The following is a 115,343-nucleotide window of genomic DNA, read 5'->3' as shown; positions in this document are numbered from 1 at the left end:
GCCTAATCCGTGACCTTTCACATTATGCAAATCTCCTGTATGCTCTCTGTAAAACTTCTCAAATACTCTTTTTTGAGCTATTTTACTCATTCCTGCACCTTGGTCTTTAATTTTAATAACTATATAATCTTTTATATTTTCGACATAAATATCAATTACAGGAGGACCTGGTGAATACTTTACTGCGTTATCTAGAATATTTACTAGTACGTTGGTAAAATGAACTTCATTTAATAAAATAGTCGATCTTTTTGCATCGACATGCTTTGTAATCTGACCCTCTCTATCTTCTACAATCAAACCAATGTGTTCTACAGCGTCATCAATAATTCCTAATACATCTGTTGGTTCTTTTGATATATCTAATTCTTTCTTTTCTAATTTTGAAATGCGTAGTACATTTTCAACTTGTGCGTGCATTCTCTTATTCTCATCTTTAATCATTTGAAGGTAGCGTTGCACTTTCTCTCTATCTTCAATAATTTTTGGATTTTTAATCGCATCTAAAGCCAAATTAATAGTAGCAATAGGTGTTTTAAATTCATGAGTCATGTTATTAATAAAATCAGTTTTAATTTCTGAAATTTGTTTCTGAGTTATTAACTGATTTAATGCGCTTGAAAACGTTAATACAATAATTAAAGTAAATAATATCGATAACATTGTAATCCCAAGAATCGAAGAAAAGAAAAATTTACTCTTTTGTGGAAAAGTTACCAATAACTGATATTGACTCATGCCTTCGTTATCCTGAAAAACGGGTATTCCATAGGTAGATTTTTTATCATATTTAAAACGATCCGAACGAATTTTGGTGGCCAAACCATTACTATAAATAGCATATTCATAAGGGGTTTTAATTTGATAGCGTTCCAATTCATTTTTTAGATATTTATCTAATTCCTCTTTACTAATTCGATCTTGAATAGGTCTTTGAGAAACAATATCTCTAAAAAACAATTGGTAGTTCGCTTTATCAATAGACGATAAACTTCCTTTCTTTTCAATAGTGATATCAGGTTTTCTATTGAGCTCAACCGAATTATTATCTAAAGGAGTACCTGCATAAATTTCTGTTTTTCTATTGGCTAAAATATTGCCTACTTTAATTGTATCTGCATTTTTATCAAAGAACGATCCATTAATTCCATAATCTTGTGAAACCAACGAACTGGTGTAAATAATGGTTTCATTAGTTTTCTTATTACGCTCCATGAAGAAAAATTCTTTTAATGTTTTTTCCTCAGGTTCTTTACCAATACTGTCTTTAATGGCATTGTATTTCTTATAAAAAGAGTAAAACTCTTTTTCATTAATTCTTTCTGCTACACGACCAATAACTTGCTGAACATGAAGCTTAAATTCTTCTTCACTTTTCTTTAAAGATGTATTTATCCAGTATAATTGTACTAAAATTATCCCAATAAGTGACACACTCATTAAGAAAACCAATAGTCGAAACCTCTTTTTATTCATCAATACAAAATTAGTATTTTAACATTTAGCCTATTAAAACATTAACCAAAGATTAACATTCAAAGCATTTATTACGATATATTTAAAAAATTAAGAATTTCATCAATCTTTAAAAATGTGTCGTCAATTTTAACATTTGTTACAATAAAATCACTTTTCTTTGCTTTTTCAACATCAGAAAGTTGATTTTTCATTCTTTTTAATACTTCTTCGCGACTCACATTATCTCGTTTCATAACTCTTTCTATTTTAACATCTTCCGGTGCTGTTATTAAAATAACTTTATCACAAGCCTCATTTCCTTTCGTTTCAAATAAAATAGCAACCTCTTTAACAACAAATGGTGCCGTTTTATTTTTCTTTAACCAATTATCAAAATGCTGTTTTACTTTAGGATGTACTATTCCATTTAATTGTTTTAATAATTCAGGATGTTGAAAAACAATTGAAGCAATTTTTTTTCGATCCAATTCTCCCGATTCCAAAATGATATTTTCTTTAAAAAGTTGTTGAATTTCTTTAATCACAACTTTTTGAGCCATTATTTTTTTGGCTTCATCATCTGCAATATAAACAGGTATTCCTTTAGAAGCAATGTATTTTGCCACCGTACTTTTACCGCTACCTATTCCTCCTGTTAAACCAATAATTTTAGTCATACTATTTTAAAAAAACAATTCTGGGTGTGCTTGTTGCGGTTTTTTCTTTAAAAAAAATACATTTATAAATGATTTTAAATAACCAATACCATACCCATAAAACTGAATTGCCGTCGCTATAATTGAATAAACGGCAATTGTAGCACTTTTATTTTGTACTAATGAACTTACAAAAATCATTCCAAAGTAGATTAAATACAAATAAAATAATATAGGAAGTGAAAATAAAATTAAAATTAAGCTTAAAACAAAGCCAAAAAGAAAAAAAGAGGGAAACCAAAAGGTTAATTTTGTGTATTTAGGGTACCAAAAATTTAAAATAGGTCTCGCTTTTCCAAATTTATTCACTTGAATATAAAACTTATTCCAATCAATTCGTCGCTTATGATACACATAAGCCTCTTTAAGTAATTTGGTTTGCAAACCTAATTCCCATAATCGTATGGATAAATCTGGATCTTCTCCAGGATGAATATTTCCAAAACCTTTTGAAATCTCAAAAGCATTTTTCGAAAGTCCCATATTAAAACTTCTCGGTTGAAATTTATCCACTTTTTCACTTCCTCCTCTTATTCCTCCTGTAGTTAAGAAAGAAGTCATGGAAAAATTAATTGCCTTTTGAATGTTGGAAAATGTAGGTAAAGCTTTATCTGGACCGCCAAAACAATCTACATAATGATTTTGTAAGGACTGAGAAACAACAGTTAAATATTCTTTAGGTAGGATACAATCAGAATCTAAAATAATAAAATAATCGCCTTTTGCTTTTTGCATACCAAAATTACGAGAATTTCCAGGTCCTGAATTTGACTTAAAATAATAGGAAATTTGCAATTTATTTTTATAGTTTTCAACGATGTGTTCACAAGGCACAGAAGAACCGTCTTCAACGATTACTACCTCAAAAGGAGCTTTAAAATCAAAGTGAGTCATACTTTGTAACAACTCCTCTATCTCTTCAGGTCGATTATATACAGGTATTATAAAAGAAAAAAGCATCTTTGTTTTTTAGGCAAAGATACTCTTTAAAAAACTCAAGAATACATCTAATTTATTTTTATTTAAAAAAATGCATACAAACAAACATCTTTTTAGACATATCCTCTAAACATGAAAAAAAAAAATTCTTCACAATAGGTAAAATTTACCTATTTTAATTCGTTATAGTTATGGTTTTCGTGTTAGCTTGAAGGTTCGTTATCAACTTAACAAAATAGACTCCTGGTTTTAATGCATTTGCATCCATATTTACTCGATACTTCTTTTCTGACTTTACATCTCCATTGTAAATTTCTTTTAAGAACTGTCCGTTTACATTATACAATTCTATGTTAATTGGTGAATCGTATTTAAAAGAAAATTCAAGAGTTCCTTGACTTGCTATTGGATTAGGATAAATGTTAACCGAAGCAGTTCTCTCTGTATAAATAATATCTGGACAAGATAAAAACCCATTATCTGAATTTCCTCCATCAAAATTTTCATTAATTGCTGTTGCAGTAGCATTTAAATCACTAAAAGAATAACCTGTTGAACAACCACCAATAATACTATTGGCTGTTTCTAAAAAGTCATAAACAGTCATTCCTTCAAAAACACCTTCAGTGATTACTAAATTCCCAAAGTATTGTGAACTCAATGAAAAATCTTCATCATATTCATCAAACCCCATAGCTAGCGTAACACCTACTAATTGTGCCGCTAACACATTTTTATAGGTTCTCCCAGGATTTACTAAAATTCCATCTTCCAAAGCTCTAGGAGTAGAACCAGAAGGTAAAAAATCATTTATGGCTTGAGAAGAATTAAATACTAATTGATTTTCTCCGCAACCAATAGTTAAACCGTTCGGAAATGCTAAATCAAATGTAGCATCTCGGTAACAACCTGGATTTTGTCCATGACAATTAGTTCCCCAACCACCAATGGTAAACGTTTTAAATCCAGAACAATCTTGTGCAGTTAAGTTTGTAATACTAAAAAATGAGGCAATAGTAAAACATAAGAATAATCTTACTTTCATACTTGTTAGTTTTATTTGTTTTGTTTTGTTTTTTGGCATTAAAAAATGCCTTTTTTTGTTTAAATGTTATTATAAAACAGTTCAAAAAAAGAAAACCCTACCTTAATTTTACTTTTTTTTAAAGTTTTTATTTTTTTATAAAAAAAGTGAAAAGAAGGCACAATATAGTATAATAGGATGCAGTTATTTAAATATATTTGTACCCAATAATTAACAAAAAGCATTATGAAAACATTCCCAAAACTACTCGTTATTATCACTTTATTCTTGCTATTTATTACACCACAAGATTTATTTTCACAAGGCCCTCCTCCTTGGGCACCTGCACATGGTTACAGAGCTAAAACGAAACACATTTATTTTCCTGATCAAAATTTCTATTTTGACATTGAAAAAAGAGTATATCTGTATTTAAACAATGGTAGTTGGTCCATTTCTGCTTCAATTCCATCTGTTTTTGGAACTATTAATTTAAACACAGCACGTAAGGTAGAGTTAGAAATTGGAGGTCATACTCCCTATCAGTATAATGAACAACACAAAATAACTTATAAAAAACCTAAAAAGGTAAAAAAAGAAAAAAAAGGCAAAGGTTCTAAACATTAATAAAAGGCACTGCATTGCAGTGTTTTTTATTGTTTATTAATATCCTTTATTTTATAGAACCTTCATGCAAATCTTTAGAAAAAAAGGCTATATTTAAATCCTCTAGTAGTATTTCGCTATGAATAAAGAAGAAAAAGAAATAAAACGCTTAAAATCATTACTTTCTTATAATGTAATTGACACTTTAAAAGAAAAAGAATTTGATAAATTAGCCCAATTAGCATCGATAATATGTGAAACACCTATTGCTTTAATTTCCTTAATTGACGACAAAAAACAATGGTTTAAAGCAAAAATAGGAATTGATGTAGATGAAATGCCTAAAGAAATTACTTTTTGTCAATATACTATAGAAAAAGAGGAACTATGGGAAGTAGAAGATACTACTAAAAATGAGCTTTTAAAAGACAATCCAAATGTTACATCTGAAAATGGAATTCGGTATTATGCTGGAATTCCGTTGCAATGTAGCTTAGGGTATAACATTGGTACCTTATGTGTTGCTGATAGTAAACCAAAAAAAATCTCTGAAAAAGAAAAAATTGCTTTACAAATCATTTCCGAACAAGTCATGATTTTATTAGAAGCAAAAAAAAGAAATGACAAACTTATTTCTGAATTACAAGAATTAGTAAAACAAAAAGAATTAGAATCTCAACGAATAATAGAGAAAAATTCCGAAGAAATAAAAATGTTTTATGATTCTATTTCTAACACCAATGGCATCTTAGAAATTGACACCAATGGAAACATCACAAAAACTAACAGACTTATTTCGGTACTGTTAGAATTGACTTCTAATCATTTAATAGGTAAGAATATTTCAACATTTTTTGATATTGAAATTAATAAAAGAAACTTGCCTGATTTAATTGAGCATAAAAATCATTTGTTTCAATATAAACCTACTCCAAATTTCACCAAATGGATTCAAGCCAATTTCATTAAAATTGAAAATATAAATGGTAAGATTGAAAAAATTATTTTAGTTTGTCAAGATGTTAGCAATAGAATTCAAGGCCAACAAGAGTTAGAACATGCCAAAAACACTTCCGATTATCTAAACAAACAAAAGGATCAATTTATAGCTACTGTAAGCCATGAAATTAGAACTCCAATCAATGCTATTCTTGGCTTTACCGATGTATTAATTGAGATAGAAGAAAATAATTCTAAGATGGATTTTCTCAATTCAATTAAAATTGCAGGCCTTGGCTTATTACACATTATTAATGATATTTTAGACATTTCAAAAATAGAAGCTGGAATGCTTCAAATAGATGAAACTCCTTTTCAATTGAATGAAGTTGTTTCCAATGTATTTACAACCTTAAAATTAAAAGCAAGCGATAAAAATCTAAAATTTTTGTATTCTATTGATTCCGATGTAGTGCAAGATTTATTAGGAGACAAAAATCGATTGAATCAGGTTTTAATCAATATTATAGGAAATGCTGTTAAATTTACAGAAAAAGGAAAGGTAGAACTTCGCATTAGTCAACTAAAAAAAGAAGACCAACTTATTTATTTAGAATTTGCGGTAACTGATACCGGTATTGGTATTCCAGAAAAAAAATTACAAACCATTTTTGATCGCTTTTCACAAGCAGAAGTTTCTACTTCAAGAAAATTTGAAGGAACAGGTTTAGGTTTGAGTATTTCTAAAGAACTGATTGAAATGCAAAATGGAACAATAGAAGTATCGAGCATTGAAAATAAGGGCACCACATTTACTTTTGTAATTCCTTATAAAGTAAATCCAGAAAAAACAACCGTTTTAAATGCATTTACAAAAACTACGCTTGATAAAACTATTTCAAAGAATATTCTTTTATGTGAAGACAACGAATTGAATCAAAAATTAATTACAACTATTTTTGAAAAAACCAATCACAATGTAGAAATTGCGAATAACGGTTTAGAAGCTTTGGAATTTTTAAAAAACAAAACCTATGATGTTATTTTAATGGATCTACAAATGCCTATTATGGATGGTTATGAAACCACTGTAAAAATCAGAAAAGAATTAAAATTAATCACACCAATCATTGCACTGACTGCCAATTCTCTCATTTATGAAAAAGAACGTTGCATGAATATTGGTATGAATGATTATTTGTCAAAGCCTTTTTCTAAAAAAGAATTATTTGAGCTTCTGAACACTTACTTTTATCAAGCTAAAGAGGAACGAAAAGTAAATAGATTCGTGTCTTTAAACACACTCAAAGAATACATTGGAGAGGATACTGAACAATTACAAGCATTGATTGAAACATTTGAAGAACACCTCCATACTTTTGAAAAATCTTTACAAGATGGCATTATAAAAAAAGATTATGATTCGATAAGAAAATGTGCCCATAAAATGAAAACTTCTTTTGGAATGTTTAGTATCTATGCAAAAGAATTAGAAAATATTGAAAGTACTTCTGATTTAGATTACGAATCGAATAGTACCCAAATCTTAAAACCTATACAAAGCCAGGTCAAACAAATAATCGAAGAATTAAAAATAATCAAACAAAATGAAATTGGTCCTTATTGAAGATGAAGACATCTTAAGAAAATCATTAGCTTTTTTTCTAAAGTCGAATGATTACCAAGTATATGAATTTGATAATGGATTAGAAGGCATTCAGTTTATCAATGAAAATTATGGTGATATTAGTTTAATAATTACCGATTTAAATTTACCTTTTACTAGTGGAAAACAAATTGTTTTTGAGGTTAAAAAAAATTATGATATTCCTATTATCGTTTTGACAGCTTCTGGAGTTGAGCAAACCGAAATGGAAATTTTAGAACTAGGTGCTGATGATTTTATTGTAAAACCTTTCAGTCCTTCCGTATTATTACAACGTATGAAACGAATTATTAAAAAAACCTAAGATGAATAAAATGGTAAAATGGTGTTCTTTCTTACTATTTCTATTTTTTTCACATATTGCTTTTAGTCAAGTTGAAGCAATGTCAAAAATTATCCGCTTCATTGAAGAGAAAAACTGGGAAGAAAGTATCCAATTGCTACAAGATTTGGAAAAAAAATATCCTACTTCTAATGAAATTAAATTTAAATTAGCACAAGTCTATTTTTGGAACGGAAATAAAAACAGTGCTTTTGATAAAGTGTCAGAAATACCTGATAATGAAAACTCTGAAGAAATACTTCGTTTAAAGATTCAGATTCAACAGGAGCGAAAACAATATAATCAAGTAATTCAACTTTGTGATTTAGGTATAAAAACATATTCAAATACTGAATTTTATTATATTCAACAAACCATTGCCTATACCGAATTAAAGGATTCGGAAATGGCTTTAAGTAGTTTATCACAGGTTAATGTTACCGATGACAATAAAGCTACAATTGCCTATCTCAAAAAAGAGATAATGCAACAAAAAAAGAATTTTATTAGCGTGGGTTATTTACAAACCAATACCTTACATGACGCCTTTCCAATTTGGTATTTAACGAGTTTCGAATACGGACATAAATTCAACAAGCATACGCTAATAGGTCGTGTAAATTATTCCTTTTTATCTTCTATAGATGCGGTACAATATGAAGTAGATTGGTACCCCAAATTGACCCAAAAAAAATATGCTTTATTGAATTTTGGTATTTCTAATGATGTTTTATTTCCTAATTATAAAGTTTCTGCTGAAATTTTCCACGAAGACAAGCAATTTACAGCTTCTTTAGGTGGTAAAAAATTATTTTTCGACACTACAAATGAGGTTACCATTTTAACAGGTCATGTAGGCTATAACATCAAAAGTTATAAAATTATGTACCGCAATTTTTACATCTTACAAGATGATTCTAAAGGTACATTTTCACATTATGTAGGGTTTCGAAAAAAATTTGATGAGAAAGACACTTACATTCAATTAGAAGCCATGTATGGTAGTGCTCCATATTTTTATTATACGAATAATAATTTTTCAAAAGTGTCTAATTATAGAATAGGATTGGTATCACGATTTAAAATTGGTGACAATATAGCACTTCTACCAAATATTCAATTTGAAAAAGAAGAAGTTACACCTGATTATTTTAGAGATAGACTTCATTTTCAAGTTCAGTTAATCTATACTTTCTAATGCTAATTATACAAGTTCAACCTTTAATAAAACAAGAAACCGAACTTAAAATTCTTTTAGGTTTGATTGCTTTTTTTGCAATTGGCGCCCTTTTTACACTAGGTGTTACCTTAATTAAGAGACAGCAAAAAATCAATAAAGTAAAGATCCAACGCGAATTTGAACAACAAATTGAATCGTATGTACTGGCTTTTATATTTGAAAATGATGAGCAAGCAATCGTTAATTATATAAGTAATCTTAATTCAAAAAACATTTTATTTAAAAAATTAACCATTAAATATTGTCTTATACTACATCAAAATTATTCGGGTCAAACCCAAGATAAAATTCTAGAATTTTTAACTAAAACGAATTTAATAGAATACTCTAGAAAAAAATTACAGGCAAGTTTTTGGAAACATAAAATAGAAGCCATAAGAGATTTATCTACGCTAAAAGATAGAGCTTCTATAGCTTTAATACAAGAAGCTTTAACTAATTCCAATAAAAAAATAGCAGTAGAAGCCATTATCGCTTTAATTAAGTTTAATGGATTGGCCGCTGTAGTGCATTTAAAAAATTTCAATACTACTATAGATGAATGGTCGCAAGCCTTAATTCTTTCTGTCATAAAAAACAACAAAGTACCTTACGACCCACAGATAGAACTATTAAGTACTTCTCATAACAAATCGTTGCAAGTATTAGCTACACGCATTATTCAATTTTATAAATAGTTTTTGTATGACAGATATCGGTTGGTTAAATACAGACATTACCCTTTTCAACCTATTCATTTTAGCCTTTGCTATAACTGTAATGTTGTCTTATTTGTCATTAGCCATAATTTCGGCTTATTCCTTAAAACAATATTTAAAAAAGAACCGTTTGGTTCCTTATAAATCGTTATTGGCTTTTAACGACGCTCCAAAAATTTCAATCATTGCTCCAGCTTATAATGAAGGAAGAACTATCAAAGAAAACATTTTATCCCTTCTTTCCATACAATACAATAATTTTGATGTAATTGTTGTGAATGATGGTAGTAAAGATAATTCCATGGAAGTCTTACTTGACTCTTTTGATTTAGAAGAATGCAAAGACCCATATATTGAAATAGTTAAAACCCAAAAAATAAGAAAAATTTATGTCTCTAAAAATCCAACCTACTCCAAATTAATTATCATAGACAAGGAAAATGGAGGAAAAGCAGATGCTTTAAATACAGGAATTAATTTCTCAAAAAATCCTTATGTAATGTGCATTGATGTGGATTGCATCATTGAAAAGGATGTATTGTTAAAGTTGTCAAAACCTTTTTTAGAAACCGCAAAAGAACGCATTATCGCCACTGGAGGAGTAGTTAGAATTGCGAATTCTTGTGAAATTAAAGCAGGTAAATTAATCAAAGTACATGTTCCAGATAATTTATTAGCCAGAATACAAGTATTGGAATATTTAAGAGCTTTCATATTAGGCAGAATGGCTTGGGAAAAATTAGACGGACTACTTTTAATAAGTGGTGCTTTTGGTATGTTTGACAAAGAAATTGTTCTAAAAGTAAATGGATACAATACCAAAACAGTAGGAGAAGACATGGAATTAGTGGTTCGAATGAGACGTTATATGATTGAAAACAAATTACCTTATACCGTTAAGTTTATACCTGATCCGCTCTGTTGGACAGAAGCTCCTGAATCATATGAAATTTTAGGCAAACAAAGGAGCAGATGGACTAGAGGAACTATGGAAACCCTTTGGATTCATCGCAAAATGTTTTTAAACCCGAAGTATAAAATTTTAGGAATGATTAGTTATCCCTATTGGTTACTTTACGAATATTTAGCCCCTATAATAGAATTAACTGGTTTACTAATTACTATATTAATGGCTTCTTTAGGAATCATAAGTTGGAGTTTTTTCGGTTTATTAGTACTATTTGTCTATTTATTTGCTTTATTTTTTTCCTTCTTGGCTATTTATTCAGAAGAATCCACATTTAAAAAATACGAATCTATAAAAGACATTTTTAAATTGGTTTGGGCAGCCATTTTAGAACCGTTTATTTTTCATCCTTTTTTAATTTATGCTGCAATAAAGGGAAACTGGCAGAAAATAAAAGGAAGTCATTCTTGGGGTGAAATGACACGTAAAGGTTTTGAAAAAAAGCCGTAGAAACTACGGCTTTGCTATACTATTATTAAATTCCAGCGATTTCTTTGAGCTCCTTTACAAATCGTTCTGCAAGCACATCAGCTTCTTTTTGAGAAGGAGCTTCCGTATAAATCCGAATGATTGGTTCCGTATTGGATTTTCTCAAGTGTACCCATTCTGTTGGAAAGTCTATTTTTACTCCATCTATTGTTGAAATATCTTCATTTTTATATTTTTCAGTCATCGATTTTAAAATCAAATCTACATCTATTTGAGGCGTTAATTCAATTTTATTTTTACTCATAAAATATTGAGGATAACTTGCTCGTAACTCAGCAACTGAAAGGCTTTGTTTTGCTAAGTGTGTTAAAAATAAAGCCACACCAACTAAACTATCTCTACCATAATGACTTTCAGGATAAATAATACCGCCATTTCCTTCACCACCAATAATAGCATTAGTATCTTTCATTAGGGTAACTACATTTACTTCACCAACAGCACTTGCTTGGTATTTTCCACCATGTTTTTCAGTAATATCACGTAGTGCTCTAGATGAAGACATGTTTGAAACCGTATTCCCTTTGGTTCTACCTAAAACATAGTCTGCTACAGCTACTAACGTATATTCTTCTCCAAACATTTCCCCATCATTGGATATAAAAGCCAATCGATCTACATCGGGATCAACTACAATTCCAAAATCTGCTTTTTCTTCCACGACCAATTTACAAATGTCGCCCAAATGCTCTTTTAAGGGTTCTGGATTATGAGGAAAATGTCCGTTTGGTTCACAATATAGTTTTACGACTTCCACTCCCATTTGTTCTAATAAATTAGGAATAACAATACCTCCAGAAGAATTCACACCATCTACTACTACCTTAAATTGTTTGGCTTTTACCGCTTCCACATCCACTAAGGGTAAGGCTAAAACTTCATCAATATGAATATCCATGTAGGAAGAATTCTCGGTTACTTCACCCAAATGATCCACTTCTGAAAAATCAAAAGCTTCTGCTTCCGCGATTTTTAAGATTATTGCTCCGTCAGCTCCATTTAAAAATTCTCCTTTATTATTTAACAATTTCAGCGCATTCCATTGTTTCGGATTGTGTGAAGCTGTCAAGATAATACCTCCATCTGCTTTTTCAAGAGGTACAGCTATTTCTACAGTTGGTGTTGTAGACAATCCTAAATCTATCACATCAATACCTAAACCTATTAATGTATTTTGAACTAAATTATGAATCATTGGACCCGAAATTCGAGCATCTCTTCCAATTACAACTTTTAATCTTCTATCTTTAATAATAGCACTATTATTTTGCTTTAAAAAAGTACCATAAGCCGATGCAAATTTAACAGCATCTACTGGTGTTAGGTTATCACCTACCTTTCCTCCTATAGTTCCACGAATTCCTGAAATTGATTTTATTAAGGTCATTTTGAAATTTTAATATTAGAAGCACAAAGATAAGAGAGTTCATTATGAAAAAAAAAAACTTAAGTAATTTTACTATATTTACGAATAATAAATACTTTACCCTTATAGCACCTATGAATTTTTTAGCCCATATATACCTTTCAGGTGATAATGATTTTATTAAAATTGGAAATTTTATGGCCGATAGCATCAAAGGTGACCACTATAACGATTATCCAGAATATATAAGAAAAGGAATATTATTGCATCGATCCATAGATTCTTTTACAGATTTACATCCCGTATTTCGAAAAAGCAAACATCGTTTACATGAGCGTTATGGCCATTATTCTGGAGTAATAATGGATATTTTTTACGATCATTTTTTAGCAAAAAACTGGTCAAAATACAATAAAATACCTTTAGAAAAATATGTTTTTAATTTTTATCAATTATTAGAACAACATTTTGATATACTTACTTTACGAATTCAAAAAATGTTTCCCTCCATGGTAAGAGAAAATTGGTTATTAAGCTATGCCTCTATTGAAGGTTTAGCTAAAATTTTATATCAAATGGATTATCGAACAAAATTCAATTCGAAAATGCAATATGCTACGGAAGAATTACAACTGCATTATGAAGAATTTGAAGAAGAATTTACTCTTTTTTTTGAAGACATCCAGAAAATGGCCGCAGAAAAAATCAAGAATGATTAGTGTATTTTTCATTTATACCCTAACTTCGCATAAATTTTAAATTTTCTAATGTCAGCACAGAAAAAAAAATCAATTATTCAATTATTAGGCAAAAGCTTCAAAAAATTAGAACGATTCGTTTTTATTCTAAAATCGCTATTAACTCCAAGACAATTTATTTATTTTTCATGTGTTTTGGTTGGTATTTCTTCTGCATTAGCTGTAATAATACTAAAAGCCTTTGCTCATTTAGTATATAATTTTGCTCAATATCTTAACAACCTGCTTCACTTACCTTATAGTAATAGTATTTTACCAATTATTGGAATACTCGTTACTGTTATTATTGTAAAAAAATTATTAGATGGTTCCATTCAAAAAGGAACCTCTCATATCATGTATGCAGTTGCCAAAAAAGGAAGTATCATGCCTGTAAAACAAATGTATTCTCAAATTTTAACGAGTTCATTTACAGTTGGTTTAGGTGGAAGTGCTGGATTAGAGTCGCCCATTACCATAACAGGAGCAGCATTTGGAAGTAATTATGCTCAAAATTATAGATTAACTTACAAAGATCGTTCCTTATTATTAGCATGTGGTGTAGCTTCTGGAATAGCGGCAGCCTTCAATGCACCAATTGCAGGAGTACTTTTTGCTATTGAAGTAGTACTCGCTGAAATTAGTATAACAGCATTCATTCCCATTATGATTAGTGCAGCTACTGGTGCTCTTGTGTCTACTATAATTTTAAATGAGGACATTCTTTTGGTATTTAAACAAGGAGAGGCCTTTGATTATCATAACATTCCTCAGTATATCGTTTTAGGTCTTTTATCTGGATTTATGTCGATATATTATTCAAGAGTTTTTAGAAAAGTAGAACATCATTTTTCTAATCTAAAAATGGGTCAATATCGTAGAGCTTTATATGGCGCTGCTATTTTAGCGGGATTAATTTTTCTTTTTCCGTCACTATTTGGTGAAGGATATGAAAGTATTAAAACATTGGCAAATGCGAATCCAAGTAAAATATTAGAAAACACCTTGTTAAGTGATTATAAATCCAATAGCTGGATATTGTTATTTTTTGTAGGAATTACCATGATGATTAAAGTATATGCTACTGGTTTAACTTTAGGATCTGGTGGAAATGGTGGTAATTTTGCCCCCTCTCTATTTGTAGGTTCCTATCTAGGTTTCTTTATCGCACAATTATCCAATTTATTAGGAATTACTAAACATTTATCGGTGAGTAACTTTACACTTGTGGGAATGGCTGGCGTTTTAAGTGGTCTGTTCCATGCACCTTTGACGGCTATTTTCTTAATTGCAGAAATTACAAGTGGTTATAATTTAATGGTTCCTTTAATGATTGTTTCATCAGTAAGTTTTGCTATTTCCAAACGATTCGAACCCTATTCCTTCGATATTAAGCATTTAGCTGATAAGGGAGAGGTTTTTACCAATGATAAAGACAAAAATATTCTTACCTCTTTACACATTTCCAATTTCATTCTGACAAATTATAAAGCGATTTCAGAATCGAATTCTCTTGAAAATTTAGTTGAAGTAATTAAATATTCTGACGAAACTATTTTTCCAGTACTCAATGAGAAGAAAGAATTATTAGGATTGATTAATTTAGATGATACCAAAATAAGAACCTTAATTTTTTCAGCTTTTAAAGTCAAATATACTTCCACACATGAAATTATGCAGGCTCCTAAAGAAATTGTAATGCATAATGAAAGTATTGAATGCGTCTTAGATAAATTTGAACGAACCGATACCACTATTTTACCTGTTTTTAAGGGTAGTATTTTTATTGGTTTCATTAACAAAACCATGATTTTGGAAAAATACAGAAGCCAATTAAAAGAAATGGTAATTGAATAATTTTTTTATTTCAGTATTTAATGATATTTTTATTTTTTTAACCCAAAATATCATGAAAAAAAAATTACTTCTAATTATTCTATTTTGTGTCTCACAATCTTTTTTTTCACAAGAAAAAGAAAAGAAAAACACTTTTAAATTTAATAAAGATGTATTTTTAAAAGAATTAGCCGAAAATGCTTGTGAATGCATTGATTCTATAGACACATTTAACAAAATCAAAGATTCAGTTGCTTCAGAAATAAATGTATGTATAGACAAACAAGTGACGGTTTATCAGTTTGGCTTACAAATGGCCGATATCGAGATTGATTTGGAAACATTAACAGATAGTACTCAAATAAAACAAAAAGAGGCTAATATTATAATTGCATCCAACCCTGATTCAGAACAATATAAAGAAGCATATTATGATTTAGAAAGCTATTTACTTAACAATTGTGTTCCTTTAAAAAGTAAAATTGCTGCTTATGATAAGTTAAACGAAAAATCCATGTCGAGTAATCCATTAGCTTTAGAGTATTACAATTCGGGTTTAGACGCTTATGATGAAGAAGATTACAAAAAAGCAGTTAGCTTTTACAAAAAAGCTGTAACAGTTGACCCTGATTTTGCTTTTGCATATGACAATATGGGAATTTGTTACAGAAAATTAAATCAGTATGATGAAGCAATTAAAGCCTATGAAAAATCTTTAAAGATAGATCCAAACGGATTGTTGCCTTTACAAAATATTGCAATAGCTTATTCCTATAAAAAAGAATACAAGAAAGCAATTAAAGCGTATGAAAGACTAAGAGACATTCAAGAAGATAATCCAGAAGTGTTTTACGGAATTGGAGTTATTTACTTTCAACATCTAAATGAATTCGAAAAAGCTTTAGACAATATGTGTAAAGCCTATATTTTATATATCCAGCAAAAATCTCCCTATCGTTCAGATGCTGAAAAAGTAATACAAATGTTATATACCGAATTTAAAAATAAGAATGATTTAGACACTTTCAATACTATACTTGAAAATAACAATATTAATCAAAATTAAAAAAAGCCCTATTAAAGGGCTTTTTTATTATAATTTCATTTTTTATTACAGCTGATTAGAATTTCCAATCAAATTCATCTTGATTTGTGAATACAGCACCTATTTCGATTTTAAAAACCTGATTATAGTCCACATTTACAAAAAGCCAAAAATCTTCAAAGAAATAATTTTCAGTTCCATCTACAATTTCTGTTTCAAAATCCTTTAACTTATTGCTTTGCAATAATTGATTTACTTCATCCCAAGATTTACCAATTATCTTTGTATCAAACAATTCCAAATTTTCATTAGTAGAAGTAATGTATCCCAAACGCAATTCCTCTTCATCATAAAAAGTTAAACGCATTTTAAATGAATTGTATACATACACAATATTATCTTCTTCGTCTATATATTGTTTGTTTGGTTTTCCATAGATGGCTTCTACATCTTTTTGCTTCATCCCAAACAACAATTGATCTACACCATATTTTAATTTTACTTTCATAACAGCTACTATAAAAAAACTGCCTTTTTCAAGGCAGTTTTACAATTATTTACATTTTAAAACGTTTTCTATCGTTTTCATTTAAATATATCTTACGCAAACGTAATGATTTTGGAGTAACTTCAACATACTCATCTTTTTGTATGTATTCTAATGCTTCTTCCAAAGAGAATTTAATAGCAGGAATAATTCTCGCTTTATCATCAGCTCCAGAAGAACGTACGTTAGTTAATTTTTTAGTCTTAGTCACGTTTACTACCATATCATCACCACGAGAGTTTTCACCAATTACCTGACCTTCGTAAATATCTTCATTAGGATCCACAAAGAATTTACCTCGTTCCTGTAATTTATCAATTGAATAAGGAATTGCCTTTCCATTTTCCATAGAAATTAAAGAACCACTTAAACGTCCTGGAATTTCACCTTTATAAGGTTGGTATTCAATAAATCGGTGTGCCATAATAGCTTCACCTGCTGTTGCCGTTAACAATTGATTACGTAAACCAATAATTCCACGAGAAGGAATATTAAATTTGATAATCATTCTTTCACCTTTTGGCTCCATACTGAGCATTTCACCTTTACGAATGGTTACAAATTCTACGGCTCTACCTGATAAATTTTCTGGTAAATCAATAGTTAATTCTTCAATTGGTTCACATTTTACACCATCAATTTCTTTGATAATAACTTGAGGCTGTCCAATTTGCAACTCATATCCTTCTCTTCTCATGGTTTCAATCAAAACCGATAAGTGAAGTACTCCACGACCAAAAACCAAGAATTTATCAGCACTATCTGTTTCTTGTACACGTAGCGCTAAATTTTTCTCTAATTCTTTAGTTAAACGATCTTTAATATGGCGAGAAGTTACAAATTTACCCTCTTTACCAAAAAATGGAGAATCATTAATCGTGAATAACATACTCATTGTTGGTTCATCAATAGCAATAGTTTCTAAAGCTTCAGGATTTTCAAAATCAGCAACAGTATCACCAATTTCAAATCCTTCTAAACCAACTAAAGCACAAATATCTCCTGCAACAACTTCAGTAACTTTTTTACGTCCTAAACCTTCAAAAGTATGTAACTCTTTAATTTTAGATTTTATAATCTTCCCATCTCTTTTTACCAAAGAAATATTCATCCCTTCTTTTAAAACACCTCTTTGTAAACGCCCGATTGCAATACGTCCTGTAAAACTTGAAAAGTCTAAAGAGGTAATCAACATTTGAGGCGTTCCTTCAGAAACTTTAGGCGCAGGTACATTCGCTAAAACCATATCTAATAATGGTTCTATGTTTTCTGTTTGATTTTTCCAATCATCTGACATCCAATTATTTTTAGCAGAACCATATACTGTTGGAAAATCTAACTGCCACTCTTCTGCACCTAATTCAAACATTAAATCAAATACTTTTTCATGAACTTCTTCAGGAGTACAGTTTTCTTTATCAACTTTATTGATTACCACACATGGTTTTAAACCTAAACTGATAGCTTTTTGTAATACAAATCGTGTTTGTGGCATTGGTCCTTCAAATGCATCCACTAATAAGCACACACCGTCAGCCATATTTAGTACACGTTCCACTTCTCCACCAAAATCGGCGTGACCTGGTGTATCAATAATATTAATTTTAGTTCCTTTATAAATTACAGATACATTTTTAGATGTAATTGTAATACCTCTCTCACGCTCTAAATCATTATTATCAAGGATTAAATCACCTGTATTCTCGTTTTCACGAAACAATTGACAGTGATACATAATTTTATCAACCAATGTAGTTTTACCATGGTCAACGTGTGCAATAATTGCGATGTTTCTAATAGACGTCATTTAACTATTTTTTTGAAGGTGCAAAATTAAGGTATTTTTTTGGATAAAACACTACATATGAAATAAGTAAATTACAAATAACATAAATATAATATAAAAAAAAGCTCTCGTAAGGAGAGCTTTTTGTTATTTTAAAGAATTATAATATACTAAATTATAATGATGCTACGTGCTTCGTTAATTTTGATTTTAAATTAGAAGCTTTATTATTATGAATAATATTTTTCTTAGCTAATTTGTCAATCATTGAAATTACTGAAGATAATTTTGCAGAAGCATCCGCTTTATCAGTTGCTAAACGAATAGCTTTGATTGCATTACGAGTAGTTTTGTGTTGGTATCTGTTTAATACTCTTTTTTTCTCGTTACTTCTAATTCTCTTTAAAGCAGATTTATGATTTGCCATTTTGTACTTTTTTTAATTGTAATAATTGTTATAAACTACTAGTTAAAAAAGAAAAACCTCCCACAATTATTCACTGAATAATCACTTTGGTTTTAACTAATAAAATAAGACTTTGAGACACTAAAGTTTTATTTTACAAAACTATTTCACAACTAATTTGTAGCCCGTAGGGGAATCGAACCCCTCTTACCAGGATGAAAACCTGGCGTCCTAACCGATAGACGAACGGGCCATTGAGCTTAAATTTGTAGTCCGTACGGGAATCGAACCCGTGTTACCAGGATGAAAACCTGGCGTCCTAACCCCTAGACGAACGGACCATTATTTCTCGAATGCGGATGCAAAACTACAACTTTTTTTTATTCTTGCAAGTAACTTTCGAAAAATTTTTATTTTTTTTTAATATGCCTTTGCAAATAGCACTCTCCCTTTAGATGGAAGCCCCGTAAAAACACACTTTCCTGCTTCTTCTACTCTATCTAGTGGAATACAACGAATAGTAGCTTTTGTCAAATCTTTTATCTTTTCTTCAGTCTCTGCAGTTCCATCCCAATGTGCTGCAACAAATCCACCTTTGTTTTCTAAAACATCCTTAAACTCCTCAAATGAATTTACTTCAGTAGTATGCTGTGTTCTATAATTCACTGCACGAATAAATAAATCCTTTTGAATTGTTTCTAATAAATCTTGAAGATAAACTTCAATTCCTTCTTTATTTACTACTTCTTTACTTAATGTATCTCTTCTAGCCACTTCATAAGTACCATTCTCTAAATCTTTTGGACCAATAGCCAAACGTACTGGCACCCCTTTTAATTCCCATTCAGCAAATTTAAACCCTGGTTTATGCGTATCTCTATTATCAAATTTTACTGAAATATTTAATTTTCTCAAAGCAGTTACAAGTTTATTCACTTCTTCCGAAATAGCATCAAATTGTTCATCAGTCTTATAAATAGGAACAATAACAACCTGTATAGGAGCTAAATTTGGAGGTAAAACCAGACCATTGTCATCAGAATGGGTCATCACTAATGCTCCCATCAAACGCGTAGAAACACCCCAAGAAGTTCCCCACACATACTCCAATTTACCTTCTTTACTTGTAAATTTAACATCAAATGCTTTAGCAAAATTTTGCCCTAAAAAGTGAGAAGTCCCAGCCTGTAACGCTTTCCCATCTTGCATTAAAGCTTCAATACAATAGGTTTCATCTGCACCTGCAAATCGTTCAGATTCTGTTTTTAAACCTTTTACAACAGGGATAGCCATAAAATTTTCAACAAAATCAGCATATACATGCATCATTTTTTCCGATTCCTCAATAGCTTCTAAACGAGTTGCATGAGCGGTATGTCCTTCTTGCCATAAAAATTCAGCCGTTCTTAAAAACAAACGAGTTCTCATCTCCCATCTCACCACATTCGCCCATTGATTAATCAATAATGGCAAATCTCTGTAAGATTGCACCCAACCTCTATAAGTACTCCAAATAATTGCCTCACTTGTAGGCCTAACAATTAATTCCTCTTCTAATTTTGCTTCTGGATCAACAATTAATTTTCCTTTTTTATCTGGATCATTTGTTAATCTATAATGCGTTACAATGGCGCATTCTTTTGCAAAACCTTCTGCATTTTTTTCTTCTGCTTCAAACATACTTTTTGGAACAAAAAGAGGAAAATAGGCATTTGTATGACCTGTTTCTTTAAACATTCTATCTAATTCTCCTTGCATTTTTTCCCAAATTGCATATCCGTAAGGCTTAATAACCATACATCCTCTAACTCCTGAATTCTCGGCCAAATCAGCTTTAACTACTAATTCGTTATACCATTTTGAATAATCTTCTGCTCTTGTTGTTAAGTTTTTGCTCATTATCTAGGTTTTGGCATAAAATTTGTTTATATTTATTTTAACTAAATGTAACGCAAAACTAACTATTTTTGTGATGTCCAACAATAAAAAATATAATTATGAAAGCTAATCTACCATTATTAAGAAAAAGGCACTTATTTTCCTTACTCGGAATACTAAGTGTAATGATGCTTGTGTCCTGTGGTTCTTATCAAAATACATCTTATTATGATAATGACGGAATCTATGGATCAAATCAAAGATATGAAGTAAGCAATGACAATAAATATTCTCAACAAAATTTAGAGTCTTCAAACAAATATTCTCAGCAGTTCAAAAGCATGCAAGATGATTACACCTATTTCACTGATGTTGAGGACTATTCTTCAGAAAACAATGATAGTGTAGTTACAGTGTATAAAAATTATGACACAAATAGTCAGTATGCCGGATGGGGTAACAACTCTAGCAGTGTAACTGTAAATTATTACGATAATAGTTGGGGATGGAACAATTGGTACTCTCCTTACTGGGGAATTGGCTGGAATAATTGGTACGGCTCTAGCTGGGGATGGGGTCGTCCATATTTTGGTACTTCGTGGGGATGGGGAACTTACGGACCAGGCTGGGGATGGAGTTCATGGTACGGACCTGCTTATTATGGAGGATATCCTTATGGCGGTTATTATAATTATTATAGTCCTGGATGGTACAACAATGGATATTATGGAGGCGGTAGAAGACATCTAGCTTATAACTCTGGCACCAGAGGTGGTTCTAGTTATTATGTAGCAAACGGAAATAGATATAGCAATAGAACAACTTCTACCAGAAACTTCAATAATACCAGAACCTCTGTTAATAGAAATACATATAGTAACACTAGAAACACATCTGGAACAAGAAACACTTATTCTTCTCCACGTACATCAGGAACAAGAAATAACTATTCTACACCTAGAAACAATTCTTCAACATCAAACACAAATTTCTCTACTCCAAGGAGCTCATCTTCAACTCGTTCATCTAGCAATTATACTCCTTCTAGAAGCTCAGGAGGCTCTTACGGAGGTGGTAGATCTTCTTCAGCTGGTGGACGCTCTACTGGTGGAAGAGGCGGAAGAGGATAATCTAAATTGAAATTGAAAAGAAAATTAAATCTAAATATTTAGAATAGAATTGCTATGAAAAATTTTTATATAATCCCCTTAGTATTGACCTTTTTTAATGGATTTAGTCAAGAAATAACTACACAAGACGCTTTACGTTATGCCACAGAAGATTTAACTGGAACGGCACGATTTAGAGCAATGAGTGGGGCATTTGGTTCTTTAGGTGGTGATTTGTCTGCTATTAATGTCAATCCAGCTGGAACGGCTATTTTCAGTCATAACATGGCTGCTGTTACCGCTAGTAGTTTCAATACCAATAATAAATCAAATTATTATGGAACTAGCCGAAAACAAAATAATAGTACCTTAGATTTGAATCAACTAGGAGCTGTTTTTGTATTTGTAGATAATAACGAAACAAATAAGTGGAGAAAGATTTCTATTGGTCTTAATTATGAAAATTCCAAAAACTTTGATAATACAAATTATTTCTTTGGAAACAGTACTAATTCTATTGACCAATATTTTTTACGTTTTGCAAACGGAATAGGAAATGAAGGTGTTTTTAATGTAGATAGTGCCAATAGTCCATTTGAATCCCTATCATTTATTGACCAACAAGCATGGTTGGGATATAATTCCTTCATTGCTGAATACGACTCAACTAATAATATTTACTACAGTAATGTTCCTAATAATACCACTTATCAACAATCAAGATATTCTAAAGCTACTGGATACAATGGTAAATTTACAGCAAATTTTGCAACCTCATATCAAGACAAGGTTTACTTTGGAATGAATTTGAATTTTCATTTTACTGACTATGTTAATACGTATCAATTAATTGAATCTAATAATGGATTATATCCAACAGGTGCTAGTGTAAGCTATATTGAATTTAATAATGAACAATATACATTTGGAAATGGATTTTCCATGAATTTTGGAGCTATTGCTAAAATTACGGAAAACTTCAGAGTAGGTTTAGCTTATGAAACTCCTACTTGGCATAGATTAACAGACCAACTATCTCAAAACTTATATACTGAAAGAACTGAAGCTCCAAACGATAATGACTTTATCGGCAAAGTAACTAATCCTAACATTACTATCGAATATGCGCCTTACAAACTAACTACTCCATCAAAATGGACGCTTAGTGGCGCTTATGTTTTTGAGAAAAAAGGTTTATTCAGTGTGGATGTTTCAAGAAAAGATTATTCAAACACACAATTTAAACCCACTAACGATTACAGTGGTATTAATCAAAGCTTAAGCGAAAACTTAACCGAAGCCTATGAAATAAGAATGGGTGGTGAATACCGAATTAAAGAATTTAGCTTAAGAGCTGGATATCGTTTTGAACAAAGTCCGTATAAAATAGATTACACCATGGGCGATTTAACAGGCTATTCTGGTGGTTTAGGTTATAATTTTGGAGATAGCAAACTAGATTTAGCCTATTCCTACAGTTATAGAAATTACAATCAAAGATTCATTTCTTCCGGCATGACTGATACAGCAAGAGTTAGAGCTATACAAAATAACGTTACTCTTACCTACTCTATTAATTTTTAAAATTATAAAGCAGTAAGTTTTTATTCAAATCCTTCTTTAATGAAGGATTTTTTATTGACATATTTTTTCTGTCATAATCAAATTAAAACGTACAGCCTTACCAAAAACAAAAATAAGTGAAGATTTAAGCTTTAACTTCAAAAAACAAACTTTTAAAAAACTCGCAAGCCTGATGCTTCTAATGAATAATTTTATGTAATTTTGCGCCCTAAATCTTCAGGTGAATTTTAAATATATGAGAACCAAATCGTTAAAGAAAAATAAAATCAATGTAATTACACTAGGATGTTCTAAAAATGTGTATGATAGTGAAGTTTTAATGGGACAACTAAAAGCTAACGGCAAAGAAGTGACTCATGAAGCTACAAAAGATGAAGGCAACATTATTGTAATTAACACTTGCGGATTTATTGACAATGCTAAAGAAGAATCGGTTAATACGATTTTAGAATATGCTGATAAAAAAGAACAAGGCTTAGTAGACAAAGTATTTGTTACTGGCTGTTTATCTGAAAGATACAGACCTGATTTAGAAAAGGAAATACCGAATGTAGACCAATTTTTTGGAACTACCGAACTTCCGCTTTTATTAAAGGCATTAGGAGCCGATTATAAACATGAATTGATTGGGGAACGTTTAACCACAACTCCAAAAAATTATGCCTATTTAAAAATATCAGAAGGTTGTGACCGACCATGTAGTTTTTGTGCTATTCCTTTAATGCGAGGAAAACACGTTTCTACTCCTATTGAAAAATTAGTAATTGAAGCTGAAAAATTAGCTAAAAACGGCGTGAAAGAGTTAATTCTAATTGCTCAGGATTTAACCTATTATGGATTAGATATTTACAAAAAGAGAAACTTAGCCGAGTTATTAGAAGCTTTAATAAAAGTAGAAGGTATTGAATGGATTCGTTTGCATTATGCTTTCCCAACAGGTTTTCCAATGGAAGTTTTAGATTTAATGAAGAAAGAGCCTAAAATTTGTAATTATATTGATATTCCACTACAACATATTTCGGATAGTGTTTTAAAATCAATGCGAAGAGGAACTACTTACGAAAAAACGACCAACCTTTTAAAAGACTTTAGAAAAGCCGTTCCAGAAATGGCAATTCGTACTACCTTAATTGTGGGTTATCCTGGTGAAACGGAAGAAGATTTTCAAATTTTAAAAGATTGGGTAACCGAAATGCGATTTGAGCGTTTAGGCTGTTTTGCCTATTCTCATGAAGAAAACACACATGCTTATAGTCTAATTGACGATGTTCCAGACGAGGTAAAACAACAACGTGCTATGGAAATTATGGATATTCAAGCACAAATTTCTTGGGAATTAAATCAAGAAAAAATTGGTAAAGTTTTCAAATGTGTTATTGATAGAAAAGAAGGTGAGTATTTCATTGGTAGAACCGAATTTGATAGTCCAGATGTTGATAATGAAGTATTAGTTGAAGCTTCAAAGCACTATTTAAAAACAGGCGATTTTGTACAATTAAAAATTACGGATGCCACAGAATTTGATTTGTATGCAGAACCCGTCAATTAATAATTTGTACAAAATATAAAATTAATGGATTCATTTCTAAGAAAATACATGCTTATTGATACCTTAAGCTTGAAATTAAATTGTAATAAAGCTACATTTATTGAAAAGTTTAAAGAAAATGTTGAACCATCAAATTTGTCTTTTAGTCCTTTTGAAGCTTTTTCAGGCGGTACAAAATTATACAAAGGTAACCTTGATAATTCAACTTTTAAAATTCAAAAGAAACAACAACTTTTCAATAATAGAAGACAAAGCCCTATTGCAACTGGTAAAATAATAGAGAATATAAACGATATCAAATTAGATATTGAAATAAATGGCATCACTCCTTTTATGAAATTTTTCTTTGTATTTATCGTATTTTCATATTTATTCGGTTTTACTATACTTTTAGTGATATCCTTTAAAGATACTAATTTCGCATTTTTCCCTATTCCTTTTCTTATTGTACACGCTGCATTTATGATAGGTATTCCCTTTTTTATAATTAAATCTTCTGTAAAACATTTCAAACAAGAAATGGAACGTGAATTTCATTTTTGGTTACGCTAATTAGCTGTAGTCTTCATACCAATTAAAAGTTGCATGGATAATTTTTTGTTTTTCTTCTTTTATGAATTTTAGATATTCTTTGGCAATAGGTGATAGCGATTTTTGAGATTGCCAAATTAGATTCCAAGTAGTCATTAAAGGCAATTTTTTTAAAGGAATAATTTGTAAATCTCCTTTTTGAAGCTCATTTTTTATCCCAATTAACGGCATAATAGACAACCCTAATCCCGCTATAACAGCTTGTTTGACAGCTTCATTTGAGGTTAATTCTAATGTATTATTAATGATAATATTATGCTTTTCAAAAAAACGTTCCATGGTAAAACGTGTTCCCGAACCTTTCTCTCTATAAATAATTGCATATTTTGTCAAATCTTTAATTTGTAAACCCTTTTGTGGAATACAAAAATCCTTATTGGCAACTAAAAATAATTTATTCTGCATTAATTCTTCATTAAAAACAGATAATGATTCAGGTAAAATGGAAACCAATGCAAAATCTACTTCATTATTTTCTAGACTTTGGATAACTTTAGACTTATTAGTAACATCTAATTGCAATTCGATACCTGGATGTCTTTTTAAAAAATCAGATAAAAAATAAGGAATGATATATTTCCCAGTAGACACCACAGATATTTTTAAAGTTCCTGTCAAATAGCCCTTATAAGCTAGTGTTTTAAATGAAATTTCTTGAATTTCTTTATTAATACGTTTTGCAATGGTAGCTATTTCTTTACCAAAATCAGTAATATATAACTGTCTTCCAATAATTTCCGTTAATGGAATCTCAAATTGATCCTGAAAATTACGCAATTGAATAGAGACAGCTGGTTGTGTCAAATGTAAATCTTCAGCTGCTTTAGTGATACTCTTAGTCTCCACTATTTTCAAAAAAATTTGCAATTGATGCAAAGTATAATTCATAAATATTTTTTATATTAAGTATTACAAATATAAATAAAAATTTATAATTATTTGTTTCGACATTTGCCCTGTTAATTTTAAAAAAACAATTTATTATGACACGAATTACAGTTGCAAAAGGAGACGGAATTGGTCCAGAAATTATGGATGCTACCTTAGACATTTTAAAAGCCGCAGGAGCTCAATTAGAAATTGACGAAATTGAAGTTGGTGAAAAAGTATATTTAAGTGGAAATACTTCAGGAATTACCAATGAATCTTGGGACGTCATTAGAAAAAATAAAATTTTTCTAAAAGCTCCAATAACTACTCCTCAAGGTGGAGGGTATAAAAGTCTAAATGTAACGACACGTAAATTTTTAGGATTGTATTCTAATGTAAGACCTTGTACAAGCTTACATCCTTTTGTAGAAACGAAACATCCAAATATGGATATCGTAATTGTAAGAGAAAATGAAGAAGATTTATATGCCGGAATTGAGCACCAGCAAACAGATGAAGTAGTACAATGCTTAAAATTAATTAGCAGACCAGGTTGTGAAAAAATTATTCGATATGCTTTTGAATATGCTCGAGTAAATGGAAGAAAAAAGGTTACCTGCTTCACTAAAGACAATATTATGAAACAAACAGACGGCTTATTTCACAAAGTATTTGATGAAATTGCTTTAGAATATCCTGAAATCGAAAATGAACATTGGATTATAGACATCGGTGCAGCAAAAATGGCTGATACACCAGAAGTTTTTGATGTGATTGTTACTTTAAATTTATACGGTGATGTACTTTCTGATGTTGCAGCACAAATAGCAGGTTCAGTAGGATTAGCAGGCTCTGCAAATATAGGAGAAGAATGTGCTATGTTTGAAGCAATTCATGGTTCGGCACCCAGAAGAGCGGGTCAAAATATGGCAAACCCTTCAGGTCTTCTACAAGGTGCCATCATGATGTTGTCGCACATTGGACAAACCGAAATTGCAGAAAAAATTCAAAATGCTTGGCTAACTACAATTGAACAAGGTATTCACACTTATGACATATTCAAAGAAAATGTGAGCACAAAAAAAGTAGGAACAAAAGAATTTGCTCAAGCTGTAATAGAAAATCTGGGCAAACGACCTAAACAATTAAAAGAAGTAAACTATGCGAAAGATGCTGTACTTCATCTCCCAAAATACACCAAAAAAACACCTCAAGAAAAAGTATTAGTTGGAATTGATTTGTTTGTACACTGGAATGGAACTGATCCAAATGAAATTGCTAGAATTATGCAAGGAATTAATACGGAAAATAAAGAATTAACAATGATAACAAATAGAGGTATTAAAGTATGGCCAAACGGTTTTGAAGAAACCTATTGCACAGATCATTGGAGATGTCGTTTTAAACCAACAAAAGGCAAAGTAATGTTTAAAAATCAAATTCTTACTCTTTTAACACGTGCACACGAAGCTAAGATAGATGTTATTAAAACAGAAAATCTATATGAGTTTGATGGTATACAAGCTTATTCTTTAGGTCAAGGTCAATAAAAATGAATAACTACCCGATTTCTAATTTTAGTCGGGTAGTTATCGATACAAATTATAAAAATGATATGAAATATAAAATAATAATCTTGACTTTGGTAATCTTGTCAGTATCCATAGTTGGCATCCAATCCAATGTTACAAAAACCATTAAAGAACATTTCATTATTAGTTTATTGATTTTATACAATTTAAACATAATCATGATTTTTTCTAACAATCCCAAAAAATCAAAACAATGAAAGAAGCTATTGAATTCCAATTAGTAAAAGGAACATTTAATTTAGAAGAAGCAAAAGAAGTGCTTTTCAGTTTATTGAATAGTAAAATAAAATACCATCAACAACAAGCGTTTAGTATTAGCGAAAGAAATGCTGGAAGTATTACCTATTCGGAAAATAGAATTGAAGAACTCAATCAAGCTAGAGAAAAAGTAATTCAATTTATGAATCAACAATTTGAAGAAGGTAATTCCGTTCAAATAGATGGTATAATTAGTATTAAAGTGATGCAGAATCATGTTTAAAGGAAGAAAATTAGTTATTGCCACTCAGCATAAAAAAGAACAAGTTATAGCTCCTATTTTAGAAAAAGAAATAGGAGTAACTTGTTTCACTAATACTTTATTTAATACTGATTCCTTAGGCACTTTTTCTGGTGAAATAGAAAGAACATCAGCTGCATTAGATACTTTAAGAGAAAAATGTATTAGAACAGCAAAATTACATCAATGTGATTTAGTTCTTGGTAGTGAAGGATCTTTTGGAATGCATCCTACTTTGTTTTTTTCAGCAGCTGATGAAGAGTTCATTATGCTATTGGATTTAAAGAACAACATAGAAATTGTAGCTAAAGAGTTGTGTACTGCTACTAATTTTGGAGGCGAAACGATTACTAATTTGCAAGAATTACTTGCTTTTGCTGAAAAAGCTTCTTTTCCCACACATGCTTTAATTCTTAAATCTTCCGAGAAAAAGCCCACACTTATTTATAAAGGAATTCAGTCAGAAAAAGTTTTAATAAACCAATTTGAATATTTAAAAGAAAACTTTTCAAAAATTTATGTAGAAACGGATATGCGTGCTCATATGAATCCTAGCAGGATGCAAGTAATTAAAAAAGCCACTCAACAATTAATTTCTAAAATACAATCTTGTTGTCCTTCTTGTAAAACACCAGGATTTGATATTGCGATTGTAAAACCTGGTTTGCGTTGTTCTTCTTGCAATTTACCTACGAAATCTACATTATCCTGGGTTTATAAATGCAAAAAATGTGCTTTTGAAAAAGAATCTTTTTTTCCTCATCAAAAAAAAGTAGAAGTACCTATGTACTGTAATTATTGTAATCCTTAATAGTATGAAAATTAGCACCAACATTCTTGAAGCTAAAAAGTATCTAGAACAAAGCAAAATTATAGCTATTCCTACAGAAACGGTTTATGGATTAGCTGCGAATATTTATGATGAATCTGCTATACGTTCCATTTATAGTATTAAAAAGAGGCCTTTAACGAATCCTTTAATAGTTCACATTAAGTCTAAAGATGAATTGGCTCAATACACTTTTGATGCGCCAGAAAAAGCTTTATTACTAGCAGAAACATTTTGGCCAGGACCTTTAACTTTAGTTTTACCTAAATCTGAAAAAATTCCTTCTTATATTAGTGCCTATAAAGATACTGTTGCGCTTCGTGTTCCAGCTCATGAGATGGCTTTACAATTATTAAATTGCTTATCTTTTCCTCTTGCAGCTCCAAGTGCTAATCCTTCTAATAGAGTTAGTCCAACAAATGCCAATCACGTGAAAGGTTATTTTGAGAGTGAAATCCCTTTTATTTTAGATGGTGATGAATGTAAAAAAGGGCTTGAATCTACTATAATCGGTTTTGAAAATAAAGAGCCAGTTTTGTATCGATTGGGTGCTTTACCAGTTGAAACAATAGAAAAAGTTGTTGGTCCAATTAAAATCAAAAATAATACAAGTACTTTACCCGATGCTCCTGGCATGTTTTCCAAACATTATGCACCAACAATTCCTTTGTATATAATTGATGATTTGGCTACCTTTTTAGAAGAGACATCTTTATCATCTTTAGCATATTTAAGTTTTAACAAAAAATACATACATCCTAAAATTAAAGCAACTTACATGCTCTCAGAAAAAAAAGATTTAAAACAAGCCGCAAAAAACTTATATAGAACTTTGATTCATATAGATTCTAAAAATTATGATGCTATTATAACTCAATTATTTCCTGAAAAAGAACAAGGCAAAGCAATTAATGACCGATTAAAACGGGCTTCATGCAAACTTTAAAAGATAAATAACTACCTTTATAATAACAAAAAACAAAATCATGTGGAAAGAAAATAACAATAGTTTACAGCAAAGCTTTGAATTTAAAAATTTTATGGAAGCTTTTGCTTTTATGACTAAAGTGGCTTTTTTAGCAGAAAAAATGAATCATCATCCAGAATGGAAAAATGTGTACAACAAAGTTGATATTACACTTACTACGCACGATGCAGGTAACACGGTTACAGAAAAAGATCGAAAATTAGCGGAACAGATTAATCAATTAGTGGTTTAAAATCTATATACTGTTAGCCTTTAAGAGGTCCTTAATTTTAACTTTAATTTGTTATTGACATACTAGGGTACTTTTATGTATTGCCTTACATTTGTACTATTGAAAAAGTATAATTAGTAATACATTATTATGGATTCACTATCACAAATTGTTTTGGGTGCTGCAACTTTTGCATTAGTAAAAGACAAAGAAATTGGTAAAAGAGCTTTACTTTATGGTGCAATTTTAGGAACTATTCCTGATTTAGATGTGGTACTAAATTCCTTTTTCGATCCTATTCAACAATTAGCCATTCACAGGGCTTTTTCACACTCCATTTTTTTTTCCTTAGTATTGAGTTTACTCTTCGCTAAGTGGTTTTCCTACAAATATAATACCTCTTATCTTTCTTGGTTTTGGGCTTCATTTCTAGCTTTATTTACTCATCCTTTACTAGATATTTGTACTACTTATGGAACCCGTATTTTATATCCTGTAAGCAAATCTTTTTACAGTTTAGATAATGTTTTTGTGATTGATCCACTATATACAATTTGGTTATTAATTGGCTGTATTATTTTGCTTTTCATGAAAAATACGAATCCCAAAAGGCATTTAGTAATTCAATGGTCTTTGCTACTATCTACTGCTTATTTAGTATTTGGATTGTGTACCAATTTATATGTGCGTCATCATTTTAAAAAAGAATTAGAAAGACAAAACATACATTATACTCAATTAAAAATCGTCCCGACTCCTTTTAATACCATTCTTTGGCAAGGAATTATTAAAACCAATGATGGCCTTTATTTTGCAGATTACAGTTTGTTTGACACTAAAAAAACACTTGACTTTCATTATGAAAGGAACAATGTTCCTTTTTTAGAAAGCAAACAAAAAATTAAAGAATTAGAACCTTTCTTCAATTTTACGGAAGGTTATGCATTGGCTCGTGAAGAAAATGGAAAAATGATGATTTACGGAACAAAATTTGGGCCTATCGCTATTAAAAATGAACAAGCAGAATTTTTCTTCCCATTAGAATTTGAAAAAGACGGCACTTATACTTTGGCTCAAAAGCAACCTGATAATTATTCTGAGTTATTAAAAAGATTGTTTATAAGATTAAAAGGTAATTAATGTAAACTGTAGTTTTATAAAACTATAACTGAAAAAACATTACAGAAAAAATATACTTTTTTAACATTTGATTAACTTTTTTTTATATATTTACATCGAATTACTGTTTTTAACCACATATAAATTAAATGAGTACTCAAATCTTTAATACAATATGAAAACATACAAAGTAATTCTTTTACATGCATTTGTTAAATTAGTAACTACTAATCCAGATACTTCCTCTATTTTAAATGTTACTTCAACCAGTCTAAGTAATTTTACTATCAAATATAATAATTAGATAAGATCTATGTTTGCCAACATAAGGATTAATTTACTGTAATAACTAACCATTTTTTTTAAAAAATCCTATTACTCTTATGAATAATAGGATTTTTTATTTCAATGAATTGATTCTTATTTAAGGTTCTTTAAATGCATTTCAATTCGCTTCAAAATTTCCATTTGTTTGGCTTGACTCTCAAAAAGCACTTTAATTTGTTCTTGCACCAACACATCTAATTTCTGATTTAAGGCTCGTACTTCTAACTCTGCTTTTAAATTAATAAGATAATCATTTTCGCTTCTTTTTCTGTCTTTTTCTTCTTGCCTATTCTGACTCATCATGATAATAGGTGCTTGTAAAGCAGCTACACAAGACAAAACTAAATTCATCAAAATAAAAGGATAAGGATCAAATTCATCTCCTTTTGGTACCAAAACATTAAAAAGTATCCAAACTGTCAAAAGAAATAAAAATGAAATAATAAAAAACCAGCTACCACCAAATCGGGCTACTTTATCCGAAATATTTTGTCCTCTGGTAACAATTTCTTTGGGAGGATTTAATAGGTTTTGCACAATTAGATTTTCATCTTCAATTGCTTTTTTTACAATTTCCTGAAGCTTAACAATATGTTCATTTTCAGCTGTAAGTAAATTTTCTATATCTGGATCCATTGGATATGCATTTAATATTAAAACAACCTTAATTTCCTAAAAAATACAACTAAAATTCTTCCTTTATTTTTTGCTTTCTACCAATAAAAAAATATAATAAAGCACCGAAAAACCCAGTAAAAAGAACAAGTATGACCCATATGATTTTATTATTTCCTGTAAATTCACTTTTTAAAATATCTATTAAAGCTAAAATCATCAGCAAAAGTGTCATAAAAAAAATAACTATAAGTAATAGTTGCCAAATACCTATCATTCCAAGTTGTAACATAATATTGTTTTTTTTAATTAATAAATTTGAAAGTGTTTCTGTTTTAAATACACCTACCCTTTTCGTAATATTTTTTCCATTTTCTTCCCTTTGGCTAACTCATCTACTAGTTTATCCAAATAACGAACCTGCTGCGTTAAAGGTGTTTGTATTTCTTCTATTCGATACCCACAAATAACACCAGTAATCAAACTGGCATTAGGGTTTAATTTTGCCTCCTTAAAAAATGTTTCAAAGGTCTGTTTTGAAGCTATATGTCTATCTATTTCTTGTTGTGAATATCCTGTAAGCCATGTAACCACTTCGTAAAGTTCCTGAATTGATCTTCCTTTTTTTTCAACTTTTGTAATATAATGTGGCCATACAGAAGCAACTGTTAATTTGGCAATCTTTTGATCGTGTTCTGGTGAAGTACTCATAGAAAATCTATTTATAATTTCAGTTTTGGAAAATGATTTTATATTCTCAAAACTACAACTTTATCTAAAATGTAAAAAGACATAATCTGAAAAAGCTAAAAACAAATACGAATTTTGAGAAAACAATTTATTTTAAGACAGTAAAATTTAAAATTATTCGTTTAAAACACGATTTACTTGAATAATTCTAGACGCATAATAGGGTTCTTTACTAGAAGAAATCATTACTCCTGAAGAAGTTGATGCGTGTATGAATTTAATTTCATCTTCATTTACTTCCGTAATTAAACCCACATGAGAAATACGATTTTTTCTTCCAGTTGCAAAAAAGATTAAATCTCCTTTTTGGGATTCTTTCATTTTTATTTTTTCTCCAAAAGTAGCTTGTTCAGAAGAAGTTCTTGGTAAACTTAAATCTATTTCTTTAAAAGTAGTACACATTAATCCAGAACAATCAAATCCCTTAGGTGTATCACCGCCATACTTATAACGTATTCCAATATATTCAGAAGCTTTTTCCACTAACAAATCTGCTTTTGACATAAACTCTTTAGACATTTTATCAACAGTGTCTTCTTCCTCATAAGATAGTTCCGTATTAGAAGCTACTGTAGTCTCTACAGCATCTTTTTTGATTATTAACTCATAACCAACAGGAAAATCGGAAGGCAAATTAGGGTTTAACGCTTCTAACTCACGAATACTTATTCCATATAATTTAGCAACTCCGTACTTGGTTTCTTTACGTTTAATAGTGTGCAAAAGCGTAAACGTTGCATCTTTTTTAATTTCTAAAGGGATAGTTTCTGGAACAACTTCCTCATTTTTAGGGTTCACATCAACGGCCACTATTGCTGTTTCTTGTTGCTCTTCGGTAATTTTTAATGCTTCATTTTTTATTTTTAAAACCACACCTTCTTTAAGCTTTTTAGGCTTTATCTTAGGATTTAAAGCTTCTAAATCCGTTATGGATAAATTGTATTTTTTTGAAATACTATAAAAGGACTCCCCTTTGGCAACCCTATGTGAATCAGGCACAACAGTGATCGCTTCATGGGTACCAACTTCTTTTTCGTTCTCGTTTTTGGAAGGCACTTTCACTATCGCATTAACCTGTAAGGTCTTATCTTTTAATTTAGGATTGAGTTGGTAAAGAATCGCAACAGTAGTATTATATTTTCTCGCTATAGCATACATGGTTTCACCCGAAGCAACCGTATGCTCAAAGGAAGCTTGTCCAAAAGCTACATTATGTATTAGTAATAAAAAAAAGAAAACTACTTTTAATTTATTCATCTTTTATGACCTTTTATACTATGTTTTCGTTCTGTCTTTAACGAATAGTACAGCGATTTATTTTAATATATTTTCTATTTGTTGTAACTCTTGATTAGAAAAAGCTAATTTATCTAAGCTTCCTAAATTATCCAACAATTGATTTACGGAACTGGCACCTACAATTACTGAAGTAATCGTTTCTTTTTTGAGCAACCAAGCAATAGCCATTTGTGCTAAAGTTTGTCCTCTTTCTAAAGCAATTGCGTGCAACGCATTAATTTTTTTGATTTTATCTTCTGTAATTTCTGAAGATTGCAAATGTCCATTAGGATTTGCTGCTCTTGAATTTTCAGGAATCCCTTTTAAATACTTAGTAGTTAACAAACCTTGTGCCAAAGGAGAAAAAGCAACACAACCCATTCCTTTGGTATCCAAAATATCGAGTAAACCTTCTTCTACCCAACGTTCGAATAGAGAATATTTTGCTTGGTGCACAATACATGGAGTTCCAAGGTCTTTCAAAATAGCCACTGCTTTTTCCGTTTCCTCTGCATTGTAATTACTAATACCAGCATATATAGCTTTTCCTGAACGAACGGCATAATCTAAAGCAGACATGGTTTCTTCTAAAGGTGTATTAGGATCTGGACGATGCGAATAGAATATATCCACATATTCTAATTTCATTCTTTTAAGACTTTGATTTAAACTAGAAATCAAATACTTTCTAGAGCCCCATTCTCCATAAGGTCCTTCCCACATTTTAAATCCGGCTTTGGTCGTAATGACTAATTCGTCTCTTAAAAATCCATTGAAATTATTTTGAACTATTTTACCAAAATTTTCCTCTGCTGAACCAGGTACTGGCCCATAATTATTGGCTAAATCAAAATGAGTAATTCCTTTATCAAAAGCAGTTAAAGCAATATCTTGAGCATTTTCAAAACGATCTACCGAACCGAAATTATGCCACAATCCTAAAGAAATTTGCGGTAATAACAAACCACTTTTACCACACCTATTGTATTTCATGTAAGTTATTTTAGTACATGGATTTTCTAAACCTCTAACGAGTAAAACTTATTAGCTGTGAGCATCCTTTTTACAAATTTAAAAATCAAATGGTAAAAAAGAAACAAAAAGATAGTTTGTTTTGATTTCTCACTTATTTTGAATGTATTTTCTAATAATAATGTAGAGTTTATCTTTATCAATAGGTTTAGAAATAAAGTCATTAAACCCTGTTTTGTTAATTTTTTCAATTTCTTCAGGAAACGAATAAGAAGTTTGTGCAACTATAGGGATATCTTTATTGAACTCTCTAATTTTGGTAAACGCTTCATGACCATCTACACTTGGCATTTTGATATCCATTAAAATTAAATCAACTTCTTTATTTTGCTTACATATTTCAACAGCTTCCTGTCCATTTTTAGCTCTAACCACTTTAAAATTCAACAGCTTTAATAATTTTTCAATCAATAAATAATTGATATTATCATCTTCAGCTACTAAAATAATTTCTTCATCTCCAAGACTTATATCTTCGTAAATAGGTTGGGCTTCCAGTGTCGTTTCTGAATCAAATTGTAAAGGAATTGAAAATGAAAAAGTAGAGCCTACTCCTACTTCAGATTTTAGACTGATGGTTCCTCCTAACATTTCTATATACGCTTTTGAAATAGCTAAACCTAGTCCTAATCCCTTATTGTCTTGATCCGAAATAAAATCTACTTTATTAAATCTAGAAAAAATTGTTTCTTGTAATTCATCTGGAATTCCTTTTCCAGAATCTTTGACAGTAAAATGAATTTGATTCTTTTTGAAGTCAAATTCGTAGTCCAATACTATAAAACCTTCGTCTGTAAATTTAATCGCATTAGTGAGTAAATTTGTAATTACTTGGTTTAGTTTCACTACATCTGTGACCACATTTTGAGTTGAAGTATCTTTGGGTACAATTAATTTAAAGTCAATATTTTTATACGAGGGAACGGTAATTTTTATCGATTCAAAAGTAGCTTGAATCATGTTTTTTAAATCAATACTACTATATTTAGGCTCTATTAAATCGGAATCAATTTTTGACATTTCCACTAAATCATCGATAATATCGATTAGATTTTTTCCGCTTTTCTGAATAATTTTCAAATATTCCTCTTTTTCATCTTCTTTTAAATCTTTCTTTAATAACAAATCCGAAAATCCCATAATGGCATTCATAGGGGTTCGAATTTCATGAGAAAGATTCATTAAGAAAGCTGATTTGAGTTTATCACTTTCTTCTGCTTTCTTTTTGGTCTTTTCCAGTTGAATTTTCTGATTGAAATTTTGTTCAAATAGTTTTCCAATGTATCTGAATTCACCTCTAATTCTTTTTAAAGAATCAATTGCTGACACATTGCCTTTTTCTAAAACTTCTTTTATTAAACGTATGGGTCGTTGTGCCCATTTTTTTGCATAATAGAAAAAGATTAAAATGGAAAGACAAAACGCTATCAGCATAATATAAAGTATCTTTCTTGTATTTGAAAAATCAACTTTAGCTTCTCTTTGAAAAAACAAGGAAGCTATTTTGTTTCCATTAATATCTTTTAAATCTTTAATATAATAAATGGTTTTGGCTTCTATTTTCTTTTGAGAATCATAAAATTCCGCTTTGGCACTACTAACATTTTGAATATTTAAAAAATATTTTTTATCTAATAGTTTAGCAATAAAAAAGTAGCCTTGTGGCGCTGTCTTGTTTTTAAAGGGATCTATTGAAGAATGAATTGTAGCTCCATAAACTGCGACAATACCTTCTGGGATTTTTGCATAAAATTTAATTAATTTTTCATTTTTAAGCTTAGGAAATACTTCTTTTGGAATAAAATCTTTAGAATTGATTTTTGTTGTAGAAGCTTTACTTACAAATTCTTCTTGCATCGTATACACATCAATATAATCTACTTTGTAAGAATCAATTAAGTATACCACAGAATTATCAAACCATTCGATATCTTTCGTATGAACAAAATCCACCAAATCATCCCAATAGGTTATTTCATTAATTAAAGAAATATAGGAATCGGAATTCAAATCAATTAAGCCATTAATTTCTCTTTCTAAACCTAAAGAAGATGTTTGGTAAAATTCCTTTTCTTGCTTTTGATTGAAATAGAATAACGCTGCAAAAAGTAGGATAAATCCAAACGAGACTACAAGTAATACAAAGACTACTTTAGAGTAAGTGGTAACTCTTAGGTTTTTTCTAGCAGCTGTAAATGACATATAATCAATTTAATCAATAAACTTAGTTAAAAAATTAAATATTTCAAAAAGAAACATCTAATTTATCTAATTTAAAATGAAAAAAAATCACAACACTAATAAACCGTTATTCCGAATAGTTTGCATGGGTTTGGCATACCAAAATAATTCAAAATCATCGAAGTGTGTTTCATACTCCATTTTCATTTGGCTTAAAGTTCGTTTACTGCTATTTTGAGGTGTATTTGTTTGTAGAAAATCATACAACCATAAGCCGTTTTCCTCTTCCAATACAATTTCAAAAAAAGTGCTTTTATCGTGAAAAAGCAACTGTATCATTTTCCAAGATTTTCCTTTTTTGGATTTGGTAAAATGTTTTATTTCGGGCAAATTTCCTAACCAAATCACTTTTGCATTTAATTTTAAAGTAAAATTTTCTTCTTTTTCCAAGCAATTGGAAATAAAATTAGGATCAATTCTAGTATTTGGAATTTTAAAATCGAACCAATCTTGCAACTCATAATCAAAACAAACACCGTGCATGTAATTGAACAATGATTTTTTCAATCCAAAGCTAAATTTTTCATGATCAATACCCGTTTTATCTTTGAATGCGATATCGTTGTTTGCAAAAGTAATTTGCTTCGCCATTTCGCTAAAGCTCGTTCCATTTTGTTGTGGAATAACCCCAAAGGCATCTGGGTCGAGCCCAACTGGACTATGTGCTGTCATTGCAAATTGGTGCCAAAAACCCGATTGAATAATTCCTAATTCGAAAAGTTGACGCACCATTTCCAAACTATCAATGGTTTCTTGAACCGTTTGCGTTGGATAACCATACATTAAATAAGCATGCACCATAATGCCATTCACCGTAAAATTTCGAGTAACCTGAGCCACTTGTTCCACAGTTACTCCCTTCTTTATGAGTTCCAACAAGCGATCGGAAGCAACTTCTAAACCACCTGAAACTGCAATACAACCAGAAGCTTTTAATAAATAACATAAATCGGAAGTGAAACTTTTTTCGAAGCGTATGTTTGTCCACCAGGTTACCACCAAATTTCTCTTCAAAATTTCTAATGCTACTTCACGCATTAAAGCTGGTGGTGCCGCTTCATCCACAAAATGAAAGCCAGTTTCTCCAGTTTGTGCAATTAACTCTTCCATTCGGTCCACTAAAAGTTTAGCCGCAATAGGTTCGTACACTTTAATATAATCAAGCGATATATCACAAAATGTACATTTTCCCCAATAACAACCGTGTGCCATGGTTAACTTGTTCCATCTACCATCACTCCATAAGCTGTGCATGGGATTGGCTATTTCAATGACTGAAATATATTGGTTCAATAATAAATCCGTATAATCAGGAGTACCAATTTCACTTTGTTTATAGTCTTTCTTTAAAGTGGTATTCTTGTAAACTACTTCCTCTTTTTCCAGTAGGAAGGTGCGTTTGAATTCGTACTCATTTTCGTTAGAGTTGACAAAATTATATAACAATTCTACTGGTAATTCTCCATCATCTAATGTAATAAAATCAAAAAACTCAAAAACGCGTTTGTCTTTTACATCTCTTAGTTCTGTGTTTGGAAAACCACCACCCATAGCAATTTTGATAGCAGGGTTAATTTCTTTAATCCATTGAGCACATCGAAAAGCACTATACAAGTTACCTGGAAAAGGAACAGAAAATAAGATTAGTTTTGGCTCAACTGCTACTACTTTTTCTTTTAAAATTTGCAAAGTTATAGTATCGATGTAAGTAGGTTCTTTTTGTAATTCATTGTATAACTCATCAAAAGAATTAGCACTTCTTCCTAATCGTTCCGCATAACGACTAAAACCAAAATTAGCATCGATACATTCTACTATAAAATCTGAAATATCTTCTAAATAAAGCGTAGCCAAATGTTTGGCTTTATCTTGCATCCCCATGGCGCCAAAAGCCCAAGTAAAACCCTCTTCATCTTCATTAAAAGCGTTAAATCGTGAAGCTTCTGGCAAAAAATTACCACTACAAATTTGCCTTGCCAAAGAAGCATTTTTCCCTTGTAGAAATTCAAGCACCGCATCTATGGTTTTAGCATATTCATTTTCTAGTGCAAAAATACGTTGGGCATTTTCTGACCATTTTTCTTTAGTTTGTTTTGATTGTACGGAAGCAAATTGAAAAATATTGGTTAATCCAGATTTAGAAAATAATTCTAAAATTACTTCAATTCCTAAATCCATTTGAAAGGAAGAAATGGCTTTCGTATTTAAAAATCCTTTTAAATAAGCCGTGGCTGGATACGGAGTATTCAGTTGAGTAAAAGGAGGTGTTATAAGTAATAAATCTGCTTTCATAGAATAATATCGATACAAAATTACTCTATCTGTTTTATATTCTGATGAATTTGTGTCATTTTCTTAATTTCAGGTAAATAATAACGATTTAAAAGCACATTTACTCTCAAGAGATAAAAAAAGGCAATGCGAATGCATTGCCTTTTTTATTTATAAATACCTTTTTATTTATTTTCAACAATCAACCTTCTTTTTTCACCATTGATTGCTAATAAATAAATTCCTGATTCTAAAAAGTCGATTGGAATAATTTCAACTTCAGCTTTTGCTTTAATTTGAAGTCTCGTTTTTCCTTTATTGTCAGTAATACTAATTTGATCATCTACTTTAACTCCTTGAAGTGTAACTAAATCACTTGCTGGATTTGGAAACATTTTGATATCACTAGTTATTAGAACTTTATCCGAAGTACTTTCGTTGCTATTTTGATTCTTTTCAGCAACAATTGTTTTCATTTCAAATTTATTCTCCTCTAGAGAAACTGACTGCTGTCCCATCATCATTGAAGAAGACGCGACCATTGCCATAAGAAGGCCTAATTTTACTTTTTTCATAATCTTTTTTTTTATAGTTGTTGTTTGCGTTTGCAAAAATATCTTTTTAGGATAACGAAACAATCTTCTAGTTTATTTTTTTATTAAGAAAATTTGTTAATAAGTTTAACTTTTCTTTAATAAATTGTCAAAAAAAAGGTTGATTATGATGTTATAATTAACATAAATGAATCAAGATATTAAATCCATTCTTCTGCTTCTTTGTAATTTTCAGTAAAATAGGTTAAATATTGCACCAGTCTCGGTTTGCTACCTCTATTCGGTGTGGCACAATGTGGCAAAGCTTGATGCCATATGATAAAATCACCAGCATTTCCTGTAATAGGTTCTGGTTTTAATGTTTCTAATGCTATTGTTCTAGGATTATCATTAGGTCCTAAAGCTTGCATCCAACTTTCAATTTTATGATGAAAACCTGGAACACAATGAAAAGCGCCATCATTTTCACCGCAATCTGACAAATACAACAACCCTTGTAAACGAAAAGGAATCGGTTGTTGTAAACTCACATCCCAATGTAAATTACTTCCTAAGAAAGAATAATGCTCTGTAATAGGTGGATTAAAACTGACTTTATCTATTGTTTTAAAAATTGTATCCGTACCGTATAACTGTTCGTATGCTTTTTTAATTTTCAAAGACGCTCGATTTTTTTCTAAAATAGGATGATTAAAAAAATGCACCATCAATCCTTTTTGAGCTTCGTGAAACGTATACCACGTACTACTATCTTCTGGGTCTTTTTGTAAAAAATTCCAAATTGCTTCTTGCGTTTCTAAACAATCCTGCATTGGAATGGCATTTTTTATAATCACGTATCCATTGGTTTCCCAAAATTGCAAATCTTCAGCAGTAAGTACATTTTCATCATATTTTTCGGAATCAAATACTTTACTATTGGTACTAATCCATTGCTTAAAATCTTCTAAACTAGGTTTAGATTCATATATAAATTGCAAAGTAAGCTCCATGCTAATTCCTAAACGATACAAATAACCTGTTTCTTCATCCCAAGTGGTATCTTGGTCCAGTTGATTATGAAGTGTTCTTTTCCAAAAATTGGTAACTAAAATCTCGTTCATTTCATGATTGTTGTACTCAAAAATACTTGATTTTCTTTTGGCAAACAAAAAAAAGGATGCCATTTAGCATCCTTTTTTCTTCTTGTCTTTTTTAGATTTCTTACCTTTTTTCTTTTTTGGTTTTAGAAGGGCTATTTTTTCATTGATTCTTTTCTTAGTTTCTTCCAAATAATATGTATATTCATTTGAAATTACTAGTAACTGTAGCTCTTTTAATATTTTTTTGGCTGCTTTAAACTCTTTTTTTATCTCTAAAAACTGAATTTTCTTCATCAAAATTTCTACCTTATTGATTCCTTTTACCGTTAAAGCAAAGTCAATCAAGGTAGCTGCTTCCTCAAAATCTTCATTCCACAACAAGGTTTGAATGTAAAAAGGATACACTTCAATCGCATTAATATTTATACCTAAGGCTTGTTGGTAATAATTTTTAGCTTCCTCATAATGAAACAGTTGCTCGGCTTGTATTCTCGCATACAAACATAAAGCGGTTGTGTTCTTATCGTCATAAGATAAGGCATAATCTAAAGACTCTATCGTTTCTTCCAAACAATACGGATAATTGTCCATCGCTTGAAACAAATATTTATCTATTGATTTCATCTTTTAATTTTCTAAATTCTAAATTCAAATTTTTAAACTTTTTTTTGGGCGTGCCCTTTCAGGTCAGGCTTTGCGCTACAAGTCCTCATTCGTTCCTCATTGTGGGCTTTTCACTGCAATCCTTCACGCAAAAAACTGCTACTCATTATAATCTTGCCGTTTTAATTTCAAACGCTCTTTTTTATAACTTTTATCTTCTTTTTGCTTCTTAAAATCGGAACCTTCAAAAACCCGAACAGGGTTACCGCGTTCTATTTGCATTTGATTCGACCAAGCATTTTGCTCCTGATTTTTAAATTGGTTCCAATTGTTTTCTTCAATCTTTTGTTTTAAGCGTTCCGTAGCTAGCTTCTTATTTTGATGTTGTGATCTCGAATCCATAGCAACTACAGCAATACCTGTAGGAATGTGTGTCGCTCTAATGGCAGAACTCACTTTATTTACATGTTGGCCTCCAGCTCCAGAACTCCTCATGGCTTGGTATTGCAAGTCTTTTTCATGAAATGCAGTATCTTTTGATTGTTCAATTTCAAAAATACCGACAAACCAATTCTTACGTTGGTGGAACTTCCGGAACGTACTTTTACCAATCCATTGAATGGTGCCTAACCAAGAAGCGACAAAATTGCTTGCATTTTTACCTTCAAGGTGTATAATAGCTGTTTCTACAGTACCATTTTCTTGACCAGTTTCTCGTTGCAAAACAGTTGCTTTTAGCTGTTTTTCATGAGCTTCCTCCAACACTTTTTTTACAACTTGAGCTACTACCCAAGTACATTCAGCTGGACCTCTACCTGAGGTGATTTGTATTAGCCTCACCCCAACCCTCTCCGACGGAGAGGGAGAAAGTGACTTCTTATTATTATTGTTCATAATTTTACTATTTTGGTATTTCAGAAAGTTCTTTTCGTCCTATTGGATTGATTCCTTTCTCTAAAAATTCCTTTGCTTTAATTACTGCCCAACATTTATCACTAGAATGTATATTAGAATAAAAACGCAATAACATTTGTGGTGATACCACTGTAAAACCATTGCATATTTCCGTTTGTAAATCAGTTCTTTCAAAAAAATCAATTGTGATTCGAAATGCTTTTTCATTAGCTATTGCGATTACTTTTTCATATCTTCTAAAGTTTTCTGCACTGTACAAATGATCATATCTTGTCCAAACTTTTTCAAAACTGTTTTCTAATAACACTTCCATCACTTTTGCTACATTTTTAGGATGTACAAAAATGTCGATATCTTTATGATCGTGAGCGTGTTTATACTCTATATGATTGGGTATGCTCATAAAATGCCAGGCCCAACCTCCTGAGAGAACGATGTACTCTTTTAAAAGATGTAAGATTTTTAAACTTTCATCGATTCTATTTTGATTCCATAGTTCACCATATCTGTTTTTATTATGTGGTGCTCCCATACTTATTATTTATTATAAACATGTCACTATTACAACATGCTTCATTTAAAAATTCATTCCTTATAAGAATGTTCTCGATACTTTTTTGTTTCGTTTCACTACACAAAAACACCCGAACTGACGAGTAACTAGAGTTAACTACTTCATCTCTCTTTCCAAAAATTCGATTGGCTTCTTGTTTAGCCCCGATTGTAGGAAGTAGCTCCCGATACAATCGGGACTACTTCGAAAAGCGGGAAAATGGTGACCCAAAAATGCCCAAACCATTCGCTCCTACAAAAAAATATTAGCGATCCATTCGTACTATTTTAGGAGTAAACGTGCCTAAAACCTCGACTAATTCCGATTGTAAAGCCATTACTTTATGTATGTCTTTATACGCCATTGGAGCTTCGTCTACATTGCCTCCTATTAATTTTACATCTTGTGCAGCCAACTCTTTTTTAATCTGACTTTGAGTAAAATTTGCTTTGCATTTGGCTCTTGAAAACAAACGTCCGGCTCCGTGAGAAGCAGAATCCAAACTGGCTTCATTTCCTTTTCCCATAACGATAAACCCAGGTGCCGTCATGGAACCAGGAATAATACCTAAAACTCCTTTTTGCGCTGGAGTTGCTCCTTTTCGATGCACGATGCATTCGTTACCATCAACTGTTTCTTTCCAAGCAAAATTGTGATGGTTTTCTATCGTAACCACTACTCGTTTTCCTAAAGCTTTGGCTATTCTTCTGTGAATATCATCATGACAGGCTTTGGCATAGTCACCTGCTAAATTCATTGCCAACCAATATTCTTGTCCGTCATGTGTATTCAAATCGAGCCAAGCTAAATGCTGCACATTTTTAGGTAACGGACATTGTTTGGTTGCCAAATACGTGTAATGCTTTGCAATATTAGCTCCCAAACCTCTTGAACCACTATGTGATAATACCGCTAGATATTCTTTAGGTTCTAACTTCCATTCGGGTAAGGGTTGCTCTAATTTTACAATACCAAATTCCACAAAATGATTCCCACCACCAGATGTACCCAATTGTTTATACGCTTTATCTTTTAACTTTTTCAGTAAAGGAACCGTATCAAACTCGTTGCGATAAAACACCTCATGATCTGCTTTTATTTTGTGTGTTTCATACATACCAAATTGGGTATGGTCTTTTAAAATCGCTTCCAACTGATTGTCTTTTCCTTTTAAAAAAGAAGCTGGTAAATCAAAAATGGACAAACTCATTCTACAACCAATATCGACACCTACTCCATAAGGAATCACCGCGTTTTCAGTTGCCAAAACGCCTCCAATTGGCAAACCATAACCAGAGTGTGCATCGGGCATTAAAGCTCCTTTAACCGCTACGGGCAATTTTAAAGCCTCGTACAATTGAAACTTCGCTTGTTCATCGATTTCATTTTCTCCAAAAATGGAAAAAGGGGCTCTTGTGCTTTTTAATTGGTTGAATTTCACTTGAACCGGATTTACCAATCCTTCTGCTACTTTTCCCCAAGTACCGTGCATTTTAAACTTTTCTGGATGCAACAAAACCTCTTTGGCTTCATTTAAAATACTTTCTTTTTTTTCTCTTTTTCGGTATCTATTAATTTGCCCTAAAGCAATATTGATGGCGTTATTCTTTGGAAAGCCTAATTTGATTAGATCTTTTCCTGATAATTTATTTCCCATAATCTATCCTTTTTTCGTCTACATAATCTTCATAAAATTCCTGTAAACTTTTATTTTTATAAGGATTACAATATCTTGGCTTTTCATCTTCGTCATAATACCTGTATCTATTGTACCCTCTTTTTAATTTGTCAATTTTTCCGCGTAAATGAAAATTCATAATTTTATTTTCAATCCAACCTAGTTCGCTTTCTATTTCGGCATCAATGGCTTTTCTATGAGTAACATAATACGGTTTTACACGCAACACATAACGCCATGATTCTGTAAAAACATAATAACTATGAACTCTAACTCTACCAAATGTTGTGCTCTTTTTTTCCACATAAGTAAAATAGCCTTTCTCCTTATCTGTTAAACCAAATTTTGGACAATTCCATTGATGTGGATAAACACGGTACAATTCCTGATGTTCTTTAACTAAAACTCGTTTCCCTTTCTTTTTCACTCTTCTCGAAAATGACTTTGCATTAGAATAATTATAAGTGTTAATCTTCATGAGCAAATTCTCAAAAAATTTGGCCTGAGGAGAACGCAACACATCTTCTCGTAATACAAAAAAACGCACCCAACCTTGTTGGTATGGTATTTCCAATGGAACTAGTGGTAAATCTTTTTTAGCATTAAATAATTCTCGTTCCCTTTCGAAAACAGAAAGCAATTGCTTGTCAAAATCTTTTTTTACTATTCTTTTTTTACGTCTATGACTTTTAAAACGACTAGCAAATGCATAATCGTTTTCAGTGAAATTTCCCATTTGAAAAAATTCATTTAAAAAATTATAGCACAATGGCTAAAAATCTCATTATCAAAATGATAACGTAAAAGTTCGTGTATTTCGGGAATTTTTGAAGGGTCTAGAATTAAAAAAGCCCGAATCTAAATAGCTTCGGGCTTTTTCATATTTTTGATTCTGATTTTACGAATGAAATAAGCCACGAAGAAAAGCGTCACCAGTTTCTACTGATAGATTGCTTTGAAAGTATAAATTGAATAATGTCATTTTTTCTTCGTTTTTAATGTTATTTTTTCTGGGACAAATTTTTGTAATTATTTTTCACATTTCCAAATTTATTTTTAAAAAAAAATTTTTTTGTAGTATAAAAACTATATTAAGTGAATGTTAAAGCATTTACGCACTTATTTTAATTTCTCTATTTTTACAAAAAATTTAACCTATGCCAACCGACTGTATCAGCTACCAAAATTCAGGATATTTTTCAGACTTAATGATTGATTATTTAAATGAAAAAGACTCTTTAAAACCGCTGTACCATCGCTTTCCTAAGTTAGAAAATTTTAAAGACCAACTCCTTGAAAAACAAAGGGATTTCACTATAGAAAATAGAACTATTTTAGCTACTGCCTTAGAAAAACAATACGCAAATTTTGAAGTCTCTGAAACCACATTAAACCACATTAAACTTTTAAACAATTCCAACACTTTTACCATTACAACCGGTCATCAATTGAATTTATTTACAGGTCCGTTGTATTTTTTGTATAAAATTATTTCTACTATTAATTTATGTAAAGAATTACAAAAAAAATACCCAGAAAATAATTTTGTACCCATTTATTGGATGGCAACTGAAGATCATGATTTTGAAGAAATCAATTATTTTAACCTAAATGGAAAGAAAATCCAATGGAAAAAAGACAGTTTTGGACCCGTTGGACGTTTAGACACGAAAGGATTAGAAACTGTTTTTGAGGAATTTTCGAAAGCCATTGGGATTAGTGATAATGCCAGTTATTTAAAAGAGTTGTTCCAAGAAGCCTATTTAGAACATTCCAATTTAGCTGATGCTACGCGTTATTTAGCCAATGAGTTGTTTAAAGAAGAAGGTTTAGTTATTTTAGACGGTGACGATAAAAACTTGAAACAACTTTTCGTTCCCTATGCAAAAGAAGAGTTGTTGCATCAAACCTCTAGTACTGAAGTTTTACAAACGAACGAGGCATTACGTGACTATAAAATTCAGGTAAATCCTAGGGAAATTAACTTGTTTTACATTGAAGATCATTTGAGAGAACGCATTGTTTTTGAAAACGGACAATACCGTGTTTTGAATACTAAAATGACTTTTTCAGAAAGAGAAATACGTACCGAATTAGAAAATCATCCCGAAAAATTTAGTCCGAATGTTATTTTAAGACCGTTGTATCAAGAAGTAATTTTACCTAATTTGTGTTACATTGGTGGTGGAGGCGAATTGGCATATTGGTTACAATTACAATCTAATTTTAAGGCAAACCAAGTTCCCTTTCCGATTCTTTTATTACGCAATTCGGTGCTTTTGGCAACCGAGAAACAAGCCCAAAAAGCAGCTAAATTGGGTTTAAACTGGTCGGATTTATTTCAAAAACAAAATATTCTTCTAACGAATAAAACCAAACAATTATCACAATTTACGATTGATTTTTCAGAGCAAAAAGAACATCTGAAACAACAATTTGTTGGGTTAAAAGAAATGGCAAAACAAACGGATAAATCCTTTATTGGTGCTGTAGAAGCGCAAGAAAAAAAGCAATTGAAAGGATTAGACACTTTAGAAAAACGCTTATTAAAAGCTGAAAAGCGCGTTTTAGCTGACCAATTAGAACGCATCACACTGTTACAAAATGAATTATTTCCTGGTCAAAGTTTACAAGAACGAAAAGTGAATTTTGCAGGGTTTTATGAAGCTTTTGGACCTAAATTAATTGAAACGCTTTTGGAAGAGTTACAACCATTGGAACAGGAGTTTACTGTGGTGGTTTTGTGATTTTAATTTGAAACGTCACTATGAAAATGCCTAAAAAAAGACAATTGCTCCCTTCAAAAAGTGCTTTTATTATTTCCTTGATTGTTATTCCCTTAACGATTGTGAGCGTTTGGTTTTATGGTATTGGTACACATAAAACAGTGATTGAAAATTCATTGCTATCAACCTCCATTCTATCTCTTGCTTTTTTTCTTTTTATTACCATCAATTTATATAAAGGAGCAAAATTAAAAGATACGTTGGGAAAATTCACACCTCATTTAACGACTAAAAAAACTGCTTTTTTAAAAGACATCAATTTAGATGCTGGGATTATAGAATCAGGTTCAATTGCAGAAGAAGGAATTGGAGGCCTTATATTAAACATTATTTTATGGCTAATCGTGACTGTAGTCTTAAGTTACCTATTTTTTATTTTAGGAACCTTCATTTGGTTTTCAATTGTCTTATTTATAGCCATGTTGTATTGGCTTTTTTTCAGAGCAATACGACTAATTTTTAAAAAATCTCCAGAATGTAGTGGAAATTTACAAAGAAGTGTTTTTTATGGTTTTACTTACACTCTTTTATACAATTTTTGGATATACGGCATTATTTTCTTAACCAAGTTTTACTAGAAATTAATTAAAACATGGCAACAATAGATCAATATAAACATAATTTATTAGATTTTTTCATTTGCCCAAGTGATTACAATTTAATAAATGGTACTAATACTAGACAGATTGCAATTTATCAATTAGAACAAGATATACCATTTGATGAATACCGTTTTGATGGAATGAAAGGAGACATACTCGTTGGTGGTGGATCAGGTGAAGCAGAATCGTTTAGAATTTCTAAAAAAGCAATCTCTTTTTTTAAAGATGAAGATTTTAATGATTACGAAGACCTTGATGAAATATTCAAATCATTTTGGTCCTCTAATTTTTGTTACGTATTAGGCAATGGACTACTAAAATTAGGATGGACACCAAATGAATCTATGGAATTATGGTTGGCTGAAAATATAATAAATCAACTTCTTAATAAGAAAATTTTAAAAATATGAATCCAATCATCAATTCAACCGAACTTCTCGCTTTACTAGAAACTAAAAAGCTTGTACTTATAGATGCTAGTAATGGTAAAGAAGCTTTTAACGACTATTTAGCAAGTCATTTACAAGGTGCTTTATTTGTCGATTTGAATACGCAATTGGCAGCTATTAAAGAAAATGTTGCTGAAGGTGGTCGTCATCCTTTGCCTACTTTGGAACAATTTTCAAAAGTTGTTGGGGCATTAGGGATTACTCCAGAAAGTCATGTAGTGGTGTATGATGATAAAAATGGAGCGAATGCTGCTGCACGTTTTTGGTGGATGTTAAAAGCAGTTGGTCATGAAAAAGTACAGGTTTTGAATGGTGGTAAACAAACTGCTGAAAAGATTGGTTTTCCTATGGAGAAAGGTAATAAAAAAGCAACACCAGTAAGTGATTACCCTTTCAGCAATTGGCAATTACCACAAGTTACATTGACTGACGTAGAAAAGGCGACCACAAATCCTGATGCAATTATAATTGACGTAAGAGAAACCGCTCGTTATAAAGGTCATGTAGAACCTTTGGATTTAATTGCAGGTCATATTCCGAATGCTGTGAATGTGCCTTTTTCGACTAATTTGGATGAAATCGGTTTGTTTTTGTCTCCTTCCCTATTGAAAGAAAAATATGAAACAGTTTTTCAAGAGATTCCTGTCGAAAATCAGATTGTGCATTGTGGTTCTGGAGTTACCGCTTGTCATACGTTATTAGCTATTGCAAGTGCAGGTTTACCGATGCCTAATTTATATGTAGGCTCTTGGAGTGAATGGTCTAGGAATGGAAAAGAAATTGTGACTGAGGAATAAGTTTTGTTTGTAGTATTCACTTTCTATTAGCAACAAACAAAACTTATATTTAAACTACATGAGGCTGTCCAAAAAGTACAATCTTGTCAAGCTGAACTTGTTTCAGCTTCAATAAATTATTTGATTTTCAACTATTATTAGATTCCGAAATCGAAGATTCAACGAAGTTAAATAAATTCGGAATGACAAATCAAGACTTTTTAGACAATCTCTTATATGCTATTCTTCTATAATAGTATCTTCTTCAATTACAAATTCGTTTACTGTTTCTTCAAAATCCAAAGGGTCTTCCATTTCTTGTATTTCTAATTTTGAAGCTTTTACAGCGTTAAATTTTTCTAAAGCTTCCAAATCCCCTTCTTCTCCACTAAAATAAGGAAAAACATCCATAATTGGAGATTCAGCAATAGCAGGAACTGTATAATCGCCCATAGTATTTTGCATCGCATGAAGCGTGTTATCATAGGCTTCTTTTACATCATTGGCTTGTACCAATAAATAGATATTCGTTTTACGTTCTTTACCGCTTTCTTCATCATAAGCAACTAAAGCTACTTTAGATTTGAACCATCTATCCGCTTTTTCAAACGGATGAATTTCAGAATAATTGGCAAATTTTATATTGGTAATCTTAAATTCTTCGCTCACATAAGCTGCCATTTCTTCATTGATTCTTCTTTCGGCTTCAGTATAGGAAATCGCATCGACCAAGTAAGGTTCGGTTACTACTTTCTGCACGCCATTTTCATCAATTTTTCTATACTTTACTTTACATTCATACCAAGTTGCACTCATACTCTTTATTTTTTTTAGGACGCCAAAGATACTTTTTAATCAAAAAACAGCTTGTTAATTTTAAAAATAGATATTCACAATTTTAATAATCTTTGTATCAAAACCACTTTTTTTAATCTATTTTTGTACGGTAACCTAATACAAATAATTGATAATGAGAATAGCTTTTTTGACTCTTTTCCTTTTATATAATTTAATTAGTTTTAGTCAGAATATAAAAGAAATGAAACCTAAGTTAGGTTCTTTGATTGAAAAAAGTCCTGCTGGTGAATTAGCCTTTGAAAAAAGCATTGAAGATTGTAAGACTCTTTTTGAAAAAATAAATCAAAAGAAAAAAGAACGTCTTACGCCTGAAGAAAAAAAACAATATGAAGACTGTTTAGAAGACAGAGAAGGATATTGGGATGTTTTAGGAGTAGGTTGTAGTTGGTATTGTGGTGGTGGTTTAGATACAATCTCTGCTTCGTCTGTCTTAAAAACGAATAAAGAGATTAACTATATTCCTAAAAACATTCATGATTTAAATTATAAAACAGCATGGATAGAAGGGGTTCCAGGCTACGGAATAGGTGAAACAATTACGTATCATTTTCCTCCTGAAAATCCAAGAATTACTGAAATTATAATTGTAAATGGTTATGTTAAATCAGATAAAACTTGGAGAGAGAATTCGAGAGTTAAGAAGTTAAAAATGTATTTAAATGACATCCCTTTTGCTTTACTCCATTTAGAAGACTCGAAAAATGAACAATCATTTTACTTTGATCCTCTTGGGAATAGCGATAGAGATGATTTCAATTCTTTACAAAAACAACCTTGGTGGACAATTACATTTGAAATTGTAGAAGTTTACAAAGGTGAAAAATATGATGATACCGCAATCACAGAAATTTATTTTGATGGTATCGATGTTCATTAATATTTAATTTATATATGTTTTCATTCTTTAAAAATAAGTCCGTAATTCCTGAATTCGAATTTATAAATACATTTTCTGAAAAAGACTTTTATTTTGTTCGAACAAAACAATGGATGTGGGTTACAAAAGAAGAAATCGCTTTGGTTCATAAAGACGAGAAAGGTTTTATTAAAACTACAACAATGGACTTTTGGTTCCAAGAAATGTTTTTAGATGCTGATGGCCTAAAGACTATTTCTGAGTATTTATTGCTTCTGGTTAAACAATTCCAAGATGACAAAATGAAAGTACCTAAGGATTTAGATCAATTTATGATTAAAACTCTTTTAAGCTTAAAAAATGATTTAAATGCAATTGAATTTTCTCCAATGCCAAATCAACTAAAAGAAGATTTCAAAAATCCTATAGAATAGTTTTTAAACTCCAAACAAAAAGACTACTTTTGCACCAAATTTTAAAAAACAGAAAAAACGTTATGGCAACGAATAGAACTTTTACAATGATTAAACCAGATGCTGTTGAAAACGGACATATTGGTGGTATTTTAAACATGATTACTGAAGGTGGTTTCAGAATTGTAGCAATGAAATTAACGCAATTAACAGTTGCTGATGCTCAACAATTTTATGCAGTTCACAGTGAAAGACCATTTTTTGGTGAATTAGTTGAATTCATGACAAGAGGTCCTATCGTAGCGGCTATTTTAGAAAAAGAAAATGCAGTAGAAGATTTCAGAACATTAATTGGAGCTACAAATCCAGCGGATGCAGCAGAAGGAACTATTCGTAAAAAATATGCAACTTCAATTGGTGAAAATGCAGTTCACGGTTCAGATTCTGATGAAAATGCAGCTATTGAAGGTGCTTTCCACTTTGCAGGAAGAGAGCAATTTTAATTTTCAGTTGAAAAATTAGCATTCAAAAATTATATAAAAAATCCCGTTTTGTAGTTTCAAAACGGGATTTTATTTATTCTGGTAATATTTTCCCAGGATTTAGGATACCAAGTGGATCGAAAAGTTTTTTAATGCCTTTCATTAAACTCAATTCAGTAGCATTAAAAGCTAAGGGCATGTAGTCTTTTTGTACATATCCAATACCGTGTTCTCCTGAAAGTGTTCCTTTTAATTGTACGGTTAATTCGAAAATTTCAACGATTCCTTTAGGTACTTCTGTAATCCAATTTTCATCAGACATATCACCTTTTACAATATTAATGTGTAAATTACCATCACCTGCATGACCATAGCAAACCGTGTGAAAACCATATTTTTTTCCTGCATCTTTTACTCCTTTTAATAAAATGGGTAAAGCATACCTTGGAACAACGGTATCTTCTTCTTTATACACCGAATTTGATTTTACCGCTTCTCCTACTGCTCTTCTCAATTTCCACAAAGCATTTTTTTGGTCTTCCGTATCAGCAAATAAGACTTCGTCAATTTCAAATTGTTCCAAAACTTCTGTAATTTTTTCAGCTTCTTGAAATAAAACATCTGGATAATTACCATCTACTTCTATTAAAAGGTGCGCTCGAATTTCCTCTTTTATAGGTACACTGACGCCCTCTACATATTTCATAGTCCAATCGATTGCATCTCTTTCCATAAATTCTAAAGCACTCGGAACAATTCCTGCTCTAAAAATAGCAGAAACTGCTTCACAAGCTTGTTCTGCTTTATAAAAAGGGACTAACATTAATATATTATGAGTGACTTTAGGAATTAACTTCAATACAATTTTTGTAATAATCCCAAGCGTTCCTTCACTACCAACCATTAATTGGGTTAAATTATAACCAGTAGAATTTTTTAAGGTATTCGCACCGGTCCAAATAATTTCTCCATTGGGTAAAACAACTTCTAAATTCAACACATAATCTTTAGTTACTCCATATTTAACGGCTCTAGCACCTCCCGAATTTTCAGCGATATTACCACCAATAAAACAACTTCCTAAACTACTCGGATCAACAGGATAAAACAAACCTTTTTCTGCTACTGCATCTTTCAAAACTTGTGTAATAACTCCTGGTTCGACAATTACTTGAAGATTTTTATCGTCTACCTCTATAATGGAATTGAATCGCTCCATGGAAAGTCCAATACCTCCATAAATACTTAATGCACCACCACTTAATCCCGTTTTAGCACCAATGGGTGTAACTGGTATTTTATTTTGAGTGGCTAATTTCATAATGGCTGAAATCTCCTCTGGTGTTTTTGGTTTTACCACAACTTGAGGAGGAAAATTATAATCTTCAGTTTCATCATGACCATAATTTTTTCTAGTTTCCTCATCTGTAAACACATAAGATGCACCTACTATATTTTGAAGTGAAAGAAGAATATCTGAATTATAAGACATAAAAAAATAGTTTATATAAATGTATTAAAATGTATTGAGAATCCAATACCATAAGGCTAATGTAATAAACGACAAAGGGATACCTATTCCAATCATCATACTGCCCAACTTGGGTTTTAACCCATAACTTGAAGCCAAAATTACACCTGTTATCATAGGTGCCATGGTTGCTTCCATAATGGATACATCAATCACTATACCAGAAGCAAGCGTTATTTTTTTATAAAGAATGTAAAAAAACAAAGGAGTTAGCAGTAATTTAAAACCTAAACCTAACCAAAGGAATTTCCAATGTTTACTATGTCTTTCGATTTTTAATTGTAAACCTACAGCTACTAATGCAATAGGTGTAACCGTACTTCCGATGCGCTGAAAAACACTTTGCAACACTATAGGAAAATCAATTTGTATAAAATTCATTAGTAAAGCTATTGAAAAAGCAATAAATGGAGGAAAAAGAGCTATTTTTAGTACCATTGTTTTGGTACTCAATACTTCTCTAGAAAATAACGTTGCCGTAATAATGCCTAACGTTGCCATTACAACAAAGGAACCTGGCTGATCTACAATAATGGCTGTTTTCAAGCCTTCAGTTCCATATAAAGCTTCAATTACTGGAAAGCCTACAAACGACGTATTGCCTAAACCTGCTGTAACAATTAAAAATCCAATCAATTTTTTAGACCATCCAAAATATTTTCCTAAACTATAAAAAAACACGAATGATAGTATAAACCCTAACCACGCAATTCCTAAAGGGTACAATAAAGCAGTAGAGATTTGAATTTTTGGAATATAATACAACCCTAAAGCAGGTAATGAAACATAAATAACAAACTGATTTAAAGACAAATGCATGTTTTTAGGAAATGCTTTTACAAATTGAAAAGCAACACCTATGAATAAACAAATAAATAATAGTAAAATATTGTCCATTGTAGTCCAAAAAATACAAAGTTATACGCTTTATTGGATTCGCCATTCGAAACCTTATTTTTTTCAAAAAAATTGTACTTTTACAACAAGAACGATGATTTTGGAAAATAAAAATAACAAATCGGCTTTATCAGAAATTAATGGAGTGCAGCAACCCGACTCTATTAGTACTACTGTTGCCCAAAATATTTTGCAATTTCGTAGAAAACAACCTACTGCAGAAGAATTAATCACAGCCATTCGTAAAGGTGATAAAATTGCTCTAAGTAGAGCTATCACCTTGATTGAAAGCACTAACGAAGCACATTTAGATAAAGCTAATCAAGTGATTCAAGGCTGTTTGCCCTATGCCAATCAATCGGTAAGAATTGGTATTACTGGTGTCCCTGGAGTGGGTAAATCGACTTTTATTGAAGCTTTTGGGAAATACCTTACTTCCTTAGGTAAAAAAGTAGCTGTTTTAGCGGTTGATCCTAGTTCGTCTATTAGTCATGGCAGTATTTTGGGTGATAAAACCCGAATGGAAGAATTAGTAAAAGATGAAAATGCGTTCATTAGACCAAGTGCTTCTGGTGATAGCTTAGGTGGCGTAGCAAGAAAAACAAGAGAAAGTATCATTTTATGTGAAGCTTCTGGATTTGATACGATTATTATAGAAACCGTTGGTGTAGGTCAAAGTGAAACCGCTGTACATAGTATGGTCGATTTCTTTCTTTTATTGAAGATTGCCGGTGCTGGAGATGAATTACAAGGTATTAAAAGAGGTATCATGGAAATGGCAGATACCATCGTTATTAATAAAGCAGATGGTGACAATAAAGCAAAAGCAAAGCTAGCAAAAACCGAATTCAATAGAGCATTACATCTATTTCCTGCAAAAAAAAGTGGTTGGATACCAAAAGTTACTACCTGCAGTGCTATTGAGAAAGAAGGTATCGATAACGTTTGGCAATTGATTACTGATTATTTAAAAATTACAAAAAGTAATACTTATTTTGAACGTAAAAGACAAGAACAAAACCAGTTTTGGATGTTAGAAACGATTAACGAACAATTAAAAAATCGTTTTTACCATCATTCTGAAATTATTACTTTATTGGAGGCCAATAAAAAAGCAGTCCAAAACAATGAAATATCACCCTTTGCTGCAGCCCAACTACTACTTCAAAAATATTTTAAAGAATAACTTTTAATCCCTTACCTTTTTTCTATATAAAAAGGGTTATTTCACCCTATTCAAAAAACGTGTATCCACTTTTATAAAAAAGTAGGAAGTATTGTTTCTTTGTAAAAATAAAACAAGTAATTTCATAACTTAAAAAAACAAGCATGATAACAACAGTACTTTTAATTGCAGTAGCAATTGCATTTGGAGTTTATGTATATAAATTCCCACCTAAAAAAAACCCTTGTCCTTGTGATACACCAAATAAAATATGTTTGGATTATAGTAGTAGTCAAATCAATGAATTAAGAGTAGACCTTATTCATACTATGACTAATAAATATCGTAGTAATCAATTGGACTTTGTCAACAGAAATACTGATTTTTTAGGTTACAATAAAAATGATGCTCATTCCATATGGTTTGATTTGATTACCTTAAAAAAGTTTATTTATCATATAGAAAAAACATCTCGTGATTTGGGAGCTGGAGTTAATCGAACTATTTCAGATAAGGATTTAGGAATACGAATTTACTATGCAGCTTACCCAACAAAAGAAGAAAATTGGAAAGTTAAATTTCCCGATTTAATTGATTTGTATTCTGATCCGAACAAACAATTATATGAGCATTTACATACATTAGTAATGGTTCCTACTCTTAATATTGATGGCAAGATGGTAGATTTTAATCCAAAAGACACAGACACGTATCCAAATGGACTATATGACATGCCTGGTTATGTAGTAACTCCATTCATTAGCAGTCCTTTAAAGACCGTGGCTATGACTGGATCAACAGAGAATGACCCGAATAACTTAACCGGTTCTCAAAATCATGGAAATTTAATACCTCCAGCTGACCCAGATTCAGAAGGCTTTTAAAATTTGTTTTTGAATGTATAACTCCTATCCTTATTTACTAAAATTGCTGTTAGGACTTGAATTTTTATCCTGTATAACAGCAGTTTTCTGTTTCAAAAAATTGAATGGATCGTTTTGGATGTATTTTTGTTTCTACCTTATCGTTCTAACCCTTAGTGATTTTTTTGTTGCTGATATTTCTAAGGTAACTGATATAAAAAAGCAGCATATATATGCCTATTTTATTATTCCCTTACAATTTATTTTTTTTTATTGGCTTTATGCCTATCAATCCTTACAAAAGAAAAGAATATTCTGGTTCTTCATATTATTATATATTCTTTCTTTTATTCCAATCGAATTGTATTTTGCACGTTTAAAAGTGGTTTATTCGTTCAACTATACTATTGGTTCATTCTTATTAATGATCTTGGTTTTTTTGGAATTTCAAAAGCAAATAAAAAACGATGCCATTTTGTATTTTAAACAAAATAAAATGTTTTACATTAACATAGGAATTATGGTATTTTACGTAGGAACATTACCTTTTTTTGGTTTGTATAATTTATTAGTAAAGGAACCTGAAATATGGAATATGTATTATCTTTATTTTCTACTTTCTAATTGTCTAATGTATTTGTTATTTACAGCATCATTCATATGGGGAAAAACGAAATCATAATCACTATAATACTTTTTAATTTATTTTTTATTCTCTTCCTGTCAGGAATAGTAGTTTTCATCAAACAATACAAACAAAAGAAAAAGGAACACGAAAACAAACTTTTCTTGCAACAGAAAGAACACGAACAAGAATTATTATCTACCCAATTGGAAATACAAACACAAACCATGCAATATATTGGTAGAGAAATTCATGATAACATTGGTCAAAAATTAACCCTTGCTAGTTTATATGCCCAACAATTAACTTATGAAAACAAAGCACCTCATATTACTGAAAACATTGAAAATATAAGTACTATAATAAATGATTCATTAAGTGAATTAAGACAATTATCCAAATCTTTAACAGATAATAAAATTGAACAAAATTCACTCCTCGATTTATTAAAACAAGAATGCGAAAAGATTAATGAATTGAAAAAATGTGAAGTTCATTTCTATTGTCAAAAAAATATCGATATTCCCAGTTATCAAAGTAAAAGTATCGTATTACGCATTACACAAGAGTTCATTCAAAATAGTATGAAACATTCGAAGTGTAAAAATATTACTGTTACATTAGAAAAAAAGACAACTTACATCCAACTTACTTTAAAAGACGATGGAATTGGTTTTGATCTTTCTCAACAATCCAATGGAATAGGCTTACTCAATATGAAAAAAAGATCTGAAATGATTGATGGTAGATATACCTTAGCAAGTGAAAAAAATACAGGAACTCAATTAACCCTTCAAATACCTATATCAGAATGAAAAAAAAGATTGCTATTGTTGATGATCATATTTTAATTGCCAATGCTTTAGCAAGTATCATCACTAATTTTGAAGATTTTGAAGTGCTATTTGTTTGTGAAAATGGTGTAGAATTACAGAAAAAAATGCACTCTGAACCTTTACCTGATATTGTTCTTTTAGATATAAGTATGCCAATCATGGATGGTTTTGAAACAGCAAAATGGTTAAAAATGGAACATGCCAAAGTTTTAATCATGGCTTTGAGTATGCAAGATGATGAATACAGTTTGATAAAAATGATTAAAAATGGGGCCAAAGGCTATTTATTAAAAAATGCACATCCAAAAGAATTAGAAGAAGCTTTACATAAAATAGTAAAAAACGGACAATACTTTCAAGAATGGGCAACCAGTAAAGTGTTGTCTACTTTGTATGGAAACGGTAAATCTTCAGAAGAAATTACAATTACAGATCGCGAAAAAGAATTTTTAAAATATACGATTACCGAGATGACCTATAAAGAAATTGCTGAAAAGATGTTTTGTAGTCCTCGAACTGTTGAAAATTACAGGGATAGTCTTTTTGAAAAACTAGAATTAAAGACTAGAGTTGGGCTAGCAGTATATGCTCTTAAAAACGGATATGAAGAGTAAATTACTCTTCATATCGTTCCATTTCTCTATCGTAAAATTCTCCAGCTAAAGTAATTAGGTGCTCCATTTCAGACTCTAATTCTTTTTCGTCTTCATCTTCAATATCTTCTAAAAACTCTACCTCATCATCTTTTAAATTAATAATAAACTGAGGAAAATCTAAATGAATGATGAAAATATCATCTGGAAAATCGGAATTGTCAGCTAGGACAAATTTTGGTAAATTCATGATGTATAATTTAGTTTACAAAAGTATTAATTCTGCCCTATTTATGATTAGAATGAATTAATTTTTTAGTTTCCGCATTAAAACGTACAAATAAAAATAAAGCGGCAGCAGTTAAACCCGCTAATAATCCTATCCAAATACCAGCTGCTCCTAAACTAGTAAACTTACCTAAATAAATTGAAGTTGGAAAACCAATAATCCAATACGCTACAAAGGTAATATACATAGGAATTTTAACATCTTGCAAACCTCTTAAGGCTCCTAAAACCACTACTTGTAATCCGTCTGAAATTTGAAAAATTGCAGCAACCAATAATAGTTGAGCAGCAATTGCTGCCGACTCAATATTTTCTAATATTGGGTTTCCAAAATCATCTACTTGTTTTAAAAACAACAACGGAAAATAATCATGAAAGATTACAAAAATTAACGCAAAAACAATTTCAAGCAAAGTGGTTAATAGAAAAATTGAAAAAGCCACTAAACGCAACTTGTGGTAATCTTCTAATCCTTTTTGATTCCCCACACGAATCATGGCTGCAACACTCAATCCCATGGCAAACATAAAAGTAAACGAAGCCAAACTTAAAGCTACCTGATTTGCAGCCTGACTTGTGGTACCCAAACTTCCTGATAACCAAATGGCTCCTGTAAACAAGGCTACTTCAAAAAACATTTGCATTGCGGAAGGAGTTCCTAATCGAATAATTTTTAAATTAACCTCTCTTTTAATTTCTTTTAAGCTAAAACCTTTAAAAAAAGGATGAAACTTCTTTCTTAAATTCATCATGTAATGCATATATCCTAACATGACAAATCGAGAAGCAATGGTTCCAATCGCAGCACCTACAATTCCTAATTTTGGGAAAATCCAAACTCCATAAATCAATAAATAATTCAAGCCTACATTGGTTATATTCGCCAAAATGGTAGCCCACATGGAATATTTGGTTTCACTCATCCCATCAGCAAATTGTTTATAGGCTTGAAACATAATCAATGGAATTAAGGAAAAAGCAACAATATCTAAATAAGGCTTTGCTAATTCAACTACATGCTTCGGTTGACCCATAAAAGCAATCAATGGTTTTGAAAAAAAGATAATCGTGAAAAGTACCACTCCTAAAATGGTACACAAATACAATCCGTGATGAAACGCACTTCTTCCTTTTTCAATATCTCCTTTTCCATCCGCTTCAGCTACTAAAGGAGTTATCGCTGTAGAAAAACCAATTCCTAAAGACATGGCAATAAATACAAAACTATTTCCTAAAGAAACGGCTGCTAATTCGGTTGCTCCTAATTTCCCAACCATAATATTATCAACAATACCCACAACGGTATGTCCTAACATTCCTAAAATAATTGGATAAGCCAATTTCAAGTTATAGGAAAACTCTTGAAAATAGGTTTTTAATTGCATTGTATTTAGTTAAGTCTGCAAAATTACGCATTCTTCTACAAAGGTTTTGAGCTATCCTGTAAAATATTTTATCATTTTAACTATTAAAAATCAGACACTTAAAAAAATAAATATGCTTTTTTTTATTTTTTTATGTAAGATTTTAGGAAGTTATGTTTCTAAAGAATAAAAAACAATAACAAATTAAAATAACATTAAATGAAAAAATCAGTCTTATTCTTAGCATTAACTTTATTTAGTTTTACAATCACTTTTTCTCAAAATGCAGTAACAATAAAAAAAATAAGTTCGAAAGGAGATCCTATATTCTTTTTTCCGCATATTGGTTGTTCTTCAGAAATGTGGAAGGAAGTAGCGGAAAATCTAGCCTCCAAGAACAGTATTTATTTAGTAGATTTAGCTGGATTTAATGGAAGTGAACCTATTCAAGATAACTTTACGGCTACTTATCTTACCGAAGTGGTAAATTATATAAACAAAAACAAATTAAAACGCATCACATTTATTGGACAAAATTATGGTGCTTTTTTAGCGTATCAGGTTGCGAATTCCATCCCAAAAAAGACAAAAGCATTTATTGGTTCTGATTTTTACCCAAAGTTAAGTATGATTCTAGGTAATCCTGATCAGGAAAAATTAAATCAATTTATTACTTCTTTAAGAGACATGACCGTGAAAACAGACGAAACAACTTTTACGAATAATCAAAAACAAATAGCACTTTCTATGAATTTTATAGATACTACCTATGTAAATAAATTTGTAGCTTGGCAAAAAAAATCAGATCGAAATACCTTAGCTGAAACTTTAGTAGAACAATTAAAAGGAGACTTAATTCCAATGTTTGAAAAAAATGAAATACCAACCTTAGTTTTTAATACTTGGTATTTTGCAAAAAACTATAAAAAAATGGAACTTAGTGAAGCAGAGCCTATGATGCAATCGATGTTTCCCAATGCGCAAAATGTAACGCATAAAGTAACAGAAGAAGCCAAAGATTTTATTGCAAACGATCAACCAGAATGGTTTGTAACAGAGGTTAATCAATTTTTAAAAGACAAATAATAAACGTGACAGTAGATAAAAACAAATTGTTTGAAAGTTTATTTTCAGACTACAAAGAAAAAATTTATCGCTTATGCTATTCCTATTCTAATGATGACGCTACCGCCAAAGATTTACTTCAAGAAAGTTTTTCTAAAGTTTGGTCCCATTTAGATAGTTTTCAAAACAGATCGGAATATAGTACCTGGATTTATAGGATCGCTGTAAATACATGCTTGAACTATTTAAGAAGCACCAAAAACAAACGCGTTGAATTTAGAGATGCAGTTCCAGATAGAAAAGAAGAAGAAATTGATACGGAAACCCAAATTAATAATCTTTATTTAGCTATACAAAAATTAGAAGAGGTAGACCGACTATTAATTTCAATGGTACTGGATGATATTTCGTATAAAGAAATTGGCTTAATATTAGGTATTTCAGAAAACAATGTAGGTGTTAAAATACATCGCATAAAAAAACAATTAAAAGATATTTTAACTAAAATGAACCCATCATGACACAAGAATTAGATAATTTAAATGAATTAAAATCCCTTTTCCAACAAAAAAGTGATACTAAAAATGCTATCTCCTCAACAGCAATAAAACAAAAAGCAACCGATGAAATTGAAGCTTTAAAAAAGAAAAATTTTAAACAGTATTTTCTATTCATAGCCACAGCAGTTGCAATTACATTTATTCATAGCGTGAGCTCGAAAACAATTGTTACTTCAAAACTTGGATTTGCTATTTTATTAGGTTGTTCTCTATATTATGCTTTATCGAAAGTATATTTAAATGTAAAACTAAGCAAAATTAAACCTATACAATCAGTAAAAGAAAATACCCAATTCGTTTTACAGTATAGCAAACTAGCTACACTTTTTAGTATTTATCTAGAATTTATATATGCTATTGTACTTAGTATTGGTGTCTATTTATACATGCAACCTATTATTGAAGCCAATAGCAGTCCTGAGAATAGTTTTCCTTTTCTTGCGAAACTGGTTTGGGTACTTTATTTAATTTGGGCTTTTATCCATACCTTTATCATTAAAAGAAAAGCATTCGTAAAAGAACAAAAAACACTAACAGAAATTATTCGAAACTTAAATACTATTTAAATGCATAAAAAAAGCCCATTTTTGGGCTTTTTACTTTTCAGAAGCTAATTTATCATGATACATTTTAATATTTTCTTTTACCTCATCTTCTAATTCTGGCTCTTTAATATCGGTGTATTGTTGTAGTGTTTCCAAAATAGTTTTGGCCACAATATACCTACACGTTTCTTTATTATCTGCTGGAACAACATACCACGGAGCATGTGCTTTAGATGTTCTATTGATGGCATCTTCATAACACTTTTGATACGCATCCCAAAGTTCGCGTTCTTTTAAATCTCCTGGTGAAAACTTCCAATTGTGCTTTTCAGTCTCTAATCTTCGTAACAAACGCTGTCTTTGCTCTTCTTTGCTCAAATGCAAATAGAATTTTAAAACGATGACGCCATTAGAAGCAATATGTTTTTCAAACGCATTGATACTTTCAAAACGGTTATCCCAGAATGCAGGAGTTATATCTTCAACCGTTTCAATTCCAGGAATATTTTCATTTAAAATATAATTAGGATGCACTCGAGTGACCAATACATTTTCATAATGCGTTCGGTTAAAAACTGAAAATTTCCCTTTTTCTGGCAAAGCCAAATAATGCCTCCACAAATAATCATGTTCTAATTCGATACTAGTAGGTGTTTTAAAACTATGCACCACTACTCCACGTGCATTGAACTCTTTAAAAACCTCTCTTATTAAACTATCTTTTCCTGCTGTATCCATACCTTGCAAACAAATCAACACACCATACTTATTGTGTGCATACATTTTATCTTGCAGTTTACTCAGTTTTTCCCTCACTTTTTGAAGTTCTTTTTCTTTCTTTTTTTCAGAAGTGGCTACATCAATAAATGTGGGTATTTTATGTAATTGTATCGGTTGTGTTACTTTTAAAGACGAAATATCAATATGTTTCATTTTATAAATTTTATTTATAAAGATAATTGTATTTTCGCAATCGCAAAAATTTGAAACCCAATTAAAGCAATTAATTAAATATATGAATCCAATTTTATCCAAGAATGTATTTCTTGTTAAAGAACATGTAGGCATGTTCAAAGCATCCAACAATTTTGATATTTTCAATCCCGAAACTGGCAGCTTAATGATGACATGTAGAGAACCTCATTTAGGTGCTTTTACAAAAATTTTCCGTTTTACAAAGTACAAAAGAATGACTCCTTTCCATATTGTAATCACTGATGCACAAGGTAAAAAGATACTCAGTATTAAAAGAGGCGTAACTATCTTTAGATCTGACGTGGAAGTTTTTGATGCAAATGAAAAAAGAATTGGCGTTTTCAAACAAAAATTTTTCTCTTTTGGAGGAAAATTTGAAATTCATGATAATCAAGATAAGCATTTATGCACTTTACAAGGTAAATGGACTGGTTGGGATTTTAAATTTTTACAACATGGAAAAGAAATTGCTACGGTTTCTAAAAAATGGGCAGGAATAGGAAAAGAGCTTTTCACTAGTGCAGATAATTATGTTCTAAATATTAATGAAACAGTTGCTCCAGAAGATAATTTAAGAGCTTTAATTGTATCAGCGGTAATGTGCATTGATATGGTTTTTAAAGAATAAGGGACAAAACTTCAAAAATAAATGGGCATATGTAATTAAAAACGTATGCCTTTTTTTATTTTTAAAAAAATTATTCAAGTTCCCAACCTTTTACCAACTTTTGTACTCTATATAGTATAGCAAACCCATTGTGATGGATGAAAAAATAATACAAGCCTGCAGAAAGCAACATCGTGAAGCGCAACGAAAACTGTATGAATATATGGCTCCAAAGCTCTATTTCATTTGCAAGCGCTATCTTAAAAAAGAGGAAGAAATAGAAGAAGTTTTAGCGGATGGATTTTATATCATTTTTACTAAAATTGACCAACTAAAGGAAAATTACGCTTTTGAAGCCTGGGCTCGTAAAATTGTGGTGAACCAATGTTTATTACAACTCAAAAAGAACCTTAATTTCAATCTGTATTTAGAAGATGTGAATTACAAATCCCAACCTCTAGCAGAAGAAGTTACACAACTAGAAGAAGCCGATTTATTAAATCTATTAAACTACATTCCAGAAGGTTGTAGAGCGATTTTTACTCTTTTTGTAATTGAAGGATTCTCACACAAGGAAATTGCAACACAATTAGGTATTTCAGAAGGTACTTCAAAATCACAACTGAATGCTTCGAAAACGAAGTTAAAAGAATTGGTAAACACTTTTTACTATCACAAAGCAAAATAATCATGGGAACAGAAGATAAATTATATAAAAAAATACAACAAGCCGCTGAAAATATTCCTTCAGACACTTTTCCTGGAATGGAAAAAGTATGGACTCGTGTAGAAGAAAAATTACAAAATAACACCCTTAAAAAGGAAAAAAACAACTGGAAAAAAATAAGTATTGCAGCTTCCGTCATTATTGTTTTTACTGTTCTTTTCAATCTTAATAAAAAAGAACCTATACAAACAATTGATAAAAATACTATTACGCTAACGGATACCTTAAAAAAAGAAGAGGTAATCCAAAAAGAAGAAGTAATGGCATTCTTTTCCGACACTGTAAAAAAACGTAAAGAAGACACTTCGGTTGCTTTTCAAAAAAAGAATATGTCTATAAAATCATTACCTCTTTTAAGCTTGCAAAAAGACAGTATTTCTTTTCCAGCTGAAGAAGTGCAGCTTATTACTAACAGTAATGCTTTAGGTTTTATTCCTGCAACTGATTCTCTTTCCACCCAAACTAATCATCAATATAATTCCTATACAGCAACCCTTGGGAACAGAAAAATGGAATATTCAAATTTTTCTGCTAATGGTATTGCAAATGAAAATCCGATTCAAACGATAAAAAAAACAAATCCTTTAGTTATTATTGATGGAAAAGTGGATAGCTTACATCATTTGAAAACATTAGATGCAGAAAATGTTGATTCTATTTATATATTAACTAATCCTTTGTATATTATTAATGGAGTAGAATATTCAGAAGCCTCATTATTCGGACAAAATCCTACAAGTCCTTATTACCCATTGGATAAACAAAAAATTATTTCAACTACAATTTTATATAAAGAAGAAGGTGAAAAAATATATGGAAAAAAAGGAAAAGAAGGTGTTGTTATTATTACAACTAAAAATGGTAAACCTAATCAAAAATAATATGAAACATTTTATAACTATTCTAGTATTTTTACTAATGGGAAAATCTTTTGCACAAGATAGTATTGCTAAACTAACAGTCGTAAAAATTAGATCTCAAAAGACAATCAATTCGATCCCAGCTCCTTTATATATAATAAATGGACATGTAGTTGATTCAACACTATTACAAAAAATTGAGCCAGAAAACATAGAAAAAATTGACATTTTAAAAGATGAAAAAGCAACTTCTATTTATGGAACTAAAGGACAAAATGGAGTTATTCTTATTACCACAAAAAACATTTCAGATAAAAAAATGGAAAAATTCTATAAATTACATCCTGCTGAATATGTACAAAATACTGGAAAAGAATTTGTACTCTCTGGTACTATCATAGATTGTGAAAAACTAGCAATTTCAAAGGCAACTGTTACTAATTTAAATACCCAAGAGAAAGTTTTTTCTGATTCTGATGGAACGTTTAAAATAAAAGTACGCAAAAATGATGTTTTATTAGTTGAAAGTGAGTCTTGCATTTCACAAAAGATTCATGTTGAAAAACAAAAAGACATAACGGTTTCATTGAAAGCAAAACAAAATAATGAAGTTATTTTATTAAAAAAACCAATCCTTTATCTTTATCCTACTCAAGAAACGGAAGTTACGATACAATTTCATTTTAATGGTACATTAAAAACAACCTTTCCTAAATATGACGAAAACTGGAAAGTAATCGCTTCTCCAAACGGACAATTGTATGATACTAAAACCAAAAGAACGTACACTTCTTTATTTTGGGATGGAGAAATAGAACTTCCAAAATCGCATTATCAATACAACGAAGGATTTGTAGTTGCAAAAGAAAATTTGACAACTTTCTTAATTGAAAAATTGGAACATATCGGTTTAAACCATCAGGAAACAAATGATTTTATTCAGTTTTGGTTGCCCATTTTAGAACAAAATCAATTCAATTTCATTCACTTTTTAGTAAATGATGCCTGCAATGAAGTTGCTGTAAATACAGTGCATCCGCAACCTGAAACTAGTATAAGAGTATATATGGAGTTTTTTGGCGTTAACCAATTTAAATCGGTACCCGAACAAAAATTACCAAAAACAAAACGCAAAGGTTTTACCCTAGTAGAATGGGGCGGAACAGATGTGTCTCAAAAAATTGAAAAAAATGAATTATAAAATTATTGCTTTTCTGCTTTTCATTAGTTGGCAGAGTTTTGCACAAGAAAAAAATACTACAACAGATCAAGAAATAAAGATTGAAATCAATTCGAAAACCAAAACCATTTATATTTTAGGAGGTATTGCATCCACAATTACTAAAGAAGATATGGCCTTTTCCAAAAAATACCATATTCAGTATTATGATTTTGGATGTGTTGCACCTCTAGATTTTGAAAAGTATGAAAAAGCAAATGCGTTGGTTTTCGAAAATCTTACAGTTAACTTTGGAAAACAATGGGAAAAAGAAATAAAAAATTCTGCTATGGGTTTTTCTGAATGGAAAAAAGTAAAAAAATAGCTACGAAACTTAAAAATTTGTATTTTTAAACTAAATTTTACAAAATGAAAAAAATACTTTTATTATTGCTTGTAGCATTTATTGTGATTCAGTTCTTTCCAATCGATAAAAGCAATCCGCCTGTAGATCAAAATCAAGATTTTATAATGATATACAAACCTACTGCAGAAATTGCCTCAAAAATTAAGGCTTCTTGCTATGATTGTCATTCCAATGTAAGCGAATATCCATGGTATTCCAATATACAGCCTGTAGGTTGGTATTTAAAAAATCATATCGAAGACGGAAAAAGACATTTAAATTTCTCTGAATTTGGAACTTATTCTCCCAAAAAACAAGCACATAAGCTTGAAGAATCATACGAACTTATTGAAAAAGGTGAAATGCCACTTTCGAGCTATACCCTGATTCATAAAGATGCTGTTTTAACGGAAGCCGAACAAGCCACACTTATTGCATATTTTAAAGAAATTGAGAATAGTATTAAAAAATAAATTTTACCTACTCATTCTGTATATAAATCGAACCAATACTAAAATAAAAATAACAATTGAACCTATTGTTTTCCAACTGATTCCTTCAGAATTATCATTATAAGTATTTTCAGTGTAAGCAGGTTTTGCTATATTATGAACTTCATCTGGTGTAAAATGGGTGCAACTTATATCAAAATCTGCAATTTTGTTAGTAAGTTTACAAACATATCCTTGTTGGAAATCTAGCTTTCTATTTTTACAAAGTGAACAGAATTTAACATGTTCTTCTCTTGTCATATTTTAAAATTTGGAGTGAACTACTATAAAACTATTTCTCAATCTCTTTTAAAGAATCCATTTTTTTGATTTCCAAGAAACCTTTCAAATCTTCGAAATGTTCTTTTACTCTTTTGTTACCAAACTCGAATACTTTGGTAGCCAAACCATCTAAGAAATCACGATCGTGAGATACTAAAATTAAAGTACCATCAAAATCACGTAACGCATCTTTGATAATATCTTTGGTTTTCATATCTAAATGGTTAGAAGGCTCATCCAAGATTAATAAGTTTACTGGTTCTAACAACAATTTAATCATGGCCAAACGTGTTTTTTCTCCACCAGAAAGCACCTTTACTTTCTTTTGTATATCATCACCTTGAAACATAAAAGCACCTAAAATATTTTTAATTTGGGTACGAATGTCACCTACTGCAATGCGATCAATGGTTTCAAAAATGGTTGCTTCTCCATCTAATAAAGCAGCCTGATTTTGAGCAAAATAACCAATTTGAGCATTATGACCAATTTCCACACTACCACTATCAATGCCAATTTCTTTCATAATGGCTTTGATCATGGTCGATTTTCCCTCTCCATTTTTACCCACAAAAGCTACTTTTTGACCCCTTTCGATTACAATATTAGCATCTTTAAAAATGACTTTGTCTCCGTAACTTTTATGCAAATCTTTTACAATAACTGGATATTGACCTGAGCGTACTGAAGGTGGAAATTTCAATTTTAAAGCCGAATTATCCACTTCATCTACTTCTACTAAGACTAGTTTTTCTAACATACGTACACGCGATTGTACTTGCTCTGTTTTAGAAAAGGTACCTCTAAAACGCTCAATAAAAGCCTGATTCTCTGCAATAAATTTTTGTTGTTCTTCGTATGCTTTTTGTTGGTGTGCACGACGGTCTTTTCGCAATTCTAAATAATGTGAATATTTTGCTTTATAATCATAAATACGTCCCATAGTAACTTCAATGGTACGATTGGTAATATTATCCACAAAAGCTCTATCGTGTGAAATTACCATTACCGCTTTGGCTTGGTTTACCAAAAAGTCTTCCAACCATTGAATACTATCCATATCCAAATGGTTTGTAGGCTCATCCAATAGAATTAAGTCTGGTTTTCTCAATAGAATTTTAGCTAGTTCAATACGCATTCTCCAACCTCCAGAAAATTCGCTTGTAGGTCTGTCGAAATCTTCTCTAGTAAAACCTAACCCTTTTAAAACTTTTTCAACCTCAGCTTCATAATTCACTTCTTCAATAGCATAAAATTTCTCCGAAAGTTCCGAAACCTTTTCAATTAGCTTCATGTACGCATCACTTTCGTAATCGGTACGAATGGTTAACTGCTCATTAATGTCATCGATTTCTGCCTTCATTTTAAAAATTTCAGAAAAAGCCTTCGAAGTTTCTTCTCTAACCGTACATTGATCATCAGTTAACAAATGTTGTGGTAAATAAGCGATAACCGTTTCTTTTGGAGCAGAAATAGCTCCTCTAGTGGGTTTATTTTCACCTGCAACAATTTTTAACAAAGTGGATTTACCAGCTCCGTTTTTACCCATTAAGGCAATTTTATCGGTTTCATTAATGGCAAAAGTTACTTCACTAAAAAGCGTGGTTCCACCAAATTCTACGGCGATGTCATTTACTGTAATCATTATGATAAAGTCAAAAGTTAAAAATCAAAAAGTTAAAAGCGATACATTGTTAGGCAATTAACTTGTTTTTTTTGAAGGTGCAAATATAATGAGAAAGTTTAGTTATTGTCTTTTTTGTTGAAACACTTTCTCATTTTTTTGAAAAAGGAATACATACTATTTTTTTTGAAATCTTTTTCTGTAATTTTCAGCTGTCATATTACAGTTTTTTTTAAAAGCATTACTAAAATTAGCATAACTTTTAAAACCTAATTCATAAGCAATTTGGTTTAGAGGAATAGCTGTATCTACTAGCAAAATCTTTGCTTTTTCAATTTTACGAGTAAGTATGTATTGGTATGGAGAAACATGTACATATTTTGTGAACATTTTCATAAAATGATGTCTTTTCCATTGCGATTTTGAAGCCAATTCGTCTATCTCTAATTTTTGTTCAATATTCTCATTGATGAAGGCAATCACTTCTTTGAGTCTATAGGGAATAAAATCATTAGGGACTTCTTTTTTTCTTAAAATGTCTATTTCTTTATACTTGTAATTATTTAAAACTATAGATGTACTCGTAATTACATCTATATCTTTAAAAGGCTTTACTATATAACCATAAGGTCTTGTTTCTTTGACTCTATCTAGAGTCTCTTTATCTATGTAAGAGGTAATATAAATATAGGGAATACGGTCTAGTTGAAGTAAATATTTACCTAAACTTACACCGTCTTTATCTTTGTTTAAATGAATATCGATAAGTACTAATGCAATCGATTCTTTTTCGATACAACTAATCGCATCATCAACATTATTAACTAAAAAAACACAGTAACCTTCGTCTTCAAGAATCGCTTTAATGTGCATGGCAATTAAAGCTTCATCTTCGACAATTAAAACAAAACAGCTTTTCATGGCATCATTTATTCATAAATTTTAAAAAATAACAAACAATTGGGAACAGTATTAAACGGACATCTATTTTTAAGCTTTTTTAAATTGTATGGTAAAATGCATACCTTCTTCATGGCTTAGGAAAAGTTTCCCGTTAATTTGTACTACTAATTGATGTACTAGATCCAAACCCAAAGAATGAATGGGGCGTTTAAATTTTCCAATACCATCACCATCATCAATTACATTTAACTCGTAATAATAATCTCCCTTTTTTTTCAGCACAAGTCGTATGATACCCCTTTGTTTAATAATAAAAGCATGTTTGTAGGCATTCGTTACCAACTCATTAATAATTAAACCTAAAGGAATGGCAGTTTGAATATTAAAATAGATTGGCTCTACTTCGATTTGTAATTCAATTAGCTTGTTCTCATTCTTATGCGCTTCTAAAATATTCTGTGCTAACCTATGGAGATATTCTTTAAAATCAACCTGACTTAAATCTCCTTTTAAATATAAATTTTCGTGTATTAAAGCCATAGATAAAATTCTAGATTGAGAGGCTTCAACAAAGGTTTTCAAGCTTACATCTTGTTGTTTGGCTTGCAAATACAATAAGCTTTTTACCAATTGTAAATTGTTCTTAACTCGATGATGTATTTCTTTTAACAAGACTTCTTTCTCTTGAAGAGATTTCTGAGTCAATAGTTTTTCGCTTTCAATTAAAGCATTCTTTTTCTTAATAGTAATGTTGTTTTTTACATAAAATAAAACTGAAAGTAAAGCTACAAAACAAGCAATGGAAATATAAATAATATAATTTTTTTGCTTCTCAATTTTCATGGTGCTTTTCAATTCTTGAAGTTGCAAGCTTTTTATTTTATTTTCTTTTTCTGAAATATTAAAATTAATTTGCAATCGATTTAACTTATCTACATTATCAGTCTCATAATTCAAATTATTGATTTCCATAATTTTTTTAGAAAACGTAAGCGCGGTTTTGTAATTTCCTAATTGTTCTTCCACTTCAAATTTTGTTTCATATACAAACAATTTAATTTCATAATAATGATTGTCATGAAGTAATCGTAACGCTTTATCAATGTATGTTTTGGCATCGTTTAGACGATGCTGTTTCAAGCTGATTTTACTTTTAAGACCATAAGCCATCATCTTAATATCGTCTCTTGGAATTTCAACATTTAAAACTTCATCAACACACTTATTTGCTAAATGATAATCTTCTAAATAAAAATAACATTTTGAAATAAAAATATTACAATCTATTAAGCTACGATTACTCTTCTTTTTAACCAAATGCTTCTTATAATTTAAAGCCAAATCAAGAGCTTCGTGATATCGTTTCATATCAAAAAAAATGATAGCTCTAGTAAAAAAAAGTAGGTTTAAACCACTAATTGATTTTTCCAAATCTATCCCCATTTGGTTGAATTGTAGCGCTTCATCGAAATTTTTTAAAGAACGATAAATATTCGATGCTAAATTGTAAATTTTTATGGTTTGAGAAATATTCTTTTCAGAATCTAAGGCTTTATTTGCATAAACTAAGGCTTCATTGTAATCGCTCTTAAAGTTATACATCTGACTCATAATATAATACAAATAAGAAACCTTTTCATTGTTTAGTTTCAATGCAAACTTTATATTTTCATTGAGTAAGTTTTCAGCTTTGAGATAGTTTTCATTTAGTATCAAATAATGACCAAACTTCGCATTTGCAATAAAGTAATTGTCCCAATCTTTAATTTCTTTAAAAATGGAGATAGATTCTTCAATATTGGTAAAAGCGGCTCCTTCTTGATTAGAATTTCTAAGTAGGATGGCGTTGTAAAAATAATAGAAAGCTAATCCTTTTTTGGAGTTTATTTTTTTTGAAACAGCAAATAATTTGGGATTTATTTTTTTTATTTCTTTTAAATCATTTTCTACATACAGATCACAAAGATTAATATAATAATCCATTTTTAGATGATCATCATTGGTTTCATTAATTAAAACTAGTATGCTATCACTACATTTTTCATATTCGTTTTGACAAAGGATGAAAGTAGTTTTAAATAAAAAAAAGAGTAAACAAATTATCTTTTGCATTATAAGCCTATAAGTTGCGAATATACTTATTCTATAATTTTAATTTTTGAATATCTAAAGATAGAAATTTATAAAAAAAACCGTCCTTAACAGGACGGTTTCCAAATCAAATTTTAATTTAATTTTACTACTCGAAACTTAACAATTCTTAAGTTACCCCTAATAACAACAAAACTAAGTCCTTTTGTAATGAAATTACTATCCTTTTGTGGCATCAACTATCGATATGTGTTATTTTTATTCACCTACTATTTTTTTTATTGAAAAAATTAAGCCAATCTTTAACAACCGTATCTTGTTACACGATAATTTTCTTCCTATCTTTGATATAGAATTTTTAACAAAATCAATCTTATGAAAACGAGGATTTACAAACACCAATTAAACAGGATGAATAAAAAAATAGCTATTCTTACTTTTTCCTTAGCTTTAGCTTTTACAAGTTGTAAAAAAGAAGACAAACAAGAGGAAACTCCTGGAGAAGAGGTTAAAACTGAAGCAACAAGTGGTTTACAGATTATTTCAGATTCCACAAAAGTAAATTGGACAGCATATAAAACTACAGATAAAGTAGCAGTTGGTGGGAGTTTTAAACAAATTGAATTGAAAAATACTCAAAATGGTACTACTCCAGAAAGCGTTTTAGAAGGGGCTTCCTTCTCCATTCCTGTTAGCAGTTTATTTACCAATAACGAAGACCGTGATAGCAAATTAAAAACAATTTTCTTTGCTGCTTTGAAAAACACTGAAATGATAGGTGGTGCCTTCAATTTTAGAGAAGGAAAATGTTTCTTGACATTAACTTTAAATGATGTAACCAAACAAATGGAAGTTCCTTATACTTTTGAAAATAAGAAATTCTCAATTAGTTCAACAATTAACTTAGATGATTTTGGTGGTCAAGCAGCTATTGAAGCGATTAACAAAGCTTGTTTTGAATTACATAAAGGTGCTGATGGTGTGAGCAAAACTTGGAGTGAAGTAGCTATAACCGGTTCGGTTCAGTTTGAATAATTAAGATACAACACTGATATACTAAAAAGCCAAGCAATTGCTTGGCTTTACTATTTAGATACATTTTAAAACTATTCCATTTCTAAGAAAATAGGTTCTCGTTCTTCATCATTTAAAGCAACCGCTTCCACCCTTTCCGTAATTTGGGAACAAAAATACAAACGTTGCCCTTTTTCAATACTTCCTAGCAAACGTAAAATTTTATTTTCATAACGATTTCTAAGTAATACATCTACATCATCAAAAGCGATGACCTGTAATTTATTGACATTAAAACCAGCTCCTGAGAACATTTCATTTAAACGATTGGGTGTTCCAATTAACACATCTATACCTAATGAAATTTGATTTTTATCATCGTCAAAATCAGTCTTATCATGTGTATAATACAAGCGTAATTTATTATATTTATTTAATTGTTCGAATAACTCGTATAAAGCCAACACTTGTGGTTTGTCTTCCACCATAATCAAAGCCCTAGGTGATTCCTCAAAAGGCTCTTTAAGTTTGTGAATGATGTTTAAAATTAGAGCTATCGTTTTTCCAGAGTCTTTTTCTCCTTGTACAACCACATCTGCTCCACTTTTTATGTAGGAAAAAGTTTCTTTTTGCAATTCAGTAGCTTCAACAAAACCATTTTCAATTAAGGCTTTTTGAAGTGCCGCATTTATTTTTTTTAAATTCATTGATTCTTTTATTTGGGTAAAAAGTTGTTACTTTTAACCAAAATTATTTACTAGCAAATAGTTTGACATCTTGTTCAGAAATTTCTGTTCCACCAAGAATAATTAATCGTTCAACAACATTTCTGAGCTCTCTAATATTTCCTGTCCAATCGTATTCTTGCAATAATTTAACCGCCGATTTAGAAAATTTCTTCACCGAGTTACCTTGCTCTTCAGCAATTTTATGCGTAAAGTGTTCTAATAAAGCTGGAATATCGTCTCTTCTATCATTTAAAGCTGGAACCTTAATTAAAATAACAGCTAAACGATGGTACAAATCTTCTCTAAAACGTCCTTCTTCAATTTCTTTCTTAAGATCTTTATTTGTAGCTGCAACCACACGTACATCCACTTTGATATCTTTATCAGCTCCTACTCTTTGAATTAAATTTTCTTGTAAAGCTCTCAATACTTTTGCCTGTGCTGGTAAACTCATGTCGCCAATTTCATCTAAGAAAATAGTTCCTCCATTAGCTGCTTCGAATTTACCCGCTCTATCTTTAACTGCAGAAGTAAATGCTCCTTTTACATGACCAAACAATTCACTTTCAATTAATTCAGCAGGTATTGCAGCACAGTTAACTTCAATAATGGGTTGGTTTGATCGTTCGCTTTTTTCATGTAATTGATGAGCTACTAACTCTTTTCCAGTTCCATTAGGTCCTGTAATTAAAACACGTGCATCTGTTGGTGCAACTTTATCAATCATGGTACGAATATGGTTAATAGCATCACTTTCACCAATCATCTCGTAGTTTTTACTTACTTTCTTTTTCAAGATTTTGTTTTCAACTACTAATTTCTTTTTGTCTAAAGCATTTCGTACCGTATTCAAAAGTCTGTTTAAATCAGGTGGTTTAGAAATGTAATCAAATGCTCCTAATCGCATAGTATTTACAGCTGTTTCTAAATCTCCATGACCAGAAATCATGACCATCGGAATTTCAGGTTTTATTTTTTTTACTGCTTCCAATACTTCTACACCATCCATTTTAGGCATTTTGATATCACAAAGCACTAAATCATAATCTTCATTTTTTATTTTTTCGGTTCCTTGAACTCCATCTTCAGCTTCCTCTACTTGATAGCTATCGTTTTCTTCTGATAGTATTTTTACCAATACTCTACGAATAGCTGCTTCGTCTTCAATAACTAATATTTTTGGCATATTGTGGTTCTAATTTGTAACTTATTTATCTTCTATTGGCTTCAAAGTTAATGAAAAATACATACATTTCTAGGAATGTAAATCCTGTTATTGCTTTATTATATGTACATCTCTTTGAGGAAAAGGTATAGAAATATTATTTTGTCTAAAAATAGCATCAATACTAAATCGTAAATCGCTTTTAATTTTTGGACTTTGCATGCCATCTGACACATAAAAATACAACGAAAAGTTTAAGGAAGAGTCTGCAAAATCTTCAAACAATACTAAAGGTTCGGGTTCATTCAAAACATTGTCAGCTTTTTGAGCACATTGTAACAATAGTTTACGAACTAATTCCACATCGCTACCGTAAGCTACACCTACATCTACTTGTTCTCTATTAGTAAAACTATTTTGTGTCCAATTAAAAAGAGTATCCATCATAAATTTATGATTAGGAATAACCATTACCCTATCGTTTCTTGTGACTACTCTAGTTGTTCTCAGTTTAATTTCTAGTACTTTTCCAACTTTACCATCTACCTCAACAATATCACCTACATGCAAGGATTGATCTAAAATTATCAATACTCCAGAAATAATATCTTGAAATAATTGTTGCAAAGCAAAACCTAAACCAACCAATAAGGCCGCTGAGGCTGTTAAAAGTACGCTCATATTTACTCCAGAGACATCTAAAGCAAAAATGACCGCGAAAATAAAAACGATATAGCGGATGAACTGAAAGAAACTAATGAATCGATTCTTATCTTCCAATGGTAATTTACGAGTAACCACCATTCGGATTAATTTCAACAAAAAACTAGTTAAAATGAGTACGATTAAAAGTAACGCAAATGTTCCAACTGTAATATCAATAGTATCAGTATCAATTAATTTAAAATTGATAATTTTTCTAAATGTTTCAAAAACATTTGTTTCATCTAATACCGTTTCCATAGTAAGAAATTGATTTACAATTAAATTTTAGGTTTTGTATTTTTTTAATATTTCATCCACTTAAACAATTCTTTCCAAGTTGGTTTTTTACCATACATTAAAATTCCAACGCGATAGATTTTGGCTGCAAACCAAACTACAAAGATAAAACTTCCAAATAAAAGTACTATGGAAAGAATTAATTGCCAATAATGTTGCGGTTCTAAAAATGGAATTCGCATTAACATTACGATAGGAGATGTAAGTGGAATTATGGAAAAAACAGTAGCAACCGTTCCGTGAGGATCATTAATTACAGTGAAAAACCCAATATAAACTCCTAAAATCAATGGCATGATAATAGGCAATAAAAATTGTTGCGAATCTGTTTCAGAATCTACTGCTGCACCAATAGCTGCGTATAACGAACTGTATAAAAAATAACCTCCAATGAAGTAGATTACAAAACAAAACAGCATAAGACCTAAAGGTAAATTTACAATTTCTGTAATGTAAGATTGTAGTTTTAGCATTCCAGCTGATTGTTCTGCAGCTTGCATCATTTCTGGAGACATCGATGCAGTAGAACTTAGTTGTAAACCAAAAAACGTTTGAGCTAAAAACGCTAATAAAAGTCCAACAATAATCCAGATTAAAAACTGAAGCACACCCGCTAAAGAATTACCAATAATTTTTCCCATCATCAATTGAAACGGTTTCACTGAGGAAATGATGATTTCGATGATACGATTGGTCTTCTCTTCAATTACACTTCGCATTACAAAATTCCCGTAGATAACAATAAACATCATGATTAAATAGCCCATAAAACCACCAATAGCAATTTTAATTTCGTTTAATCCTTTTAGGCTTTCACCTCCAGAGAATTTGGATAATTTTAGATTAGAATTCACTTTAGCAGCAACAATCATTTGTTCATCTAATCCTAATTTTTTCAATCGATCTGATGTTAAAACAGAGTCTACCTTTTCTTCCACTTGACCAATGAAATTAATGCTCGCACTATTTTCAGATATATATTCTACTTTATCTTTTAACAATTGAATAGAATCTACTTTTGGAATATACAATAACCCTTCATAGTTTTTTGATGCTGAGTCTTTAGCGACATCAAAAGGCATGGCAGAAATATCCGTATAATGATAGTCTTTATTACTTTTAAAAGTAGATTTGATGTATCCTCCTTCGTCGTGAATGGCAATTTCTGTAGCTTTATCTTTATTCATTGAAGATAAATATCCTACTAAAGCTGCAATTCCAACAAATAGCATTGGACTTAAAAAAGTCATTACAATGAAGGATTTATTTCTGACTTTTGCAATAAATTCTCGTTTTATAATTAAGAATAATTTGTTCATTTTTTAAATAGTATTTGGTAACTTTAATAAGTCAATTATTGGGAAACAGTTTGAATAAAAATATCATTAACACTTGGTATTTTTTCGACAAAGTGCGTTACTTGACCAAAATTGGTTAATATTGATAATAATTCATTGGAAGAATGATTGCCTACATTGATTTCTAGCTTAATGTCCTCATTTAAGGATTTAAAATGCGTTGGTCCTACTTCAAATTTTTGTGTTAACTGATACATGAGTCCTTCAATATTGTTCGTTAAAATCCCAATTTGAAATGTATTGCTTCTATATTGTTGTTTTACATCGTTTAATTTGCCTTCTATTAACTTATTGGATTTATGAATTAAAGCAATATGATTACACATTTCTTCCACGCTTTCCATACGATGTGTTGAAAAAATAATTGAGGTGCCTTTTTTGTTTAATTCAATTATTTCATCCTTAATTAAATTGGCATTTACAGGATCAAAACCTGAGAAAGGTTCGTCTAAAATTAACAATTTGGGTTGGTGCAAAACTGTAACTACAAACTGAATTTTTTGAGCCATTCCTTTAGATAGTTCTTGAATTTTTTTATTCCACCATTCTTGTATACCAAATTTTTCGAACCAAAATTGCAATTGTTTTTTAGCTTCTTGATGAGACAACCCCTTTAATTGTGCAAGATAAAGACATTGTTCTCCCACTTTCATTGTTTTGTATAAGCCTCTTTCTTCAGGAAGATAACCTATATATTGTATATGATTTGGATTTAATACTTTACCATCTAACAATACCTTACCAGAATCGGGCATAGTGATTTGATTAATGATTCTAATTAAGGTTGTTTTTCCTGCTCCATTTGGACCTAAAAGACCATAAATACTGCCAGAAGGAACAGCTAAAGAAACATTATTTAAGGCTGTGTAATCTCCATACTTTTTGACTACATTATTTACTTCAAGTATATTATTCATATTGGTTTATTTTAAGCAACTGCTGCTGCTCTATTTTTTAAGTTAATGATACAATGAATTAAGGTAAGATATAGAATTTCTTTGTTATTACTTGTAAAAGTAGTATTTTCTTGGATATAATACTTCGTTTTCCAAATCTTCCATTGGTACTGGCAATAAATGAAAAGCAGTTCATTTCCTTTTTCATTTAATAAGACATAATTTGATTTCCAAACACTTTTTCTTTTTAGTTTGAAAACTTCGACATTACTTTGATTAAATAATTTTAAAAGCACAGAACCATTCCATTGAAATAAGGAAGAGAGAATTTTTTGATTCCCATTATAAATGGAAAAGTTAGACTTCCAAATACTAGGCTTTTTTATTATAAAGTTACCTGAGCCATTAATAAAAAAAGAAGGATAATTACTATTGAACCATCCTTTGTAGTCCATTTCTCCGAGTACAGAATGATTGTGTATCAGATTGTACGTATTACAACTTTCTGCCATTACAAAATATTCCATAATATCATTATTTACAACAATAGTTAGTATAGAAATTTTAGAAATGTTACAAAAAACCCATCCCTTTTTTACGAAGGATGGGAAAAATTGCTATGAAAAAGAAAAATTCACTTTCCCTAAGGAAGTGAATTTCAAATGTATATATTTTTATTCAATTATGAAAACATATCCTTTACTTTTTCAAAAAAAGATTTGTCTGATTTTTCTGGTGATGGTTTAAAATTATCTTCACTTAATAAAGATTCAAAAAAGGACTTTTGTTCTTTATTTAATGATTTTGGAGTCCAAACATTAACATGTACTAATAAATCGCCACTTCCATATCCATTTAAGCTTGGTATTCCTTTTCCTTTTAACCTAAGAATTTTACCGGATTGAATTCCTTCTTCTAATTTAATTCTCACTTTTCCACCTACAGCTTCAATTTCTTTAGAAACCCCTAAAGCTGCCTCTGGAAAACTAATGTATAAATCATAATGTAGATTTTCACCTTCACGCTTCAAAAACTCATGTTCTAATTCTTCAATAGCTACAATTAAATCACCAGGAATACTATTACTTCCAGGAGCTTCATTTCCTTTATTAGAAACTTTTAATTGCATTCCGTCAACTACTCCTGCTGGAATTTTGATTGAAACTGTATCGTCTTCCATTACCATACCATAAGCATCAGCACCAGTAGGTTTAGAATCTAATATTTGACCTGAACCTCCACATGTAGTACATGTAGATGCTGTTTGCATTCTTCCTAATATAGTATTAGCAACCCGCATAATTTGTCCGCTACCATTACATGTCGAACACGTTTTGTAAGTAACCCCTTTTGCTTGAACTTTACGCTTAACTTTTACTTTTTTCTCAACTCCATTAACAATATCTTCTAAAGTAAGTTTTACTTTAATTCTCAGATTACTCCCTTTCACTCTTCTTTGACCGCCTCCACTAAAGCCACCACCAAAACCGCCTCCAAAAGCACTTCCAAAAATATCTCCAAACTGGCTAAAAATATCATCCATATTCATATGGCCTCCTCCAAAACCACCAGCACCATCAAATGCAGCATGACCGTATTGATCGTAACGTGCTTTTTTGTCAGGATCACTTAACACCTCATAGGCTTCAGCAGCCAATTTAAAGTTTTCTTCTGCAGTTTTGTCACCTGGGTTTTTATCAGGATGGTATTGAATTGCCTTTTTTCTGTAAGCTTTTTTAATTTCTTCTGCAGACGCACCTTTACTTATTCCTAATATCTCGTAAAAATCTTTTTTCATAAACTTCAAAAATTCCTATTTACAATTCCTTTCACAAAAGGATTTCATAAAATCAGATTATTAATTACCTATCACTACTTTTGGAAAACGAATAATTTTATCTCCCAATTTATATCCTTTTTCTATAACATCAACAATTTTTCCTTTTAAATCCTCAGAAGGAGCAGGAATTTGAGTAATTGCTTCGGCAAAATCAGCATTAAAATCATCACCTAGTTTAATTTCTACCACTTCTAAACCCTTAGATATTAAAGTTGATTTTAATTTTTCGTGAATTAAACCAACCCCAGTAACTAAAGCTTCATCTTCCGATTTAGATATTTGTTCCCAGGCTCTATCAAAATCATCCAAAACAGGCAACATAGATTGCAATACTTCTTGATTGGCTGTTTTAAATAAATCAATACGTTCTTTCGTGGTTCTTTTTTTATAATTTTCAAATTCAGCAAATAAACGCAAAAATTTATCCTTTTCTTTTGCTAAATCTTCTTGAAGTTGTTCTTCAACTGTTAAAGCAACAGGTTGATTTTCTGAAACATTCTCCTCTTGAATGGTCTCTTTTTCAATATTTTCCTTTTCAATATTTTCAGTATTATCCTGACTCATAGGTATTTTATTTAGATAAATTTTATTAACATTCTAACGCAAATCTACTGCCAAAAAAACAAAAATGCCAAATTGTCATTAACAACCTGATTGGTTTCTATGTGAACGGCCATTTTTAATTTAATTTATTTATACCTATATTTGGTCACATTCATTAAAATAAATAGTAAATTATTATGAAAAAAAGCATTTTAAGTCTAGCTTTAATTGGACTCTTATTTTTTAATAGTTGCAAAAAAGAAGCTTCAACTGAAAATACTGAAAACACAACTGACGAGACCGTAACTGAAACAAATTATTCTGGTAGTTACTCCGTCGACACTACTTTTTCAATTATTGATTGGGAAGGATTTAAACCTAGTGGCACACACACAGGTACCATTACTTTAAAAGAAGGTAACTTTGAAGTAATTGATGGTCAAATAAATGATGGTTTGTTTGTTATTGACATGACCACAATTACGGTTACAGATATAACTGAAAAAGATGGAAAAACAGATTTAGAGAATCATTTAAAAGGATTAGGAGAAAAAGAATCTGAAGATCACTTTTTCAATACTTCTAAATTTCCAACTAGCACTTTTAAAATTAGCTCTACTACTCCAGAAGGAGATAAGTATATGGTTAACGGAATATTAACAATAAAAGGTATTGAAAATGAAGTACATTTTCCAGCAAAAATTTCAATTTCAGAAAATGAAATTTCATTAATATCGGATAGTTTTAAAATTGACAGAACCAAATGGGGCGTTAATTATGCCTCAAAATCAGTTTTTGATGATTTAAAAGATAAGTTTGTTAATGACGAAATTGAATTAACTGTAAAAGTAAAAGCTACAAAATAATATTGTAGAACTGTTTTATAAAAAAGTCGTTACCTAGATAACGACTTTTTTTATTTTAATAAATCGTGCAAGGCTTTATCCAATGAAGCGTATTTAAATTGAAATCCCTTTTCCAAAATTTTTCTAGCACTCACATTTTGACTGGCGAATAAGATTTGATGCATTTCTCCCAATACTAGTCTCAGTATAAATTTAGGAATATTTGGCATAAAATAAGGTACGCCTAACGTCTTAGCAATTGCTTTAGTTAATCCTTCATTAGTGACTGGATAAGGAGATACTGCATTATAAACTCCTTCTAATTTATTCTGAATAATATAATAATATATAGAAGCTAAGTCATGATTGTGTATCCAAGATTGATATTGTTTACCAGTTCCAAAAGCCGCACCCAAACCTAGTTTTATAGGTTTTATCATTTTTTGTAACGCACCTCCATCTTCAGCTAGTACAATACCAGTACGCACTTTTGTAACAAGAATTCCCAATCGTTCAAATTGATCCACTTCTTTTTCCCATTGTTGTACAACTTCTCCTAAAAAAGAATCGTCAACTGCTTGTGTATCTTCACTATATACAGCGTTATAACTATTTGGATAAATACCTATAGCCGATGCCGAAATAATATGCTTTATTTGATTTTGATTTTTAGAAAGTGTTTGAAATAATAATCGAGTGGATAAAACCCTACTATTTATAATCTCTTCTTTATAGGACGTGGTCCATCTTTGTGAAACAGAAGCACCTGCTAAATGTACAATGACATCTACTTCATCCAATGCATTCTTATCTATTTCACCAGCATTTGGATTCCAATAAAAACCTTTATAATTCGATTCAGAGACTAATTTAGATTTAGAAGTCGACAAATAATGTACAGTTACTCCATTTTGAAGTAATAAGTTGGATAACTCATTTCCCACTAAACCAGTCGCACCTGTAATTAAGATTTTCATATACTTTCTTTTTTAACAAAAATACAAAGTAATTCAGTGAGTTACTATTTAATTAACGAATGTTAACATGTGTACCAATTAGCCTCTTGTCTTAATAGTCCATTCAAATTGCATTTCAGAAACTTGTTCTCCTTTTTCATTTACACCAATAGAAGTCAACCAAATGGTCTGCCCTTCTTTAGTATGTATTGCTTTTTGAATGGTTTCTTTAATTTGATTTCCCTGCACGCAAGTAAATGTTATTCTCCCAGTTGCTTTTTTTGTAAAACTACTTTTATTATTTGCCACTAACATGGAAATATTAGCTCCACTCTCTTTAATTTGATACATGACTAAAGCCCCTGTAGTAAATTCAGCGGCCATAGCTTGAACCGCAAAATACATAGAATTAAAAGGGTTTTGGTTAAACCATCTGTGTTTTACTGTAACAGAACATGTCTCTGGATTAATATTCTTTACCCGTACCCCTGACCAGTAAGCGGAAGGTAATTTAAAGAACATAAACGCATTTAATTTTGATGGTGTAAATCGCATAACTAGTATATTTTTTGTAAAAATACAAAAAATACTATGCATTCATACTATTTTTATCAAATGTTAATTTTTTGTTAAATATAAGTACTATGCGTAACATAATACTAGCTTTTAGACTTATCTTTGTATAAGAAATTAATAGCTATAAGATAGTTCTTTTAAAAATCATCAAATCTAAAAACAAATAATTATGGAAACTTCAAACGAAAAAAGCATAGGTTCATTAATACATCTAAGTACCTTGAGTCAATATTTAATTCCATTTGGAAATTATTTATTTCCTCTATTATTGTGGTCGTCTAAAAAAGATAAATCCGCTTTTATAGATTATACTGGAAAACAAGCTTTAAATTTTCAATTAAGCATGTTGTTATACTCTTTAATAGCTTTAATAATTGCAATTCCTACTTGCTTGTATTGGTTTATCAATATAATTGAAAGATTAGAAATTAGTGACCAACAGGTTACCGTAAGAGAAATCATAACAGCAGAAAACATAAGTGGAATGGTAATTTTAGGCATCGTAGCAGTAATAATTGCACTTTTTTTAAAGTTAGGTGAATTCTTTTTAATTATTTATGCTTCTTTTAAAAGTGCAAACGGAGAATACTATCGCTATCCACTAACCATAAATTTTATAAAATAGTTTCAATCATCAAATCACAATCAATCAATCAATCAATCAATCAATTACTCAAAAAAATGAGGAATTAAAAAATCAAAAAATGAACAGTTTAATCAAAAAACAAAATGAATTATGAATATTGAAAACACAAAAGCTCAGATGAGAAAAGGTGTTTTAGAGTTCTGTATCCTTTCTGTCTTAAAAGAAAATGATGCGTATACTTCTGAAATTCTAGAGACTCTAAAAAATGCAAAATTACTAGTAGTTGAAGGAACTGTATATCCTCTATTAACTAGATTAAAAAACGATGGATTATTAAATTATCGTTGGGAAGAATCCACATCGGGACCACCAAGAAAATATTATGGCCTAACCGAATTAGGAAAAGAATTTTTAAATGAATTAAATAGTACCTGGACAGAATTATCTGATGCAGTGAATATAATAACACAAACTAGCCAAAATTAAGAGTCATGAACAAAACAATTAGTATAAATTTAGGAGGTTTCTTTTTTCATATAGATGAAGATGCGTATCAAAAATTATCACGTTATTTTGATGCGGTAAAAAGATCGCTTTCACCAGAAGGAAGAGATGAAATCATAAAAGATATTGAAAGTAGAATTGCTGAACTTTTTCAGGAAAGAATAAAAAATGAAAAACAAGTAATTACACTTTCCGAAATAGATGAGGTTATCGCCATCATGGGGCAACCTGAAGATTACAAAATTGATGAAGAAACTTCTTATAGTAATGAAAGATCGTATACATCAAGTGCTAAAACGGGAAGAAACAAACGGTTATACAGAGATAAAGACAATGCCATTTTAGGAGGTGTCGCTTCTGGTTTCGGACATTATTTTAACATTGATCCATTATGGATTCGTTTAGGAATTGTATTAATCGTTGTTGCGGGTGTTGGTAGCCCAATATTAATCTACTTATTATTATGGGTAATTGTACCTGAAGCAATCACCACCTCTCAGAAATTAGAAATGAGAGGTGAACCGATTACAATTTCTAATATTGAAAAAAAAGTCAAGGAAGGAATCAATGACATTAGTGATAAAATCAACAACATTGATCATCAAAAAATAGCAAATTCTGCTCGATCTGGAGCTAATCAAATTGGTGCAACACTTAGTGATTTATTCCTAAGCTTTTTTAAAATCATCTCGAAAGTAATTGGATTATTCATCATCTTTTTCTCAGCTATGGCTTTGTTAGGGATACTTATTGGGTCTATTTTTATGATATTTTCATCATCATTACCGAATTCTTATATCTTTAATAATTTTCATACTCCTTTAGATTTTGATGTTCCAATGTGGATACAAGGTTTGTTATTATTATTTGCTGCTGGTATTCCATTGTTTTTCTTATTAGTATTAGGAATTAAACTTTTGGTAACCAACATGAAATCTCTTGGTAACAACTTTAAATATTCTTTATTAGCTATTTGGATTGTAGCGCTTATTGGAATTACTTATTTAGGAATTCAACAAGCAACTGCTGTAGGTTTTGAAGGTAAATCGGTAAAAAAAGAACAAATTTTCATACAACCAACCGATACGCTTTTTGTAAGAATGCAATACAACAACTATTACGCAAAAAGTTTGTACGAAAGAGAAAACCACAAATACACCCATGATGAAAATAACAAAGAAATTATCTATTCTACAAAAGTTAGAGTTCATTTTCTTAAAACAGAAGAAAATCAACCTTTCTTACAAGTAGAACGTTCTGCAACAGGAAAATCGCATAAAGAGGCAACCAGTCGATCAGAAAAAATAAGATATAATTTTGATATTCAAGGGAATAGAATTACTTTAGATAATTATTTCACAACCGCATTTGGGAACAAATTTAGAGATCAGGAAGTAAATATCTATATCTATTTACCAAATGGAACGTATGTAAAGCCTGATGAGAGCATTCAAGACTACGATAGATCAGACAATGATTTCTTTAATTTACATTATGATTCAGACCAATATATCTATCAAGTAGAAGGAAATAAAACTATCTGTACCAATTGTCCTGAAGAAGATAATGAGGATGAAAGTGATGATGAAGATGGAGATACAGTAGAAAAAATGTCAATTCGAGTAAACAACAAAGAAATAAATATTGATGTTACTGATGATAAACTACGAATTGAAGCTGAATAAAAAATCAATAACTAATAAACAACTTGTCATGACTAAATTAATTATTCAAATAACAAAATTGTTTGTAATTGCGCTTACCTTTTTGTTATTACAATCATGTATGAATTCCAATTGGAATCGAGAAACTATATCAGGAAATGGAAATATTGTTGAAGTAAGTAGAACCGTAGACACACCTTTCCAAGCTGTAAAAGCACAAACTGGTTTAGATGTAATTATAAGACAGGATAATAATGTAAGTATTAAGGTAGAAGCTGATGAAAATTTACTAGATCATATTTTTACAGAAGTAAAAGATGGCGAATTAATTATACATTCCGATGCTAATATTTTAAATTTCAAAGCTAAAAAAATATATGTTTGCGCTCCTAATTTAAACAAAATATCCTCTTCCAGTGGCGCAAGTATAAACAGTGAAAAAACATTAGACTTTGATAATTTAGAATTAGAATCGAGCAGTGGAAGTGTCATAGATATTACTGTAAAAAGCAATTATCTATCCTGTGAAAGTAGCAGCGGTAGTTCCATTATTGCTAAAGGAAGTGCTAAATCAATTACCACAGAATCTTCAAGTGGTAGCACCATAGATTTAGAAAATTTGATTGCAGAAAATGGTCAATCTAGTTCGTCCAGTGGGAGTTCTACGAATGTAAATGTTACTAATGAACTCAAAGCAGATGCTTCAAGCGGAAGCAGTATTCATTTTGTAACCAAACCTTCTTCTTTAATTAAAGATGAAAGTTCCGGAGGTAATGTTTCTTCAAAATAATAACTTTAACAAACATCAGCTAATCACTGATGTTTTTTTTTATATTTGCTCTATGTTATACTTTTTTCAGAATCCCTTTTTGGAATGATTATTGTATAACTTAACCCATCAAATCACATTATATAACATGAAGAAAATAGCTTTTTTACTTGTAGTATTATTTACTTTCTCTACTATTTTTGCTCAAAAGAAAGATAAAATTAAAGGTTCTAAAATTATTACCCACACGATTAAAGAAGTTGAAAATTTTGTCAATATTGAAGTAGAAGACAATGTAGAAATCTATTTGGTTAAAGCAGACACTCCATCCATAGAAATTGAAGCAGATGACAATTTACACGATGTTGTGAATTTTGTTGTTACAGGAAACACACTACGAGTAACTACTTTAAAAACCGTTAGTAGTGCCAAAAAATTCGATTTACGCGTAAATTATGCTTCAGACCTCAAACTTATCACCGTAAAAAACGACGCCAAACTGCATGCATTGAATGCCTTACAATTAGACAGTATTACCATTCAAAATTTTGATAATTCAGCTTCTTATTTAAATGTTAATTCCAATTCGTTTAAACTTATTTTAAATGACAAATCTGAAGCGGAATTAAACATCAAAGCTAAAAATACCGTTTTAGAATTAAGCAAAAGTACCGAATTAAAAGCCTTAATCGCTTCACCAGAAATAAAAATAGACATGTATGAAAAAGCAGAGGCTACTATTGAAGGTGACGCAGCCAATGCAAAAATTAGATTAGATAATAACGCGCTTTTAACAGCAAAGAAATTTACAGTTGGAACCATTGATTTAACGGTGGAAAATTATGCGAAATGTGAAGTAAACGCTGCCAATGAAATTGCCTTATCTGCTTCTGGGAAAACCCAAGTAGAGTTATATGGAGAACCTAAAATTGAAATTAGAAAATTTACGAATACGACTACCTTATATAAGAAAGAGAAATAATCATTATTCCTCCTAAATCAAAAAAGTCATTCTCGCGAATGACTTTTTTGATAGTATATTTTTTTTCTAATTTAATGCTTAGCAGCCAAATAACGTTCTGCGTCTAACGCAGCCATGCATCCTGTTCCAGCAGCTGTAATCGCTTGTCTATAGACATGATCCGCAGCGTCACCACCTACAAAAACACCTGCAACATTCGTTTTAGCTGTACCTGGAATATTTTTGATATATCCGGTTTCATCTAAATCTAAATAATCAGCAAAAATATCGGTGTTGGGTTTATGACCAATCGCCACAAAAAATCCTGTTGCAGGAATTTCTATTACTTCGCCAGTTGCTCTGTTTTTAGCTTTCACACCAGTAACTACTTGTCCGTCACCTAAAACTTCTTCTGTTTCGGTATGCATTAGAATTTCAATATTAGGTGTATTTCTAACACGAGCTTCCATAATCTTAGATGCTCTAAATTGGTCACTTCTAACTAACATCGTCACTTTTTTACAAATGTTAGACAAATAATGCGCCTCTTCACAAGCGCTATCTCCTGCTCCAACAATAACTACTTCTTGATTTCTATAGAAAAATCCATCACAAACCGCACAAGCAGAAACACCACCACCTAATTGTAAATATTTTTGTTCTGAAGGTAAGCCTAAATATTTTGCAGTAGCACCGGTTGAAATAATAACGGTTTCTGCATGAATTTCAATCGTATCATTAATCCAAACTTTATGAATCGCTCCAGAAAAATCTACTTTAGTTGCCCAACCGTCTCTAATATCAGTTCCAAAGCGTTTGGCTTGTTCTTGTAATTCTATCATCATTTCCGGACCTGTGATTCCATTTGGGTAACCTGGAAAATTTTCCACTTCATTTGTAGTAGTCAATTGTCCACCTGGTTGCTGACCTTGGTACAAAACCGGAAACATATTGGCTCTAGCCGCATAAATAGCAGCAGTATATCCTGCTGGACCCGAACCTATAATTAAACATTTTACTTTTTCTATTGTATCTGACATGATCTATTTTTTTATTGAAGCCCAAAAGTAACAATTTTGAACCAAATGAAATGTAATATTACTTACAAAATAACTATTTCACAATAAGGATTATTTATTCTCTTTTAATAGGTTAACCAATTCCTCAAAAGACAATTTTTGTTGGTCACCAGTAGCTAAATTTTTAACTCCGTATTGCTTATTTTTCATTTCTTCTTCCCCAACTAAAACAGCAAATGGAATGCCTCTTTTATCCGCATGTTGAAACTGTTTTCCAATTTTTGTTGCATCTGGATACATTTCCACCTTAATCCCTTCTTGTCTTAATTTTGCAATAGCTTTCATGGCATATTTGGCTTCTTCTAATCCAAAGTTTAAGAATAAGGCTTTAGAAGTTGCAGTAACAGTTTCTGGAAATACGTTTAATTCTTCAATTACCAACGCGATTCGGTCTAAACCAAACGAAATCCCTACACCACTCATGTTTTTCAAACCAAAAATACCGGTTAAGTCGTCATATCGACCACCACCTCCAATGGAACCCATAGCCACACCTTTGGGAGCTGCCACTTCAAAAATAGCTCCTGTATAATAATTTAAACCGCGTGCTAAAGTAACATCTAAATCTAACTGAGCGGTTTGTAAACCAATTTCATTTACATTTTCACAAATGAATTGCAACTCTTCCACTCCTTTCATTCCTTCTTCTGAAGTAGCCAGCAATTGCGCTAACTTTTCTATTTTTTCAACAATGGTTCCTGTAAAACTAAATAAAGGTTGCACTTTTAAAATTGCTTCTTCAGCGATTCCTTTTTCTAGCATTTCTTTTTTAACACCTTCTTCTCCAATTTTATCCAATTTATCCAAAGCAACTGTAAAATCGATTAGTTTATCAGAAGCACCTATAACTTCAGCAATTCCTGACAATATCTTACGGTTATTGATTTTAATAGTTACACCGTTTACTCCTAATTGACTAAAAACAGAGTCGTATAATTGTACCAATTCTACTTCTTGCCAAAGCGAATTAGAACCCACCACATCCGCATCACATTGATAAAACTCTCTAAAACGACCTTTTTGAGGACGATCTGCTCTCCAAACGGGTTGAATTTGATATCTTTTAAAGGGAAATTCAATTTCGTTTTGGTGTTGGACCACATAACGTGCAAAAGGAACTGTTAAATCGTAACGTAATGCTTTTTCAGATATTTTACTTGTAAATTTATTTAATTCGATAAGCTCCTCTGTAGAAATATCTTCCGCTGATTTATGTTGAAGTTCAACAATTTTTGCAGGTAATTCAATTTTATTCTTACTAAAAAAATAATTTCCTGAATTTAATATTTTAAAAATCAAGCGATCGCCTTCTTCACCATATTTTCCCATTAAGGTTTCCGAATTTTCAAAAGAAGGCGTTTCAATAGGTTGAAATCCAAATTTTTCGAAATTGGTTTTTATCGTACTGAAAATATAATTGCGTTTTGCGACTTCAATAGGAGAAAAATCGCGTGTTCCCTTTGGTATACTTGGTTTTTGAGCCATTTTAAATTTAGAATTTAGAATTTAGAATTTAGAAAATGAGTAGTATAAATTATCCATTCAGACTTTTTTTTGATTCTCATTTTCTATTCTTTTTCTAGTGTTTTTAATAATGGTTACAAATATAGAAACTAATTCATTGGCTTCAAGTATTGCTTTTTTGATTTTATCATTTTTTATTAAATTTCTTTCTTGTATAATTTCAAGCCAAAATAAAGTTTCATCAGTTTCTTCTAAAACAATATTCATTTTTGACAAGAACTCTTTATCACTTCTTGCTCTACAAGATGCACGATAATTAGCACCTAATGAAGTTCCTGATTTAGAAATTTGATAAATAATAACTTTAGAAGAAATAGTAGGTGTTATTTCTTCAACAATATCAAGAATAGATAATGTAAAAGATTTTGTTCTTGTTTTTAAATCTTTTTCGCTCATTTAAAAATTTTATTTTTTTGAATTATAAAATTACTCTTTTTATCGTTTTTCTAAATTCTAAATTCTAAATTCTACATTTTTATGTAACAAAATTTGTATTCTAAAGTCTAATAGACGTTATGATAGGATTATTTAGAGAAAATACAAGAATAGCAATCGATTCGATAAAGGGTCAAGCTTTGCGTACATCGTTAACGGTTTTCATTATTATGTTAGGAATTACCTTTTTGGTAGGTATTTTAACCTTAACGAAAGCCTTAGAGAAAAATTTATTTGGCAATTTTGCTTCTATGGGAGCCAATACGTTTTCCATAAGTCGGTATGATTTTTCAGCTCAAATTAATCGTAACGATGCTGATCAAAAAGTGAATCCTATTATTAGTTATCCACAAGCCAAAGCCTTTAAAGATAAATTTAATTTTCCTTACACTACTACTTCTTTGTCTTTTACCGCTGCCAGTAGTATTGAAGTGAAGTATCAAGGAGACAAAACCGATCCAGAAATTAACATTGTAGGTGTGGATGAGAACTTTTGTCCGAATAAAGGATTAGAAGTGGTTAAAGGAAGAAATTTCAACTCTTTTGATGTTTCCAACAACAATTATGTCTGTATTTTAGGTTCTGATTTTGAAAAAGGATTGTTTAAAGATAAAAATCCTTTAGATAAAACAATTTCTATTCGTGGTGCTAAATTTAAAGTCATAGGTGTACTAAAGGAAAAAGGTTCAACCTTTGGAAACAGTCAAGATTTACGTGTTTTAATTCCCAATCAAATTGCGCGTTCCATTTTTTCTGCACCTAACATCAACTATGATTTAGATGTAAAAGTACATAACGAAGCGTTACTGGATGAAGCGGTTGACAATGCGACCTTAACCATGCGATTAATTAGACGCTTGAATCCTATTCAAAAAAATAATTTTGGTATTGAACGAAGTGATGATTTAATTCAAACGTTAGGCTCAAATTTAGCAGTTATTAATTTAGTTGCGGTGATAATTGGTGCCATTACGGTATTTGGTTCCACCATCGCCTTGATGAATATTATGTTAGTATCGGTAAGTGAACGTACTCGAGAAATTGGTATTCGAAAATCACTTGGTGCTAAAAGAAGTACAATTGCATGGCAATTCTTCACAGAAACTTTTATTATCAGTCAAATTGGAGGCATTTTAGGAATTATTTTTGGAATCATATTAGGAACTGTATTAGCTTTATTATTTGGGTTTTCCTTTGTAATTCCTTGGCTAGCGATGTTTGCTGCTTTTATTACTACTTTAATTGTAACTATTATTTCAGGTTTATATCCAGCAATTAAAGCCTCTAAACTAGATCCGGTTGAAGCACTTCGTTACGAATAATAATTACAACGTACAACGAATCATTCGGTCGTTTCCGTAAATATCTTTTTTCAATGTAACGTTTTGAAATCCTAAGTCTTGCAATAAGCTAACGGTTTCCGAGCCTAGATATTGATTGATTTCAAAAAACAAATGTCCGTTTGGTACTAAACTATGTTTGGCTAATTGTGCAATTTTTCGATAAAAAAGCAATGCATCTTCATTGGTTACAAACAATGCCAGATGAGGTTCGTAATCCAATACATTTTTCTTGATTTCTTCTTTTTCAAGTTCTCGCACATATGGAGGATTGGATACGATAACATTGTAAAAGGTTTCCAAAGCTTCGGTTTGTAAGATATCTTGATGTATAAAATGAACCGTAACTTCATTTAAAAGAGCATTTCTTTCCGCAACCAAAAGTGCTTCTTTAGAAACATCTATCGCACTAACGTTTGCATTCGATAGATTTTTCTTTATTGTAATGGGTATACAACCAGAACCCGTTCCTATGTCTAAAATAGTGATTTCTTGAGAAGATTTATTTTGCGATTCGATAATCCATTGCACCAATTCTTCCGTTTCAGGTCTTGGAATTAAGGTGTTTTCATTGACCAAAAAACGCAAACCATAAAATTCGGTTTCCCCTAAAATATATTGGATTGGTTTTTCTTTTTTTAATTGGGAAAGTATTTCATTCCATTTAAAGAGTTCGGTATCCAAAATTTCAAAATCAGGTTGTAAAGCTAAATCTACTCTTTTCATCTGATGCAAATAGTCTAGAATCAGAAAAAAGAAACTTTCAGATTCCATTGGATCAAACAAAGGTTCAAGATTTGCAATGAATTTTTTTTTATAATCTTTTAAAAGCATTTTTCTTAATTTCAATTATTGCAACTCTTTGGTCATCCAAACTTCACAACTACTATGACCTGTACAACCTAAAGGAGCATCGATAGCTTTAAATCCTAAATTAGCATATAATTTTTGAGCTGCTTTCATAAAAGACAAGGTTTCCAAGTAACAAAGTGTAAAATCATTTTCTTTGGCAAATTTCAAGCAGCTTTCAATCATTTTTTTAGCCATACCTGTACCTCTAATTTCAGGTGCGAAATACATTTTTTGCAATTCGCAAATATGAGTTGCTCCATTTTCTAAAGGAGCAATACCACAACCTCCCAAAACCACACCTTCATTTTCAACTACATAATAAACACTTCTAGGTTGCTGATACACTTCAAACAAAGTATCTAAAATAGGATCCGCATAAGCAGTTCCTACTTTTGGAGCATCTAATTCATCAAAAACATCACGAATAACTTTAGCTATTTGTGCATTATCTTTAGGTTCGATTTTTCTAAGAAGCATATCTACGATTTTGAGTGGTAAAAGTACATAATTTGCCACAAATTGATTCTAAAATATATATTAAAAATACTACATTTGTAAGATGAATACACATGAGTTTTACATGAAGCGATGTATCCAGCTGGCCAAAAATGGATTAGGAACCACGTATCCTAATCCACTTGTGGGTAGTGTAATTGTATATAACGATAGAATTATTGGTGAAGGTTGGCACAGAAAAGCAGGAGAAGCACATGCTGAAGTACATGCCATTCAATCGGTAAAAGATAAATCTTTGCTTTCCAAAGCGACTATTTATGTTAGTTTAGAGCCTTGCAGTCATTTTGGAAAAACACCACCTTGTTCCGATTTAATTATTACCCATAACATTCCGAAAGTTGTTGTTGGAACCATTGATCCTTTTGCAAAAGTAGCAGGAAATGGGATTAAAAAACTTCGTGAGAACAATTGTGAAGTTATAGTAGGTGTTTTGCAAAAAGAGTGCAACGAATTAAACAAACGCTTTTTTACTTTTCATCAAAAAAAGAGACCGTATATTATTTTAAAGTGGGCGGAAAGTAAAGGTGGTTTTATTGCTCCAGATCGTTCTTTAAGAACAAAAGAACACACTGCATTAAGACCCGTTTGGATAACCAATCCTTATTCTAGACAAATGGTTCATAAATGGAGAACAGAAGAACAAGGTATTTTAGTAGGAACAACCACTGTTTTAGAGGACAATCCAAAGTTAAATGCACGAGATTTTAAAGGGAATAATCCCATCCGAATCGTATTAGATAAATCCAATAAAATAACTGATAATTATGCAGTTAAAGACAATACTGTAAAAACTATCATCTTTACAGAAAATGATATTTTAACAAAAAATGAAAATATTATTTACGAAAATATTGTTTTTAATACTGATTTTTTATTAATTTTAACAAATCGTTTGCACAAAAAAGAAATTCAATCTATAATTATTGAAGGAGGCAGTCAAACCTTGCAATCCTTTATAGATTTAAATTTATGGGACGAAGCTCGTGTTTTTAAAAGCAATCAAAAACTGAATTCAGGAATTAAAGCCCCGATTCTTAATTCAACAGCTTTAGAAACAATTAGCATAATGGACGATACACTTAAATTATTCAGAAATTATGATTGATACAATTATTTTTGATTTTGGTGATGTTTTCATCAATTTAGATTATGGTGCTACAGAGAGGGCTTTAGAGCAACTAGGTATAAAGGAATGGAATTCCGATTTAGATGTATTAAATAAAAACTATGAAGTAGGCAAAATAGACGAATTAGCTTTTATTGAAGGCCTTCAAAAACATACACACAATGCTGATTTAGTTACTATAAGAGAAGCCTGGAATGCTTTATTATTAGACTTTCCTTTGTATCGATTAGAATTCCTTCAAATGATCTCTTCCAAATATCGCTTGTTCTTGCTCAGCAACACCGATTCCACTCATATAGATAAATTTGAACACAAAGTAGGACAGTCTTTTGCTCGCGATTTCTATGGTTGTTTTGAAAAAGTCTATTTTTCATTTGAAATAGGCAAAAGAAAACCAGACGAAAACACGTATAAATATATTATTGGCAATCATAATTTGGTTCCAAAAAAAACGCTTTTTGTAGATGATAAATTAGAAAATATTGAAGGCGCAAAAAAAGCTGGCTTACAAACTTGGCACCTTAACCCAAAAACAGAAGATGTTACATCCTTATTAGAATTTATAAAAAACATCTAATGATTTCTCTTTTTTGGGCTATTTTTTTCTCCGTACTTTTATTCATTGTATTTAAGTATTTTTCCAAATACAATATTAACACGTTCCAAGCTATTGTTTGCAATTACATCGTAGCTTTTTTAGTAGGCATATATACGACCGAGCAACCCTTTTCCATAACAACAACACTACAAAAGCCATGGTTAGTATATTGCATATATCTTGGAAGTCTTTTCATTGCTATTTTTTTTACTATGGGAAAAACTTCGCAACTCAATGGCGTTTCTGTAGCCTCTGTAGCTAGTAAAATGTCCTTGATAATACCTGTTTTATTCGGACTTCTATTCTTTAAAGAAAGCATTGGTTTTTTAAAGGCTATAGGAATTGGGATAGCCTTGTTTGCCGTTTATTTCACAACTAAAAAGAACACAACTACTATTGAAAATTCAAACTTTACCTTCCCCATATTATTGTTTTTTGGTTCTGGAATTATCGACACCAGCATTCATTTTATTCAAAAAACAAAAGTACCAACTGAAGATACTAGTTTATTTTCATCTTTCACCTTTCTAAGTGCTTTTTTAGTAGGTTGTTTGGTTTTCACTTATCAACATTATAAAAACCAATTTGAATTTCAATTTAAAAACCTAATTGGAGGCATTGCTTTAGGTATTCCCAATTATTTTTCCATGTATTTTTTAATCCGTGCCTTGCAAAATGAAAAAATTCAAAGCGCAACTTTGTTCACATTAATAAATATTGGCGTAATTTTGCTTACTACATTAATCGGACTTCTTTTATTCAAAGAAAAATTAAAAAAACAAAACTATGTAGGTATTGCATTAGCCATACTGGCATTAGTATTAGTATCTTTCTAAATGAGTTTACCCAACACAGACACTTATAAAACCATTGAAATTCCATCTGAAGAAGTACTTTTCAAAGAGAAAAATAGTAAATTCTACGGATATGCCTTTCCTGTTACCAATGAAGAACAAATAAAAGAACGCATCAGTGAACTAAAAAAACAACATCACGCTGCCCGACATTGGTGTTATGCTTTTCAAATTGGCACAGAAAACAAATATTACCGCGCTAATGATGATGGAGAACCCAACAACAGTGCTGGTGCTCCAATATATGGTCAAATCCAATCTTTTGATGTAACCAATATTTTAATAGTCGTTGTTCGTTATTTCGGAGGGGTTAAATTAGGCGTTGGCGGTTTGATTTCAGCATACAAAACAGCCGCTCAATTAGCTCTTGAAAACGCAACTATTGTTGAGAAAACGATTGACATTCATTTTCTCATCACCTTTGATTATAAAAACATGAATAAAGTAATGCGTGTGATTAAAGAACACCAATTACAAATTATTTCTCAGAAAATGGAAATGAACTGTCAAATTGAAATTGCAACAAGAAAACAGAACGAAACAAAAATCACAGAATTATTTGAGTCTTTATTTGAAATAGATTGCAAAAAAATATCGCTTTAAAAAGCTATAGCTGTTTTATTCTCTCACTTACATAATTGGGAGGCAAAGTAGGCCTGCCTGTTTTCATATTTACAAATACTAACATTGAATATCCCGTTGTTAATAACTCTTCCTTATCATTATAAATTTCATAATCAAATTCTATCTTAACAGAGGTTTGACTTTTAAAGATGGTTTTCACGGTTAACACATCATCATAACGCGCTGGTTTCTTATAATTCATTTGCAAAGAAACAACAGGTAACATAATCCCGTTTTCTTCCATCCATTTATATGAAACCCCTAAGTTTCTTAGCCATTCTACTCTCCCCATTTCAAAGTATTGCGCATAATTCCCATGATACACCACTCCCATTTGATCTGTTTCAGCATATCTCACACGCACTTCAAACTGATATTCTCTCATATTAAATACATCTTAATTTAACGTTAAGCAACCCTTCACAGGCTTACAATATTTTTTTTTAAAAATCAATAGCGTTTTTGTTTTTTTTTACCAAAAATTGTTCACATATTTGTTCTCCCGTTTACAAAGCTATTAACTCATTCATCTTTGTAAGACAACTACTATAAAAAGCTAAATAATTATAAAAAAAAACAAATATATGGATAAAACTGCGCAATCAGTATGGAAAAATTGTCTGTTGTTTATAAAAGATAACATACAGGAACAAGCCTATAAAACATGGTTTGAACCGATACAGGCAGTTGACCTTAATGATAACGCACTTTCTATCCAAGTACCTAGTAAGTTTTTTTATGAATGGCTTGAAGAACACTATGTAAAGCTTTTAAAAGTTGCCCTTACGAAAGAGTTAGGACAAAGCGCAAAATTGCTTTATAAAATTAAAATGGAAAATACCTACGGGAACAAACTTCCATTCACAGAGCAAATTCCAAGTAACAATCGTCAGGCTGTAAAAACGCAAGAAGTTGATGTTCCTATTGTTCAAAAAAATCCAGAATTAAAAAATCCATTTATTATTCCTGGAATTAGAAACATTAATATTGATTCGCAATTAAATGCAAATTACAGTTTTGATAATTTTTTAGAAGGTGATTCCAACCGATTGGCTCGTAGTGCAGGAATGGCTGTAGCCAATAAACCAGGCGGAACTTCATTTAATCCATTATTGATTTTTGGTGGTGTCGGATTAGGAAAAACACATCTAGCGCATGCTATTGGTGTTGAAATAAAAGACAAATTCCCTGAAAAAACAGTTTTATATATTTCAGCTGAAATTTTTACCCAGCAATATATCGATTCGGTTAAGAAAAACACAAGAAATGACTTCATCCATTTTTACCAATTAATTGACGTTCTTATTATAGATGATGTTCAATTTTTATCAGGAAAATCTGGAACTCAAGATGTATTCTTCCACATATTCAACCATCTGCATCAAAACGGAAAACAAGTTATTTTAACTTCTGACAAAGCTCCGGTAGACATGCAAGATATTGAACAACGCTTGCTTTCCCGATTTAAATGGGGATTGTCTGCTGAATTACATCAACCTGATTACGAAACAAGAATTTCTATATTAAAAAATATTTTATATAGAGATGGTGTTGAAATGCCTGAAGAAATTATTGAGTATGTTGCTAAAAACATAAAAAGCAATGTCAGAGAATTAGAGGGAGCTATCATTTCATTAATTGCTCAATCTTCTTTCAACAAACGCGAAGTAACTATTGAATTAGCAAAACAAGTAGTTGAAAAGTTTGTAAAAAATGTAAAAAGAGAAATTTCTATCGATTACATTCAAAAAATCGTATCCGATTATTTCCAATTAGACATTGAAACACTTCAATCTAAAACTAGAAAAAGACATGTAGTACAAGCTAGACAGCTAGCGATGTTTTTTGCAAAAAAATATACCAAGTCTTCTTTAGCTAATATTGGAAATCAAATTGGAGATAGAGACCATGCTACTGTATTACATGCCTGTAAAACAGTTGATAATCTAGTCACAACTGATAAACAATTTAGAAAGTTTGTCGATGATATTAATAAAAAACTTTCTTTATAAAAAATGGCTATAAAAATCTTAATGGTTTGTTTAGGAAATATCTGTCGTTCACCATTGGCAGAAGGTATTTTAAAAAGCAAACTACCTAAAGATCAATTTGTAGTAGACTCAGCTGGAACAGGAGATTGGCATGTAGGGCAATTACCTGACAAACGCTCTATTGCCATTGCTAAAAAATATGGAATTGATATTTCTGACCAGAGAGCCCAACATTTTACAGTAAAACATTTCGAACAATTTGATTATATTTTTGCAATGGATATGTCAAATTACAAAAATATCCTTCAATTAGCTCCTAATACTGAAGCTAAAGCTAAAGTAAAATTAATCTTAAATGAGCTTTTTCCCAATGAGAATGTTGAAGTACCTGATCCTTATTATGGTGGAGAAGAAGGGTTTGAAAATGTATATCAAATGTTAGATAAAGTATGCGATGTCATTGCCAAAAAAATAAAGTAACCCATGAAAACCTCTTTTGGAAAACTCTATTTAATTCCTTGCACCTTATCTAATCCAGGTGAAACGACTGTAACACCTGAAGACGTATTACCTCAAACCATCAAAAGAAGTATCGACTTTATAGACGACTACATCGTAGAAAATGAGAAAACAGCACGTCGATTTATAAAAAGCATACATCCCGAAAAAAAACAATCCGATTTAAAACTTTCACTATTAAATAAACATACAGAAGTTTCCGAACATTATACCATGATTAAACCTTTATTAGAAGGAAAAAACATAGGTTTATTGAGTGAATCGGGTTGCCCTGGAATTGCTGATCCTGGTGCTGTTATTGTAAAACTAGCACATGAAAAAGGAATTCAAGTAGTTCCCTTAGTTGGTCCCAGTTCCATTTTATTAGCCTTAATGGCAAGTGGCATGAACGGCCAAAGTTTTGCGTTTAATGGTTATTTACCCATTGATGCTAATGAAAAGAAAAACGAACTAAAACACTTCGAACGATTATCACAAGAAAAAAATCAATCCCAACTTTTTATTGAGACTCCTTACCGAAATAATAAATTAGTGGAAGATTTATTACAACTATTACAGCCTAATACGCATTTATGTATTGCTTGCGATATTACTCTTCCTACTGAATTTATCAAGACGAGAACTGTAGCAGAGTGGAAAAAAAACAAGGTCGACTTACATAAGCGACCTTGCATTTTCATTGTACATAAAATGTAATTAACTAACTAATTTTAGCTTTGGCATTTTTATTTGGGGCAATGTGAGAAATATCATAACCTCCAAATTTTTTAATGTAACTTCTTAGTGAAGTACCAAAACCATCTTTGAAACCTCTTTGACCATTGCTTCTTAAGTATCTTTTTACTGAACCTGCACCTCCTAGGTGAGCAGCAGCAATTAAACCAGATTCTGTAATTTTAACACCGTTTATAACTTTTCCGTTATATTTTTTAATCTCTTTTCTTAACTCCCATTTGTTTTTTGCAATTAAAGCTCTAAATGCTTTGTCTTGTAATTCTGGGTTTCTTAAGAACTCATCAAAGTCATAAACTCCTACAGAACGCAATGTACTTTTTCCAAATTGATATTTACCCATGTACCCATATGAGTTCACCATGTTTAAAATACCTCTTGATTCTTTGAAAGCTAATGCTTGTTTAAAACCAACAAAAGTCTTTCCAACGTAAGGGACAGCTACTAAACTGCTTTCGATTTCGATTTCATCTTCATTCTCACTAGGAACAGAGTAAGAAATTTTCTCATTTTCTCCTAAATGAAACCCTTCTACTTTTTCAATTTCATACGAATTAAAACCCGATGAAACTAATACTACTAGGATGGTCAATCCAAAAAAATACGAACCTTTTTTTATCATAAATTTTAATTTCTCAGGCCCTGTCACAGCACTGAAATTTCCGGGGGCAAAGATACGACAAATTTTACAATATTGATTATGAGCCTGTTAAAGTTTTCTAAAAATAGACGAAGTGCATTTTAAATCCGTTAAAATCAGTAGTTTGGAGTGTTGGAGCTGGAATTTTTACCGTGTTAAAAACAGAAAAAACAGTCTTTAAAAAATGGGAGTTTGTTTTAATTTTCGTCAAATCAACGTCAAAACTTAAATAAAATTGACGCGAAATGGAAGTATTAAAATTAGCATTCAAGGCTTCTTGTTGATTTCCAAAAATCATTCCATCACCACCATAACCGATAGCTAAATTGAACCATTTAGGAAGGTATTCTTTTTTAATAAAAGAATACAAATTAAAAGACAACCAATAGGTTTGTCCGTTATAATCTTTTAGTATTTCTTCTTGCAATCCGTTTCCTAGAGTTTCTGGCCGCAAAGCAGCATATCGGGTTTGATGAAAAGAAAATTTAGGTGTGATTCGTTGCTCTTTCCAAAGTAATTCTTGAGAAACAAATAAAGCGGTTCCTGTAACATTGGCTATCATATCTCCTGAAGAAGCGCCCCATTCTTGAGAAAAACCATCAAAAACTTCCACTACAGTTAAGAATCCTAAACCCAAAGTTGCACCATACAACAATTGTTCTTTTTGAGAAGCGCCACTCCAAGCTAAAGCATCAGCTCCTATCCTACCCAAATGATAGGATGAGTACATATGACCCAATTTATCCATTTGAAGCCACTCTTCATTATCATTTATAAAATGGAAATTACTTTTGGGATAGTCTTTATACCATAATTGGTTTAACCCAATTAACGTACCACCTAAAACAACCGATTCTGCTATGTAAACACCTTTTTTTCTATTGAAATTTAGAGTATCCGAAGGTTTTAAAAATAGATTGAGTTGGGATTGCGAATACGAAAAAAAACTCACCCAAAAGAAAATGAAACCCCAACTAGCCCTGGTTGACGTGAAAATCCTTTTCTTATTTAGTTTAAAATAAGAAAAGATTGCAACAAAAAACAGGAAAAAGGAAACCAAATATGTAGGGATGAATCGCTTCAAAAACTATCGGTTAATTCCTAATTTATTCACCCATTGACTGTATTCTCTTGCATTGATTTGATGTTGTGCATAATTAGCAGCAAAAGCATGATAACCTGGTTTTGAAGGACTGGCACAAAAGTAATAGTAATCGTGTTTTTCTGCATTTAAGACGGCATCTATAGCAGAAATATCTGGCATCGTAATAGGTGCTGGAGGCAAACCTGCATTCACATAGGTATTGTAAGGAGAATCTATTTTTAAATCTTCATACAAGACTCTTTTAATCACTTGATTATAATCGCCTGAACGTTTTTTTAAGGCATAAATTATCGTTGGATCCGCTTGCAAAGGCATTCCAGTAGCCAATCTATTCAAATAAACACCCGCTACTCTTGGTCTTTCCTCTACTTTAACCGTTTCTTTATGCACGATAGAAGCCAATGTAGCCACTTGTATAAGAGAAAGATTTTTCTCCGCTGCTTTCATCCTTCTTTCATTATTCCAAAATCTTCGATAGGATTTAGCCATTTTATCTGCTATTTTGTCCGCAGATGTATTCCAATAAAACTCATAAGTATCTGGAATAAAAAGGGCTAAAACCGTTTCTTCAGTAAATTCATTTTCAGATAAAAATGTTGGATCAGTAAAGGCTTTTACAAAATCCAAACTATCTGGTTCTGTTTGTGATGCTAATCTTCCAGCTAAATTTCCAATACTTTCTTGATTATTAAAAGCTACTTTAACAGGCACATTCAATCGTAAGGCACGTACCACATCAAAATTAGACATCCCTTTTTTCAATAAAAAACGACCTGCTTTTATATTTTGGTTGTATTTGCGATTGGTAGCCATAAAGTCAAATTTATCTAAATCTACTAGATAATGACTTAACGTATCTTTCACTTCTTCGTAAGAAGCATTCGTTGGAATATAAACGTACACCTCATTTTGAGTAAATTTTGTATTCGGAACAAAAGCCTTGTTATAGATTACAAAAGCTACAATTCCTGCTACTATAATTCCTGCTACTGCTATAAAAGCAACTATTTTTTTTAAATTCAATTGGCTATTTTTTAAAATTAATTAATTGAAACAAATATTCATCTTGGTACTTCCCATTGTTTAGATTCCAATCTTTCTTGATTCCGATTTTCTGAAAACCAAATTTAGAAAAAAGTTGCAAACTACGTGAGTTTTCATTACCAATGTTTGCATATAATTGATGTAATTGCAATTGATGGAATGCATATTGTATTACTAATTGAAGTGCTTCGGTCCCGATTCCTTTGGTTCTATCTTCTTCTTTTTGGATCAAAATACCGATTCCCGCTCTATTATTTTTGGGATCAAAATCAAACAAATCAATTAACCCAACAGCTACATCAGACTTCAAGAGACAAATCGCTAATCTGAGTTGTTTGGCTTCATAAATATCTTGATGTGCGTTTTCAAGATATTGGCGAATTAAAAACCTACTATAAGGGGTTTGTGTATTACTAATTTCCCAAATTTCCTCATTGTTTTCAATTGCATAAACGAACTCTAAATCTTCAGGTTCTAATGCTCTTAAATAGATATGTTGTCCTTTTAAAGTAATCACTATATAGCTTCGATTTCGATGGTTCCTTCAAAAACATATTTTGCTGGACCTGTTAAAAAAACATGTGTATATTTTCCGTTATTTGCTTCAAAATTCACTTCTAAATCACCACCTTCTACTTTCAAATTTACTTTATTAGAATTGGTAAACTGATTATGATACATTGCAATTGCTACTGCAGTTACTCCAGTGCCACAAGATAATGTTTCATCCTCTACTCCTCTTTCATAAGTACGTACTGCAAATTTGTCACTGTCAATTTGTTCTACAAAATTAACATTGCTACCTGCTTTTCCATACAAATCGGAATATCGAATTTGAGCACCAATAGTTTTTACATCAAATTGTGCTAAATCTGTAACGGCTTCCACATGATGCGGTGAACCTGTGTTTAAAAACGTATAATTCTCAAACACTTGTAATTCATCTACATCTTTCATTTGCAAAGAGACTTTATTAATTTCATCAATAGTCGCATAATGGTAACCATCAATAGCTTCGAAATCAGCTTTATCCCAAATAATATTCAATTGCTTGGCAAAAGCTACGAGACATCTTCCACCATTCCCGCACATACTACTCTCATTTCCATCCGAATTATAATACACCATTTTAAAATCGTAGTGTTCATGATTCTCTAATAAAATTAATCCGTCTGCACCTATTCCAAATCTTCTATCACATAAAAATGCAATGAGTTTGGTATTATTTTTGGGGAAGAAGTTGGTACGATTGTCAATCATAACAAAATCATTTCCCGTTCCTTGATATTTATAAAATGTAAGGTTCATGTATGTGAATAATAAGATACAAAGATAAAACAAAGAAATAACGATTGAAAGATATTCTTTCGTATACCTAACTTAATTTTAATCATCTTAGATCTTACAATTTTGAATTACTAATAAGATGTTAAACATTGTTAAGCGAGCGTTAAACTGGTTTTTTGTTAAAATATTGTGTTTAATTTTACAATGGAATCATATCATAACGTTATTGTTATTTTTTTAGATGTGTTTTCATTATTTAAAAACATTTAAATAAAAAATAACCCATTTTTATAACTATAGAAAATTTAATTTATATGAAACGATTAGGAAGTATTTTTTTAGTGGCATTATTAAGTGGAGCCATTACTTTAGGTGCTTACAAATTATTTTTAGAACCCGAAAATAATTCAGTAGTTACAGTAGCTCCAAACTACACAAGAAATGTAGCCTTAGGAGCTGAAAACATTGATTTTACTACTGCAGCAGAAACAGCAGTCCATAGTGTGGTTCACGTTAAAAACATGACTTTACAAAGAGTGTACAGTAATCCAATGGAATACATTTTTGGTTACGGAAGAGGTGGTACGCAACAACAAATGCAAATAGGAACAGGTTCTGGAGTTATTATTTCAGAAGATGGGTATATTGTTACCAATAATCATGTAATTGATAATGCTAGCCAATTAGAAGTCACTCTAAACAATAATAAGAGTTACAAAGCCAAGTTAATTGGTACCGATTCTAGCATGGATATTGCTTTAATTAAAATTGATACAGACGAAAAACTCCCGTATATTGTTTTTGGTGACTCAGAAAACCTTAAAGTGGGCGAATGGGTCTTAGCAGTTGGTAATCCCTACAATTTAACATCAACCGTAACTGCTGGAATTGTATCCGCTAAAGCCAGAGATTTAAGCAACCAAGGCTTACAATCTTTTATTCAAACAGATGCTGCGGTTAACCCCGGAAATAGTGGAGGCGCATTAGTGAATACGCGTGGGGAATTAATCGGTATTAACACTATGATTTCTTCACCAACAGGAAGTTATGCTGGATATTCTTTCGCAGTACCTTCTAACATTACCCGAAAAATCATTGAAGATTTGATGCAATTTGGAAATGTGCAACGAGGAGTTTTAGGAATTGAAGGAAGAGAATTAAACAGTGTTTTCTCAAAAGAAATAGGAGTGAATGAAACACAAGGATTTTATGTAGGTGGTGTTACCAAAAAATCGGGTGCTGAAAAAGCAGGAATAAAAGAGGGTGATATCATTATCAAAATAGACAACAAAAAAATCAATAAATTCAATGATTTAACAACCTACATTAATTCCAAACGTCCAGAAGAAATTGTAAATGTTACCGTTTTAAGAGATGGAGACGAAAAAATCATTCCAGTTAAATTAACTAAAAAAGAACTTTTGATTTTAGAAGCTAATGGAATTGAGTTTGAAGATATTTCGAATGATGATAAAAAAGAAAACAATATTGATTATGGTGTACGCATAAAAACAATCAAAAACCCTGGAATAATGGAATATGCAGACGCTTTACAAGGTAGTATTGTGCTGACTGTTGATGGAAGAAAAGCTGAAGACGCAGAAAAAGTAACCTCATATATTAAAAGTAAAAGAAACCCTAGGTCACAATACAAATTGATTACAAGTGATGGCCAATTGATACAGGTTATCTTTTAATTTTCATCTTCATTATTATTTAAGTTATAAGCAGGATTCTTTTAAAGAAGAATCCTGCTTATTTTATTTAATTAAATTCGTAATAGGTACCCAATTCAAAACCTATCGCATTATAACCAAAATTTGGCTTTTGAAGATTGGCATTGGAAACATGTCTGAATAGGCATTTTACATCTAAAGAAATACGACCTAATTTATAATTCGAACCTAACGCAAATATATCACTAAAAGCAAATCCTTTTTGTAAACGTTCTGTTTCTGTATCTATATACATCGGCCCTACATTTGCCAAACCATATATAGAATTTTTAGGATTAAAATAATAACGATAAATAACACCCAAATTTAAAACGTATTCGTTCATGGACTTAAAAGGCATAAATTTAGCCCTTAACTCATCTCCATTTGGCACTGTATGACTAATGAACCAATAATTAAATAACTGATGTCTTGATCGATAATAACTAGGTTCTACTAGTAATTCCCACGAATGATTATCCTTTTTAGATAAATTAAAATGATTGGAGATTTTATAACTCATATTTTCATACAAATAGTCGCTATCTTGTTTTAAAAACGTATTTTGAGAAGAGTATCCAGATACAAAACCAATTCGCAACCATTTTTTTTCAGTAGCTTGTTCTTGAGAGTGTGCAATAAAATAAAGAGAGCAGAAAATAGCCGTAAAAAGAAATTTCATTTTGGGTTGAATTAATAGCTCCAAAAATACTTTAATTTACTTTGAGACGAAATATTTTTATACAGATTTTTTATTTAAAAAAATATTTTACGAAAACGATTGAAATGAGTACTTTTGCAAAAAAATTAAACAACACCATTTTATTTTTTACTTCATGAACAACAACACTTTATACGAAAAAGAGCTTACGTTTCAAGCAGATAGAAGAAAAGCATGTGTCGAATTTATTAAAATCATCAGTGATTTATGGTATGACAAATCCATTGAATTAATTCTTTTTAGAAATCAATTGATTGACAGAAGCGTTAGCGACATTATCAACCTTCATGAATATGCAGGACAATTTGTTGAAAAACCAATTAACATTTTCGATTCTGTTGAAATTGCAAGTGCTATTCAAAGTTTAGATTTACCACCTTCCCGAATTGACATTGGTAAACTTACCTATGAATACCATTTAGAAGATGATAAATACAACGATTCTAAAGCCTTTGTAATTGACAAATTAAGAAACGCTAAAGAATACCAAGAAATCAAACCTAAAGATGTCGTTTTATATGGTTTTGGTAGAATTGGTCGTCTTTTAGCTCGTGAAATGATGAGTAAAATTGGTAAAGGACAACAATTACGATTAAGAGCTATCGTTACTCGTGATAAAACAGATGCTGTTTTATTAGAAAAAAGAGCTTCTTTATTACGTTATGATTCTGTACATGGTGATTTTGAAGGATCTGTTCAAGCGGATATTGAAAACAATGCCCTAACTATTAATGGCACAACGGTACATATTATAACTGCTTCAAGTCCAGAAGAAATTGACTATACTACTTATGGTATTGAAGATGCTTTAGTAATTGACAACACAGGAGCTTTCACTACTGAAGAAGCATTAAAAAGACATTTAACTTCTAAAGGGGTAGATAAAGTTTTATTAACTGCACCAGGTAAAGGAGTTCCTAATATTGTTTATGGGGTAAATCATGAAGATTTTAATCCAGATGAAGTTACCATTTACTCAGCTGCATCTTGTACTACTAATGCAATTACACCAATTTTAAAAGTAGTTGAAGATACATTAGGAGTTGTAAAAGGTCACATAGAAACCATTCATGCGTATACCAATGATCAAAACTTGGTAGACAATATGCATAAAAAATACCGTAGAGGACGTTCTGCTGCCTTAAACATGGTAATTACTGAGACTGGTGCTGGTAGCGCAGTAGCAAAAGCATTACCAACTTTGGCTGGAAAACTAACTTCTAATGCCATTAGAGTACCTGTACCCAATGGCTCATTAGTTGTTTTAAATTTAGAAGTTAACAAAGAAACTTCAGTTGCAGATTTAAACAATATTATGAAAAAATATGCTTTAGAAGGGAAATTAGTAGAACAAATTAAATACTCACTAAACAACGAATTAGTATCTTCTGATATTGTAGGAACTTCTGCTCCATCTATTTATGACAGTAATGCTACCATTGTTTCTGCAGATGGTAAAAATATCGTAATGTATGTTTGGTATGATAACGAATATGGTTATAGTCACCAAGTAATTCGATTGGCTAAATATATTTCTAAAGTAAGACGTTACACCTATTATTAATAGACAATGCCTTATAAACAAAAAAGCGCTGTTTTTCATACAGCGCTTTTTTTTATAGGGTTTAATTCATCAAGTTAAAATAACTTTATTGATAATTTCTTTACCCATTTCATCATTTATCATTTTAATAATTTTTTCCCTTCCATAAAACAATTCTTCCCTTAAAACCGAAGATGTTAATTTCACATACAAAGTAGTATTTTTCAATTCAATCGCTTCGGTATAGCTCGCTACACCATTTCCCATTATTGCAATCCAAGCTTCTTTAATATTTACCTTATCAATTCCTGTTTCTAATTTATTTTGAACAACAAAACTTTTTAAAACATCTTTAATTGAAGCTTCTTCACTAAATCTCTTTGCCATTTGTTCCTAAATTAATATCTGTTCGTTTTTTAAAAAAATACTGAATTCCTTCCTCATTTTTAATCACCAATTCTTTTTCATCTAATTTTTCTATTTCCTCCCTCCAATCTGAAAACTCAGTATGATTCAACAAATAAAAAGTTCCTTCTTCTTCTTCAATAGAAAATTCTTGTACCACATTATTAAGCACAAAATTACCATTATAAAGTACTATTACCTTATTACGAGTTCCTTTATCATCATGAAAATTAAATCGTTCCACTGATTCATTTATTTTATACTCTTTTACCGTTTTTCCCTCTTTAACTACTTTTTCTATTTCCCAAAATCCGTTTAAAAAATATAAATCCGAAGAAGAAATCTTTTTAGAACAAGAGGTAATAATAAAAAATAGAGCAACAAATAGTATTTTTTTCATGCGTAAAAATTTGAAATAAAATTACAATTTCAAATTGACAAATTAAACTATTTACTACTTTTATTGTCAAACCTAGAAATTTCTTTTTATGAAAAATATAAGTTTCCTTTATTTGTTATTATTATTAGTTAGCTGTAGTTCATCCGAAGATGATTCTACCAGTATATTAACTATTCCAACAATACAAACTGGCACTATTTCCAATACAACTACTTCTTCTGCAACCGTAGAAGCAACAATTATTCAAAACGGAGGAACTTTGATTACAACTAGTGGTTTTTGCTGGGATACCAATCCCAACCCCACAGTAAGTCAAAATTTTAATGCTACTAATACTCAAACAGGAACTTTCCAATCCACAATTACAGGTTTATCCGAAAATACAACCTATTTTATTAGAGCTTATGCTACAAATAGCCAAGGAACAGCTTACGGAAACGAAGTCTCTTTTACTACAGAAGAAAGTATGTATTTCCCTCCTAACGACGCTACTACTTGGACCACTAAAACTCCAGCAAGTCTTTCTTGGAATGAAAGTAATATTCCTGCCTTATTGAATTATTTAGAAACTAAAAACAGTAAAAGTTTTATAGTGCTTCATAATGGTAAAATCGTTATGGAATATTACTTTAATGGTCATACTAATTCTAGTGCTTGGTATTGGGCTAGTGCTGGAAAAACCTTAACTTCTACTTTAACAGGAATTGCAGAACAAGAGGGCTTACTTTCCATTACAGATAAGGTTTCAGACCATTTAGGTACAGGATGGACTAGCGCACCATTAGCGAAAGAAAATTTGATTACCTGTAAACACTTATTAAGTATGAGTTCTGGTCTTGATGATAGTTTAGGTGATGATGTATCACCTGCAAATCTTCAATATGTCGCAGATGCTGGCACGAGATGGGCTTATCATAATGTATATGTAAAATTACAAGATGTTGTAGCTGCCGCTTCTGGTCAAACTTGGGAAAATTATTTCAATAGTAAATTAAAAAATCCTATTGGAATGACTGGAGCTTGGATTCCGAATGGCGATTTAAGTGTGTATTGGAGTAACTCAAGAAGTATGGCTCGATTTGGACTTTTGGCCTTAAATAATGGAAATTGGAACGGCACACAAATTATTAATACTACTTTTTTTACCAATGCGATTACCACTTCCCAAAACATAAATGAAGCATATGGTTATTTATGGTGGCTAAATGGTAAATCAACGTATCATTTGCCACAAACTCAGATACAATTTCCTGGCGAATTAATTCCAAATGGAACAAATGATATGTACATGGCATTAGGCAAAAATGATCAGAAAATTTATGTAGTACCTAGTCGAAAATTAGTTATTATAAGAATGGGAGATGCAGCCGATGGTTCTAATTTTGCCTTATCTGATTTTGATGATGTATTATGGGAAAAAATAAATGCAGTAATCAATTAATAAAAAAAAGGAGTTTATGTATCAAATAAACTCCTTTTTTTTATTTTTTTATTTTAAGGCTCAATACAATTATTGAAAAATAAAATAATATAAAACTAATTAATCTTGTGATAACAAATATTTCATTGTGTGTTTCCTCAAAGGGATATACGATGACTGCCAAGACTACAGAACTAATAAAATACCAAATAAAAGATATATTTATTAAAAAGTTAAAAATACGACTTAACATATTCTATTTAAAGAAAGAATCTACAAATTCAAACTTATTAAACACTTGAAGATCTTCAATACCTTCACCTACTCCAATATATTTAACTGGAATCTTAAACTGATCTGAAATACCAATCACCACTCCTCCTTTGGCAGTTCCATCTAATTTTGTAACCGCTAAGCTAGTCACTTCGGTTGCAGCTGTAAATTGTTTCGCTTGTTCAAAAGCATTTTGCCCTGTTGAACCATCTAAAACGAGCATTACGTCATGCGGTGCGTTTTCCACTACTTTTTGCATCACACGTTTCACTTTGGTCAACTCATTCATTAAATTGATTTTATTGTGCAAACGTCCTGCCGTATCAATAATAACAACATCTGCATTTTGAGCTACTGCAGATTGCAATGTATCAAAAGCGACAGATGCAGGATCACTTCCCATTTGTTGACGTACTATAGGAATATTAACACGATCTGCCCAAATTTGCAATTGATCAATAGCAGCCGCTCTAAAAGTATCTGCTGCTCCTAAAACAACACTATAACCTGCTTTCTTAAATTGGTTGGCTAGTTTACCAATAGTGGTTGTTTTACCCACTCCGTTTACTCCAACCACCATAATTACATAAGGCTTTTTACCTTCAGGAATGACAAAATCCGTTTCATTACCCGTATTATTTTCAGCTAATAAACCTGCAATTTCTTCTCGTAATATTTTATTTAATTCTTCTGTTCCTAAGTATTTATCAACAGCTACACGCTCTTCAATTCGCTTAATAATTTTTAAGGTTGTATTTACACCTACATCAGAAGAAACTAAAATTTCCTCAAGATTATCCAGCACCTCATCATCAACATTGGATTTTCCTGCTACCGCTTTGGTTAACTTAGAAAAGAAAGTTGTTTTTGTCTTTTCCAATCCTTTATCTAAAGTTTCCTTTTTTTCGGAAGAAAAAATTCTTTTAAAAAAACTCATATGTATATTTCTATTTATTGGCAAATGTAAAAATAAAAAAGCTACTTTCAAATGAAAGTAGCTTTTCTATATAATTGAAAAAAAGAATTATTTCTTTTTTAAGAATTCATCCACTAGTTCAGGAGCCATAACTGCTTCTACGAATGTGTAAGCACCTGTTTTAGGAGATTTAACCATTTTGATAGCTTTGGTTAATCTCTTTGAAGAAGTTTGTAAAGTTGCTACGGTTTTCTTTGCCATGACTTATATTATTTTATTTCTTTATGAACTGTTACTTTTTTCAAGATTGGATTAAATTTTTTAATCTCTAATCTATCTGGAGTATTTTTTTTGTTTTTAGTAGTAATGTAACGAGAAGTTCCTGCTACACCAGATGCTTTGTGCTCTGTACACTCTAAAATAACCTGAATTCTATTGCCTTTCTTTGCCATCTTGATATATTATTAAGGATTCTAGGAATTATTTAATCATTCCGTCTGCTTTTGCTTTTTTAAGAACAGCAGCAATACCATTTTTATTAATTGTCTTTAATGCAGATGCAGAAACCTTTAACGTTACCCATCTATCTTCTTCAGCAATATAAAAACGCTTTTTAAATAAATTAACAGAGAATTTTCTCTTAGTTTTATTCATAGCGTGAGAAACGTTGTTCCCAACCATTGCTCTTTTACCTGTAAGTTCACAAACTCTTGACATTATTTATACTCTTTATTTCGTTATTCAAAATCAGGGTGCAAAGAAACAAAATTGAATCCAATTACACAACTATCTTTTATTAATTTTTTAAAATTTCTTTATAAAGCATTTCAAACGCTTTATTTACCGCTCTTCCAATCACCTTTTCACGAGGCTGTCCAAAATTAAATTCCTCACAATAAACTGTTTCTGGAGTCGCTAAAGCGATAAAAACAGTTCCAACTTCCGCAGTAGCATCACCTTTATTAGGTCCTGCGTTTCCTGTAGTTGCCAAAGCATAATCAGACCCAAAAAGACGCTTCGACTGCAGTGCCATACTTTTGGCCACTTGTTCACTTACAACAGAAAATTCATCAATTATAGCTTTATCAATACCTAAAATATTTATTTTGGATTCCGTTGCATACGTAACCACTCCACCTTTAAAATAAGATGAAGCTCCAGAGATAGCAGTAAGAGATTCTGCTATTTTACCTCCTGTACAACTTTCAGCCAAAGCTAAAGTTACTTTTTTATCATTCAGAAGATTCCCAATAACTTTTTCAATAGCTTCGTCTTCGTCTATTCCAGTTATAATTTCACCAATTAATTCATACAAAACCTTGATTTGCAAATCTAAAGCTATTGCCAAAGCTTCCTCATTTTCACCTCTAGCTGTTAATCGCAATCGTACCCTGCCTGGTGCAGGTAAATAAGCCAATTTAATATTATTCGGTAAATTATCTTCCCAATTTTCAATTTGCTCCGCTATTAAACTTTCCCCTCTTCCATACGTCATAATCGTTCTATGAACAATATAAGGCCGTTTAAACTTTTGAATTAATAGTGGCACAACCTCATGATCCATCAAATACTTCATTTCATAAGGCACACCGGGCAATGAAACATAAACGGTATTTTCTTTTTGGACCCACATACCAGGTGCAGTACCCATTTTATTAAATAAAACAGTTGCTTTTGAAGGCACTAATGCTTGTTCTTTATTAATAGGAGTAATAGGTCTTTTGTAAAAACCTTCAATTAAATTGCGTACGTGTTCTAAAACAATTGCATCTTCTACCAACTCATCTTCAAAATAATCACAAAATGTTTTTTTGGTAATATCATCTTTGGTAGGACCTAAACCTCCAGTAAGTATCACAACATCCACTTTATTTTGAAAGCAGGAAAGTGTATTAATGATATGCTCTTTTTCGTCAGAAATGGAAAACATTTCATGGGTTGCAATACCAATTTTATCTAATGCTTTGGCAATATAGGAAGAATTCGTATCTACAATTTGTCCAATAAGTATTTCATCACCTATGGTAACAATGGCAGCTTTCATGTGAACTTTGAATTACAATTTGAAATCTTTTTTTAATTCTTTAATTGCCAAATCTACTCTATCCTTAAGTGATTTATAAATCTCTTTGATATCTTTCTTTTTACCTTCTGATTTAGCCCATGTCATGATTTGAATATTTTCATCATACGCTAAATCCATTCCTAGTAAATCTAAAGAAGGTTTAATTTTGTGTGCAGCAGCATAAGTTCTAGAATAATCTTTTTCCTCAATACCCACTTTAATCGATTTTATCTCATCAGGTACTTCTTGTAAAAAAAGATTGACAATTTGAAGTGCAAATTCTACGTCGTTCTCAGAAATCTCATACACTTTAGATAAATTGTACTGTAATGCCATATATTTTTATTTAACTTGAATCTTGAAAGCCTGGTTGTTTTCTATAAAACCTTCTAAAACATCACCTGCTTTAACTGAAGCTACACCTTTGGGTGTTCCGGTGAAAATTACATCTCCTTTTTTAAGAGTAAAAAATTGAGAAACATAAGCTACAATTTCATCAATTTTCCAGAGCATTAATGAAGTGTTTCCAGTTTGAACTATTTCTCCATTACTTCTTAACTCAAAGTTAATATTTTCTATGGACGAGAATGTTTTTTTCGGTAAAAAGCTACCAATAATCGCTGAATGGTCAAATGCTTTTGCTTTTTCCCATGGCAAACCTTTACTTTTTAACTCATTTTGCAAATCTCTTGCTGTAAAATCAATTCCTAGCCCAATTTCCTCATAATAATTACTAGCAAATTTCGGGCTTATATATTTTCCAACTTTACAGATTTTAACTAAAACTTCCACCTCATGATGTACATCATGTGTAAAATCAGGAATATAAAAAGGCGTTTTCTTGGGTAGAACTGCCGTTTCTGGTTTTAAAAAAATAACCGGTTCACTTGGCCTTTCATTATTCAACTCTGAAATATGGTCCACATAATTGCGACCAATGCAAATTATCTTCATTGTATCGTATTAATTCTTGAAATAAAATTAACTAAATTCTCTTGGTTGGGAATTTTATTTTGTGTTTAACTTTC

The 115,343-nt window shown here is 30.9% G+C and carries 124 protein-coding genes and 2 tRNA genes (2 of these 126 cut by a window edge); 58 read left to right on the top strand and 68 right to left on the bottom strand.

The genetic code is table 11. The annotated features are described in order from the left end of the window. The 4 genes from NHF47_RS08400 to NHF47_RS08385 form a co-directional block, all read right to left on the bottom strand. Positions 1–1,476, bottom strand: the 5' portion of a protein-coding gene (locus NHF47_RS08400) for a sensor histidine kinase KdpD (RefSeq protein ID WP_252764495.1). It extends 108 nt beyond the left edge of the window; 1,476 of the gene's 1,584 nt are visible here — the first part of the coding sequence; it begins with the start codon at positions 1,474–1,476; its stop codon lies beyond the left edge, outside the window. 71 nt (positions 1,477–1,547) lie between these two features. Continuing rightward, a complete protein-coding gene (coaE, locus tag NHF47_RS08395; protein WP_252764494.1) occupies positions 1,548–2,135 on the bottom strand; it encodes a dephospho-CoA kinase in 588 nt (195 codons plus the stop codon). Between the two features lie 6 nt (positions 2,136–2,141). Beyond that, positions 2,142–3,134, bottom strand: a complete 993-nt coding sequence (locus NHF47_RS08390) for a glycosyltransferase family 2 protein (RefSeq protein WP_252764493.1) — start codon at positions 3,132–3,134, stop codon at positions 2,142–2,144. 154 nt (positions 3,135–3,288) lie between these two features. Then, the gene (locus NHF47_RS08385) at positions 3,289–4,158 is read right to left on the bottom strand and encodes a T9SS type A sorting domain-containing protein (protein WP_252764492.1); all 870 of its coding nucleotides are present in this window, start codon (positions 4,156–4,158) and stop codon (positions 3,289–3,291) included. Between the two features lie 225 nt (positions 4,159–4,383). Between NHF47_RS08385 and NHF47_RS08380 the strand changes: the two genes are divergently transcribed. From NHF47_RS08380 to NHF47_RS08355, 6 genes are all read left to right on the top strand, one after another. Next, positions 4,384–4,764 (top strand): hypothetical protein, encoded by a 381-nt coding sequence (locus NHF47_RS08380; RefSeq protein WP_252764491.1) that lies wholly within the window; start codon positions 4,384–4,386, stop codon positions 4,762–4,764. A 118-nt stretch (positions 4,765–4,882) separates the two neighbouring features. Then, entirely contained in the window at positions 4,883–7,309 is a 2,427-nt protein-coding gene (locus NHF47_RS08375) for an ATP-binding protein (protein WP_252764490.1), read from the top strand. Then, the gene (locus NHF47_RS08370; RefSeq protein WP_252764489.1) at positions 7,290–7,652 is read left to right on the top strand and encodes a response regulator transcription factor; all 363 of its coding nucleotides are present in this window, start codon (positions 7,290–7,292) and stop codon (positions 7,650–7,652) included. The genes NHF47_RS08375 and NHF47_RS08370 overlap by 20 nt, the downstream gene beginning before the upstream one ends. Position 7,653: 1 nt before the next feature. Beyond that, positions 7,654–8,868: a YaiO family outer membrane beta-barrel protein gene (locus NHF47_RS08365; RefSeq protein ID WP_252764488.1), complete on the top strand. Its 1,215-nt coding sequence runs from the start codon at positions 7,654–7,656 to the stop codon at positions 8,866–8,868. Continuing rightward, entirely contained in the window at positions 8,868–9,587 is a 720-nt protein-coding gene (locus NHF47_RS08360) for a HEAT repeat domain-containing protein (protein ID WP_252764487.1), read from the top strand. Before NHF47_RS08365 ends, NHF47_RS08360 begins: the two co-directional genes overlap by 1 nt. Before the next feature lie 7 nt (positions 9,588–9,594). Next, positions 9,595–11,025, top strand: a complete 1,431-nt coding sequence (locus tag NHF47_RS08355; RefSeq protein ID WP_252764486.1) for a glycosyltransferase — start codon at positions 9,595–9,597, stop codon at positions 11,023–11,025. Positions 11,026–11,050: 25 nt separating this feature from the next. Here the strand turns inward: NHF47_RS08355 and glmM are convergent, their stop codons facing one another. After that, positions 11,051–12,451, bottom strand: a complete 1,401-nt coding sequence (gene glmM / locus NHF47_RS08350; protein WP_252764485.1) for a phosphoglucosamine mutase — start codon at positions 12,449–12,451, stop codon at positions 11,051–11,053. Between the two features lie 44 nt (positions 12,452–12,495). Between glmM and NHF47_RS08345 the strand changes: the two genes are divergently transcribed. From NHF47_RS08345 to NHF47_RS08335, 3 genes are read left to right on the top strand one after another with little or no spacing between them, the layout of a single operon-like run. Continuing rightward, positions 12,496–13,149 carry an ACP phosphodiesterase gene (locus NHF47_RS08345; protein ID WP_308219261.1) on the top strand — a complete coding sequence of 218 codons (654 nt, stop codon included), beginning with the start codon at positions 12,496–12,498 and terminating at the stop codon, positions 13,147–13,149. 48 nt (positions 13,150–13,197) lie between these two features. After that, a complete protein-coding gene (locus NHF47_RS08340) occupies positions 13,198–15,024 on the top strand; it encodes a chloride channel protein (protein WP_252764484.1) in 1,827 nt (608 codons plus the stop codon). A gap of 52 nt (positions 15,025–15,076) precedes the next feature. Beyond that, a complete protein-coding gene (locus tag NHF47_RS08335; protein WP_252764483.1) occupies positions 15,077–16,069 on the top strand; it encodes a tetratricopeptide repeat protein in 993 nt (330 codons plus the stop codon). A 55-nt stretch (positions 16,070–16,124) separates the two neighbouring features. Here the strand turns inward: NHF47_RS08335 and NHF47_RS08330 are convergent, their stop codons facing one another. The 6 genes from NHF47_RS08330 to proS all read right to left on the bottom strand — a co-directional run bounded on the left by NHF47_RS08330 (position 16,125) and on the right by proS (position 20,686). Next, on the bottom strand, positions 16,125–16,556 hold the full coding sequence (locus tag NHF47_RS08330; protein WP_252764482.1) for a hypothetical protein: 432 nt from the start codon (positions 16,554–16,556) through the stop codon (positions 16,125–16,127). A 49-nt stretch (positions 16,557–16,605) separates the two neighbouring features. Then, positions 16,606–18,402, bottom strand: coding sequence for a translational GTPase TypA (gene typA / locus NHF47_RS08325; RefSeq protein ID WP_252764481.1), 1,797 nt, complete (start codon positions 18,400–18,402; stop codon positions 16,606–16,608). Positions 18,403–18,556: 154 nt separating this feature from the next. Beyond that, entirely contained in the window at positions 18,557–18,808 is a 252-nt protein-coding gene (gene rpsT, locus NHF47_RS08320; protein ID WP_140998896.1) for a 30S ribosomal protein S20, read from the bottom strand. 160 nt (positions 18,809–18,968) lie between these two features. Then, positions 18,969–19,040: transfer RNA gene (locus NHF47_RS08315), tRNA-Glu, on the bottom strand. Between the two features lie 16 nt (positions 19,041–19,056). Continuing rightward, a tRNA-Glu gene (locus NHF47_RS08310) sits at positions 19,057–19,128 on the bottom strand. 79 nt (positions 19,129–19,207) lie between these two features. Beyond that, positions 19,208–20,686: a proline--tRNA ligase gene (gene proS / locus NHF47_RS08305; protein ID WP_252764480.1), complete on the bottom strand. Its 1,479-nt coding sequence runs from the start codon at positions 20,684–20,686 to the stop codon at positions 19,208–19,210. A 98-nt stretch (positions 20,687–20,784) separates the two neighbouring features. On the opposite strand from proS, the gene NHF47_RS08300 reads away from it, so the two are divergent. The 4 genes from NHF47_RS08300 (at position 20,785) to NHF47_RS08285 (ending at position 25,459) form a co-directional block, all read left to right on the top strand. Beyond that, complete coding sequence (locus tag NHF47_RS08300; RefSeq protein WP_252764479.1) at positions 20,785–21,795, top strand: hypothetical protein; 1,011 nt, start codon at positions 20,785–20,787, stop codon at positions 21,793–21,795. Positions 21,796–21,849: 54 nt separating this feature from the next. Next, positions 21,850–23,358: an OmpP1/FadL family transporter gene (locus tag NHF47_RS08295; RefSeq protein WP_252764478.1), complete on the top strand. Its 1,509-nt coding sequence runs from the start codon at positions 21,850–21,852 to the stop codon at positions 23,356–23,358. A gap of 235 nt (positions 23,359–23,593) precedes the next feature. Further along, positions 23,594–24,907 (top strand): 30S ribosomal protein S12 methylthiotransferase RimO, encoded by a 1,314-nt coding sequence (rimO, locus tag NHF47_RS08290; RefSeq protein WP_252764477.1) that lies wholly within the window; start codon positions 23,594–23,596, stop codon positions 24,905–24,907. A 24-nt stretch (positions 24,908–24,931) separates the two neighbouring features. Beyond that, the gene (locus tag NHF47_RS08285; RefSeq protein WP_252764476.1) at positions 24,932–25,459 is read left to right on the top strand and encodes a hypothetical protein; all 528 of its coding nucleotides are present in this window, start codon (positions 24,932–24,934) and stop codon (positions 25,457–25,459) included. On the opposite strand, the gene NHF47_RS08280 is transcribed toward NHF47_RS08285, so the two are convergent. Next, positions 25,460–26,386 (bottom strand): LysR family transcriptional regulator, encoded by a 927-nt coding sequence (locus NHF47_RS08280; RefSeq protein ID WP_252764475.1) that lies wholly within the window; start codon positions 26,384–26,386, stop codon positions 25,460–25,462. Positions 26,387–26,481: 95 nt separating this feature from the next. Here NHF47_RS08280 and NHF47_RS08275 point away from each other — a divergent pair, with 95 nt between their 5' ends. From NHF47_RS08275 to NHF47_RS17255, 7 genes are all read left to right on the top strand, one after another. After that, a complete protein-coding gene (locus NHF47_RS08275) occupies positions 26,482–27,918 on the top strand; it encodes an NADP-dependent isocitrate dehydrogenase (RefSeq protein WP_252764474.1) in 1,437 nt (478 codons plus the stop codon). A gap of 235 nt (positions 27,919–28,153) precedes the next feature. Continuing rightward, positions 28,154–28,441, top strand: coding sequence for a hypothetical protein (locus NHF47_RS08270; RefSeq protein WP_140998888.1), 288 nt, complete (start codon positions 28,154–28,156; stop codon positions 28,439–28,441). Continuing rightward, positions 28,434–29,270, top strand: coding sequence for a DUF6671 family protein (locus NHF47_RS08265; RefSeq protein ID WP_252764473.1), 837 nt, complete (start codon positions 28,434–28,436; stop codon positions 29,268–29,270). The genes NHF47_RS08270 and NHF47_RS08265 overlap by 8 nt, the downstream gene beginning before the upstream one ends. A 4-nt stretch (positions 29,271–29,274) precedes the next feature. Continuing rightward, positions 29,275–30,234 carry an L-threonylcarbamoyladenylate synthase gene (locus NHF47_RS08260; protein ID WP_252764472.1) on the top strand — a complete coding sequence of 320 codons (960 nt, stop codon included), beginning with the start codon at positions 29,275–29,277 and terminating at the stop codon, positions 30,232–30,234. A gap of 40 nt (positions 30,235–30,274) precedes the next feature. Next, positions 30,275–30,508 (top strand): 4a-hydroxytetrahydrobiopterin dehydratase, encoded by a 234-nt coding sequence (locus tag NHF47_RS08255; protein ID WP_252764471.1) that lies wholly within the window; start codon positions 30,275–30,277, stop codon positions 30,506–30,508. A gap of 129 nt (positions 30,509–30,637) precedes the next feature. After that, entirely contained in the window at positions 30,638–31,627 is a 990-nt protein-coding gene (locus NHF47_RS08250) for a metal-dependent hydrolase (protein ID WP_252764470.1), read from the top strand. Positions 31,628–31,781: 154 nt separating this feature from the next. Further along, positions 31,782–31,910 carry a hypothetical protein gene (locus tag NHF47_RS17255; protein ID WP_256476998.1) on the top strand — a complete coding sequence of 43 codons (129 nt, stop codon included), beginning with the start codon at positions 31,782–31,784 and terminating at the stop codon, positions 31,908–31,910. Positions 31,911–32,026: 116 nt separating this feature from the next. Here NHF47_RS17255 and NHF47_RS08245 read toward each other — a convergent pair whose 3' ends face one another. The 14 genes from NHF47_RS08245 to NHF47_RS08180 form a co-directional block, all read right to left on the bottom strand. After that, positions 32,027–32,569 carry a DUF1003 domain-containing protein gene (locus NHF47_RS08245; protein WP_252764469.1) on the bottom strand — a complete coding sequence of 181 codons (543 nt, stop codon included), beginning with the start codon at positions 32,567–32,569 and terminating at the stop codon, positions 32,027–32,029. A 49-nt stretch (positions 32,570–32,618) separates the two neighbouring features. Next, positions 32,619–32,840, bottom strand: a complete 222-nt coding sequence (locus tag NHF47_RS08240) for a PLD nuclease N-terminal domain-containing protein (RefSeq protein ID WP_252764468.1) — start codon at positions 32,838–32,840, stop codon at positions 32,619–32,621. Between the two features lie 53 nt (positions 32,841–32,893). After that, positions 32,894–33,259 carry a DUF2200 domain-containing protein gene (locus NHF47_RS08235; protein ID WP_252764467.1) on the bottom strand — a complete coding sequence of 122 codons (366 nt, stop codon included), beginning with the start codon at positions 33,257–33,259 and terminating at the stop codon, positions 32,894–32,896. 153 nt (positions 33,260–33,412) lie between these two features. Beyond that, positions 33,413–34,555, bottom strand: a complete 1,143-nt coding sequence (locus NHF47_RS08230) for a peptidoglycan endopeptidase (RefSeq protein WP_252764466.1) — start codon at positions 34,553–34,555, stop codon at positions 33,413–33,415. A gap of 57 nt (positions 34,556–34,612) precedes the next feature. After that, positions 34,613–35,569: an aldo/keto reductase gene (locus NHF47_RS08225; protein WP_252764465.1), complete on the bottom strand. Its 957-nt coding sequence runs from the start codon at positions 35,567–35,569 to the stop codon at positions 34,613–34,615. A 129-nt stretch (positions 35,570–35,698) separates the two neighbouring features. After that, positions 35,699–37,810 carry an ATP-binding protein gene (locus tag NHF47_RS08220; RefSeq protein ID WP_252764464.1) on the bottom strand — a complete coding sequence of 704 codons (2,112 nt, stop codon included), beginning with the start codon at positions 37,808–37,810 and terminating at the stop codon, positions 35,699–35,701. Between the two features lie 87 nt (positions 37,811–37,897). Further along, positions 37,898–40,141, bottom strand: a complete 2,244-nt coding sequence (locus NHF47_RS08215; protein WP_252764463.1) for a radical SAM protein — start codon at positions 40,139–40,141, stop codon at positions 37,898–37,900. A 164-nt stretch (positions 40,142–40,305) separates the two neighbouring features. Next, a complete protein-coding gene (locus NHF47_RS08210; protein ID WP_252764462.1) occupies positions 40,306–40,695 on the bottom strand; it encodes a T9SS type A sorting domain-containing protein in 390 nt (129 codons plus the stop codon). Positions 40,696–40,874: 179 nt separating this feature from the next. After that, on the bottom strand, positions 40,875–41,840 hold the full coding sequence (locus NHF47_RS08205; RefSeq protein WP_252764461.1) for a phytanoyl-CoA dioxygenase family protein: 966 nt from the start codon (positions 41,838–41,840) through the stop codon (positions 40,875–40,877). Beyond that, the gene (locus NHF47_RS08200; RefSeq protein WP_252764460.1) at positions 41,841–42,380 is read right to left on the bottom strand and encodes a hypothetical protein; all 540 of its coding nucleotides are present in this window, start codon (positions 42,378–42,380) and stop codon (positions 41,841–41,843) included. Positions 42,381–42,518: 138 nt separating this feature from the next. Continuing rightward, entirely contained in the window at positions 42,519–43,253 is a 735-nt protein-coding gene (prfH, locus tag NHF47_RS08195) for a peptide chain release factor H (protein WP_252764459.1), read from the bottom strand. A 7-nt stretch (positions 43,254–43,260) separates the two neighbouring features. After that, positions 43,261–43,806 (bottom strand): hypothetical protein, encoded by a 546-nt coding sequence (locus NHF47_RS08190; protein WP_252764458.1) that lies wholly within the window; start codon positions 43,804–43,806, stop codon positions 43,261–43,263. 286 nt (positions 43,807–44,092) lie between these two features. Further along, positions 44,093–45,484 carry an RtcB family protein gene (locus tag NHF47_RS08185; RefSeq protein WP_252764457.1) on the bottom strand — a complete coding sequence of 464 codons (1,392 nt, stop codon included), beginning with the start codon at positions 45,482–45,484 and terminating at the stop codon, positions 44,093–44,095. Beyond that, a complete protein-coding gene (locus NHF47_RS08180; protein ID WP_252764456.1) occupies positions 45,474–46,241 on the bottom strand; it encodes a hypothetical protein in 768 nt (255 codons plus the stop codon). The genes NHF47_RS08185 and NHF47_RS08180 overlap by 11 nt, the downstream gene beginning before the upstream one ends. 421 nt (positions 46,242–46,662) lie before the next feature. Here NHF47_RS08180 and bshC point away from each other — a divergent pair, with 421 nt between their 5' ends. Genes bshC through NHF47_RS08160 form a run of 4 tightly spaced genes read left to right on the top strand, consistent with a single transcriptional unit; the run spans position 46,663 to position 50,139 of the window. Next, on the top strand, positions 46,663–48,252 hold the full coding sequence (bshC, locus tag NHF47_RS08175) for a bacillithiol biosynthesis cysteine-adding enzyme BshC (protein WP_252764455.1): 1,590 nt from the start codon (positions 46,663–46,665) through the stop codon (positions 48,250–48,252). A gap of 20 nt (positions 48,253–48,272) precedes the next feature. Further along, positions 48,273–48,869: a hypothetical protein gene (locus tag NHF47_RS08170; RefSeq protein ID WP_252764454.1), complete on the top strand. Its 597-nt coding sequence runs from the start codon at positions 48,273–48,275 to the stop codon at positions 48,867–48,869. A gap of 14 nt (positions 48,870–48,883) precedes the next feature. After that, positions 48,884–49,303 carry a hypothetical protein gene (locus NHF47_RS08165; protein WP_252764453.1) on the top strand — a complete coding sequence of 140 codons (420 nt, stop codon included), beginning with the start codon at positions 48,884–48,886 and terminating at the stop codon, positions 49,301–49,303. Further along, positions 49,300–50,139, top strand: a complete 840-nt coding sequence (locus NHF47_RS08160) for a sulfurtransferase (RefSeq protein WP_252764452.1) — start codon at positions 49,300–49,302, stop codon at positions 50,137–50,139. Before NHF47_RS08165 ends, NHF47_RS08160 begins: the two co-directional genes overlap by 4 nt. A gap of 219 nt (positions 50,140–50,358) precedes the next feature. Here the strand turns inward: NHF47_RS08160 and NHF47_RS08155 are convergent, their stop codons facing one another. Next, the gene (locus NHF47_RS08155; RefSeq protein WP_252764451.1) at positions 50,359–50,934 is read right to left on the bottom strand and encodes a DUF4494 domain-containing protein; all 576 of its coding nucleotides are present in this window, start codon (positions 50,932–50,934) and stop codon (positions 50,359–50,361) included. Positions 50,935–51,088: 154 nt separating this feature from the next. Here NHF47_RS08155 and NHF47_RS08150 point away from each other — a divergent pair, with 154 nt between their 5' ends. From NHF47_RS08150 to NHF47_RS08140, 3 genes are all read left to right on the top strand, one after another. Continuing rightward, positions 51,089–51,853 carry a hypothetical protein gene (locus NHF47_RS08150; RefSeq protein WP_252764450.1) on the top strand — a complete coding sequence of 255 codons (765 nt, stop codon included), beginning with the start codon at positions 51,089–51,091 and terminating at the stop codon, positions 51,851–51,853. A 14-nt stretch (positions 51,854–51,867) separates the two neighbouring features. Next, positions 51,868–52,266, top strand: a complete 399-nt coding sequence (locus NHF47_RS08145; RefSeq protein ID WP_252764449.1) for a hypothetical protein — start codon at positions 51,868–51,870, stop codon at positions 52,264–52,266. 62 nt (positions 52,267–52,328) lie between these two features. Further along, complete coding sequence (locus tag NHF47_RS08140) at positions 52,329–52,748, top strand: nucleoside-diphosphate kinase (protein ID WP_130734484.1); 420 nt, start codon at positions 52,329–52,331, stop codon at positions 52,746–52,748. 73 nt (positions 52,749–52,821) lie between these two features. Here the strand turns inward: NHF47_RS08140 and NHF47_RS08135 are convergent, their stop codons facing one another. Then, complete coding sequence (locus tag NHF47_RS08135) at positions 52,822–54,219, bottom strand: FAD-binding oxidoreductase (protein WP_252764448.1); 1,398 nt, start codon at positions 54,217–54,219, stop codon at positions 52,822–52,824. Positions 54,220–54,243: 24 nt separating this feature from the next. Further along, positions 54,244–55,155 carry an AEC family transporter gene (locus NHF47_RS08130; RefSeq protein WP_252764447.1) on the bottom strand — a complete coding sequence of 304 codons (912 nt, stop codon included), beginning with the start codon at positions 55,153–55,155 and terminating at the stop codon, positions 54,244–54,246. Positions 55,156–55,249: 94 nt separating this feature from the next. Between NHF47_RS08130 and meaB the strand changes: the two genes are divergently transcribed. The 4 genes from meaB (at position 55,250) to NHF47_RS08110 (ending at position 59,258) form a co-directional block, all read left to right on the top strand. Next, positions 55,250–56,341, top strand: a complete 1,092-nt coding sequence (gene meaB, locus NHF47_RS08125; RefSeq protein WP_252766071.1) for a methylmalonyl Co-A mutase-associated GTPase MeaB — start codon at positions 55,250–55,252, stop codon at positions 56,339–56,341. A 143-nt stretch (positions 56,342–56,484) separates the two neighbouring features. Continuing rightward, a complete protein-coding gene (locus NHF47_RS08120; RefSeq protein ID WP_252764446.1) occupies positions 56,485–57,204 on the top strand; it encodes a hypothetical protein in 720 nt (239 codons plus the stop codon). A gap of 768 nt (positions 57,205–57,972) precedes the next feature. Beyond that, positions 57,973–58,623 (top strand): sensor histidine kinase, encoded by a 651-nt coding sequence (locus tag NHF47_RS08115; protein WP_252764445.1) that lies wholly within the window; start codon positions 57,973–57,975, stop codon positions 58,621–58,623. Further along, on the top strand, positions 58,620–59,258 hold the full coding sequence (locus NHF47_RS08110; RefSeq protein WP_252764444.1) for a response regulator transcription factor: 639 nt from the start codon (positions 58,620–58,622) through the stop codon (positions 59,256–59,258). The genes NHF47_RS08115 and NHF47_RS08110 overlap by 4 nt, the downstream gene beginning before the upstream one ends. Before the next feature lies 1 nt (position 59,259). Here NHF47_RS08110 and NHF47_RS08105 read toward each other — a convergent pair whose 3' ends face one another. Both NHF47_RS08105 and NHF47_RS08100 read right to left on the bottom strand, forming a co-directional pair. Then, positions 59,260–59,487, bottom strand: a complete 228-nt coding sequence (locus tag NHF47_RS08105) for a hypothetical protein (RefSeq protein WP_252764443.1) — start codon at positions 59,485–59,487, stop codon at positions 59,260–59,262. Positions 59,488–59,524: 37 nt separating this feature from the next. Further along, positions 59,525–60,910, bottom strand: coding sequence for an MATE family efflux transporter (locus tag NHF47_RS08100; RefSeq protein ID WP_252764442.1), 1,386 nt, complete (start codon positions 60,908–60,910; stop codon positions 59,525–59,527). 198 nt (positions 60,911–61,108) lie between these two features. Between NHF47_RS08100 and NHF47_RS08095 the strand changes: the two genes are divergently transcribed. Genes NHF47_RS08095 through NHF47_RS08085 form a run of 3 tightly spaced genes read left to right on the top strand, consistent with a single transcriptional unit; the run spans position 61,109 to position 63,080 of the window. Further along, on the top strand, positions 61,109–61,975 hold the full coding sequence (locus NHF47_RS08095) for an alpha/beta fold hydrolase (protein ID WP_252764441.1): 867 nt from the start codon (positions 61,109–61,111) through the stop codon (positions 61,973–61,975). A 5-nt stretch (positions 61,976–61,980) separates the two neighbouring features. Next, positions 61,981–62,475, top strand: coding sequence for an RNA polymerase sigma factor (locus tag NHF47_RS08090; RefSeq protein WP_252764440.1), 495 nt, complete (start codon positions 61,981–61,983; stop codon positions 62,473–62,475). Next, a complete protein-coding gene (locus tag NHF47_RS08085) occupies positions 62,472–63,080 on the top strand; it encodes a hypothetical protein (protein WP_252764439.1) in 609 nt (202 codons plus the stop codon). Before NHF47_RS08090 ends, NHF47_RS08085 begins: the two co-directional genes overlap by 4 nt. A gap of 30 nt (positions 63,081–63,110) precedes the next feature. On the opposite strand, the gene NHF47_RS08080 is transcribed toward NHF47_RS08085, so the two are convergent. Next, positions 63,111–63,992 carry a PPK2 family polyphosphate kinase gene (locus NHF47_RS08080; RefSeq protein ID WP_252764438.1) on the bottom strand — a complete coding sequence of 294 codons (882 nt, stop codon included), beginning with the start codon at positions 63,990–63,992 and terminating at the stop codon, positions 63,111–63,113. 82 nt (positions 63,993–64,074) lie between these two features. Between NHF47_RS08080 and NHF47_RS08075 the strand changes: the two genes are divergently transcribed. The 6 genes from NHF47_RS08075 (at position 64,075) to NHF47_RS08050 (ending at position 68,266) form a co-directional block, all read left to right on the top strand. Next, positions 64,075–64,662, top strand: coding sequence for an LURP-one-related/scramblase family protein (locus tag NHF47_RS08075; protein WP_252764437.1), 588 nt, complete (start codon positions 64,075–64,077; stop codon positions 64,660–64,662). Between the two features lie 133 nt (positions 64,663–64,795). Further along, positions 64,796–65,329 carry an RNA polymerase sigma factor gene (locus NHF47_RS08070; RefSeq protein ID WP_252764436.1) on the top strand — a complete coding sequence of 178 codons (534 nt, stop codon included), beginning with the start codon at positions 64,796–64,798 and terminating at the stop codon, positions 65,327–65,329. A 2-nt stretch (positions 65,330–65,331) separates the two neighbouring features. Further along, positions 65,332–66,249, top strand: a complete 918-nt coding sequence (locus NHF47_RS08065; RefSeq protein WP_252764435.1) for a hypothetical protein — start codon at positions 65,332–65,334, stop codon at positions 66,247–66,249. Position 66,250: 1 nt separating this feature from the next. Next, positions 66,251–67,429 carry a TonB-dependent receptor plug domain-containing protein gene (locus NHF47_RS08060; protein WP_252764434.1) on the top strand — a complete coding sequence of 393 codons (1,179 nt, stop codon included), beginning with the start codon at positions 66,251–66,253 and terminating at the stop codon, positions 67,427–67,429. Next, entirely contained in the window at positions 67,419–67,772 is a 354-nt protein-coding gene (locus NHF47_RS08055) for a hypothetical protein (RefSeq protein ID WP_252764433.1), read from the top strand. Before NHF47_RS08060 ends, NHF47_RS08055 begins: the two co-directional genes overlap by 11 nt. A gap of 44 nt (positions 67,773–67,816) precedes the next feature. Continuing rightward, entirely contained in the window at positions 67,817–68,266 is a 450-nt protein-coding gene (locus tag NHF47_RS08050) for a heme-binding domain-containing protein (protein WP_252764432.1), read from the top strand. 3 nt (positions 68,267–68,269) lie between these two features. On the opposite strand, the gene NHF47_RS08045 is transcribed toward NHF47_RS08050, so the two are convergent. From NHF47_RS08045 to NHF47_RS08030, 4 genes are all read right to left on the bottom strand, one after another. Continuing rightward, positions 68,270–68,545, bottom strand: coding sequence for a hypothetical protein (locus NHF47_RS08045; RefSeq protein WP_252764431.1), 276 nt, complete (start codon positions 68,543–68,545; stop codon positions 68,270–68,272). Positions 68,546–68,576: 31 nt separating this feature from the next. Beyond that, positions 68,577–70,211: an ABC-F family ATP-binding cassette domain-containing protein gene (locus tag NHF47_RS08040; RefSeq protein WP_252764430.1), complete on the bottom strand. Its 1,635-nt coding sequence runs from the start codon at positions 70,209–70,211 to the stop codon at positions 68,577–68,579. A 156-nt stretch (positions 70,212–70,367) separates the two neighbouring features. Beyond that, positions 70,368–71,111 carry a DNA-binding response regulator gene (locus NHF47_RS08035; protein ID WP_252764429.1) on the bottom strand — a complete coding sequence of 248 codons (744 nt, stop codon included), beginning with the start codon at positions 71,109–71,111 and terminating at the stop codon, positions 70,368–70,370. A gap of 69 nt (positions 71,112–71,180) precedes the next feature. Continuing rightward, positions 71,181–73,205, bottom strand: a complete 2,025-nt coding sequence (locus NHF47_RS08030) for a sensor histidine kinase (protein WP_252764428.1) — start codon at positions 73,203–73,205, stop codon at positions 71,181–71,183. A gap of 354 nt (positions 73,206–73,559) precedes the next feature. On the opposite strand from NHF47_RS08030, the gene NHF47_RS08025 reads away from it, so the two are divergent. After that, the gene (locus NHF47_RS08025; protein WP_252764427.1) at positions 73,560–74,219 is read left to right on the top strand and encodes a YceI family protein; all 660 of its coding nucleotides are present in this window, start codon (positions 73,560–73,562) and stop codon (positions 74,217–74,219) included. Between the two features lie 71 nt (positions 74,220–74,290). Here NHF47_RS08025 and NHF47_RS08020 read toward each other — a convergent pair whose 3' ends face one another. The 8 genes from NHF47_RS08020 to NHF47_RS07985 all read right to left on the bottom strand — a co-directional run bounded on the left by NHF47_RS08020 (position 74,291) and on the right by NHF47_RS07985 (position 81,751). Next, complete coding sequence (locus NHF47_RS08020; RefSeq protein WP_252764426.1) at positions 74,291–74,905, bottom strand: DEAD/DEAH box helicase; 615 nt, start codon at positions 74,903–74,905, stop codon at positions 74,291–74,293. Between the two features lie 43 nt (positions 74,906–74,948). Next, positions 74,949–76,112: a sigma-54 dependent transcriptional regulator gene (locus NHF47_RS08015; RefSeq protein WP_252764425.1), complete on the bottom strand. Its 1,164-nt coding sequence runs from the start codon at positions 76,110–76,112 to the stop codon at positions 74,949–74,951. Positions 76,113–76,199: 87 nt separating this feature from the next. Continuing rightward, entirely contained in the window at positions 76,200–77,054 is an 855-nt protein-coding gene (locus NHF47_RS08010) for a mechanosensitive ion channel family protein (RefSeq protein ID WP_252764424.1), read from the bottom strand. A gap of 44 nt (positions 77,055–77,098) precedes the next feature. Next, positions 77,099–78,412 (bottom strand): ABC transporter permease, encoded by a 1,314-nt coding sequence (locus NHF47_RS08005; protein ID WP_252764423.1) that lies wholly within the window; start codon positions 78,410–78,412, stop codon positions 77,099–77,101. 35 nt (positions 78,413–78,447) lie between these two features. Further along, on the bottom strand, positions 78,448–79,368 hold the full coding sequence (locus NHF47_RS08000; RefSeq protein ID WP_252764422.1) for an ABC transporter ATP-binding protein: 921 nt from the start codon (positions 79,366–79,368) through the stop codon (positions 78,448–78,450). A gap of 11 nt (positions 79,369–79,379) precedes the next feature. Next, positions 79,380–79,874, bottom strand: a complete 495-nt coding sequence (locus NHF47_RS07995; RefSeq protein ID WP_252764421.1) for a hypothetical protein — start codon at positions 79,872–79,874, stop codon at positions 79,380–79,382. A gap of 155 nt (positions 79,875–80,029) precedes the next feature. Beyond that, positions 80,030–81,145, bottom strand: coding sequence for a molecular chaperone DnaJ (gene dnaJ, locus NHF47_RS07990; protein ID WP_252764420.1), 1,116 nt, complete (start codon positions 81,143–81,145; stop codon positions 80,030–80,032). Between the two features lie 60 nt (positions 81,146–81,205). Next, on the bottom strand, positions 81,206–81,751 hold the full coding sequence (locus NHF47_RS07985; protein ID WP_252764419.1) for a nucleotide exchange factor GrpE: 546 nt from the start codon (positions 81,749–81,751) through the stop codon (positions 81,206–81,208). Positions 81,752–81,927: 176 nt separating this feature from the next. Here NHF47_RS07985 and NHF47_RS07980 point away from each other — a divergent pair, with 176 nt between their 5' ends. Then, positions 81,928–82,596: a YceI family protein gene (locus NHF47_RS07980; RefSeq protein ID WP_252764418.1), complete on the top strand. Its 669-nt coding sequence runs from the start codon at positions 81,928–81,930 to the stop codon at positions 82,594–82,596. Positions 82,597–82,646: 50 nt separating this feature from the next. Here the strand turns inward: NHF47_RS07980 and NHF47_RS07975 are convergent, their stop codons facing one another. Together NHF47_RS07975 and NHF47_RS07970 are read right to left on the bottom strand one after the other, a co-directional pair. Beyond that, positions 82,647–83,552, bottom strand: coding sequence for a TIGR01777 family oxidoreductase (locus tag NHF47_RS07975; protein WP_252764417.1), 906 nt, complete (start codon positions 83,550–83,552; stop codon positions 82,647–82,649). Between the two features lie 78 nt (positions 83,553–83,630). Next, positions 83,631–84,086 carry a DUF4442 domain-containing protein gene (locus NHF47_RS07970; RefSeq protein WP_252764416.1) on the bottom strand — a complete coding sequence of 152 codons (456 nt, stop codon included), beginning with the start codon at positions 84,084–84,086 and terminating at the stop codon, positions 83,631–83,633. A gap of 190 nt (positions 84,087–84,276) precedes the next feature. On the opposite strand from NHF47_RS07970, the gene NHF47_RS07965 reads away from it, so the two are divergent. The 5 genes from NHF47_RS07965 (at position 84,277) to NHF47_RS07945 (ending at position 88,612) form a co-directional block, all read left to right on the top strand. Next, a complete protein-coding gene (locus NHF47_RS07965) occupies positions 84,277–84,732 on the top strand; it encodes a DUF4870 domain-containing protein (RefSeq protein WP_252764415.1) in 456 nt (151 codons plus the stop codon). A gap of 111 nt (positions 84,733–84,843) precedes the next feature. Further along, positions 84,844–85,179 (top strand): PadR family transcriptional regulator, encoded by a 336-nt coding sequence (locus tag NHF47_RS07960; protein WP_140998826.1) that lies wholly within the window; start codon positions 84,844–84,846, stop codon positions 85,177–85,179. Between the two features lie 5 nt (positions 85,180–85,184). Then, entirely contained in the window at positions 85,185–86,882 is a 1,698-nt protein-coding gene (locus NHF47_RS07955; RefSeq protein WP_252764414.1) for a PspC domain-containing protein, read from the top strand. Between the two features lie 28 nt (positions 86,883–86,910). Next, entirely contained in the window at positions 86,911–87,651 is a 741-nt protein-coding gene (locus NHF47_RS07950; protein ID WP_252764413.1) for a head GIN domain-containing protein, read from the top strand. Positions 87,652–87,778: 127 nt separating this feature from the next. Next, the gene (locus tag NHF47_RS07945) at positions 87,779–88,612 is read left to right on the top strand and encodes a GIN domain-containing protein (protein WP_252764412.1); all 834 of its coding nucleotides are present in this window, start codon (positions 87,779–87,781) and stop codon (positions 88,610–88,612) included. Between the two features lie 71 nt (positions 88,613–88,683). On the opposite strand, the gene trxB is transcribed toward NHF47_RS07945, so the two are convergent. The 3 genes from trxB to NHF47_RS07930 all read right to left on the bottom strand — a co-directional run bounded on the left by trxB (position 88,684) and on the right by NHF47_RS07930 (position 91,590). Next, entirely contained in the window at positions 88,684–89,631 is a 948-nt protein-coding gene (gene trxB / locus NHF47_RS07940; protein ID WP_252764411.1) for a thioredoxin-disulfide reductase, read from the bottom strand. Between the two features lie 90 nt (positions 89,632–89,721). Continuing rightward, a complete protein-coding gene (hisS, locus tag NHF47_RS07935; protein ID WP_252764410.1) occupies positions 89,722–91,155 on the bottom strand; it encodes a histidine--tRNA ligase in 1,434 nt (477 codons plus the stop codon). A gap of 57 nt (positions 91,156–91,212) precedes the next feature. Then, the gene (locus tag NHF47_RS07930; protein WP_252764409.1) at positions 91,213–91,590 is read right to left on the bottom strand and encodes a four helix bundle protein; all 378 of its coding nucleotides are present in this window, start codon (positions 91,588–91,590) and stop codon (positions 91,213–91,215) included. A 119-nt stretch (positions 91,591–91,709) separates the two neighbouring features. Here NHF47_RS07930 and NHF47_RS07925 point away from each other — a divergent pair, with 119 nt between their 5' ends. Further along, positions 91,710–92,951: an ABC transporter permease gene (locus tag NHF47_RS07925; protein ID WP_252764408.1), complete on the top strand. Its 1,242-nt coding sequence runs from the start codon at positions 91,710–91,712 to the stop codon at positions 92,949–92,951. 3 nt (positions 92,952–92,954) lie between these two features. Here the strand turns inward: NHF47_RS07925 and prmC are convergent, their stop codons facing one another. Further along, entirely contained in the window at positions 92,955–93,803 is an 849-nt protein-coding gene (gene prmC / locus NHF47_RS07920) for a peptide chain release factor N(5)-glutamine methyltransferase (RefSeq protein WP_252764407.1), read from the bottom strand. A gap of 15 nt (positions 93,804–93,818) precedes the next feature. Beyond that, positions 93,819–94,298 (bottom strand): GNAT family N-acetyltransferase, encoded by a 480-nt coding sequence (locus NHF47_RS07915; protein ID WP_252764406.1) that lies wholly within the window; start codon positions 94,296–94,298, stop codon positions 93,819–93,821. A gap of 82 nt (positions 94,299–94,380) precedes the next feature. On the opposite strand from NHF47_RS07915, the gene ribD reads away from it, so the two are divergent. The 4 genes from ribD to NHF47_RS07895 are packed head-to-tail and all read left to right on the top strand — an operon-like array spanning position 94,381 to position 97,518. Further along, positions 94,381–95,442 carry a bifunctional diaminohydroxyphosphoribosylaminopyrimidine deaminase/5-amino-6-(5-phosphoribosylamino)uracil reductase RibD gene (gene ribD / locus NHF47_RS07910; protein WP_252764405.1) on the top strand — a complete coding sequence of 354 codons (1,062 nt, stop codon included), beginning with the start codon at positions 94,381–94,383 and terminating at the stop codon, positions 95,440–95,442. Then, complete coding sequence (locus NHF47_RS07905; RefSeq protein WP_252764404.1) at positions 95,435–96,040, top strand: HAD family phosphatase; 606 nt, start codon at positions 95,435–95,437, stop codon at positions 96,038–96,040. The genes ribD and NHF47_RS07905 overlap by 8 nt, the downstream gene beginning before the upstream one ends. Further along, a complete protein-coding gene (locus tag NHF47_RS07900) occupies positions 96,040–96,897 on the top strand; it encodes an EamA family transporter (RefSeq protein ID WP_252764403.1) in 858 nt (285 codons plus the stop codon). The genes NHF47_RS07905 and NHF47_RS07900 overlap by 1 nt, the downstream gene beginning before the upstream one ends. Next, entirely contained in the window at positions 96,898–97,518 is a 621-nt protein-coding gene (locus tag NHF47_RS07895) for a YigZ family protein (RefSeq protein ID WP_252764402.1), read from the top strand. A 4-nt stretch (positions 97,519–97,522) separates the two neighbouring features. Here NHF47_RS07895 and NHF47_RS07890 read toward each other — a convergent pair whose 3' ends face one another. Next, on the bottom strand, positions 97,523–97,924 hold the full coding sequence (locus tag NHF47_RS07890; RefSeq protein ID WP_252764401.1) for a thioesterase family protein: 402 nt from the start codon (positions 97,922–97,924) through the stop codon (positions 97,523–97,525). A 199-nt stretch (positions 97,925–98,123) separates the two neighbouring features. Between NHF47_RS07890 and dnaA the strand changes: the two genes are divergently transcribed. From dnaA to NHF47_RS07875, 3 genes are read left to right on the top strand one after another with little or no spacing between them, the layout of a single operon-like run. Continuing rightward, positions 98,124–99,551: a chromosomal replication initiator protein DnaA gene (gene dnaA / locus NHF47_RS07885; protein ID WP_140998809.1), complete on the top strand. Its 1,428-nt coding sequence runs from the start codon at positions 98,124–98,126 to the stop codon at positions 99,549–99,551. Positions 99,552–99,554: 3 nt separating this feature from the next. Then, positions 99,555–100,010: a low molecular weight protein-tyrosine-phosphatase gene (locus NHF47_RS07880; RefSeq protein WP_252764400.1), complete on the top strand. Its 456-nt coding sequence runs from the start codon at positions 99,555–99,557 to the stop codon at positions 100,008–100,010. A 3-nt stretch (positions 100,011–100,013) separates the two neighbouring features. After that, positions 100,014–100,745, top strand: coding sequence for an SAM-dependent methyltransferase (locus NHF47_RS07875; protein ID WP_252764399.1), 732 nt, complete (start codon positions 100,014–100,016; stop codon positions 100,743–100,745). 4 nt (positions 100,746–100,749) lie between these two features. Here NHF47_RS07875 and NHF47_RS07870 read toward each other — a convergent pair whose 3' ends face one another. The 5 genes from NHF47_RS07870 to dapF all read right to left on the bottom strand — a co-directional run bounded on the left by NHF47_RS07870 (position 100,750) and on the right by dapF (position 104,878). Further along, positions 100,750–101,403: a lytic transglycosylase domain-containing protein gene (locus NHF47_RS07870; RefSeq protein ID WP_252764398.1), complete on the bottom strand. Its 654-nt coding sequence runs from the start codon at positions 101,401–101,403 to the stop codon at positions 100,750–100,752. 97 nt (positions 101,404–101,500) lie between these two features. After that, a complete protein-coding gene (locus tag NHF47_RS07865; protein WP_252764397.1) occupies positions 101,501–102,373 on the bottom strand; it encodes a DUF2279 domain-containing protein in 873 nt (290 codons plus the stop codon). A 135-nt stretch (positions 102,374–102,508) separates the two neighbouring features. Next, a complete protein-coding gene (gene mltG, locus NHF47_RS07860; protein ID WP_252764396.1) occupies positions 102,509–103,549 on the bottom strand; it encodes an endolytic transglycosylase MltG in 1,041 nt (346 codons plus the stop codon). 4 nt (positions 103,550–103,553) lie between these two features. Continuing rightward, positions 103,554–104,087, bottom strand: coding sequence for a GNAT family N-acetyltransferase (locus NHF47_RS07855; RefSeq protein ID WP_252764395.1), 534 nt, complete (start codon positions 104,085–104,087; stop codon positions 103,554–103,556). Next, a complete protein-coding gene (gene dapF, locus NHF47_RS07850) occupies positions 104,087–104,878 on the bottom strand; it encodes a diaminopimelate epimerase (protein ID WP_252764394.1) in 792 nt (263 codons plus the stop codon). Before dapF ends, NHF47_RS07855 begins: the two co-directional genes overlap by 1 nt. A gap of 293 nt (positions 104,879–105,171) precedes the next feature. On the opposite strand from dapF, the gene NHF47_RS07845 reads away from it, so the two are divergent. Then, positions 105,172–106,554, top strand: coding sequence for a trypsin-like peptidase domain-containing protein (locus tag NHF47_RS07845; RefSeq protein ID WP_252764393.1), 1,383 nt, complete (start codon positions 105,172–105,174; stop codon positions 106,552–106,554). Between the two features lie 67 nt (positions 106,555–106,621). Here the strand turns inward: NHF47_RS07845 and NHF47_RS07840 are convergent, their stop codons facing one another. Next, complete coding sequence (locus NHF47_RS07840; RefSeq protein WP_252764392.1) at positions 106,622–107,254, bottom strand: acyloxyacyl hydrolase; 633 nt, start codon at positions 107,252–107,254, stop codon at positions 106,622–106,624. Between the two features lie 154 nt (positions 107,255–107,408). Between NHF47_RS07840 and NHF47_RS07835 the strand changes: the two genes are divergently transcribed. Beyond that, positions 107,409–108,857 (top strand): glyceraldehyde-3-phosphate dehydrogenase, encoded by a 1,449-nt coding sequence (locus tag NHF47_RS07835; RefSeq protein ID WP_252764391.1) that lies wholly within the window; start codon positions 107,409–107,411, stop codon positions 108,855–108,857. A gap of 69 nt (positions 108,858–108,926) precedes the next feature. Here the strand turns inward: NHF47_RS07835 and NHF47_RS07830 are convergent, their stop codons facing one another. Both NHF47_RS07830 and NHF47_RS07825 read right to left on the bottom strand, forming a co-directional pair. After that, positions 108,927–109,223 (bottom strand): DUF721 domain-containing protein, encoded by a 297-nt coding sequence (locus tag NHF47_RS07830; protein WP_252764390.1) that lies wholly within the window; start codon positions 109,221–109,223, stop codon positions 108,927–108,929. Beyond that, the gene (locus NHF47_RS07825; protein ID WP_252764389.1) at positions 109,207–109,641 is read right to left on the bottom strand and encodes a hypothetical protein; all 435 of its coding nucleotides are present in this window, start codon (positions 109,639–109,641) and stop codon (positions 109,207–109,209) included. Before NHF47_RS07825 ends, NHF47_RS07830 begins: the two co-directional genes overlap by 17 nt. Before the next feature lie 394 nt (positions 109,642–110,035). On the opposite strand from NHF47_RS07825, the gene NHF47_RS07820 reads away from it, so the two are divergent. Continuing rightward, positions 110,036–111,082: a serine hydrolase gene (locus NHF47_RS07820; RefSeq protein ID WP_252766070.1), complete on the top strand. Its 1,047-nt coding sequence runs from the start codon at positions 110,036–110,038 to the stop codon at positions 111,080–111,082. 235 nt (positions 111,083–111,317) lie between these two features. On the opposite strand, the gene ftsY is transcribed toward NHF47_RS07820, so the two are convergent. The 8 genes from ftsY to NHF47_RS07780 form a co-directional block, all read right to left on the bottom strand. Further along, on the bottom strand, positions 111,318–112,271 hold the full coding sequence (ftsY, locus tag NHF47_RS07815; protein WP_252764388.1) for a signal recognition particle-docking protein FtsY: 954 nt from the start codon (positions 112,269–112,271) through the stop codon (positions 111,318–111,320). 87 nt (positions 112,272–112,358) lie between these two features. Then, a complete protein-coding gene (locus NHF47_RS07810; protein ID WP_140999350.1) occupies positions 112,359–112,511 on the bottom strand; it encodes a DUF4295 domain-containing protein in 153 nt (50 codons plus the stop codon). A gap of 8 nt (positions 112,512–112,519) precedes the next feature. Beyond that, a complete protein-coding gene (gene rpmG, locus NHF47_RS07805) occupies positions 112,520–112,702 on the bottom strand; it encodes a 50S ribosomal protein L33 (protein WP_026714106.1) in 183 nt (60 codons plus the stop codon). Between the two features lie 28 nt (positions 112,703–112,730). Beyond that, the gene (gene rpmB / locus NHF47_RS07800) at positions 112,731–112,967 is read right to left on the bottom strand and encodes a 50S ribosomal protein L28 (RefSeq protein WP_130735572.1); all 237 of its coding nucleotides are present in this window, start codon (positions 112,965–112,967) and stop codon (positions 112,731–112,733) included. Between the two features lie 79 nt (positions 112,968–113,046). Further along, a complete protein-coding gene (locus NHF47_RS07795; RefSeq protein WP_252764387.1) occupies positions 113,047–114,294 on the bottom strand; it encodes a competence/damage-inducible protein A in 1,248 nt (415 codons plus the stop codon). A gap of 12 nt (positions 114,295–114,306) precedes the next feature. Further along, entirely contained in the window at positions 114,307–114,651 is a 345-nt protein-coding gene (locus tag NHF47_RS07790) for an Hpt domain-containing protein (protein ID WP_140999348.1), read from the bottom strand. A gap of 6 nt (positions 114,652–114,657) precedes the next feature. Then, positions 114,658–115,269, bottom strand: coding sequence for a fumarylacetoacetate hydrolase family protein (locus NHF47_RS07785; protein WP_252764386.1), 612 nt, complete (start codon positions 115,267–115,269; stop codon positions 114,658–114,660). Between the two features lie 54 nt (positions 115,270–115,323). Beyond that, on the bottom strand, positions 115,324–115,343 hold the 3' portion of the coding sequence (locus tag NHF47_RS07780; protein ID WP_252764385.1) for a 3'-5' exonuclease. 751 nt of this gene lie beyond the right edge of the window; only the last 20 of its 771 coding nucleotides appear in the window; its start codon lies off the right edge, out of view — the gene reads right to left on this strand; its stop codon occupies positions 115,324–115,326.

The sequence above is a fragment of the Flavobacterium sp. NRK F7 genome (assembly GCF_024054195.1).
Classification (GTDB): Bacteria; Bacteroidota; Bacteroidia; order Flavobacteriales; family Flavobacteriaceae; genus Flavobacterium.
Note: the sequence above shows the minus strand (reverse complement) of the source record. Positions and strands in the feature narration are given on the sequence as shown.

Coding starts and splice junctions, on each gene's coding strand:
- NHF47_RS08390 (WP_252764493.1), bottom strand. CDS start 3,134: ATGCTTTTTTCTTTTATAATACCTGTATATAATCGACCTGAAGAGATA.
- NHF47_RS08040 (WP_252764430.1), bottom strand. CDS start 70,211: ATGATTACAGTAAATGACATCGCCGTAGAATTTGGTGGAACCACGCTT.
- NHF47_RS08265 (WP_252764473.1), top strand. CDS start 28,434: ATGTTTAAAGGAAGAAAATTAGTTATTGCCACTCAGCATAAAAAAGAA.
- NHF47_RS08100 (WP_252764442.1), bottom strand. CDS start 60,910: ATGCAATTAAAAACCTATTTTCAAGAGTTTTCCTATAACTTGAAATTG.
- NHF47_RS08135 (WP_252764448.1), bottom strand. CDS start 54,219: ATGTCTTATAATTCAGATATTCTTCTTTCACTTCAAAATATAGTAGGT.
- NHF47_RS08095 (WP_252764441.1), top strand. CDS start 61,109: ATGAAAAAATCAGTCTTATTCTTAGCATTAACTTTATTTAGTTTTACA.
- NHF47_RS08345 (WP_308219261.1), top strand. CDS start 12,496: ATGAAAAAAAAAAACTTAAGTAATTTTACTATATTTACGAATAATAAA.
- NHF47_RS07790 (WP_140999348.1), bottom strand. CDS start 114,651: ATGGCATTACAGTACAATTTATCTAAAGTGTATGAGATTTCTGAGAAC.
- coaE (WP_252764494.1), bottom strand. CDS start 2,135: ATGACTAAAATTATTGGTTTAACAGGAGGAATAGGTAGCGGTAAAAGT.
- NHF47_RS08295 (WP_252764478.1), top strand. CDS start 21,850: ATGAAAAATTTTTATATAATCCCCTTAGTATTGACCTTTTTTAATGGA.
- NHF47_RS07845 (WP_252764393.1), top strand. CDS start 105,172: ATGAAACGATTAGGAAGTATTTTTTTAGTGGCATTATTAAGTGGAGCC.
- NHF47_RS07870 (WP_252764398.1), bottom strand. CDS start 101,403: ATGATAAAAAAAGGTTCGTATTTTTTTGGATTGACCATCCTAGTAGTA.
- NHF47_RS07945 (WP_252764412.1), top strand. CDS start 87,779: ATGAAGAAAATAGCTTTTTTACTTGTAGTATTATTTACTTTCTCTACT.
- NHF47_RS08155 (WP_252764451.1), bottom strand. CDS start 50,934: ATGAGTGCAACTTGGTATGAATGTAAAGTAAAGTATAGAAAAATTGAT.
- NHF47_RS08055 (WP_252764433.1), top strand. CDS start 67,419: ATGAATTATAAAATTATTGCTTTTCTGCTTTTCATTAGTTGGCAGAGT.
- NHF47_RS08005 (WP_252764423.1), bottom strand. CDS start 78,412: ATGAACAAATTATTCTTAATTATAAAACGAGAATTTATTGCAAAAGTC.
- NHF47_RS07915 (WP_252764406.1), bottom strand. CDS start 94,298: ATGCTTCTTAGAAAAATCGAACCTAAAGATAATGCACAAATAGCTAAA.
- NHF47_RS07875 (WP_252764399.1), top strand. CDS start 100,014: ATGAAAACCTCTTTTGGAAAACTCTATTTAATTCCTTGCACCTTATCT.
- rpmB (WP_130735572.1), bottom strand. CDS start 112,967: ATGTCAAGAGTTTGTGAACTTACAGGTAAAAGAGCAATGGTTGGGAAC.
- dnaA (WP_140998809.1), top strand. CDS start 98,124: ATGGATAAAACTGCGCAATCAGTATGGAAAAATTGTCTGTTGTTTATA.
- NHF47_RS07960 (WP_140998826.1), top strand. CDS start 84,844: ATGAATATTGAAAACACAAAAGCTCAGATGAGAAAAGGTGTTTTAGAG.
- NHF47_RS08330 (WP_252764482.1), bottom strand. CDS start 16,556: ATGAAAGTAAAATTAAAATATGGTGTAGATCAATTGTTGTTTGGGATG.
- NHF47_RS07880 (WP_252764400.1), top strand. CDS start 99,555: ATGGCTATAAAAATCTTAATGGTTTGTTTAGGAAATATCTGTCGTTCA.
- NHF47_RS08255 (WP_252764471.1), top strand. CDS start 30,275: ATGTGGAAAGAAAATAACAATAGTTTACAGCAAAGCTTTGAATTTAAA.
- NHF47_RS08230 (WP_252764466.1), bottom strand. CDS start 34,555: ATGAATAAATTAAAAGTAGTTTTCTTTTTTTTATTACTAATACATAAT.
- NHF47_RS08380 (WP_252764491.1), top strand. CDS start 4,384: ATGAAAACATTCCCAAAACTACTCGTTATTATCACTTTATTCTTGCTA.
- NHF47_RS08085 (WP_252764439.1), top strand. CDS start 62,472: ATGACACAAGAATTAGATAATTTAAATGAATTAAAATCCCTTTTCCAA.
- NHF47_RS07975 (WP_252764417.1), bottom strand. CDS start 83,552: ATGAAAATCTTAATTACAGGTGCGACTGGTTTAGTGGGAAATGAGTTA.
- NHF47_RS08340 (WP_252764484.1), top strand. CDS start 13,198: ATGTCAGCACAGAAAAAAAAATCAATTATTCAATTATTAGGCAAAAGC.
- NHF47_RS08000 (WP_252764422.1), bottom strand. CDS start 79,368: ATGAATAATATACTTGAAGTAAATAATGTAGTCAAAAAGTATGGAGAT.
- NHF47_RS07950 (WP_252764413.1), top strand. CDS start 86,911: ATGACTAAATTAATTATTCAAATAACAAAATTGTTTGTAATTGCGCTT.
- NHF47_RS08145 (WP_252764449.1), top strand. CDS start 51,868: ATGTTTTCATTCTTTAAAAATAAGTCCGTAATTCCTGAATTCGAATTT.
- typA (WP_252764481.1), bottom strand. CDS start 18,402: ATGACGTCTATTAGAAACATCGCAATTATTGCACACGTTGACCATGGT.
- NHF47_RS08205 (WP_252764461.1), bottom strand. CDS start 41,840: ATGGCATCCTTTTTTTTGTTTGCCAAAAGAAAATCAAGTATTTTTGAG.
- NHF47_RS07970 (WP_252764416.1), bottom strand. CDS start 84,086: ATGCGATTTACACCATCAAAATTAAATGCGTTTATGTTCTTTAAATTA.
- NHF47_RS08280 (WP_252764475.1), bottom strand. CDS start 26,386: ATGAATTATACTTTGCATCAATTGCAAATTTTTTTGAAAATAGTGGAG.
- NHF47_RS08355 (WP_252764486.1), top strand. CDS start 9,595: ATGACAGATATCGGTTGGTTAAATACAGACATTACCCTTTTCAACCTA.
- NHF47_RS08070 (WP_252764436.1), top strand. CDS start 64,796: ATGGATGAAAAAATAATACAAGCCTGCAGAAAGCAACATCGTGAAGCG.
- trxB (WP_252764411.1), bottom strand. CDS start 89,631: ATGTCAGATACAATAGAAAAAGTAAAATGTTTAATTATAGGTTCGGGT.
- NHF47_RS07900 (WP_252764403.1), top strand. CDS start 96,040: ATGATTTCTCTTTTTTGGGCTATTTTTTTCTCCGTACTTTTATTCATT.
- glmM (WP_252764485.1), bottom strand. CDS start 12,451: ATGACCTTAATAAAATCAATTTCAGGAATTCGTGGAACTATAGGAGGA.
- NHF47_RS08140 (WP_130734484.1), top strand. CDS start 52,329: ATGGCAACGAATAGAACTTTTACAATGATTAAACCAGATGCTGTTGAA.
- NHF47_RS08215 (WP_252764463.1), bottom strand. CDS start 40,141: ATGAAAGCAGATTTATTACTTATAACACCTCCTTTTACTCAACTGAAT.
- NHF47_RS08225 (WP_252764465.1), bottom strand. CDS start 35,569: ATGAAATACAATAGGTGTGGTAAAAGTGGTTTGTTATTACCGCAAATT.
- NHF47_RS08020 (WP_252764426.1), bottom strand. CDS start 74,905: ATGAATTTAAAAAAAATAAATGCGGCACTTCAAAAAGCCTTAATTGAA.
- NHF47_RS07955 (WP_252764414.1), top strand. CDS start 85,185: ATGAACAAAACAATTAGTATAAATTTAGGAGGTTTCTTTTTTCATATA.
- NHF47_RS07890 (WP_252764401.1), bottom strand. CDS start 97,924: ATGAGAGAATATCAGTTTGAAGTGCGTGTGAGATATGCTGAAACAGAT.
- NHF47_RS08030 (WP_252764428.1), bottom strand. CDS start 73,205: ATGCAAAAGATAATTTGTTTACTCTTTTTTTTATTTAAAACTACTTTC.
- NHF47_RS17255 (WP_256476998.1), top strand. CDS start 31,782: ATGAAAACATACAAAGTAATTCTTTTACATGCATTTGTTAAATTAGTA.
- bshC (WP_252764455.1), top strand. CDS start 46,663: ATGCCAACCGACTGTATCAGCTACCAAAATTCAGGATATTTTTCAGAC.
- NHF47_RS08335 (WP_252764483.1), top strand. CDS start 15,077: ATGAAAAAAAAATTACTTCTAATTATTCTATTTTGTGTCTCACAATCT.
- NHF47_RS07930 (WP_252764409.1), bottom strand. CDS start 91,590: ATGAGCGAAAAAGATTTAAAAACAAGAACAAAATCTTTTACATTATCT.
- NHF47_RS08360 (WP_252764487.1), top strand. CDS start 8,868: ATGCTAATTATACAAGTTCAACCTTTAATAAAACAAGAAACCGAACTT.
- NHF47_RS08300 (WP_252764479.1), top strand. CDS start 20,785: ATGAAAGCTAATCTACCATTATTAAGAAAAAGGCACTTATTTTCCTTA.
- NHF47_RS07925 (WP_252764408.1), top strand. CDS start 91,710: ATGATAGGATTATTTAGAGAAAATACAAGAATAGCAATCGATTCGATA.
- NHF47_RS07835 (WP_252764391.1), top strand. CDS start 107,409: ATGAACAACAACACTTTATACGAAAAAGAGCTTACGTTTCAAGCAGAT.
- NHF47_RS08285 (WP_252764476.1), top strand. CDS start 24,932: ATGGATTCATTTCTAAGAAAATACATGCTTATTGATACCTTAAGCTTG.
- NHF47_RS08180 (WP_252764456.1), bottom strand. CDS start 46,241: ATGGGAAATTTCACTGAAAACGATTATGCATTTGCTAGTCGTTTTAAA.
- NHF47_RS07985 (WP_252764419.1), bottom strand. CDS start 81,751: ATGAGTCAGGATAATACTGAAAATATTGAAAAGGAAAATATTGAAAAA.
- NHF47_RS08025 (WP_252764427.1), top strand. CDS start 73,560: ATGAAAACGAGGATTTACAAACACCAATTAAACAGGATGAATAAAAAA.
- NHF47_RS08010 (WP_252764424.1), bottom strand. CDS start 77,054: ATGGAAACGGTATTAGATGAAACAAATGTTTTTGAAACATTTAGAAAA.
- NHF47_RS08015 (WP_252764425.1), bottom strand. CDS start 76,112: ATGCCAAAAATATTAGTTATTGAAGACGAAGCAGCTATTCGTAGAGTA.
- NHF47_RS08210 (WP_252764462.1), bottom strand. CDS start 40,695: ATGAAAAAAGTAAAATTAGGCCTTCTTATGGCAATGGTCGCGTCTTCT.
- NHF47_RS08150 (WP_252764450.1), top strand. CDS start 51,089: ATGAGAATAGCTTTTTTGACTCTTTTCCTTTTATATAATTTAATTAGT.
- NHF47_RS08385 (WP_252764492.1), bottom strand. CDS start 4,158: ATGAAAGTAAGATTATTCTTATGTTTTACTATTGCCTCATTTTTTAGT.
- NHF47_RS07825 (WP_252764389.1), bottom strand. CDS start 109,641: ATGAAAAAAATACTATTTGTTGCTCTATTTTTTATTATTACCTCTTGT.
- NHF47_RS08365 (WP_252764488.1), top strand. CDS start 7,654: ATGAATAAAATGGTAAAATGGTGTTCTTTCTTACTATTTCTATTTTTT.
- NHF47_RS08065 (WP_252764435.1), top strand. CDS start 65,332: ATGGGAACAGAAGATAAATTATATAAAAAAATACAACAAGCCGCTGAA.
- NHF47_RS08050 (WP_252764432.1), top strand. CDS start 67,817: ATGAAAAAAATACTTTTATTATTGCTTGTAGCATTTATTGTGATTCAG.
- NHF47_RS07895 (WP_252764402.1), top strand. CDS start 96,898: ATGAGTTTACCCAACACAGACACTTATAAAACCATTGAAATTCCATCT.
- NHF47_RS07830 (WP_252764390.1), bottom strand. CDS start 109,223: ATGGCAAAGAGATTTAGTGAAGAAGCTTCAATTAAAGATGTTTTAAAA.
- NHF47_RS08190 (WP_252764458.1), bottom strand. CDS start 43,806: ATGGGAGCACCACATAATAAAAACAGATATGGTGAACTATGGAATCAA.
- NHF47_RS07905 (WP_252764404.1), top strand. CDS start 95,435: ATGATTGATACAATTATTTTTGATTTTGGTGATGTTTTCATCAATTTA.
- NHF47_RS08170 (WP_252764454.1), top strand. CDS start 48,273: ATGAAAATGCCTAAAAAAAGACAATTGCTCCCTTCAAAAAGTGCTTTT.
- dnaJ (WP_252764420.1), bottom strand. CDS start 81,145: ATGAAAAAAGATTTTTACGAGATATTAGGAATAAGTAAAGGTGCGTCT.
- NHF47_RS07795 (WP_252764387.1), bottom strand. CDS start 114,294: ATGAAAGCTGCCATTGTTACCATAGGTGATGAAATACTTATTGGACAA.
- NHF47_RS08075 (WP_252764437.1), top strand. CDS start 64,075: ATGAATCCAATTTTATCCAAGAATGTATTTCTTGTTAAAGAACATGTA.
- ftsY (WP_252764388.1), bottom strand. CDS start 112,271: ATGAGTTTTTTTAAAAGAATTTTTTCTTCCGAAAAAAAGGAAACTTTA.
- prmC (WP_252764407.1), bottom strand. CDS start 93,803: ATGCTTTTAAAAGATTATAAAAAAAAATTCATTGCAAATCTTGAACCT.
- NHF47_RS08245 (WP_252764469.1), bottom strand. CDS start 32,569: ATGGATCCAGATATAGAAAATTTACTTACAGCTGAAAATGAACATATT.
- NHF47_RS08160 (WP_252764452.1), top strand. CDS start 49,300: ATGAATCCAATCATCAATTCAACCGAACTTCTCGCTTTACTAGAAACT.
- NHF47_RS08220 (WP_252764464.1), bottom strand. CDS start 37,810: ATGTCATTTACAGCTGCTAGAAAAAACCTAAGAGTTACCACTTACTCT.
- NHF47_RS07995 (WP_252764421.1), bottom strand. CDS start 79,874: ATGGAATATTTTGTAATGGCAGAAAGTTGTAATACGTACAATCTGATA.
- NHF47_RS08110 (WP_252764444.1), top strand. CDS start 58,620: ATGAAAAAAAAGATTGCTATTGTTGATGATCATATTTTAATTGCCAAT.
- NHF47_RS07785 (WP_252764386.1), bottom strand. CDS start 115,269: ATGAAGATAATTTGCATTGGTCGCAATTATGTGGACCATATTTCAGAG.
- NHF47_RS08080 (WP_252764438.1), bottom strand. CDS start 63,992: ATGAAACATATTGATATTTCGTCTTTAAAAGTAACACAACCGATACAA.
- NHF47_RS07840 (WP_252764392.1), bottom strand. CDS start 107,254: ATGAAATTTCTTTTTACGGCTATTTTCTGCTCTCTTTATTTTATTGCA.
- NHF47_RS07810 (WP_140999350.1), bottom strand. CDS start 112,511: ATGGCAAAGAAAACCGTAGCAACTTTACAAACTTCTTCAAAGAGATTA.
- rpsT (WP_140998896.1), bottom strand. CDS start 18,808: ATGGCAAATCATAAATCTGCTTTAAAGAGAATTAGAAGTAACGAGAAA.
- NHF47_RS08185 (WP_252764457.1), bottom strand. CDS start 45,484: ATGGGAAATAAATTATCAGGAAAAGATCTAATCAAATTAGGCTTTCCA.
- NHF47_RS08270 (WP_140998888.1), top strand. CDS start 28,154: ATGAAAGAAGCTATTGAATTCCAATTAGTAAAAGGAACATTTAATTTA.
- prfH (WP_252764459.1), bottom strand. CDS start 43,253: ATGAACAATAATAATAAGAAGTCACTTTCTCCCTCTCCGTCGGAGAGG.
- proS (WP_252764480.1), bottom strand. CDS start 20,686: ATGAGCAAAAACTTAACAACAAGAGCAGAAGATTATTCAAAATGGTAT.
- rpmG (WP_026714106.1), bottom strand. CDS start 112,702: ATGGCAAAGAAAGGCAATAGAATTCAGGTTATTTTAGAGTGTACAGAG.
- ribD (WP_252764405.1), top strand. CDS start 94,381: ATGAATACACATGAGTTTTACATGAAGCGATGTATCCAGCTGGCCAAA.
- NHF47_RS08200 (WP_252764460.1), bottom strand. CDS start 42,380: ATGAAATCAATAGATAAATATTTGTTTCAAGCGATGGACAATTATCCG.
- rimO (WP_252764477.1), top strand. CDS start 23,594: ATGAGAACCAAATCGTTAAAGAAAAATAAAATCAATGTAATTACACTA.
- NHF47_RS08060 (WP_252764434.1), top strand. CDS start 66,251: ATGAAACATTTTATAACTATTCTAGTATTTTTACTAATGGGAAAATCT.
- NHF47_RS07980 (WP_252764418.1), top strand. CDS start 81,928: ATGAAAAAAAGCATTTTAAGTCTAGCTTTAATTGGACTCTTATTTTTT.
- NHF47_RS07965 (WP_252764415.1), top strand. CDS start 84,277: ATGGAAACTTCAAACGAAAAAAGCATAGGTTCATTAATACATCTAAGT.
- NHF47_RS08235 (WP_252764467.1), bottom strand. CDS start 33,259: ATGAGTACTTCACCAGAACACGATCAAAAGATTGCCAAATTAACAGTT.
- dapF (WP_252764394.1), bottom strand. CDS start 104,878: ATGAACCTTACATTTTATAAATATCAAGGAACGGGAAATGATTTTGTT.
- NHF47_RS08370 (WP_252764489.1), top strand. CDS start 7,290: ATGAAATTGGTCCTTATTGAAGATGAAGACATCTTAAGAAAATCATTA.
- NHF47_RS08240 (WP_252764468.1), bottom strand. CDS start 32,840: ATGTTACAACTTGGAATGATAGGTATTTGGCAACTATTACTTATAGTT.
- NHF47_RS08275 (WP_252764474.1), top strand. CDS start 26,482: ATGACACGAATTACAGTTGCAAAAGGAGACGGAATTGGTCCAGAAATT.
- NHF47_RS08130 (WP_252764447.1), bottom strand. CDS start 55,155: ATGGACAATATTTTACTATTATTTATTTGTTTATTCATAGGTGTTGCT.
- NHF47_RS08035 (WP_252764429.1), bottom strand. CDS start 71,111: ATGAAAAGCTGTTTTGTTTTAATTGTCGAAGATGAAGCTTTAATTGCC.
- NHF47_RS08260 (WP_252764472.1), top strand. CDS start 29,275: ATGAAAATTAGCACCAACATTCTTGAAGCTAAAAAGTATCTAGAACAA.
- meaB (WP_252766071.1), top strand. CDS start 55,250: ATGATTTTGGAAAATAAAAATAACAAATCGGCTTTATCAGAAATTAAT.
- NHF47_RS08165 (WP_252764453.1), top strand. CDS start 48,884: ATGGCAACAATAGATCAATATAAACATAATTTATTAGATTTTTTCATT.
- hisS (WP_252764410.1), bottom strand. CDS start 91,155: ATGGCTCAAAAACCAAGTATACCAAAGGGAACACGCGATTTTTCTCCT.
- NHF47_RS08375 (WP_252764490.1), top strand. CDS start 4,883: ATGAATAAAGAAGAAAAAGAAATAAAACGCTTAAAATCATTACTTTCT.
- NHF47_RS08120 (WP_252764446.1), top strand. CDS start 56,485: ATGATAACAACAGTACTTTTAATTGCAGTAGCAATTGCATTTGGAGTT.
- NHF47_RS08105 (WP_252764443.1), bottom strand. CDS start 59,487: ATGAATTTACCAAAATTTGTCCTAGCTGACAATTCCGATTTTCCAGAT.
- NHF47_RS08045 (WP_252764431.1), bottom strand. CDS start 68,545: ATGACAAGAGAAGAACATGTTAAATTCTGTTCACTTTGTAAAAATAGA.
- NHF47_RS08250 (WP_252764470.1), top strand. CDS start 30,638: ATGGATTCACTATCACAAATTGTTTTGGGTGCTGCAACTTTTGCATTA.